This window comes from Pedobacter sp. 05T44 (genome assembly GCF_056395985.1).
On the sequence record NZ_JBFTKO010000001.1, the window covers coordinates 906,627 to 1,021,969 of the forward strand.

At 40.6% G+C, this 115,343-nt stretch carries 109 protein-coding genes and 1 tRNA gene (2 of these 110 cut by a window edge); 51 read left to right on the forward strand and 59 right to left on the reverse strand.

Annotated features, from left to right (window positions below; translation table 11 throughout):
- The 3 genes in view from AC1DDK_RS03645 to AC1DDK_RS03655 are tightly spaced (at most 59 nt apart) and all read right to left on the reverse strand, a layout consistent with a single transcriptional unit that may run on beyond the window.
- Window positions 1-509, reverse strand: the 5' portion of a protein-coding gene (locus AC1DDK_RS03645; RefSeq protein WP_477611772.1) for a helix-turn-helix domain-containing protein. The gene continues 466 nt to the left of window position 1, outside the view; 509 of the gene's 975 nt are visible here — the first part of the coding sequence; it begins with the start codon at window positions 507-509; the stop codon falls past the left edge of the window.
- A 45-nt stretch (window positions 510-554) separates the two neighbouring features.
- Window positions 555-1,124: a GNAT family N-acetyltransferase gene (locus AC1DDK_RS03650; RefSeq protein WP_477611773.1), complete on the reverse strand. Its 570-nt coding sequence runs from the start codon at window positions 1,122-1,124 to the stop codon at window positions 555-557.
- A 59-nt stretch (window positions 1,125-1,183) separates the two neighbouring features.
- Window positions 1,184-1,357 (reverse strand): hypothetical protein, encoded by a 174-nt coding sequence (locus tag AC1DDK_RS03655; RefSeq protein ID WP_477611774.1) that lies wholly within the window; start codon window positions 1,355-1,357, stop codon window positions 1,184-1,186.
- Between the two features lie 106 nt (window positions 1,358-1,463).
- Here AC1DDK_RS03655 and AC1DDK_RS03660 point away from each other — a divergent pair, with 106 nt between their 5' ends.
- Entirely contained in the window at window positions 1,464-2,534 is a 1,071-nt protein-coding gene (locus AC1DDK_RS03660; protein ID WP_477611775.1) for a sensor histidine kinase, read from the forward strand.
- Window positions 2,531-3,256 (forward strand): LytR/AlgR family response regulator transcription factor, encoded by a 726-nt coding sequence (locus tag AC1DDK_RS03665; RefSeq protein ID WP_477611776.1) that lies wholly within the window; start codon window positions 2,531-2,533, stop codon window positions 3,254-3,256. Before AC1DDK_RS03660 ends, AC1DDK_RS03665 begins: the two co-directional genes overlap by 4 nt.
- 12 nt (window positions 3,257-3,268) lie before the next feature.
- On the opposite strand, the gene AC1DDK_RS03670 is transcribed toward AC1DDK_RS03665, so the two are convergent.
- The 6 genes from AC1DDK_RS03670 to AC1DDK_RS03695 all read right to left on the reverse strand — a co-directional run bounded on the left by AC1DDK_RS03670 (window position 3,269) and on the right by AC1DDK_RS03695 (window position 15,284).
- Complete coding sequence (locus AC1DDK_RS03670; RefSeq protein WP_477633845.1) at window positions 3,269-6,136, reverse strand: lantibiotic dehydratase; 2,868 nt, start codon at window positions 6,134-6,136, stop codon at window positions 3,269-3,271.
- A 532-nt stretch (window positions 6,137-6,668) separates the two neighbouring features.
- A complete protein-coding gene (locus AC1DDK_RS03675; protein ID WP_448633424.1) occupies window positions 6,669-8,255 on the reverse strand; it encodes a family 16 glycosylhydrolase in 1,587 nt (528 codons plus the stop codon).
- A 1-nt stretch (window position 8,256) separates the two neighbouring features.
- On the reverse strand, window positions 8,257-9,774 hold the full coding sequence (locus AC1DDK_RS03680; protein WP_477611778.1) for a RagB/SusD family nutrient uptake outer membrane protein: 1,518 nt from the start codon (window positions 9,772-9,774) through the stop codon (window positions 8,257-8,259).
- Between the two features lie 13 nt (window positions 9,775-9,787).
- On the reverse strand, window positions 9,788-13,201 hold the full coding sequence (locus tag AC1DDK_RS03685) for a TonB-dependent receptor (RefSeq protein WP_477611779.1): 3,414 nt from the start codon (window positions 13,199-13,201) through the stop codon (window positions 9,788-9,790).
- 299 nt (window positions 13,202-13,500) lie between these two features.
- Window positions 13,501-14,631, reverse strand: a complete 1,131-nt coding sequence (locus AC1DDK_RS03690) for a FecR family protein (RefSeq protein WP_477611780.1) — start codon at window positions 14,629-14,631, stop codon at window positions 13,501-13,503.
- An 80-nt stretch (window positions 14,632-14,711) separates the two neighbouring features.
- Window positions 14,712-15,284 (reverse strand): RNA polymerase sigma factor, encoded by a 573-nt coding sequence (locus AC1DDK_RS03695; protein ID WP_477611781.1) that lies wholly within the window; start codon window positions 15,282-15,284, stop codon window positions 14,712-14,714.
- Window positions 15,285-15,695: 411 nt separating this feature from the next.
- On the opposite strand from AC1DDK_RS03695, the gene AC1DDK_RS03700 reads away from it, so the two are divergent.
- From AC1DDK_RS03700 to AC1DDK_RS03775, 16 genes are all read left to right on the forward strand, one after another.
- Entirely contained in the window at window positions 15,696-16,157 is a 462-nt protein-coding gene (locus tag AC1DDK_RS03700; RefSeq protein WP_477611782.1) for a hypothetical protein, read from the forward strand.
- A 193-nt stretch (window positions 16,158-16,350) separates the two neighbouring features.
- Window positions 16,351-16,680, forward strand: coding sequence for a DUF4134 domain-containing protein (locus AC1DDK_RS03705; RefSeq protein ID WP_477611783.1), 330 nt, complete (start codon window positions 16,351-16,353; stop codon window positions 16,678-16,680).
- Window positions 16,681-16,690: 10 nt separating this feature from the next.
- Window positions 16,691-17,128, forward strand: a complete 438-nt coding sequence (locus AC1DDK_RS03710; RefSeq protein ID WP_477611784.1) for a hypothetical protein — start codon at window positions 16,691-16,693, stop codon at window positions 17,126-17,128.
- A gap of 10 nt (window positions 17,129-17,138) precedes the next feature.
- Window positions 17,139-17,468, forward strand: coding sequence for a DUF4133 domain-containing protein (locus AC1DDK_RS03715; protein ID WP_448633416.1), 330 nt, complete (start codon window positions 17,139-17,141; stop codon window positions 17,466-17,468).
- Window positions 17,465-18,274, forward strand: a complete 810-nt coding sequence (locus AC1DDK_RS03720) for a hypothetical protein (protein WP_448633415.1) — start codon at window positions 17,465-17,467, stop codon at window positions 18,272-18,274. Before AC1DDK_RS03715 ends, AC1DDK_RS03720 begins: the two co-directional genes overlap by 4 nt.
- Window positions 18,271-20,718: a TraG family conjugative transposon ATPase gene (locus tag AC1DDK_RS03725; RefSeq protein ID WP_477611785.1), complete on the forward strand. Its 2,448-nt coding sequence runs from the start codon at window positions 18,271-18,273 to the stop codon at window positions 20,716-20,718. Before AC1DDK_RS03720 ends, AC1DDK_RS03725 begins: the two co-directional genes overlap by 4 nt.
- A gap of 4 nt (window positions 20,719-20,722) precedes the next feature.
- Complete coding sequence (locus tag AC1DDK_RS03730; RefSeq protein ID WP_477611786.1) at window positions 20,723-21,394, forward strand: conjugal transfer protein TraI; 672 nt, start codon at window positions 20,723-20,725, stop codon at window positions 21,392-21,394.
- Complete coding sequence (locus AC1DDK_RS03735) at window positions 21,391-21,834, forward strand: hypothetical protein (RefSeq protein WP_477611787.1); 444 nt, start codon at window positions 21,391-21,393, stop codon at window positions 21,832-21,834. The genes AC1DDK_RS03730 and AC1DDK_RS03735 overlap by 4 nt, the downstream gene beginning before the upstream one ends.
- A gap of 4 nt (window positions 21,835-21,838) precedes the next feature.
- Window positions 21,839-22,492 (forward strand): hypothetical protein, encoded by a 654-nt coding sequence (locus AC1DDK_RS03740; protein WP_477611788.1) that lies wholly within the window; start codon window positions 21,839-21,841, stop codon window positions 22,490-22,492.
- Window positions 22,489-23,115, forward strand: coding sequence for a TerB family tellurite resistance protein (locus tag AC1DDK_RS03745; protein WP_448633408.1), 627 nt, complete (start codon window positions 22,489-22,491; stop codon window positions 23,113-23,115). Before AC1DDK_RS03740 ends, AC1DDK_RS03745 begins: the two co-directional genes overlap by 4 nt.
- 10 nt (window positions 23,116-23,125) lie before the next feature.
- On the forward strand, window positions 23,126-24,328 hold the full coding sequence (gene traJ, locus AC1DDK_RS03750; RefSeq protein WP_477633846.1) for a conjugative transposon protein TraJ: 1,203 nt from the start codon (window positions 23,126-23,128) through the stop codon (window positions 24,326-24,328).
- A gap of 14 nt (window positions 24,329-24,342) precedes the next feature.
- Window positions 24,343-24,960: a conjugative transposon protein TraK gene (gene traK / locus AC1DDK_RS03755; protein WP_477611790.1), complete on the forward strand. Its 618-nt coding sequence runs from the start codon at window positions 24,343-24,345 to the stop codon at window positions 24,958-24,960.
- A gap of 2 nt (window positions 24,961-24,962) precedes the next feature.
- Window positions 24,963-25,298, forward strand: coding sequence for a hypothetical protein (locus AC1DDK_RS03760; RefSeq protein ID WP_288879740.1), 336 nt, complete (start codon window positions 24,963-24,965; stop codon window positions 25,296-25,298).
- On the forward strand, window positions 25,295-26,398 hold the full coding sequence (gene traM, locus AC1DDK_RS03765; protein WP_477611791.1) for a conjugative transposon protein TraM: 1,104 nt from the start codon (window positions 25,295-25,297) through the stop codon (window positions 26,396-26,398). Before AC1DDK_RS03760 ends, traM begins: the two co-directional genes overlap by 4 nt.
- A gap of 19 nt (window positions 26,399-26,417) precedes the next feature.
- Entirely contained in the window at window positions 26,418-27,206 is a 789-nt protein-coding gene (locus tag AC1DDK_RS03770; protein WP_448633404.1) for a hypothetical protein, read from the forward strand.
- Window positions 27,207-27,271: 65 nt separating this feature from the next.
- Window positions 27,272-27,571, forward strand: a complete 300-nt coding sequence (locus tag AC1DDK_RS03775) for a hypothetical protein (RefSeq protein WP_172660865.1) — start codon at window positions 27,272-27,274, stop codon at window positions 27,569-27,571.
- Window positions 27,572-27,699: 128 nt separating this feature from the next.
- Here the strand turns inward: AC1DDK_RS03775 and AC1DDK_RS03780 are convergent, their stop codons facing one another.
- Together AC1DDK_RS03780 and AC1DDK_RS03785 are read right to left on the reverse strand one after the other, a co-directional pair.
- Entirely contained in the window at window positions 27,700-28,548 is an 849-nt protein-coding gene (locus tag AC1DDK_RS03780) for a prephenate dehydrogenase (protein ID WP_172660866.1), read from the reverse strand.
- 35 nt (window positions 28,549-28,583) lie between these two features.
- Window positions 28,584-29,738: a pyridoxal phosphate-dependent aminotransferase gene (locus tag AC1DDK_RS03785; RefSeq protein WP_172660867.1), complete on the reverse strand. Its 1,155-nt coding sequence runs from the start codon at window positions 29,736-29,738 to the stop codon at window positions 28,584-28,586.
- A 225-nt stretch (window positions 29,739-29,963) separates the two neighbouring features.
- Between AC1DDK_RS03785 and AC1DDK_RS03790 the strand changes: the two genes are divergently transcribed.
- Window positions 29,964-31,145 carry a multidrug effflux MFS transporter gene (locus AC1DDK_RS03790; RefSeq protein ID WP_172660868.1) on the forward strand — a complete coding sequence of 394 codons (1,182 nt, stop codon included), beginning with the start codon at window positions 29,964-29,966 and terminating at the stop codon, window positions 31,143-31,145.
- A 5-nt stretch (window positions 31,146-31,150) separates the two neighbouring features.
- Here the strand turns inward: AC1DDK_RS03790 and AC1DDK_RS03795 are convergent, their stop codons facing one another.
- The 6 genes from AC1DDK_RS03795 to AC1DDK_RS03820 all read right to left on the reverse strand — a co-directional run bounded on the left by AC1DDK_RS03795 (window position 31,151) and on the right by AC1DDK_RS03820 (window position 36,395).
- On the reverse strand, window positions 31,151-32,056 hold the full coding sequence (locus AC1DDK_RS03795; protein ID WP_172660869.1) for a helix-turn-helix domain-containing protein: 906 nt from the start codon (window positions 32,054-32,056) through the stop codon (window positions 31,151-31,153).
- A 61-nt stretch (window positions 32,057-32,117) separates the two neighbouring features.
- Window positions 32,118-32,966: an SDR family oxidoreductase gene (locus AC1DDK_RS03800; RefSeq protein WP_337715782.1), complete on the reverse strand. Its 849-nt coding sequence runs from the start codon at window positions 32,964-32,966 to the stop codon at window positions 32,118-32,120.
- A gap of 188 nt (window positions 32,967-33,154) precedes the next feature.
- Entirely contained in the window at window positions 33,155-34,375 is a 1,221-nt protein-coding gene (locus tag AC1DDK_RS03805) for an MFS transporter (RefSeq protein WP_477633847.1), read from the reverse strand.
- Window positions 34,376-34,387: 12 nt separating this feature from the next.
- Window positions 34,388-35,212: an SDR family NAD(P)-dependent oxidoreductase gene (locus tag AC1DDK_RS03810; RefSeq protein ID WP_337715785.1), complete on the reverse strand. Its 825-nt coding sequence runs from the start codon at window positions 35,210-35,212 to the stop codon at window positions 34,388-34,390.
- Between the two features lie 70 nt (window positions 35,213-35,282).
- Window positions 35,283-35,864 carry a TetR/AcrR family transcriptional regulator gene (locus tag AC1DDK_RS03815; RefSeq protein WP_172660873.1) on the reverse strand — a complete coding sequence of 194 codons (582 nt, stop codon included), beginning with the start codon at window positions 35,862-35,864 and terminating at the stop codon, window positions 35,283-35,285.
- A 57-nt stretch (window positions 35,865-35,921) separates the two neighbouring features.
- Window positions 35,922-36,395, reverse strand: a complete 474-nt coding sequence (locus tag AC1DDK_RS03820; RefSeq protein ID WP_337715787.1) for a DoxX family protein — start codon at window positions 36,393-36,395, stop codon at window positions 35,922-35,924.
- 73 nt (window positions 36,396-36,468) lie between these two features.
- On the opposite strand from AC1DDK_RS03820, the gene AC1DDK_RS03825 reads away from it, so the two are divergent.
- Both AC1DDK_RS03825 and AC1DDK_RS03830 read left to right on the forward strand, forming a co-directional pair.
- Window positions 36,469-37,383 carry an AraC family transcriptional regulator gene (locus AC1DDK_RS03825; RefSeq protein ID WP_337715789.1) on the forward strand — a complete coding sequence of 305 codons (915 nt, stop codon included), beginning with the start codon at window positions 36,469-36,471 and terminating at the stop codon, window positions 37,381-37,383.
- 103 nt (window positions 37,384-37,486) lie between these two features.
- Complete coding sequence (locus AC1DDK_RS03830; protein ID WP_337715791.1) at window positions 37,487-38,137, forward strand: HD domain-containing protein; 651 nt, start codon at window positions 37,487-37,489, stop codon at window positions 38,135-38,137.
- 48 nt (window positions 38,138-38,185) lie between these two features.
- Here AC1DDK_RS03830 and AC1DDK_RS03835 read toward each other — a convergent pair whose 3' ends face one another.
- The gene (locus AC1DDK_RS03835) at window positions 38,186-38,788 is read right to left on the reverse strand and encodes an FMN-dependent NADH-azoreductase (RefSeq protein ID WP_172660877.1); all 603 of its coding nucleotides are present in this window, start codon (window positions 38,786-38,788) and stop codon (window positions 38,186-38,188) included.
- A gap of 111 nt (window positions 38,789-38,899) precedes the next feature.
- Here AC1DDK_RS03835 and AC1DDK_RS03840 point away from each other — a divergent pair, with 111 nt between their 5' ends.
- Window positions 38,900-39,256 carry a winged helix-turn-helix transcriptional regulator gene (locus AC1DDK_RS03840; protein ID WP_172660878.1) on the forward strand — a complete coding sequence of 119 codons (357 nt, stop codon included), beginning with the start codon at window positions 38,900-38,902 and terminating at the stop codon, window positions 39,254-39,256.
- Window positions 39,257-39,326: 70 nt separating this feature from the next.
- Here AC1DDK_RS03840 and AC1DDK_RS03845 read toward each other — a convergent pair whose 3' ends face one another.
- Window positions 39,327-39,737, reverse strand: coding sequence for a DUF2846 domain-containing protein (locus tag AC1DDK_RS03845; RefSeq protein WP_172660879.1), 411 nt, complete (start codon window positions 39,735-39,737; stop codon window positions 39,327-39,329).
- A 92-nt stretch (window positions 39,738-39,829) separates the two neighbouring features.
- Between AC1DDK_RS03845 and AC1DDK_RS03850 the strand changes: the two genes are divergently transcribed.
- Complete coding sequence (locus tag AC1DDK_RS03850; protein WP_337715793.1) at window positions 39,830-42,517, forward strand: family 78 glycoside hydrolase catalytic domain; 2,688 nt, start codon at window positions 39,830-39,832, stop codon at window positions 42,515-42,517.
- Between the two features lie 53 nt (window positions 42,518-42,570).
- Window positions 42,571-42,966 carry an energy transducer TonB gene (locus tag AC1DDK_RS03855; protein WP_172660881.1) on the forward strand — a complete coding sequence of 132 codons (396 nt, stop codon included), beginning with the start codon at window positions 42,571-42,573 and terminating at the stop codon, window positions 42,964-42,966.
- Here the strand turns inward: AC1DDK_RS03855 and AC1DDK_RS03860 are convergent.
- The 15 genes from AC1DDK_RS03860 to AC1DDK_RS03930 form a co-directional block, all read right to left on the reverse strand.
- Window positions 42,963-43,523, reverse strand: coding sequence for a DUF922 domain-containing protein (locus tag AC1DDK_RS03860; protein ID WP_337715795.1), 561 nt, complete (start codon window positions 43,521-43,523; stop codon window positions 42,963-42,965). The two genes, AC1DDK_RS03855 and AC1DDK_RS03860, sit on opposite strands and share 4 nt — an antisense overlap.
- A gap of 98 nt (window positions 43,524-43,621) precedes the next feature.
- A complete protein-coding gene (locus AC1DDK_RS03865; RefSeq protein ID WP_477611792.1) occupies window positions 43,622-44,467 on the reverse strand; it encodes a glycoside hydrolase family 16 protein in 846 nt (281 codons plus the stop codon).
- 77 nt (window positions 44,468-44,544) lie between these two features.
- Window positions 44,545-44,907, reverse strand: a complete 363-nt coding sequence (locus AC1DDK_RS03870) for a nuclear transport factor 2 family protein (RefSeq protein WP_172660884.1) — start codon at window positions 44,905-44,907, stop codon at window positions 44,545-44,547.
- A gap of 147 nt (window positions 44,908-45,054) precedes the next feature.
- Window positions 45,055-46,248 carry a winged helix-turn-helix domain-containing protein gene (locus tag AC1DDK_RS03875; RefSeq protein WP_337715797.1) on the reverse strand — a complete coding sequence of 398 codons (1,194 nt, stop codon included), beginning with the start codon at window positions 46,246-46,248 and terminating at the stop codon, window positions 45,055-45,057.
- A gap of 8 nt (window positions 46,249-46,256) precedes the next feature.
- Entirely contained in the window at window positions 46,257-46,703 is a 447-nt protein-coding gene (locus tag AC1DDK_RS03880) for a GNAT family N-acetyltransferase (protein ID WP_337715799.1), read from the reverse strand.
- Between the two features lie 50 nt (window positions 46,704-46,753).
- A complete protein-coding gene (locus tag AC1DDK_RS03885; RefSeq protein WP_337715801.1) occupies window positions 46,754-49,108 on the reverse strand; it encodes a hypothetical protein in 2,355 nt (784 codons plus the stop codon).
- Window positions 49,109-49,366: 258 nt separating this feature from the next.
- On the reverse strand, window positions 49,367-49,756 hold the full coding sequence (locus tag AC1DDK_RS03890) for a DoxX family protein (RefSeq protein WP_172660888.1): 390 nt from the start codon (window positions 49,754-49,756) through the stop codon (window positions 49,367-49,369).
- Between the two features lie 42 nt (window positions 49,757-49,798).
- Window positions 49,799-50,605: a DUF1223 domain-containing protein gene (locus tag AC1DDK_RS03895; protein WP_337715802.1), complete on the reverse strand. Its 807-nt coding sequence runs from the start codon at window positions 50,603-50,605 to the stop codon at window positions 49,799-49,801.
- Window positions 50,606-50,727: 122 nt separating this feature from the next.
- The gene (locus AC1DDK_RS03900; protein ID WP_337715804.1) at window positions 50,728-51,444 is read right to left on the reverse strand and encodes a LytR/AlgR family response regulator transcription factor; all 717 of its coding nucleotides are present in this window, start codon (window positions 51,442-51,444) and stop codon (window positions 50,728-50,730) included.
- Window positions 51,445-51,469: 25 nt separating this feature from the next.
- Window positions 51,470-52,480, reverse strand: coding sequence for a sensor histidine kinase (locus AC1DDK_RS03905; protein WP_337715806.1), 1,011 nt, complete (start codon window positions 52,478-52,480; stop codon window positions 51,470-51,472).
- 26 nt (window positions 52,481-52,506) lie between these two features.
- Window positions 52,507-52,887: a winged helix-turn-helix transcriptional regulator gene (locus AC1DDK_RS03910; protein WP_172660892.1), complete on the reverse strand. Its 381-nt coding sequence runs from the start codon at window positions 52,885-52,887 to the stop codon at window positions 52,507-52,509.
- 49 nt (window positions 52,888-52,936) lie between these two features.
- Window positions 52,937-53,677, reverse strand: a complete 741-nt coding sequence (locus AC1DDK_RS03915; RefSeq protein WP_337715808.1) for an SDR family oxidoreductase — start codon at window positions 53,675-53,677, stop codon at window positions 52,937-52,939.
- A gap of 146 nt (window positions 53,678-53,823) precedes the next feature.
- Window positions 53,824-54,276 (reverse strand): organic hydroperoxide resistance protein, encoded by a 453-nt coding sequence (locus AC1DDK_RS03920; protein WP_337715810.1) that lies wholly within the window; start codon window positions 54,274-54,276, stop codon window positions 53,824-53,826.
- 52 nt (window positions 54,277-54,328) lie between these two features.
- Window positions 54,329-55,375, reverse strand: a complete 1,047-nt coding sequence (locus tag AC1DDK_RS03925; RefSeq protein ID WP_337715812.1) for an alpha/beta fold hydrolase — start codon at window positions 55,373-55,375, stop codon at window positions 54,329-54,331.
- Window positions 55,376-55,509: 134 nt separating this feature from the next.
- Entirely contained in the window at window positions 55,510-55,695 is a 186-nt protein-coding gene (locus AC1DDK_RS03930) for a hypothetical protein (RefSeq protein WP_337715813.1), read from the reverse strand.
- A gap of 520 nt (window positions 55,696-56,215) precedes the next feature.
- Here AC1DDK_RS03930 and AC1DDK_RS03935 point away from each other — a divergent pair.
- A complete protein-coding gene (locus tag AC1DDK_RS03935; RefSeq protein ID WP_337715815.1) occupies window positions 56,216-56,755 on the forward strand; it encodes a glycosyl-4,4'-diaponeurosporenoate acyltransferase CrtO family protein in 540 nt (179 codons plus the stop codon).
- Here AC1DDK_RS03935 and AC1DDK_RS03940 read toward each other — a convergent pair.
- The 3 genes from AC1DDK_RS03940 to AC1DDK_RS03950 all read right to left on the reverse strand — a co-directional run bounded on the left by AC1DDK_RS03940 (window position 56,735) and on the right by AC1DDK_RS03950 (window position 59,220).
- Entirely contained in the window at window positions 56,735-57,115 is a 381-nt protein-coding gene (locus AC1DDK_RS03940; protein WP_337715817.1) for a DUF1801 domain-containing protein, read from the reverse strand. The two genes, AC1DDK_RS03935 and AC1DDK_RS03940, sit on opposite strands and share 21 nt — an antisense overlap.
- 48 nt (window positions 57,116-57,163) lie before the next feature.
- On the reverse strand, window positions 57,164-57,691 hold the full coding sequence (locus tag AC1DDK_RS03945) for a dihydrofolate reductase family protein (protein WP_337715818.1): 528 nt from the start codon (window positions 57,689-57,691) through the stop codon (window positions 57,164-57,166).
- Window positions 57,692-57,828: 137 nt separating this feature from the next.
- Window positions 57,829-59,220, reverse strand: coding sequence for a S41 family peptidase (locus AC1DDK_RS03950; RefSeq protein WP_337715820.1), 1,392 nt, complete (start codon window positions 59,218-59,220; stop codon window positions 57,829-57,831).
- A 245-nt stretch (window positions 59,221-59,465) separates the two neighbouring features.
- On the opposite strand from AC1DDK_RS03950, the gene AC1DDK_RS03955 reads away from it, so the two are divergent.
- Complete coding sequence (locus tag AC1DDK_RS03955; protein WP_048903995.1) at window positions 59,466-59,777, forward strand: hypothetical protein; 312 nt, start codon at window positions 59,466-59,468, stop codon at window positions 59,775-59,777.
- A 159-nt stretch (window positions 59,778-59,936) separates the two neighbouring features.
- On the opposite strand, the gene AC1DDK_RS03960 is transcribed toward AC1DDK_RS03955, so the two are convergent.
- Window positions 59,937-60,137, reverse strand: a complete 201-nt coding sequence (locus AC1DDK_RS03960) for a hypothetical protein (RefSeq protein ID WP_172660901.1) — start codon at window positions 60,135-60,137, stop codon at window positions 59,937-59,939.
- A gap of 126 nt (window positions 60,138-60,263) precedes the next feature.
- On the opposite strand from AC1DDK_RS03960, the gene AC1DDK_RS03965 reads away from it, so the two are divergent.
- Window positions 60,264-60,626, forward strand: coding sequence for a colicin immunity domain-containing protein (locus AC1DDK_RS03965; protein ID WP_172660902.1), 363 nt, complete (start codon window positions 60,264-60,266; stop codon window positions 60,624-60,626).
- Window positions 60,627-60,977: 351 nt separating this feature from the next.
- A complete protein-coding gene (locus AC1DDK_RS03970) occupies window positions 60,978-61,868 on the forward strand; it encodes a winged helix-turn-helix domain-containing protein (protein WP_337715822.1) in 891 nt (296 codons plus the stop codon).
- Here AC1DDK_RS03970 and AC1DDK_RS03975 read toward each other — a convergent pair.
- The 9 genes from AC1DDK_RS03975 to AC1DDK_RS04015 form a co-directional block, all read right to left on the reverse strand.
- Window positions 61,865-62,629 (reverse strand): glucosamine-6-phosphate deaminase, encoded by a 765-nt coding sequence (locus AC1DDK_RS03975; protein WP_337715823.1) that lies wholly within the window; start codon window positions 62,627-62,629, stop codon window positions 61,865-61,867. The genes AC1DDK_RS03970 and AC1DDK_RS03975 overlap by 4 nt on opposite strands.
- Before the next feature lie 13 nt (window positions 62,630-62,642).
- Window positions 62,643-63,830 carry an N-acetylglucosamine-6-phosphate deacetylase gene (nagA, locus tag AC1DDK_RS03980; protein ID WP_288879689.1) on the reverse strand — a complete coding sequence of 396 codons (1,188 nt, stop codon included), beginning with the start codon at window positions 63,828-63,830 and terminating at the stop codon, window positions 62,643-62,645.
- Between the two features lie 11 nt (window positions 63,831-63,841).
- Window positions 63,842-65,389 (reverse strand): family 20 glycosylhydrolase, encoded by a 1,548-nt coding sequence (locus tag AC1DDK_RS03985; protein ID WP_337715825.1) that lies wholly within the window; start codon window positions 65,387-65,389, stop codon window positions 63,842-63,844.
- 51 nt (window positions 65,390-65,440) lie between these two features.
- Window positions 65,441-66,949, reverse strand: a complete 1,509-nt coding sequence (locus AC1DDK_RS03990) for a CBM96 family carbohydrate-binding protein (RefSeq protein ID WP_288879684.1) — start codon at window positions 66,947-66,949, stop codon at window positions 65,441-65,443.
- Between the two features lie 13 nt (window positions 66,950-66,962).
- The gene (locus AC1DDK_RS03995; protein WP_288879682.1) at window positions 66,963-68,420 is read right to left on the reverse strand and encodes a RagB/SusD family nutrient uptake outer membrane protein; all 1,458 of its coding nucleotides are present in this window, start codon (window positions 68,418-68,420) and stop codon (window positions 66,963-66,965) included.
- A 4-nt stretch (window positions 68,421-68,424) separates the two neighbouring features.
- Window positions 68,425-71,517 carry a SusC/RagA family TonB-linked outer membrane protein gene (locus AC1DDK_RS04000; RefSeq protein ID WP_337715827.1) on the reverse strand — a complete coding sequence of 1,031 codons (3,093 nt, stop codon included), beginning with the start codon at window positions 71,515-71,517 and terminating at the stop codon, window positions 68,425-68,427.
- 211 nt (window positions 71,518-71,728) lie between these two features.
- On the reverse strand, window positions 71,729-72,388 hold the full coding sequence (locus tag AC1DDK_RS04005) for a carbohydrate-binding family 9-like protein (protein WP_288879679.1): 660 nt from the start codon (window positions 72,386-72,388) through the stop codon (window positions 71,729-71,731).
- Window positions 72,389-72,426: 38 nt separating this feature from the next.
- A complete protein-coding gene (locus tag AC1DDK_RS04010; RefSeq protein ID WP_337715829.1) occupies window positions 72,427-73,713 on the reverse strand; it encodes a sugar MFS transporter in 1,287 nt (428 codons plus the stop codon).
- Between the two features lie 140 nt (window positions 73,714-73,853).
- On the reverse strand, window positions 73,854-74,915 hold the full coding sequence (locus AC1DDK_RS04015; protein ID WP_172660910.1) for a LacI family DNA-binding transcriptional regulator: 1,062 nt from the start codon (window positions 74,913-74,915) through the stop codon (window positions 73,854-73,856).
- A gap of 487 nt (window positions 74,916-75,402) precedes the next feature.
- Between AC1DDK_RS04015 and AC1DDK_RS04020 the strand changes: the two genes are divergently transcribed.
- Complete coding sequence (locus AC1DDK_RS04020) at window positions 75,403-76,620, forward strand: TPR end-of-group domain-containing protein (protein ID WP_337715830.1); 1,218 nt, start codon at window positions 75,403-75,405, stop codon at window positions 76,618-76,620.
- 534 nt (window positions 76,621-77,154) lie between these two features.
- Here the strand turns inward: AC1DDK_RS04020 and AC1DDK_RS04025 are convergent.
- Together AC1DDK_RS04025 and AC1DDK_RS04030 are read right to left on the reverse strand one after the other, a co-directional pair.
- The gene (locus AC1DDK_RS04025; RefSeq protein WP_337715832.1) at window positions 77,155-78,453 is read right to left on the reverse strand and encodes an alpha/beta hydrolase family protein; all 1,299 of its coding nucleotides are present in this window, start codon (window positions 78,451-78,453) and stop codon (window positions 77,155-77,157) included.
- A gap of 153 nt (window positions 78,454-78,606) precedes the next feature.
- Window positions 78,607-79,992 (reverse strand): hypothetical protein, encoded by a 1,386-nt coding sequence (locus AC1DDK_RS04030; RefSeq protein ID WP_337715834.1) that lies wholly within the window; start codon window positions 79,990-79,992, stop codon window positions 78,607-78,609.
- Between the two features lie 149 nt (window positions 79,993-80,141).
- On the opposite strand from AC1DDK_RS04030, the gene AC1DDK_RS04035 reads away from it, so the two are divergent.
- Window positions 80,142-80,840, forward strand: coding sequence for a hypothetical protein (locus tag AC1DDK_RS04035; protein ID WP_288879671.1), 699 nt, complete (start codon window positions 80,142-80,144; stop codon window positions 80,838-80,840).
- Between the two features lie 304 nt (window positions 80,841-81,144).
- Here AC1DDK_RS04035 and AC1DDK_RS04040 read toward each other — a convergent pair whose 3' ends face one another.
- The 6 genes from AC1DDK_RS04040 to AC1DDK_RS04065 form a co-directional block, all read right to left on the reverse strand.
- Window positions 81,145-82,266, reverse strand: coding sequence for an ATP-binding protein (locus AC1DDK_RS04040; protein ID WP_337715836.1), 1,122 nt, complete (start codon window positions 82,264-82,266; stop codon window positions 81,145-81,147).
- A gap of 456 nt (window positions 82,267-82,722) precedes the next feature.
- Entirely contained in the window at window positions 82,723-83,319 is a 597-nt protein-coding gene (locus AC1DDK_RS04045; RefSeq protein ID WP_477633848.1) for a mobile mystery protein B, read from the reverse strand.
- The gene (locus AC1DDK_RS04050; RefSeq protein ID WP_288879667.1) at window positions 83,310-83,768 is read right to left on the reverse strand and encodes a mobile mystery protein A; all 459 of its coding nucleotides are present in this window, start codon (window positions 83,766-83,768) and stop codon (window positions 83,310-83,312) included. The genes AC1DDK_RS04045 and AC1DDK_RS04050 overlap by 10 nt, the downstream gene beginning before the upstream one ends.
- A 511-nt stretch (window positions 83,769-84,279) precedes the next feature.
- Window positions 84,280-84,353: transfer RNA gene (locus tag AC1DDK_RS04055), tRNA-Arg, on the reverse strand.
- A gap of 112 nt (window positions 84,354-84,465) precedes the next feature.
- On the reverse strand, window positions 84,466-84,930 hold the full coding sequence (locus AC1DDK_RS04060; protein WP_172660941.1) for a redoxin domain-containing protein: 465 nt from the start codon (window positions 84,928-84,930) through the stop codon (window positions 84,466-84,468).
- A 92-nt stretch (window positions 84,931-85,022) separates the two neighbouring features.
- Window positions 85,023-85,925 carry an SDR family oxidoreductase gene (locus AC1DDK_RS04065; protein WP_337715840.1) on the reverse strand — a complete coding sequence of 301 codons (903 nt, stop codon included), beginning with the start codon at window positions 85,923-85,925 and terminating at the stop codon, window positions 85,023-85,025.
- Between the two features lie 239 nt (window positions 85,926-86,164).
- Here AC1DDK_RS04065 and atpD point away from each other — a divergent pair, with 239 nt between their 5' ends.
- The 20 genes from atpD (at window position 86,165) to AC1DDK_RS04165 (ending at window position 109,644) form a co-directional block, all read left to right on the forward strand.
- Window positions 86,165-87,670: a F0F1 ATP synthase subunit beta gene (gene atpD, locus AC1DDK_RS04070; protein ID WP_048903946.1), complete on the forward strand. Its 1,506-nt coding sequence runs from the start codon at window positions 86,165-86,167 to the stop codon at window positions 87,668-87,670.
- Window positions 87,671-87,695: 25 nt separating this feature from the next.
- Complete coding sequence (gene atpC, locus AC1DDK_RS04075) at window positions 87,696-87,938, forward strand: ATP synthase F1 subunit epsilon (RefSeq protein WP_048903945.1); 243 nt, start codon at window positions 87,696-87,698, stop codon at window positions 87,936-87,938.
- Between the two features lie 582 nt (window positions 87,939-88,520).
- Window positions 88,521-89,411 (forward strand): branched-chain amino acid transaminase, encoded by an 891-nt coding sequence (locus AC1DDK_RS04080; protein WP_172660943.1) that lies wholly within the window; start codon window positions 88,521-88,523, stop codon window positions 89,409-89,411.
- A 50-nt stretch (window positions 89,412-89,461) separates the two neighbouring features.
- Window positions 89,462-91,159, forward strand: a complete 1,698-nt coding sequence (gene ilvD / locus AC1DDK_RS04085; RefSeq protein ID WP_288879657.1) for a dihydroxy-acid dehydratase — start codon at window positions 89,462-89,464, stop codon at window positions 91,157-91,159.
- 34 nt (window positions 91,160-91,193) lie between these two features.
- Complete coding sequence (gene ilvB / locus AC1DDK_RS04090) at window positions 91,194-92,933, forward strand: biosynthetic-type acetolactate synthase large subunit (protein WP_288879655.1); 1,740 nt, start codon at window positions 91,194-91,196, stop codon at window positions 92,931-92,933.
- A 9-nt stretch (window positions 92,934-92,942) separates the two neighbouring features.
- On the forward strand, window positions 92,943-93,560 hold the full coding sequence (gene ilvN, locus AC1DDK_RS04095) for an acetolactate synthase small subunit (RefSeq protein WP_172660946.1): 618 nt from the start codon (window positions 92,943-92,945) through the stop codon (window positions 93,558-93,560).
- A 37-nt stretch (window positions 93,561-93,597) separates the two neighbouring features.
- On the forward strand, window positions 93,598-94,065 hold the full coding sequence (locus tag AC1DDK_RS04100; protein WP_288879653.1) for a DinB family protein: 468 nt from the start codon (window positions 93,598-93,600) through the stop codon (window positions 94,063-94,065).
- Between the two features lie 33 nt (window positions 94,066-94,098).
- Window positions 94,099-95,580, forward strand: coding sequence for a ketol-acid reductoisomerase (gene ilvC, locus AC1DDK_RS04105; protein ID WP_048903939.1), 1,482 nt, complete (start codon window positions 94,099-94,101; stop codon window positions 95,578-95,580).
- A gap of 72 nt (window positions 95,581-95,652) precedes the next feature.
- A complete protein-coding gene (locus AC1DDK_RS04110; protein ID WP_337715842.1) occupies window positions 95,653-97,059 on the forward strand; it encodes an ATP-binding cassette domain-containing protein in 1,407 nt (468 codons plus the stop codon).
- Window positions 97,056-98,147 (forward strand): 3-isopropylmalate dehydrogenase, encoded by a 1,092-nt coding sequence (gene leuB / locus AC1DDK_RS04115; RefSeq protein ID WP_172660949.1) that lies wholly within the window; start codon window positions 97,056-97,058, stop codon window positions 98,145-98,147. The genes AC1DDK_RS04110 and leuB (AC1DDK_RS04115) overlap by 4 nt, the downstream gene beginning before the upstream one ends.
- Window positions 98,148-98,158: 11 nt before the next feature.
- Window positions 98,159-99,322 carry a 2-isopropylmalate synthase gene (locus tag AC1DDK_RS04120; protein ID WP_337715844.1) on the forward strand — a complete coding sequence of 388 codons (1,164 nt, stop codon included), beginning with the start codon at window positions 98,159-98,161 and terminating at the stop codon, window positions 99,320-99,322.
- A 42-nt stretch (window positions 99,323-99,364) separates the two neighbouring features.
- On the forward strand, window positions 99,365-100,771 hold the full coding sequence (gene leuC / locus AC1DDK_RS04125) for a 3-isopropylmalate dehydratase large subunit (RefSeq protein ID WP_048903936.1): 1,407 nt from the start codon (window positions 99,365-99,367) through the stop codon (window positions 100,769-100,771).
- 19 nt (window positions 100,772-100,790) lie between these two features.
- Window positions 100,791-101,387, forward strand: a complete 597-nt coding sequence (leuD, locus tag AC1DDK_RS04130) for a 3-isopropylmalate dehydratase small subunit (RefSeq protein WP_172660950.1) — start codon at window positions 100,791-100,793, stop codon at window positions 101,385-101,387.
- Between the two features lie 156 nt (window positions 101,388-101,543).
- On the forward strand, window positions 101,544-103,061 hold the full coding sequence (locus AC1DDK_RS04135; RefSeq protein ID WP_172660951.1) for an alpha-isopropylmalate synthase regulatory domain-containing protein: 1,518 nt from the start codon (window positions 101,544-101,546) through the stop codon (window positions 103,059-103,061).
- Between the two features lie 70 nt (window positions 103,062-103,131).
- Complete coding sequence (gene leuB, locus AC1DDK_RS04140; protein ID WP_337715846.1) at window positions 103,132-104,190, forward strand: 3-isopropylmalate dehydrogenase; 1,059 nt, start codon at window positions 103,132-103,134, stop codon at window positions 104,188-104,190.
- A 159-nt stretch (window positions 104,191-104,349) separates the two neighbouring features.
- The gene (gene ilvA / locus AC1DDK_RS04145) at window positions 104,350-105,597 is read left to right on the forward strand and encodes a threonine ammonia-lyase IlvA (protein ID WP_477633849.1); all 1,248 of its coding nucleotides are present in this window, start codon (window positions 104,350-104,352) and stop codon (window positions 105,595-105,597) included.
- A gap of 116 nt (window positions 105,598-105,713) precedes the next feature.
- Window positions 105,714-106,130, forward strand: a complete 417-nt coding sequence (locus tag AC1DDK_RS04150; RefSeq protein ID WP_288879650.1) for a hypothetical protein — start codon at window positions 105,714-105,716, stop codon at window positions 106,128-106,130.
- Window positions 106,131-106,563: 433 nt separating this feature from the next.
- On the forward strand, window positions 106,564-107,907 hold the full coding sequence (locus AC1DDK_RS04155; RefSeq protein ID WP_477633850.1) for a hypothetical protein: 1,344 nt from the start codon (window positions 106,564-106,566) through the stop codon (window positions 107,905-107,907).
- Between the two features lie 159 nt (window positions 107,908-108,066).
- The gene (locus tag AC1DDK_RS04160) at window positions 108,067-108,435 is read left to right on the forward strand and encodes a hypothetical protein (RefSeq protein ID WP_172660958.1); all 369 of its coding nucleotides are present in this window, start codon (window positions 108,067-108,069) and stop codon (window positions 108,433-108,435) included.
- Window positions 108,436-108,504: 69 nt separating this feature from the next.
- A complete protein-coding gene (locus tag AC1DDK_RS04165) occupies window positions 108,505-109,644 on the forward strand; it encodes a 6-bladed beta-propeller (protein ID WP_172660959.1) in 1,140 nt (379 codons plus the stop codon).
- A gap of 27 nt (window positions 109,645-109,671) precedes the next feature.
- On the opposite strand, the gene AC1DDK_RS04170 is transcribed toward AC1DDK_RS04165, so the two are convergent.
- Complete coding sequence (locus tag AC1DDK_RS04170; RefSeq protein ID WP_337715911.1) at window positions 109,672-110,310, reverse strand: DUF6266 family protein; 639 nt, start codon at window positions 110,308-110,310, stop codon at window positions 109,672-109,674.
- 144 nt (window positions 110,311-110,454) lie between these two features.
- Window positions 110,455-111,609 (reverse strand): S-methyl thiohydantoin desulfurase domain-containing protein, encoded by a 1,155-nt coding sequence (locus tag AC1DDK_RS04175; protein ID WP_477633851.1) that lies wholly within the window; start codon window positions 111,607-111,609, stop codon window positions 110,455-110,457.
- 78 nt (window positions 111,610-111,687) lie between these two features.
- Here AC1DDK_RS04175 and AC1DDK_RS04180 point away from each other — a divergent pair, with 78 nt between their 5' ends.
- A complete protein-coding gene (locus AC1DDK_RS04180; RefSeq protein WP_288879645.1) occupies window positions 111,688-112,347 on the forward strand; it encodes a hypothetical protein in 660 nt (219 codons plus the stop codon).
- 5 nt (window positions 112,348-112,352) lie between these two features.
- On the opposite strand, the gene AC1DDK_RS04185 is transcribed toward AC1DDK_RS04180, so the two are convergent.
- Together AC1DDK_RS04185 and AC1DDK_RS04190 are read right to left on the reverse strand one after the other, a co-directional pair.
- Window positions 112,353-115,244 (reverse strand): hypothetical protein, encoded by a 2,892-nt coding sequence (locus AC1DDK_RS04185; RefSeq protein WP_477633852.1) that lies wholly within the window; start codon window positions 115,242-115,244, stop codon window positions 112,353-112,355.
- Between the two features lie 20 nt (window positions 115,245-115,264).
- A protein-coding gene (locus AC1DDK_RS04190) for a hypothetical protein (RefSeq protein WP_337715850.1) crosses the window boundary here: on the reverse strand, window positions 115,265-115,343 show its final stretch. Its footprint extends 191 nt past the window's final position; 79 of the gene's 270 nt are visible here — the last part of the coding sequence; the start codon falls outside the window, past its right edge; the stop codon is at window positions 115,265-115,267.

The following is a 115,343-nucleotide window of genomic DNA, read 5'->3' on the forward strand; positions in this document are numbered from 1 at the left end:
CCTGGTGGATTCTTCGAAGCTGCTTTGATTTTGAACGCCTTTCTGATGGCATCTAAAATCGCCCACAACAGGTAAAAAGAATAAACAAAAGGAATGACCAGGCCATAATTGAGGGCAAAGCTCAGGTCTTCGGTGAGAGGGTAAATCAGCACAAAAAATACCAGATAAGGGCCCAGCAAAAAAACCGTTGTCCCGTACAGTGCCTGGAAACGCAGGTGTTCCAGGTGAAAGCTTTTATAAAAATAGTATGGGAAATAGGCTGCCATCAAAAAACCGGAACCATAGGCAATGGTGTTTTGCAACGTTAGGCGGATAGGTATGTCCGGGTCCGGAAAAATGCCGCCTGTAACATTGTAAAAAATAAGCAGGCCCAGCAAAATAAGATACCAAAGGCGTGGCTTGTCCTGGGGACCGGAAAAGTACCGGTAGAACTGGATAGAGAACATCATCAGTTCAAGGAGAATAAATAAGAGCGTAATCAGATGCATTTCTGAATTAAAGACTAACATAGGGAGATGATTAGGCGATGATCGGAATGACTTATTTGATGAGGGCTATGTAATGTGTTTTAAAAAGAACAAAGTGTAACCAATATCCATTGTATGATAGATATGAAACCCGGATTTCTGGTACCAGGGGATATTTTCAACGGTAGAAGTCTCCAGGTAAAAAGGCAGGTCCATCATGCCGGCTTCTTTAATTAATTCCTGCAATAATGCACTGCCTAAACCATGCCCGGTCACCGAAGGATCCACGCCGATAAACCAGAGGTAATAAAATGGCAATTGGGGATGCTGTTTCTTAATTAAACCCTCCCGCCTAAGTACTTTGGGCAAATTAGAGAGACCCATTACTTTAAAAACGAGTTTTACGTCCCAGTAAATCCCTTTTAAGGAGGTTTTCTTCTTATCGGGAAACAGGACCAGTGCACATGCATTTTTATCTTCGGACAAAATAACCCTACCATATGCATTGCACATAAAGTAAGCGTACTCCATCAATAACTTTATCCTTGACAAACGTTTTCTATCTTGCTTGACAATATAGTTTACACTTTTATTGTCTTCAAAAGCCTTTGCTAAAATTTCAGTTACCCGAATTCGATCCTCATTGCTGATTACCATATCTTAATTCAATAAAACACCCAAGATACATATTATACCAATTTGGTTGTTTGTACTTCTTATTCACGAGAATCCTTTTGATGGGTATGCCCGCCGAAGGTCAATATATGTGTAAAAGTCGTCGTAGCCAGACTGGTTGTCGGATCATCAGGAGGATCGTTCTGATGCGTATTTTTGATTTCAAAGACCACTTCTGGTTCAATAACCAGCTTTTTTTTGTGTTGAGTTTCCATAGTTTTTTTTTGAAAATTTAGGACAAAGGGCCAGTCCAGCGAATTTTATTATACCACTATGCCACTTTTTTATATAAAAACCATAAATTGTAGATATCACTCTATTATGAAATTAACAGTACGTCTGAAGGTAATCGGCAGGCATATTGCTTTTGTTGCTGCCTATTTTTTTTACGAGATTGGAATGCTTTATGCCTACACCGGCGAAGGAATCTATTTCTGGGATGTCTCCTGGCATTTACTGGTTAACCTATGTCTCTTTTATTTCACTGCTCACTATCTGCTTGAATACGCCAGTTCTTTTGCGACAGCTCCTCAGCGTCTGGGTTTAGGAATGATACTCTTAGCCCTGGAGTTCTCCACCTTTCTGCTGCTGAAATATCTGCTTGCACAAGCTTATATCTTTTTTGAGGTACGCACCACCAATCCTTATGTAGGTTTCAACAATTTTCTGCGCGATACTTTTTGGAGATTTATAACCGTAAATGGATTAAGCTTTACGTACTGGTTCTTCATGGCCTCCAGCAAAAAGCAGCGACAGGTTGCCTTACTTGAACAAGCCAGACTAAAGGATTTGGCCGATCAGGAAATCGCAAAACGGGAATTTGTCACCATAGAGAATGCTTTTTTGAAGTCACAGATCAATTCCCATTTCCTGTTCAACACCTTAAGTTATCTCCACAGCACCGTCCTTCATACCAATAAAGATGCCGGAGACACCATTCTTCGCCTTTCCGATATCATGCGTTACAGTTTAAGCACTCCCTCAGGAGGAAAGGTAAAACTGAAAGAGGAGATTCAGCACATCGGTGATATTTTTGAGATCAGTGCTTTAAAGTCTGCCGGACGCTTACATATAGATTTTAGGGTTACCGGAGCTCCTGGCGAGCTCGAAATCATTCCTTTGGTACTGGTTACCCTAGCAGAAAATGTACTAAAATATGCTGAGTTAAAAGTCGAGACAAGCCCTGCACAATTTCACTGTAACATCGAAGGGACACTACTGACCATACAAATCTTAAACAATAAGCGGAAATTCGTTTCGCCCATAGGATATGGAATTGGCCTTAAAAACACCGAAAAGAGACTCTCCAGGGCTTATCCGAATAAATACGAACTTCACATCTTAAATTCAGAATTATCCTATCAGCTCACCCTTACCATTCAATTATCATGAGGCAGTATAAAACAATAATAGTAGATGACGAAACGCATGCACTAGCTACATTGGACTCCTATATCGAAAAAACACCAAACCTTGTTCTTTACAAAGCCTATGAAAATCCACTGGATGCTCTGGCTATTCTTTCAGGCAACCAGCCTCCTGATATTGCCTTCCTCGACATCGATATGCCCGAACTTTCAGGACTAGCCTTAGCAGACCTTGCAAATAGCGATGTTCGGGTTATATTCACTTCAGCACATGAACAATATGCTCTGGAAGCCTTTGGCGTTCATGCCTCAGGTTATCTGCTCAAGCCTTTTTCTTTTGAGAAGTTTTTAAGCACCGTGCAAAAAGTGTGTAAACGGATCGTTAAGGAGGAAATTTCAGTATCTGATAAGCCAGCTTTTTTCAAGGCGAGTGTAAAAGGAAAATTTATCAGAATCATGATTGATCAAATTACTTTTATTGAAGCCATGCTGAACTATGTGAAAATCCATACCACCGGAAGTGACTCGCCGAAGGTGATCTATCTTTCCTTAAAAGAAGCCGAAACAAAACTAAGAGGCACCCATTTGATTAGGGTAAGCCGGTCTTTTATCATCAACACCATTTTCCTGGAAACGGTTGATGGTAACAGTCTGACCATGAGTAATGGTCAAAAAATTGGACTGGGTCCGGCATATAAAACCAGCTTTTATACTTATCTAAAATCCAACACCATAGGTGGCAACTAGAATTTATTAAGCCTAAACAGTATTTACAAGACCTTGTTTCCCTCTACCCATTAGCGATCGGTAATATTTGGTCAGGAAATAATACATGTTCGTTTCAAACTCAGACGAACCCGTCGTGTTCAACCTATTTAAATGCATATGAATCAAATCTGACACCAACTGGTCGTAACGGTCTTTTGAAGCGAACTGCCGGATGTCTTTTACTGCTTTACACTTTTCACCCAATTCTTGAATTTTTTGGGCAATAAGATTGCCATAATAACTTACAGGTTCGCCTGCCGCAAACTCCAATTGAGGTTTCCGGTGGCGATAATACTTATCCAGCTGTACCCGTTTGGACGCTGATTTTGTCCCTATCTGATTTCCATTCTTCGCAAACTGAACCTTTTCATTCAAAGTGGAAAACATCACTGATAAAATCTCAACAACGGAGCTGATCGCAAAACAGATTTGTTCGTCAAGTGTCTTCTGAGTTTTATAAAAATTGACAACAGCCTCACTGCTCAGCTCAAATATCTTCTCGACATTTTCTATTCCCGCTAAACCGTAGCGTTTAAGTTCAGGCTGATAAGTTGCAATTGTGAAATCAGTAACCAAGCCATTTTTTAGATGCGGTTTGACCAGGCGTTTGATCTCAGCTATAATCTGGACGGCTTGATGGACATGCACATTCATCCTAAGCCGAAGGTGGTAACTGGGATCAGCATAACGGACAAAAAACCAGCAATAAATCGCATTGCTCTTTCGAAGTCGCTGCAAAATCTTATACAAAGAATCGTCAGCCAAAAACCAGTTTACCGTCTCTGGATGTGCGTATATCTTAAAGTATAACCACTCCTCACCCGGCAAGAATAGGGATTTAACATTTCTCACTACATCTGCATGTCTGAAAATCTGCTCCTGATAGCATGGTTCCTTGTTGATCAGGAAGGCCACATACTGACCGAGATAAACATTGCCCTTAACGTCGTAAATCTTGCAACTATCCCCTGGCATAAAAAATTCCTTGAGGATAATCCGTGATTGATTTTTTATGATCTGTAAAAAGTACCTGATCGATTCTTCACAATTAAGGTCAAACACCAACTGACGGTCATAGTTTGATAAGGCAAACCATCTGACCAGGTGGGTGGAAGAAGCCATCTTATAAAAGTTAGCCACACCATGCGCCGAATCCAGAAAATTGCTTATCACATGTTTATCCCATATCCATTTTGCCGCAGATAAAATGATATTTTTATACATTATCCTGGGATAATACTTTAGACCAGGCAAATAAAATTCAGGGTCAAATGAAAAGTCACACTTCAGGTGCTGGTATTGTAAGTCTCCAAGAAACCTTAACAAAGGCAGGTTACTAAGGTTGTAATTATATGCACTCGCCAGTCTTGGAATAACAATTTTATTCAACCGTTTAGAACKCATGATCACTTGCCCGGCCGCTACGCTAATATACAGGTCATTCAATGAAATGATTTGCTCTTTTGGTAAATCAGCATGTACCAGAACCGGAATTTCAAAATCCCGGAGGTGCGCCCTGCTGTTGATGTTATCTGAAACGGAATCATCCATAGCGGCGATCTCTGCGAACACAACCTCAGCATTTTTTGCTTGTTCCATTGCAGTGATCATTCTCAGCTCATTGTGAATTTGCTGATGATGAGAAAACCTACCCGCGATGCTCACCGCACTATTGCCGCCTGCATTTTCAATAAATAGATAAGATCCTGCTTGCCGGAACATAACCCATAATGAGGGGGGAAAGTGTTTTACGCTGTCGGGTATGGGCAGTCGCTCAATGTCATTCACCGAAAGGGAGATAGCCCTCTTCTTATCAGCATCAGACATTTTCTGTAAAAGCAACGCACTTACCGCAGTCCAGTTCTTTTTAAAATTTTTCTGACTTTTATCATCTGAAGGGCGTGTTAAGTTACCTTCTTCCATAGCCGATCTCTCCGTTCCCAGGTAACTTATTCCGTATTGAGGATCTAAGGCCAATAGCAATGGGATCTCCGCAGTTTCAAACCTTTTCATAAATTTTTTAGCAAAATTTGACAAGGCACCCTCCTGATCAAGCGCTAATCTATCGAGAACTTTTAATCCTTCCAGGATGTCATCTTGAAAGCTGACTGAAAGGCTTCCCCGTTGCTTGTGAAAAGCAATTGAATAGGATTTCTGATTGTTGGCAGTTGGATCAATTGTTTTTTGTAAAAAACTTCCGGTAATATGTGGCAATGCAGAATGATATAACACTTGCGCCTTGATTAATGTTGCGATTAAAGCTGGACCGTCTTCCTGTTGAAGGCCTTCCCTCAGGAAATTAAGCACTGCCTTGTAATTGCTTGGTTGCTCAAGGAATTTCAATAGTTTTGCAAGTAGTCTTGATTTATAAACCTTCATGAGCTTAAAGGTGGATCTCTCCTCCCCGGAGCTGCACTGGCGAAATAAATAACGGAATTGACTCCCAAGCTTATAAATGGATGGGTTTACATAAATGAGTGTTTCCTCAGTCCAGGCACCAATAGGATCTGCTCCTCCAAAATTAGGAAAAGTGATCAAAAGTTGCTCTGTGTCACGCAGCATAGGTTTGTCGTGCACCTCCCAGTTTAACAGCGATACAGACGCAAATGCACCAAATGGCGTTGCCCTATAGGACATCCTGTTGTAATATTTATATGCAGCCATACGATGTTCAACAGCCAATAATTCATAGGCAAACCCATGTTTCTTCAACTCGATGTACAAGTCAGGACTAGCCATGAACAATGCCTGCTGAAAATCTTTGTCCAGGAGCACCCTTGAAAGGCTTTCAGGACTGAAATTGGAAAATGGCTTCGCAGGCGTTCTGATCAGCAATTTAGGATAAAAAGAATACTTCATTTGACGCATCATACATCCAAGATGCCGAATAAAATCCTCAAAATAAAATAACAAACACCTGAAATACAGGTATTTAAAAATATTAATAGTCAAAAAAGCCAACCTTATCCCTATCAAGTAATCGCTTCATATAAATTTCGGACCAATCGATATAATAATTAAAAAGTTGCAAAAAACAAGATCATAATATTCTTTTCTATTAGTTCAGTTTACAAGCGATTTATTTGAATTAAATCGTTCAACTGCTCAGAATTTCAAAATTGACGAGTTGAATCCCGGGGCTTTGTTTTGCAGTATGCCTTCTATGAAGACGCACGAACCTGGAGATACTAATTTTAGGATCAGTGCCCCGCTCAGTTTCACAGTTTGCTGGTATGCTTTTAAATACAATGACATTCGGGAAGGCTAATTTCCACGGAGATCTCTCCATTTTGAAAAGGAAGGTCTGTTTCCAGACACCTCCTGAAAGCCCTAAATATTGGTTCAACGCCGCCCGAGATCTATTAATTTTCGATCGGATCAGCCTGATGAACTACCTTACCTTTGAGACCTTAACATCATCTAATATTACCGTTGAGCTACCTGTATTTAAAAACCTCACTTTTACTGTCTTCATATGATTCAGGTATTCCGATCCTGTTTTAAACTTTAATGTTTTAACACTAAAGTTATTGGCACCGCTGACTTCAAACTTACTGCCTTTATCCAGCACTCCGGACACTTGCGTAACGTTTTGTACCGTTGCCTCAAGATGGCTTTTCCCCTTCATCCAAAGCTCCAGCTGATAGGCTGTACTATGATTGAGGTATACATATTGTTCTATGTACTGACCCGGATTTAAAAGCAGCGCATGATCTCCATTTCGCTTCACATCTGAAGTCAATTCACCAGTTCCTTCCCAGGGCGACAAATTCTTATTTGCATCAAACCCTGGGTTTGGCAATTCATTTCCTTTCAATAAAGGCCATTGGTATCCCCGGATGTAATCCACCTCCATATCAACTGATCCCCCTGCACCGTAACTTCCCAAAAAGACATTCATAAAATGGTTGGGCGAATAAATCTGGTTTTTATTGTCGTAAGCTTTAATCAGCTTGCCATTAATGTAATGCTTAATGCTCGAGGGCGTCCATAGGACACCATGTGTTACCCATTGGTCAACATGGGTAAAGCCTTCGGCAATATCTGTAGCGAGGTTATGCTGAAAAGCCCCATGCTCATCTACATGTCCGTGCAATACAAACTGGGCGTCCAGGTTCTCAAACACATCAATTTCAAAAACCTGCCCTGCAGGTCTGATGCCTGAGATGCCATCCAATAGGGTCCCCTGCTGAAGATAATATTTCAGATCAGGGCCAGGTGAATCAAACCAAAAGGCTGTATTTACCCCTTGTGGCTTACCCGAGCTGCTCCTTTTAACCCGTACCTCAAAATAACCACCTCTGCTGTTGTCCAGGTAGTTCTCATTTTTCCGCCAATCGTATGTCTGAATGGAAGAGATTTTCCTTCCGCTAGCGGGATAAAAACTGCGAACAGGCACAACGTCATTGGTAAACAAATGAATGCTCCTGCCATTAAAACTCATTCCAGGCTGAGGCAGACTATCGTGAAGCATTAGCGATAGATTGTCTTTTTTGAGAAAATCAATGTTGGAATAATAGTTTGTTGACCACTTATTCCTATTCAGCAAATCGTCATTGAACTCATCATTCCAGAAAACCTCCATCCCGTCAGGAACAGCACTGGAGCTGGCTATGTCCAGGTTCCTAAGTTCATCCCTATCCAGTTGCCATTTTTTCGTTGTCGTTACTTTAGCACAAAGAGGTTTACTGGAACCCGTCTTATTATAGGCTTCCAGCCACACATAATACTGGGTTTCTTCCTTCACATCCTGTATATAATAGCGCTGCAGATTGGACCCTATCGTTGCGCCCGGCAATGCCGGTTTTCGGTTTTGCTCAGACCAATAGACCTTAAAACCCAGCTGATCAGCAGCCCGGCCTGTCCATTCTAGCCGGATCCAGCTCCTGGTACCCAGGGTTTTTAAATTTAAAGGAACTGCAGGGGTCTGTGCAATAGCCCCTGCAGTGATAAAAAGTAAAAAGAATAGAATCCTCATTTTAATTATATCCTGGATTTTGTTTAATCACTCCGTTGCTTTGATTGATCACCACCCTTGGAAGTGGGAGCAATACTTTAAAAGTTTCAGCTGTCCCGGAACCATCGTTTGCTGCACGCTGGATAAACAGGTTCCATCTGATCAGATCGTCCTTTCTCCAACCTTCTGCCCATAACTCAAATAAACGCTCATCCTGAACTTTGGCCAGGAACTGTGCCTTCGACAAACCAGAGGTCAGATTGGCCAATCCGGCTCTGTTTCTAACCGCATTGATATCACTATATGCCTCATCATTAGGTCCACCATTGACTTCGTTAATGCTTTCAGCCAGCATAAGCAACACATCAGCGTACCGGTATACCGGAAAATCAACACCACTGTTCTGTGCGTTTGCTTTAGAGGGATCAGGTGCAAACTTCATCGGTACCGCCCCAATATCACCTGCAGCCCTGGCATCCTTATAGATCACATTACCAGCCGCATCTTTTCCTGTTGGGTATTTACTTAACAGCACTTTAAGTCTCTTATCTGCGTGGTCAAATTTATCATAGGTTTTCCAGGGCATTTTATATCCACCCCAGGCGGTTAAGTTAACCCCCGATGGATCTTTATAGTCTGCTGGCAAAGAATGTGCAAGCCACATATTGGTATACTGATCACCGCCAGTTGGTGTACAAACAATAGCCAAGATGATCTCTGTTGAAGCCCCTCCTTTATTGGCTATACTAAAATTATCCTCGTAATTCGCCTGCAATGAATAACCCATCGTTTTGATCCGCATACCCGTTGATACAGCTTTCTGCCAGTCTTTTTCATGCATATACAGCTTCATCAGGCCCGTTAGTGCCGCTGCCTTAGAGAAGCGCCCGTAATCACCACCGGTAAAACGATCGGGTAAAACGTCAATGGCTTCCAGATAGTCTTTTTCAATCTGTGCTACCGTAACAGAACTTGCCGGTCTGGGCAGAACCGGGGCATTTGGATCTGCTGCAATTTTTGGATCAGTAACAATGTTCACCGGTCCGTAATTGAAATAAATCAACTCAGCATAATGTGCACGGAGCGCCTTTAATTCGGCAATGTAACGTTTTTTCAAAGCTTCATCCATGCTGATATTCTGTATATCTTCCAGGTTAATAGCAATCCTGGAGATGTACGGCATGTAGTTTTTATAATTATGGGTAACCCAATCAAAGTCTGGATTATAATTCAGGCTATTCAGTTTTATCCAATCGCCTCCCCAGGCGCAAACGCCTTCATCCGTGGTCATCATGGCTTGTGTTCTCCAGGCATAGGTGCCGGCAGTCCATCCACCTTGCCAGTCTCCACCCCCTGCAAGCCCCGTATAGGCTGCACTGGTCACCGCTCCGGCCCCTGCTGCCGTTTTAACTACAGAATTCAGATCTCCATAACTGACATAATCTAAATTTTTCTTACAAGAGCCTAAAAAAAGAGCAGCTCCCATTAAACAGGCTGACAATAATGATTTAGACAATTTTGTATTTATATGATTTTTCATGACGATTTTATTATTAAAATGAAGCATTAACACCAAACACATAACTTTTTACCATCGGATAAAAATTCGATGTATCCAGTTCCGGATCAAGTCCAGGGTAATTGGTAATCGTAAAAGGATTCTGAACATCAAAGGAAAGCCTGATCTTAGAGAATACATGCTGTCTTGCCATCAATCGCTCAGGGAGTGAATAACCAAGCGTAATATTTCTGCAGCGCAAGAATGTTGCATTGACTAGCCAGTAATCAGAACCATCCTGGTAACCTCCGTAACTGGCATCATGCAACGAAGTTGGAAAATTGCCTCCTGTATTTTGAAAGCTCCATCTGCTTGTAGAAATGGGCATTGCATTAAAGCCATAAGCATTAGTGGTTCTTTCATTTGCCCGGCCGTTTAGATAAGGTGACCATTTTTTCTGTTTAAGTCCCGACATAAAAATATTCAAGTCAAAGTTCTTATAGCTAAATTTGTTGCCTATTCCAAAATTAAACTGAGGATCCTCGTTACCGATATACATTTGGTCTGCCGCAGTGATCTTTCCGTCAGGACCTGTAAGATTACCTGCAGCATCATAACCATGAATATCTTTAAGAATCACGCCTCCTGGAAGCATTCCCGGCATCTGGCTTGGTGCAGTTCCGTACTGACCTGTAAACAGCCCGACAGATTGGTAACCCAAGAAGGGATTAAATAAAGCACCGCTACCAGATGGCACCTCATATTTTTCTAATACCGACAGGGCTTGAGGAGACCTTTGCACCCAATAGTTCAAATAGTGAGAAAAAGTCAGGTTCGTAGACCAGGTTAAACCATCTCCGGATTCAGAGACAATATTCTTAGTTTGTAAGGATATATCATAGCCCTTAGACCTGGTTTTACCGGCATTGGTATATACACCATTAATCACAAACCCTGTTGGATAAGTTACATAAGCAATTAGGTTTCGGATCGTCTTGCTGTAATAATCAAATGATCCGGTAATTCTGTCATTAAACAAACCATAATCCAATCCAATATTAATTTCGGCAGCAGTTTCCCAGGTTAGGTTTGGATTAGCAGCTCTGGTCAAAGAAACACCGGTATTCAGGCTACCGGAACCAAAATAGGCACTTCGGTCTGGACCGTATTTCGGGAAAGCCGCCCCCTCAAAAGAACTATTTCCGGTCTCCCCGTACCCTGCACGCAATTTCAGGAAAGAGATTTGCTTAACAGCACTTAAAAGCGCTTCATCAGACAATACCCATCCAGCAGATACAGATGGAAAATAGCCCCATTTCTTATTCTCTGCAAAAAGAGAAGCGCCATCTCTTCGTATAGATGCCTGGAGGGTGATGTTGCCGTTGTAGGTATAAATCGCCCTTGCAAAATATGATGCCCAGGTTAATTGTCCTTTACTCGACCCTACCGTAGGCTTATCGGCTTGTCCGGATTGAAGCGAATAGTATTGCGTAACATCAGAAAGAAAATTCTGGTTACCAGCATTAAAACCTTCAGTATCTGTCCTTTGATAGGTATAACCCGCCACTGCATTCAGGTTGTGTTTTTCGGAAAGATTCTTGTTGTAAGACAAAGTATATTCAAACAATTTAGACTGACTATCTGATTGAGAGATACTTGCAGACCCATTGGCTTGAGCGCCGTATAAAAAGGTTGTCGGAAAGTAAGATGACCGCTTAGCATTAGACTGATCCAGACTAAAGCTTCCCTTCGCTTTCAATCCTTCAACAATCGTCCATTCTCCATATGCACTGGTTAATAAGCGCGTAGATTTTGTTTTGTCTGTAACAGTTGCATAAGATAAAGGATTGGGAATATTGGGGTAGTAAGGACTTAATGGATAGCTACCATCTGGTCCCCTCAAAGGCACAGAAGGCGCCCAATAAATTGCAGCCGTTACAATTCCCCCATTCTCATTTTGGCCACCAGTTACGGTATTATCAGCCTCTGAATTGGAAGCAATAATGTTTGCACCAATCTTAATTTTATCAGAAACGATCTGATCTATATTTAACCGGCCATTGTATCTTTTATAATCGGTGCCAATGATTACACCTTTCTGGTCAAAGTAATTTCCAGACGCAAAATAAGAGGTTTTACCATTACCACCGGAAAGAGACAGGTTGTGCTGTTGTGTATAGCCCGTTCTTACAATTGCATCCATAGCAGATGGATTGTTGTTGGATGCCCCATCAATCTGCGACGGTGTAAAAACAGGAGTATACGGTGTTACTGTACCTGTCTGTACATTTCCATAGTAAGGGGCAATTTTATTATCTCTGTACCAAATCTCCTGCTTAAGCAGGTTGCGTTGTGTCATGTAATCCTGTTCACCAAAAACCGGGTACATTTTATCTGCCTGCTGACTGCCATAAGACCCTGTGTATTCAATTTTCGCCTTACCTTCTGCACCTCTTTTGGTGGTAATTAAAACCACTCCGGCACCAGCTCTGGCGCCATAAATAGAAGCTGCACTCGCATCTTTCAAAAACTGGACCGATTCAATATCATTTGGATTGATGAAGTTCAAAGGTGATTTATCCACCCCATCTTCTACATATCTCGCGCCACCAACGCTCCCGCCCAGATGGGGTTGTCCCGCAGCATCATTAACRGGAACACCATCCACTACATATAAAACACCAGCATTGGCAAAAGATGGATTACTCCTGATTTTCACGGTAACACCCGCACCTGGTTGTCCTGTAGGCTGTATCACTTCAACCCCAGCAGCCTTTCCTTGCAAAGTCTGCTGGAAACTGGAAGCCACACTGGAATTCAAATCCTTACCTTTCACCTGTACTACCGCACCGGTCAGGTTTTTCTGTTTTACCGCTCCATAACCAATCACCACTACCTCTCCAAGCGCGTTGTTGGTTTGTTCCATGATCACCTCAATGGTTGATTGTCCATCGTAAACAAGCTCCTTTGTCTGAAACCCCACATAGCTCATCACCAGGACATCTCCTTTGATCAGACTCAGCTGAAACTTACCATCGGCGTCGGTAACCGTCCCTCTCTGCGTATTCTTGATCTTTACACTTACTCCCGGAATGGCTACACCAGCCTGATCGGTAATTCTGCCGCCCACATCCACGGATTTAAATACAGGGGTCAATGCTGGGATCAGGGCTCTTGGTTTTGTTTTGATCACCACTACCCGGTCTTTCAGTTCATATCCCAGGGGTTGGTTTGCAAATATGGCCTTAAGCGCTTCTTCAACCGAGACGCCATTCAATTGAATGTCGACGGGTTTTGCCGACTTCAGATTATCCTTGATATAGAAAAAATCATAATTGCTTTGCTGGCGGATCTTTTCGATCACCTTTTTCAAAGAAGCATTTTTTTCGGACAATGTAATTCTCTGGGCACGGCCTGATGCACTGACCTGCATGAGCATTACAAATAATAAAAACGTGGTGATTCGCATAACGAATAAAATTTTCGACAGCAGGCCAGGCATGGGCCCTGCCATCTTGTGAAAAGCATTTAAATTCATACTTTTGTTCTGTTTGGGTTTAACACTAGATTCTAATCAATTTTTCCAGGATGAAAATCCGGATAAGGGTGACCCTGACAATTGGCGTGGAAGTGCTCTAACACTTTCACGTTTTGTTTTTACGGGGCCCTTCTGCATTTGGTTAATGCGGCTGTCGTAGTTTTCTTTTCATGTTTTATTTGGTTAATGGTTAGGTTATTTGCGGAAATATGCCTTGCCTGGCCTAAGTCCTATATTTTACTGACGTATATTTTCCGGCCTTCAATTCTAAACTTGACCAGGCCGGTACTTTGCATGATATCCAATATTTTTGAGACATTCTGGAACCGGGACATGGTACCTTCCATCGTACTGAGCGGGATCTCTCCTTCATAAATGACCTGTACATCATACCATCTGGCAACCTTCCGCATGATCTGATATACATTTTCATTATTAAATTCAAAATTGCCTTTCTTCCAGGCAATGGCCTCATTCACATCCACCACGCTTACCGTTGCAGGACTGGCTTTGCGAATGGCGGACTGTTGTCCTGGCGCAAGCCTGATGTCTTTTTGTCCTTCCAGGTGCACTAGAACAGCGCCTTCCAGCAAGGTCGTTTTTATGGCATCTTCATCGCTGTATGTATTCACATTGAAATGGGTCCCCAATACTTCAACCTCTTGCTGTGGTGTTTTTACAATAAATGGATGCTTTTTATCCTTGGCTACTTCAAGATAGGCCTCGCCGTTCAGCTCCACCTTTCTGCTGGCCAAACCTGAAAAGCTCGCCGGAAATTTGAGGCTTGAAGCTGCATTGAGCCAAACCTTTGTGCCATCAGGCAATACGATCTGGTACTGTCCACCTCTTGGCGTTTCAATGGTATTAAATACAGGATTTTTACCCGCAGTACCCACGTCATCTACCCTGTAAACCAATTGTCCGTCTGCTGTCTTTTTAATACTGATACCAGCTTGATTGGCCAGTTCTCCATCCTTGGCATCTGTAATGCTGATCTTTTTGCCATTGCCCAGTGTGAGAACAGCCTTGTTCGCACCTGGAGACACATCCTGCATTTTAGCTACAGCAGTAGTTATAGTTAACTGCTCAGGGCGGAAAAAATAATAGCCCAATCCTGCCACCAGAAGAATTGCAGCGGCGGAACCCACGCGTTTCCACAATTGATATTCAGGCTTTTGGTATTTTAAAGGAAGGCCGGTGGCGATATGCTCCAGGTTATGGTTCAGGTCATCATCGCTGATCTCATGCGGACTGTTGTCCGCCTGCTGAAGATACCAGCTTTCGAGTATTGCCTTTTCCCGGTCATCCAGTAGTCCGTTCTTATATTTTTCTAACAGCTCGGTAATTTGCTTTTCTTCCATAATCAGCAAGAGGCTGTTTACCCCTTTATAACCTTAAGACGGGGAACCACCTGAAAGGTATTAGAAGAAAAATAAAAAAATTATAAAAAAGGGAAAAGTGAGAGGTAAGAATTGATCTTTAGCTTGAGAATTTTTACTGCATTATAAGCTTGCTGCTTTACTGTTTTATCAGAAATATTCAGTTGTCTGCCAATCTCTTTATAAGACAGTTCCCCCTGGCGGCTCAATTCGAAGACTTTTCTCATCTTTGGGGGAAGAGAAGCAATTTCCTTTTCGATAATCCTGGACAGTTCATTTCCACGAACCTGTTCATCGGTAATGTAATCGCCCTGCTCGACAAAAACTTTGATGGAATCCAGATATTTAGAAGCTACTTTCTGATGGCTGATCAGGTCAAATATCCTATTGCGCACTGCGCTGTAGAGGTAGGAAGACAATGAAGTTCTGAAATTAAGTTCAGCCTTCTTTTGCCAAAGCGTCAAAAAAAGATCCTGAATGATGTCGTTAGCCTCTTCCTGATCATTGAGCAAACGAAATGCATGTTTGTAAAGCAAGCCTTTATATCTCTCAAATATTTCGGTATATGCATACTGATTCCCTTCCTTCAGCAGGTTAGCTAGCTCAGAATCATTAAATTCGCTATAATCAGTCATGAATTGGTCCCTGCCTATAAAGTTATTGAAATATTCAGGCAATTATATAGAACTAAATGAAATATATCAACAACCAGATGGTTTTGTCTCTCATTTTTTCAGCTACCCATCGGAAGCCAACAAAATAACCCTAAGATTTATATACATATACTTGTTGAGAGATTAGCTGTGTCCTCTCTTTCAAAAACAGCGTCAGCCCTTTATCGCTTGATTGCGGCACCAAGTTCCCTGTAACGCTTAAGCAATAAATGACGTGTAATTTATAGACTTGAATACCAGCAGATACAGGGATACAGCTTTTCTTATGTATCCCTGGTACTTCTCCAGCCTGCCCACCTTTGTTTCATCAGCCCGCTGCAAGACCAATGATCTTGCAGCAGGGACGAAAAACAGAAACTAAAAATTACAGACATGTTAAACCTCGTTACCTGGACACAGTACCTTAGCGGACTCCTTATTCTGACACTTGTTTACTATACCTGGATTGCCATCCGGTTTTATCCACAAGCGCTCAGGGCGCTGCTCAGCGGCAAAAAAAACATTCCTTCCCAACCATCTGAGCCTGCTACAGGTGAGCAGCAACTGCCGGCCAATCAAATCCTCCCTGATCAACCAATCACCCCAGCTCAAAACAACGAGGAAACTTTTGACAGGATCGAAAGCCTGATTGCCGGACTCAAATCACAGATCCACCAGAAGGGGCCAGGAACCATGGAAACCAGCTTAACAGAAAAACTCAGAAAGGTGATCCATGACTACCCTGACCTGAAAGATTCGCCATTTCGTCCATCCATCAATGAGATGATCATCAGAGAATGCCAGTTAGCAGAAATCTCCCCACCTGATGAAACCGAACTCCAGCAGCTATGGTAGCGCTGAGCTGGAATTCCCCATGCCCGCTCTGGCCATTGGCGGGCATAGGGGAATAAAGTCTGGCCGCCGCCCCTGCCAAGCGCATTAGCAAAAAAACAGGAAAACAGGGCAGCGTGACGGCCGCCATTTCTGCACCCGGTACGGTGAAGTACCGGGCGACAGAAATTCCATTCCATGAACAAGAAAAAATGATATGAAAGCAATACCCAAACCACATAAAGCCCTGAACTTAAAGAAATACGGGGCAATACTCCTACTCTGTTTAATCCACCTGTACAGTAGTGCCCAGGATGGCAATGCCGGCATTCAAAAGGCAAACGCCGAAGTCAGAAGTTATTTCCAATCCGGGGTCCAGCTGATGTACGCTGTAGGAGCCCTGCTCGGGCTCATCGGTGCAGTTAAAGTCTATCAGAAATGGAGCAACGGTGACCAGGACACCTCCAAAATTGCAGCCGCCTGGTTTGGCAGCTGCATCTTCCTGGTCGTTGTAGCGACCATCATCAAATCTTTCTTCGGCGTTTAATTCCATTCCCATGAAAGAGCAGTTAAAAAAGCAACTCGAGAACTATCTGGTACAGCACAATCCTGAGCTGATCATCAGTCTGCAACATAGGGCCCTGGATCAATACCTCGAAGAAAGGCTAGCGAAGCATCTCCCCTCATTCAACTCCCTTACCATCACCGAAGAGGAGCCTGAGTTGGTTGCCCGGGTCTTGATGAAAGTGCTTACTGCCGACTTAAGGCCTTCTAAATACCAGTACCTGCGCAATCTTTTGAAAGAAGAATTTACAGGAGATTACCTGCAGCTTCGGGAGAACGGCACCCTAACCCAGGAAATTGTCCACCTGATCGCAGTATGCACACCCATTTTCAATTCCATGCATTTCAGTGAGGCAAAACTTAACGACACACTGATTCGCTATGTGGTTTGCCGGCAGATCAACAAATACCTGAATACGACCAAATCTTAACATCAAAGTCATGAACAACAGCGTTTATTCCATCAACAAGGGCATCAATAAAAGCATTGAGTTTAAAGGGCTCAAGGCGCAATACATCGGATATTTTGCCGGTGGCATGCTGATGCTGCTAATCCTTCTTGTCCTGCTGTACCTGATCGGGCTCAATACCTATTTCTGTATGGCCTTTATTCTGGTAACCGGGGCCATCCTGATGATCAAAGTTTACCAATGGAGCAATACCTATGGCGAGCATGGCATGATGAAGGCCATCGCCAGACGAAAAATGCCCAAACTGATCAAAAATCATAGTCGGATTACCTTTCAACACTTAAATCCTACCCGCTCATGAAAGCCAATATCAGCATTATCCTGGACGGCTCACTGTTCCATGTCGACAGTGAAAAACAGCAATTTGTGCAGGCAGCCTACCCAGAAAACAAGATTCCCTTTTCCCAGCTCAAAGAAGAAGGGGGATTTTATTCGATGATCTATGCGATCGTTGAAAAAGTAGCCAAATCCCATTTGCAGCTCATGCGGGAACTCAGCCCCCAGCTCCGGCGCATCATCATTCCCAAAGAGGTATTGCAAAAAGAATTCGGCAAAGACAGCAGCCTGCCGGCACTTTTCAATCAAACCAGTTACCGCCACAACTGGGGCATCCTGATGATTGATGAGGCGATCGACCGGAGGCTTAAAGGTGAATTGCCCACAATCACATTGATGGGAAAACCTTACATCATTGATGTCCGCATGCGGGAACTGCGTCCGGTAGCCCAACCTGCAGCGCGCATCGGGATCAAGGAACTGGAGCTGAGCGCCGACGGGGAGAAACTGCGCTTATTCTTTGATACCAAACAGGGACAACAGATCAGCAAAGAATCGGTTTTAACGCCCTTTCGGGAAGGAATCGTCCTACTGGAAATGCCTAATGAGATCCTGCTGGATCCCGTGGGCGCAGCAAGGCTTTACAAGCTGGAAGACACCGAGTTGTTATCACGCTTTCCCATGAAAATGAGTCACCAGGCCATGGCCACTCCCCTGACCAAACTTGCACATCAGGAAATGGTCGACCTGCAAAAAAAGAAAAACCTAGCCCCTCAGGCACCCAAATTAAAATCCTACATCCAACCCCGTAGGAAAGGAAAAAGCATATGAACACCAAGACACCAAACCTTTTCGACATGCTGCCCATTATGGGTATAGAAAATGACTGTATTCTCTCCAGCCAGGGAGACCTCACCCTGGTCTTCCAGGCGGAGCTTCCGGAGATCTTCAGTCTTTCAGATGCAGAATATGAGGCTTTCCACCAGAGCTGGGTCAAAGCCATTAAAGTATTGCCCAAACACAGCCTGATGCACAAGCAAGACTGGTTCCTGCAAAGTGCCCATCAGGTGCAGGAGCATCTTCCAGGATTTTTAGCTGAAAGCAGTGCCAGACATTTCCAGGGCAGGCCATTCCTGCAGCATGAATGCTACCTCATGCTCTGCAAAAAACCCGCAGGCAGGAAAACCAGCAGCTCGCTGTTCTGCAACCTGCTTAAAAAAACCATTGTGCCCGGCGAGTTTTTGAAACCGGCAGCATTTGACACCTTTCTGGACCAGGTCAGTCAGTTCAAGCGCATCATGGAGGACTGTGGCCTCATTAAACTCAAAAGGCTCAAAGCCCCGGAGCTGGAAAGTTACCGGCGCAAATCAGGCTTAATTGAAAGGTACTGCAGCCTGTGTGAACGTCCCCGGGACTTTCTCTATAAAGACATCTCTTTTGAGGACGGCATACAAATTGGCGACCAGTTTGCACAGCTATATACTTTGGGTGATGCAGCCGACCTGCCTCATCTGTGCGGACCAAGAATCACTTATGATAAATTCTCGACTGACAAAACCAAATTTCCTATCGGTTTCGCCGGATCGCTGGGGATGCTGTTGCCCTGCAACCACATTTATAATCAGTACCTGTTTGTTGATGATCCCCAGGCAAGCTTAAAAAAAATTGAAAATAAACGACTGCGCCTGCAATCCCTGTCGGCTTACTCCCGGGAAAACACCATTGCCAGGGATGCCAGTAATGAATTCTTAAATGAGGCCATCGCTCAGCAGCGCCTGCCAGTAAAAGCACATTTCAATGTACTGCTCTGGACCGGCAACAAAGCAGAACTCCCTGAGCTGAAAAATAAGGTCTGCTCTGCGCTCAATCAGATGGATGCGGCAGCCAAACCTGAGCTGGTTGGTGCCGGACAGATCTGGTGGGCTGGTATTCCTGGAAATGCGGCAGATTTTCCGATGAATGATACCTTTGACACCTTTGCCGAGCAGGCATGCTGCTTTTTAAATCTGGAAAGCAATTACCGAAGTGTAAGCCCCGGTCAGGGCATCCGTTTCAGTGACCGGTTAAACGGCAAACCCGTCTATGTAGACCTGTTTGATGAGCCAAGGACATCGGGTATCGCCTCCAATATGGGCATGCTAGTCTGTGGAAGCTCAGGGGGCGGCAAAAGCATGACCATCAACCATATCCTCAGCACCTTGTACCAGCAGGGAGCACATTGCGTGACGGTGGACATCGGTGGCAGTTATAAAGGGTTATGTGAATTGGTCGGAGGTTATTATTTCACTTACACCGAGGATAACCCCATCCGGTTCAATCCCTTTTTCCTGGCGGAAGGAAACGTACTGGATACCGAAAAAAAAGAAAGTTTAAAGGCGCTGCTCATCTCCTTATGGAAACAGGAACACGATCCTTTCAACCGCAGTGAATATGTGGCCTTATCTAATGCCCTGCAGGGATATTATGACGAATTGAAAAAAGACCAGAAAATATTCCCATGCTTCAACACCTTTTATGATTTCCTGCAAAACCAATATGGCGTTTTACTCAGGCAACACAAGGTAAAAGATAAGGATTTTGACCTGGACAATTTCCTGTATGTCTTGCGTCCCTACTATCAGGGCGGTGAATTTGATTATTTGCTCAATGCCTGGGAAAACCTGGACCTGTTGCAACAGCCTTTCATTGTCATTGAACTGGACAACATCAAGGATCATCCCATCCTGTTCCCCGTAGTCACCCTGATTGTCATGGAGCTGTTCATCTCAAAGATGCGCAAGCTACCGGGTGTCCGCAAAGTACTCACCATAGACGAGGCATGGAAAGCCATCGCCAAGTCCGGGATGGCCGAATTCCTGAAGTATGCCTTTAAGACCATCCGCAAATTCAACGGGGTACCCATTGTCATTACCCAGGAACTGGATGATTTGATCAGTTCACCGGTCATCAAAGATGCCATCATTAACAATGCTGACATCAAAATCCTGATGGACATGCGCAAGTTCCTCCACAAGTTTGACCAACTCCAAAATGCCCTGGGACTATCCGATAAGGCCAAAACGATCCTGCTCTCGGTGAATAAGGACAACAGGGAGATTTTCATTGAGATTGGCGGACAAAGGGCTAAGGTCTACAAAAATGAGCTCTGTCCCGAAGAATATTATGCCTACACCACCGAAGGAAGGGAAAGGGTTCTGGTCAGCACTTCCGCAGAAAAACACGGTAGTATGGAAGCGGGAATAACAGCGCTGCTGAAAGACAAAAACAACAATTAAACTTATGAAAACATTACTGATCACCATTGTTTTGCTGGCAGGCTTGCTGCAACCAAAACCTGTCCAGGCTCAGCTGGTCATTGCCGAAGTCATCAAAACCGGCGTTAAAAAAGTCATCAGAGCCATTGACCTGAAAGTCCAGCGTATGCAAAATCAAACCATCTGGTTACAAAATGCGCAGAAGACATTGGAAAATGCGATGAGTAAAGTCAAGCTGGGAGAGATTTCCGACTGGACCCAGAGGCAGCGGGACCTTTACCAGGACTACTTTGCAGAGCTGAGTAAAGTGAAACAGATCATCAGCGCTTACCACCAGGTCAAAGCGATTGGCGCTGGCCAGATTCGTTTGGTGCAGGCTTATCGCAAAGCCTGGCAACTGTTGAAAAAGGATCCACATTTTTCTCCCGGCGAGCTGGAATATATGGCAAAAGTATATGCAGGAATTCTGCAGCAAAGCGTCCGGCAAATGGATCAGCTCCTATTGGTGGTAGATTCCTTTCAAACCCAGATGAGTGACGCGGCCAGGCTGGAACTCATCAGGCAGGCCTCAGACCAGGCAGATCAGGCCTATTTCGACCTGCTGCACTTCAACCAGCAAAACATCAGCCTCTCCCTTAGCCGGGCAGCGGACCAGAATGACCTGCGCCAGATACAGCGCTTATACGGACTGCAATGATCATCGAAGCCCATCAACGGATCAAAAGGCATGTCGCAGACCTGGAAAATCTGCTTGCTCAGAAAGGCTACCCCGGACCGTTCCTGGCAACCTTTCAACAAGACGGCAAAACGTTTTCAGACAGTCTGAAATACCTGATGCTGACCCATGAAGTGCTCGGCAAAAAACCATCTGAGCTTTCCTTAGTCAGCCAGGACATCAGACTGAAAGCAGGATACCGCGTCAGCTGTATTTTCAGCCTGGATTATACCCGGCAAAGGGGATTCCTGATCAAAAGCATGGACATCATCTGCCTGAATCAAAATGGCCTGACACGGGACTACGACTATCAGCAGATCAACAGCCATTCGGAGTTACCGCAATGCAGCTGGGCCGCGGCCTGGGTGGCCCCAGCTGGTTTAAAAACAAAGCAAAAACACAAAAAAAACCTAACCCGTTAAACATATGAAATCCATATTTTTCACCTTTTCCCTCTTGCTGCTGATTGGATCGGCCGGCAAAGCCCAGACCTGGGCAGAGTTCTTTAAACAGAAAAAAACCCAGCGGCGATACCTGGCGCAACAGGTCGCAGGCCTGCAAGTTTACCTCAGTTTTGCCAGGCAGGGCTATAACATCATTAAAGTTGGGACCAACACCATCAGTGCATTAAAAAAAGGAGACTTTAACCTTCACAGCCTATATTTTTCGGGGTTAAAAAATCCACGTACCAACATAAAAAGCCTAAGCCTGCTCGCTGACATGGTCCAGCTCCAGGATCATATATTCCGCCTCAGCGCCAGCTACCTGAAAGAAGCGGTACAGAAAGAAAGTTTTTCTCCCGATGAGCTGTCCTATCAGCAAAGGGTCTTTCAAAAACTCCGTAGCTCCTGTGCGCAGGCAATGGAAGAATCTTACCAGCTGACCGAAGACCATCAACTGGAACTCAGCGATGCCCAGCGGATCAACCGGCTCAGGGAGCTGCATCACCAGCTGTTGTCGCATCTAAATTTCTGCGAAAGCTTTGTGCAACAAGGTATGTCCCTGGACCAACAAAGGACATCCGAATTAAGGAATATCAATTTGGAACTAAGGTTAAGCAACCTCAATACGGTGTTATGAAAATCCTGCTACTCATATTCCTGCTTCAGCTGACCTGTTATTATGGAAAAGGGCAAAGTCAGGAAGTGCAGCAATTGCTGCTGAATGTTGAAAAACTTGACCAGTTTAAAAAAATACTTAAAGACATGAAAAAAGGTTATACCCTCATCAGCAACGGCTACAATACCGTCCGGAACCTTTCCCAGGGGAACTTCAACCTGCATCGGATCTTTTTAGACGGGCTGATGCAGGTTAGCCCGGCGGTCAGAAAGTATAAAAAGGTGGCCGATATTGTTTCCGGTCAGATGATCCTGGTTGGCCAGTACAAAACCGCTTACCGGCGTTTCCTCCATAGTGGCAGTTTCAGTCCGGATGAGCTGCAGTATATCGCCAGAATCTATGACCGCCTCCTAAAGCAAAGTGTGGACAACCTTAATGACCTGCTGGCGGTCGTCACTGCCGGACGGCTACGAATGTCAGACCAGGAGCGGCTCGCTGCCATTGACCAGATCTATCTGGAGCTGCAGCAAAAGCTAGTTTTTTTGAACAAATTCAATACTTCGACCAGTCTTCTTTCCCTGCAGCGCAGCGCATCGAATCAAGACATTCAATCCAGCCGTGAGCTTTATGGCATCCGGCCCTAGACTTATCCACATGAAAAAAACGACAAAACGAATAGCCCCATTATTTTTTTTACTACTGCCGGCATTTTGCCAGGCACAGGGGCTTGCCCAGGAGATGAACAGCCTGCATGGTGTCCTCGACCAGCTGTATCTGGAAATGATGCCCTTATGCAGTAAACTCATCGGCGTTGCCCAGGGCATTGCCGGTTTCGCAGCCCTTTGGTACATCGGCTCCAGGGTATGGAAACACATTGCCAACGCAGAACCCATCAACTTCTATCCCCTGTTTCGCCCTTTTGTGCTGGGCTTTGCCATTATGATCTACCCTTCGGTACTGAGCATGATCAATGGGGTAATGAAACCTACGGTAACCGCTACTGCTGAAATGATGAGCGGCTCCAATCAGGCGATTGCCAGGCTCCTTAAAGCCAAGGAAAAGCAGGTCAAGGCAAGCGATGCCTGGAAAATGTACATCGGATCGACCGGTGAGGGTGACCGGGACAAATGGTATAAATACACTTATGACAACCAGGATCCCGCAGAAGAAGGAATTCTGGAGGGCCTGGGCAATGAAGTCCGCTTTGCCATGTCAAAGGCCTCCTACAATTTCAGGAATTCAGTGAAAGAATGGATGAGTGAAATCCTGCGGGTCGTGTATGAAGCAGCTGCGCTGTGCATCAACACCCTTCGGACTTTCAACCTGGTGGTCATGGCTATTCTAGGACCGCYGGTATTCGGCATCGCGGTATTTGACGGGTTTCAAAGTACACTGAGTTCCTGGCTGGCACGCTACCTGAATATCTTTCTGTGGTTGCCTGTGGCCAATATCTTCGGCAGCATCATCGCAAAAGTACAGGAGAAAATGCTCATTCTGGATATCAGTGAGATTCAGCAAAATGGAGATACGCTGTTTAGCGCTACGGACACCGCTTACCTGATCTTCCTGCTGATTGGTATTGTCGGTTACTTTACCGTTCCCAGTGTTGCTGGTTACATTGTCAATGCCGGCGGGGCTGGCGCCATGACCCAGCAAATTACCAGCATGGTCTCAGGGGCAGCGGCAGGTACTACCGCTGTTGCCTCCGCGGGCGCCGTTAAAGCAGCCAGCGGGGCGCAGCACCTGATGGGTACAGCACTCGGTCTCAGCGCCGGCGGCTCAGGTACCGATCGGGGCACTGGCGGATCATCCAGAAACACCGGCAGTTACATGCAAGATAAAATACTTGGCTCTTAATTAATCCCAGCGATATGTTTCAGCAAATAAAAAATATTGATACCGCCTTCAGACAAATCCGGACCTTCAGCCTGGTGGTTGTCTTGGCAAACCTGGCTTTCACTTGTTTCTATACTTACCACTCAGACCAGCGGGTCGCCCGGGCGGAGGATCGTGTACTGATTTTGCTCAACGGCAAGGTGGTCAGCGCCATGAGTTCCAACAGAAAAGACAACTTGGAGGTAGAAGCCAGGGATCATGTCGCCACCTTTCACCAGCTTTTTTTCAGCCTCAGCCCTGACGATAAAGTCATCAAGGAGCACATCACCAAGTCCCTGTATCTGGCTGATCAAAGTGCCAAACATGCCTACGACAATCTCGAGGAGAAGGGCTACTATGCAGGTTTGATAGCTGGCAATATCAGCCAATCACTCCAGGTGGATAGCGTTAAAATTGATACCAGGAGCTACCCTTACCCCTTTCGCTGCTATGCTACCCAACAGATTATCCGCCAGACCGGTCAGCTCCGCAGAACACTCATTACTTCGGGCTATCTCCGGGAGGTGATTCGTAGTGACAACAATCCCCATGGCTTTCTAATCGAACGCTGGAACACCCTGGAAAACAAAGACCTGAAAACCACACAACCCTAATCATGAAAAACAACAACGAAGGACAGCGCAAAGCAATGCTGCAAGAGGTTATCGCCAGAAACATCAGCACGGTAATTCTGAAGCTGCAAACGCATTGGGCCAATGGAATGAACCGCTTGTTCAATTGCCTGCCGAGGAAAATAAAAATCGTCACGTTGCTGCTTGCGGCCATTCTCCTCACCGCATGGAACATTACACTGCTTGGTAACACTGGGCTAAAGGCTCAGCCCATTCCTCCTGTTCAAACAAAAAGTGCCCCCATCACCCAGACCCAGCCTTCGGACAGTCTGTTACTGATGGAAAAAATTTATGAATCACGTAAAAAACCACAGAAATGAATCAACTACTCAAATCCCCGGAATTTCTCAACAAACGCAGGTTCTTTACTTTCCTGCCTGTTATCATCGTGCCATTTGCCACACTCCTTTTCGTACTGCTAGGTGGCGGAAAAGGCATTACAAATCATGGAATTTCCACTACTGGCATCAATACCGAACTGCCCGACGCCAAAAACGACACGATAAAGCCGCTCAATAAGATGAGCTTTTATGAAAAGGCAACCGCCGATTCCAATCGACTCGCCCAGCAGTCTAAAACAGATCCTTATTATTCGTCAAATGGTTCAGCCGCCCCGCAGACATTTGACCAGGACCCTTTGCTGCTGAATGGGCATCGTCCTGAGCCTGGCGAGCTACAAGTCTATCAAAAGCTGGAACAGCTTAACAAGGTACTGAATCAGCCAGAGAAAAAATTTTCGGATACTACCTTAAAAAGCAATCCGGTTCCCGTAGCTGAAAACACTCATCAGCTCCAGCAACTGAGCGCGATGATGGACGCTGTGGAAGAAGAAAAACAAGAGGATCCCGAGCTCAGTCAACTCCAGCAACTACTGGAAAAGATCCAGGAGATTCAGCATCCGGAATTGCTGAAGGAGAAAACCCACCCAATTCTGCCCGAAGGCACTAAAATGACCTACACCGCCATTCCTGCCATCATTGCGAAAGACCAGAAGGTCAAACAAGGTACCGTGGTGGCCTTAAGGCTATTGGATTCAGCAGTATTGAATGGACAACACATCCCTAAAGGACATCAGGTTTATGGCAGCTGCGAAATCAGCAACCAGCGAATCAGCCTGCACATTAAAAGCATCGGGCTTGGCTATGCCATCATCCCTGTTGACCTGGTGGTATATGACCTGCAAGACAGTATGGAAGGCATCAATGCACCCGAAGCCGTAATTACGGATGCGCTCAAAGAGGGTTCCGATAATGCCATCCAGGGCCTGCAGCTCATGGGGATGGAGCAGAATCTAAGTACACAGATTGCCGGGGCAGGCATCACTACTGCCAAGGGATTGTTCGGAAAAAAAATAAAGCGCATCAAAGCAAGGCTCAAAGCCGGCTACCAGGTACTGTTAAAAGACAATCAATCACATTAATTAATTAAATCCAAAAATCATGAACAAGAAAAATGTAGAATTCCTGAAAGACCAGATCAAATACACTGGATTTGGTGAAGGCTATGAAAGCCAGCTGAATGAGAAGATCGGCAAAGAACTCAAAGAATTTCAACTCTTAAACCGCACAGAATTCGGCAATGATGTGGTGGTCTCCAGGTTGGATTTCAGTCGTTCAGAGTCAAGCGACCTGTACTTTTTTAACCGTTATGAACTCACATTCAGACCTCCGCACTCCCAAGAGCTGATGAGCCAAACCTTTCAAATCGGCAAGGAGAACAACATCACCCAGAAAGAGGCCTATAACCTGCTAAGCGGGAGATCCGTTTTCAAGGAGTACAGCAAAATGGAGAAAGACCTGATCCAGGACAAATACGTCACTACAGGTGAGAAATACAATGCCTGGACACAGCTGAACTTTAAGGAAACCGATAAATACGGAAACTACAAATTCCAGACTTTTGGGGACAATTATGGCTTTGATCTGCAGCAAGCATTGGAAAAATTGCCCATTGCAGAACTTGGGGACGAAACAACAGCTGCAAGACTGCTGCAATCGCTCCAAAAAGGTAACCTGCAATCGGTAAACTTCGTTGAAGATGGTCAATTGCAGCAGCATTTCCTGGCCGCCAATCCCCGATTTAAAAGTGTTGACGTATACGATATGAACCTGAATAAATTGTACCTCAACCAGCAACAGGGGAAAGAACAAATAAATTCCCAGGCAACATCCCTGGAAAACAAGACACCCAGACCCAGGGTAAAAAAGTCCGGTCCCACCATGTCTTAGCAAACAAGAATTCCAAACCGCTCACGCCAACACTGGCGTCAGCAAATCACAATATCCAAGAAAGAATGGAAGCAACAGTTATTTTAAAGCAATTTCTGGAAAAAATCGAACACGACCCACGAATCAGGACCACACACATTGCCGTTTACATGGCGCTTTATCGGCACTGGATTCAAAGCGATCACCCCGCTTTCATCCGGGTAAAAAGCAAGCAGCTCATGCCGCAGGCAAAAGTATCCAGCAGTGCAACCTGGCATAGCGCCATCAGGGCTCTGGATGAATATGGGTATATACTCTACCAGCCCAACTTCAATAGAATGAGTTGCAGCAAAGTAATGATGCTGGATTTCTCCACCGCACCCTAGTTTGAGATACATTTAGCGCAATTGTCCTCAGACTGTAAACGAGCCAAGCTGCTGTGACGGCCTCTGGAGCCGGGCTATGTCCTCTTAAAAAAGATATCAAAATGGTTTATTCCGTCAGCGCACACTTTTTATTGTTTCCGGTCCAGGACATCTTTGATTTTATTCGCATGTTCCATCAGCTCGGTAAGGTATGCCCAATTCTCCTTCTCAATGCAGGATTTGAATTTCCTGAGCTGAGTAATGTGTTCATTTAACACATCAAGTACGTTTTCCTTATTTTGTTTAAATATGGGCATCCACATGGCAGGACTACTTTTGGCCAGCCTTACTGTACTTTCGAAACCCGCACTGGCCAGTTCAAATATGGCATTTTCTTCTTTCTCTTTTTCCAGCACCGTATTGGCCAGGGCAAAGGAAGTAATATGGGAAATATGACTGACATAGGCCACATGTACATCATGATCCTTTCCGCCCATGTATACATTGTACATGCCAAGTAATTTATACAACCGTTCTACTGTTTCAAGAGCATCCTTATCGCTTTCCCCTGCATCACAAATGACGTTGGCCCGACCGTCGAACGCATCCAATGTTGCCGCTTCCGGGCCACTGAATTCTGTTCCCCACATGGGGTGCGTGGCGATATACCTTCCCCTATTCGCATGCCCCTTTACGGCCTCCAGAAGAGAGGTTTTAGTGGAACCGGTATCCAGTACAACCTGGTGTGTTACAAGATCTAAGATATGAGGTAGTAATTTCTCACATACGCTTACCGGAGCACTAAGTATAACCAGGTCGCTGCTTGCTATTGCGCTGTCCAGATCAGCCACTTCATCGACAATCCCAAGTTCCAGTGCCTTCTGCGTATGTGTCTGCTGATTATCCACTCCTATCACTTTTGAAGCGAAGCCCCTATGCTTTAACACCATGGCCATGGAACCGCCGATAAGTCCAAGACCTACAACTGCTATTTTCATCTGTTTAGGTATTTTTTTTATTGTGAGTATATGCGTTATTTATACGAGTTACTGATCCGGCCTATCGCCTGCTCAAACCTGGAAAGATCGCCACAAAGACTGATCCGGATGTACCGATTTCCCTGACTGCCAAATATGCCTCCCGGGGTCAGAAAAACATTTGCTCCGTAAAGGATTTCATCGCTAAGGGCATAAGCATCCGGGTAATGATCAGGTATTTTTGCCCAAACAAATAAACCAACCTGTTTAAGCTCATAGCTGCAGCCCAGAATATCAAGTATACGATATACCTTATCTCTCCTTTGCGAATAGATGCTGTTGATAGAATTGTACCAGTCAGTCCCAAGACTTAAAGCCTTTGCTGCCGCCATTTGCAGCGGCTGGAACATTCCGCTATCCATATTACTTTTAAACCTCAACACCTCTTCAACCCGTTCTTTTGATCCGCAAAGCATACCGATGCGCCAACCCGCCATATTATGAGATTTACTCAAGGAGTTCAGTTCCAGTACCACTTCTTTAGCACCAGGCACCTCCAAAAGGCTTACAGGATGATCATTTAGAATGAAGCTGTATGGATTATCATGTATCAGCAGGATTTGATTTTCTTTTGCAAAGCGTATCAGGTTTTCAAACATCCCGGCATTTACCTGCTGCCCGGTAGGCATGTGCGGATAATTCACGAACATTAGCTTCACCTTGCTCAAATCCGTAGCGGCCAGTGCCTGGAGATCGGGATACCAGTTTCGCTCCTCCTGTAAGAGATAAGTTACAGCTTTGCCTCCTGCCAGTTTAACTGCACTGGCATAAGTAGGGTAACCGGGATCCGGGATCAATGCTTCCTCACCCTCATTCAAATAAGTCATACAGATGTGCATGATCCCTTCTTTAGAGCCAATCAGGGGCAATACTTCGGTGTCAGGATCAAGCGTTACCCGATACCACTTTTGATACCAATCTGCAAAGGCCTGTCGCAATGCAGGTATGCCTTTGTATCCCTGATAACCATGTACACCTGGCTTTGCAGCCTCTTCCTGCAATGTCCTGATCACATCCGGATGTGGTGGGAGATCGGGACTCCCGATGCCTAAGTTAATGATGTTTTTGCCTTCTTTATTCAGGGATTCTATCTCCCTAAGTTTTTGGGAGAAGTAGTATTCACTAACCCCCTCCATTCTTTTTGCAATCATGATTAAAAATTACTTTTACCCCGAAACAGTGATAACCGAATTAATTCAGACAGTAAATATCTATAGATTCGTTTTGATGTTGATCTGTAAAAAACTGTTTTCTTTCAAGCCATAAAAATAGGTTTTTAATCGAGAAAATTAAGTCATAATTTTTACATAAGAAATTTCATATGAGTAAATTTAGTTGTATAGCTTTATCATAAAATTCAGCTACCCAATATTTCGATGAAAATCAATGCGAAGCCCTTATTGATCACGTTAACTTTAGGTATTTTAACTGCAATAGGCTCGATCTCCATTGACATCTATTTACCGGCATTTGGTGTAATGGCCAATTACTTTAAAGTACCAATTGTTCGTATTGAAGGTACCGTAACATTGTTTCTGTTCGGCATGTCCTTTGGCCAATTGTTTATTGGTCCCATGTCTGATGTGTGGGGCAGAAAAACCCCTTTAAGAGTGGGGTTAGCAGCGTATGTCCTTTGCAGCATTTGCTGCGTAATTACCAGTTCTTTCCCTGTATTTCTGACACTAAGGTTTATCCAGGGGCTTGCAGGAAGCGCTTGTCAGGTCATCTGCAGGGCATTGGTAGGTGATATTTATAAGGACAAAAATGCAGCCCATGTATTCACTGTTTTACAGATCATAATGGGGGTTTCGCCAATATTGTCGCCAATAGCCGGCGGGATGTTAGCCGAAGCATCCACCTGGAAATACCTATTTCTAATTATGGCAGTTGTTTCGGGAGCAGGACTAATAGGATGTTTAACTATTTTACCCGCAGGAAAACCTCCGGCTGCTGATAAAAAATTCTACCTTCCTGTCATATTCAAAAACTATATCTATTGCATAAAACATCCCGCATTTATTAATTATGCAATAGTAAGAGCCATTAGCAATAGCGCAGCATTCTCCTTTATTACGGCTTCGCCATTTATATTTACACAGATTTATGGGTTAAGCAAAAAGCAGTTCGGCTTTGTGTTTTCCGGTTTTGCGATAGGAATAATTGCTACCGGAATACTCAACACCAGACTGCTGAAACATTTTGAGGTTCAAAAAATCACAAAACTTGCAATGATGTGCCAATTGGTTACAGGTTTAATAATGATAATCGTATTATATTTTAATGGGCCTTTCGCTGTTTTATTGGCATTGATCTTTATATTTTTAGCTATGCTTGGCTTGATTCTACCCAACACTACTTCTTTATATATCGGAGCCATTCCATCATTCAGCGGATCAGCTTCTGCACTGGTAGGAGCCGTAAGTTACCTATCTGCTTTTTTGATCACATCAATACTAAGTATACTTTACAATGGTACAGCCTACCCCATGATCTTAATGATGTATTGTTGTGCCGTTGTGGCTTATTTATGTTTGCAGCATAAGCATCTGGAAAGGTAGTGACCTTAGGCAGTTCTATATTTCGATGGTGACAACTCGGTATGTTTCCGGAAAAAATTATTGAAATGCGAGGGTTCTTCAAAACCCAGACAATAGCTGATTTCAGAAATGTTCCAGTCTGTATGTTTCAACAACGCTTTAGCTTCGCTTGCAATCCTGTTTGCAATATAGTAGCTGGTCGTCTTCCCGGTCGTCTCTTTTATGGCCCTGTTAAGGTGGTTAACGTGAACGAACAGCCTTTCAGCAAAGTCTTTGGCCGAACGCATATTAAATCGTTGTTCAGCCGATACAATCGGAAACTGACGTTCCAGAAGCTCCGAAAATACAGCAGTAATTCTGGCATTGGCATCATTGGTATGATACAGGTTTTCGGTAGGCTCCAACTTTAGCGCATAATGGATCATTTCGGTTACATAATTCAACAACAGGTCCCGTTTGTATTTATAATCAGATTCCATTTCCTTGATGATCTTTTTAAAGATCACTGAAACTTCCTCTTTTTGCTGCTCATCAAGAATATAGCATGGTTTTCCACCAATGGTAAACATGGGGAGGTCATTTAAGCTACCTCTCAATTTTTCACTATAAAAGGCTTCTTTGAAAATACAAAAGAAGCCTCTATTTTCCTTCGATGCACATTCCATTTTATAGGGTACCTGCGGGTTGAAAAAGATGAGTGCAGTACCATCGATCTTTATCGTTTTGTCGGCATAATGATAAAGGTTGGATCCGGTAACCAGGCTGATCTTGAAAAAATCCCTACGTGCATATTCAACAGTTGAATTTCCTTCCGGAGTACTGATGTCTTCCAATACAAAGGCATTAAAATCGCCAATTGCTTTTTGTGCATCGCTGGCAACGCCTGCGAATTTGTGCCTGTAAAAATCTTCTAAAGTTTCTATTTCAGCCATATGTTTTTTACCTGATCAAAAATAAAGATATTCCTGCAATTAATAACCTGTTGTCAACCTGCTATTCAAAGCCGGTGGCCTTACCAATATATGCCAGCTGTTCCATTTCTTTTTGTACAAATGCTATCTTAGCGTTGGCAAATTCGTAGGCATCCTCACCAAGAAACAAATGAACCGGAGGGTTTTCCATGTCTGCTACGCTGATAAAGGCTGCAGCAGCTTTTTTCGGATCACCAGGTTGATTCCCGTTAATATCCTGTTCGTGGGCAGCCTGAACCGCTCGTACCTCAGCATACTCCTGCATTTGATTTGATGGTACATTTAGCGAGGAATCACTTAGAAAATTGGTCCTGAAATATCCTGGTGATACTACCGTTACTTTTACACCAAAATTTTTCACTTCTTCTCTCAATGATTCTGAGAAACCGTGAACTGCAAATTTTGTAGCACAGTAAATTCCAAAGCCTGGGAAAGCCCCTGTAAAACCCCCAATAGATGCGATGTTAAATATGTGCCCGGAACCTTGTTTACGCAGATATGGCATTGCTTTTCTAATCACATTTAAAGAACCAAAAACGTTAACATCAAAGTTTTGCCTGCTTTCCGCATCTGTCAATTCCTCAAGTGCGCCCGCTAAGCCATAGCCTGCATTGTTAACAATAACATCCACCGTCCCGAAGCGCGCAACCACCTGTTCGATTGCAGATGAAACATTTTCTTCATTCCTGATATCAACCGATAAGGGAAGAAAATTGTCATTTTCCTCACCTATCGCATTTTTTAAATCCTCAATGCTTCTTGAAGTTGCAGCTACTTTTTGTCCTTGTTCCAATAACTGTATTGCAAGTGCTAATCCTAACCCCTTCGAAGCTCCTGTAATGAACCATACTTTTTGAATTGTTTTATCCATGATTATTGCTTTTTAATTTATGTAAACAAAGGTAAGCCCTCATGGAAACGCAATGATTGCAGAGAACAAATGAATACTTGCAAAATTCAAACAATCGTCCTGTTACAAAATGAGATGGTGGAAGCACTCGGAATACTTAAAAAGGTAATCCAATAATGTTTATTGGATTACCTCATTTTCGGATTTAGTTAGGCAAAAGCAGTCTTCAGCTCATTACTCACCCGTACCTTTCTGTATCGGTTAAAAGCAATAAACAGTATGCCCATAACCAGAATCAAAGAAATGTTTGCTATCCCCAGTAAAGTCTGGCTTTTAACAGCATATAAATTTGCAAACCCATAGCTAAATACCGAGCTAACCATATACATGGCACCACCGGTAAGTCCGCTTGCAACACCTGCATTTTTTGAAAAGCGGCTAAGGCAATAACCATAAATGATGTTGAAAATAAAACCACCGCACATATGTATACAGATCGTGAAGCCTATCAATGTATAAATATTACTACCAAAAGGAACTGTCAATATCATAAGGAACACTAAACTCACCTGTACGATAAGAGCGGTAACAACCTTTTTAGCCAGGGGCTGTTTAATAAGCGATTTGGCAATGATCCCACCAGTCATGATAGAAAAACCAGATAACAATGAACTATAGCCCGTAGTAACAGCAGAATAACCAAATACACTTTCTATAATAAAGGGGCTCGACAAACTGTAAATAACCACCATGCCAAAGCAAATGCCAATAATCGCCAAACCAAGGATAAAATCGGGTGTTTTTAGCATGCCACTATAAGTCTGTGCAATTGACCTGATCTTAAACGGATAAAAATGTTTTAAAGATTCGCCGCTGTAGATGAGTTCCAAAATTAAAAATAGAAGCGACAACACACCAAGGAAATAGAAGTTAGATTGCCAGCCAAAGACACTTTGCAAGTATCCCCCTAAAAATGGCGCCATAATGGGAGCACATGCCCAGATAATGGCAAACAAGCTGATGTAATGCTTTAATTTATCTCCCGAATAGATATCAACAAAATAGKCACGCTTTCCTACTACAATAAAGGCAATGGTGATACCCTGAATAATACGCATTGCATAAATAACATAAATATTGGGTACAATGGCAATAACAAAACTGGTCAGCGAAAACAGTGCGAGTGATACAATACCGATCCTAAAACGTCCGAAGCTATCCAATATGCTTCCAATAAAAATCTGGCTTACGCCTATACTAAACATAAATAGTACCAACGAAAGCTGAATAGCGGATGCTGAAACATGCAAGTCTTTTGCCATCGCCGGAAGTGAAGGCAAATAAATATCTGTAGCAAATCCCGACAATGGAATCAACGACAGGGCTAGCACAGTACTAAATCCCTGGTGATTTTCTTTTAAAGTTTTCATTGTTTTCTGCTATCAATTGCTTCCGTGTGCGGCTTCAGAAACAGCTTTCCACTCTTCAAAGCTGGCCAGGCGTTCCTCATAAACTTTTCTTACCGAAGGATATGCAAATGACCCTAACAATAACCTCAGTGGTGGATGAGGTGCATCTACTAATTTAATTATGGCTTCTGCAGTGGCTGCTGGTTGTCCAAAAAAACCAGGAACGGACACCGCTTTCTGAAATGCATCTTTTACCGGACCATATATCTCCATTGGTTTTGCCTGAAAAGCCGACTCGCCGGACCAGTCTGTTGCATAGCCATTAGGCTCTACCAAAGAAACGTTAATGCCAAAGGCTTTCACTTCCAAAGCAAGTGTTTCAGTTAAACCTTCTACAGCAAATTTGGAAGCATTGTAAATCCCCAATACCGGAGCTGCTATTAAACCTAAATAACTTGATACCTGAATAATGTGTCCGGCCTTCTGCGCGCGCATAATCGGTAACACCGCTTGTGTTACCCAAAGCACGCCAAAGAAATTTGTTTCCATTTGGCTCCTTGCTTCTTGTTCAGAAGTTTCCTCAACGGCTCCAAACAGTCCATACCCAGCATTATTGATCAGTACATCAATTCTTCCAAAATGTTCCTTCGCCCTATTTACGGCTTCAACGCAGGCCTGGCGATCGTTAACATCCAATTGAACAGGCAATACCTGATCCCCAAATTGATCGCTCAGGCCCTGAAGCGCTTCGATGTTCCTTCCTGTAGCTACTACCCGATCACCACGTTTTAGAAATGCCTCTGCCCAGATTTTTCCAAATCCCCTGGAGGCTCCTGTGATTAAAATTACTTTTGACATTGTTTCTTATATTAATTGTTAAAACTCAGCACACAAAATAGACCAATCGGTCTTTAATTTGACAAAAAAATTATATTAAATACGACTCAAATTCAAGTTTGATGGCCTCGTGGATAATTCGCATTTGCTCATCACTTTCTAATACCCTTCTGAACAAAATAGCACCTTCAATCATGGCAAAAACTTTTATGCTAAAGTTCTTCGGATTCACCGTGGCTGATATTTCATGATGGGCAATACCATCAGATATGATATCAAAAAATCTTTTTTGCGAGGACCGGATTGCTTTCTTTACATATTCTTTCATATTAGGATGGGTATCATCAGACTCAACGCCAAAGTTCAGAATAGGGCAACCTCCCTCGGTGTTTTGAATCTCTGTATAGGCATCCAATAAATTTAAAAATTTTTCTTTCGCGGTTCCTCCACGCAACACAGCTCTATTCAATTGATCGGCAAGCTTCTCTGTCAGGTATAAAAAGGACGCTACACATATTTCATCCTTACTTTCGAAGTTTCCATAAATACCACCTTTGGCCAGTTTTGTTGCCTCCATGATGTCACTAAGCGAAGTACCGGCCATTCCTTTTCTGTTGATAATGGAAGCCGATTTCTCGATAATAAATTTCCTTGTCCGCTCTGCCTTATTCATTACTTAAATATTAGAGGAAGCAAAAATAAACCATTCGGTCTATTTTAACAAATGTTTTCATCTTTCTATTGTAAAATTGCTCATAAAATGGGTAATCCAGTAGTCTACGGACCATGCGCCACTCCCCTTAATGATAATGATAAGCAGGATTGATAAGAGCAATATAAAATATTCAATGCCTTCCCCCTTTTTCCTGCCAGTCCAGTTCATCGCCCAGCCATCAGGGGCGTGCACCACAATGGCCGCAGCAAAGATGATAAAATTACCTAGCGCGGCTACCCTGCCAAGGCATCCAATAATCAGTCCTATACTCCCCAATGTCTGGGCAACAATGACCAGACAGGCTATTAATACAGGAACCTTCTTAGCTTTAAAATCTGCTAGCGTTCCTTTAATGCCTATTCCTCCTCCCAATGGCGGAAACCATCCAAAGAGCTTTTGCATGCCATAAGGCAAAATGATTACGCCGGCCACCACCCTAAGGATGAGGGGAACATAATCATTGCCGGTATAAAAGATGCTGTCTATCATAAGGAGAGAATAAGCTAAAGTTAGCATATTAATTAATTTTCATTCGTTTCTCAAGATCATTTCCAAATGAATTATGATCTTGACTATTCTTGCTACCTTTAGTGTAAGATTGTTAAAACTACCCCTTCCAGAAATTATGTTGTCGAGTACGCTTATAGAAAAAGAGATTAAGGATTCCTTCTCTATCCATTTTTTTGCAGATAGACAATATGAACACCCATCGGCATCTCGGCTTGCTTATAACCGGATAATTCTTGTCAGTACCGGGCTTGGCACGCTAAAAATAGATGACCATACGTTTAAAATTTCATCGTCCGAACTTTTTCTAATTTCAAAAGGGCAGGTCGTAAATTTTAAAAAAGGCAGCAAATTTACTGGTTACGAGCTCAGTTTTGGTGATTGCTTTTGGGAAAAAGCTCCTTCAAGCGCCAATAATTGTAAGGCTGTACTGTTCAACAATGCCTCTGCAAACCAAATGCTCCCACTCATAAAAGAAGACCATGAAGAACTTAGTTCGCTGTTCAAATCTTTATGGAATGAATTCGCAAGAGAAGAATATATCAATAAGTTGGATGCAATGGCTGCCTATCTAAAAATTATCATGATAAAAATAGCTAACGTAAACGCATCCCTTGCAAGTGGAATCGACAATTATGAGAATCAGCTCTACAGACAGTTTATTGAATTGATAAGTGCACATTATCAAAGCTCACATGAGGTAGCAGAATACTCGAAACTTTTAGGTATTTCTGCCCGAAAACTGGCCGATCTATCAAAACGTTGCAGTGGTAGAGGAGCCAAGGAACTCATAAATGGACAGCTTATTGCAGAAGCAAAAAGGTCTTTACAGTTCTCCTCTATGCCAATTAAAGAAATTGCACTTCAATTGAACTTTGCAACGCCGGACCAGTTCAGTCATTTTTTTAAGAAGAACGTACAGGTATCGCCCAAAGATTACCGGATGCTTTTTACAAACCTTGGTAGGTGATCATCTAACCAATTACACATTTGCAGCTTTTAACATGTGATTAACGGATTTTAACATTCCCTATGCCATAAGACGGCGGTAACTTTGGGAAAACAAAAAGACGATGTCAGTTAATAAATTAAAAACGGTTGCAGGTATAAGCATTCCCGATAGCAGCATTGCCAATCAGGCAACAGAACTTTTATTAGAACATGGAACAGAATTCATCTACAATCACTCTTTAAGGGTATTTCTTTTTTCTTCTTTAAATGGAAAAAGAAACCAGCTAAAATATGATCAGGAGTTGTTATATGTGAGCTCGGTATTCCACGATTTAGGTTTAACACAACACTACAGCAGCCCTGATCTGCGTTTCGAAGTAGACGGAGCTAACGCCGCGCGCGATTTTCTTAAAAGTCATGGCCTACCGAAAGAATCTTTGCAGTTGGTTTGGGATACTATTGCTTTACATACTACGATAGGTATTGCAGAACACAAGGAACCCGAAGTAGCGCTGATGTATTCAGGCGTCGGCTTAGATGTAATGGGAGAAGGATATGAGCACCTCAGCGAAGAGAACAGAATTGAGATCATAAGTGCCTTTCCACGTAATGATTTCAAGAAAAACATCATCCCAACTTTTTTTAGTGGGTTTGAACATAAAACAGAGACCACTTTTGGTAATATCAAAGCTGATGTTTGTGCGTATATGACCCCAAATTTCCATCGTAAAAATTTCTGCGATTGCATTTTACATTCGCCATGGAATGATTAATAAGGGTCAATAATTATTGCTTTCACAATTGTGAAAGCAATAATATAACTAGTTGATATGCACGCTAGCTATTCCTTTTTCCAATGCATGATCCTGTATGCCTGGCAATGAGGTTCCTTCTGCACGAATTACGGTGATATCTGTCATCCCCAAAAAGCCCAGAATAGTTCTCATGTAAGGTTCAACATAGTCGATTGATTTTAGTGGCCCTTCTGAGTAAATCGCTCCTGAGGACAGGGCTATATAAACTTTTTTGTTCTTGACCAATCCCTCAGGGCCATTTTCATCGTATTTGAAAGTGAGGCCGGATCTGGCAATATGATCTATCCATGCTTTTAAAGAAGAGTGAATACTGTAATTGTAAATCGGAGCACCGATCACAATCACATCCGCTTCCATGATTTCTTTAATTGCTTCATCTGAATGTTTAACGGCTGCTAAGAGCTCTGGTGTTCTATTTTCAGCCGGCGTAAAAAAGGAAGCTAAATGCGATTCTTCCAGGTGTGGAAAGTGTTTTTCAAGGAGATTGCTTTCCTGAACGGTACTGTCTGGGTAAGCTGCCTTAATCTTTTCAACAATGGCGTTTCCTAATTTAATGCTAAAAGAGGCATCGCCTCTTGGACTTGATATAACATGCAATATCTTTTTCATGAATTTATGATTTATTGTTGTCAAATCTATATACATTTGCTTACAAAAGATTAGTAGTATACAAAAGGTTAGCACTAATATTTTGTTTAGTAAACTGTAAATCAATTAATTATGCACGAAACACTGCAGCCAACTTCAAATGAATGCACAAGCAGACTGGCTTCTATCTCTGACGCACTTTATGTGATTGGAGGGAAGTGGAAGCTTAGGGTTATAGTCTCACTTCGTGAGAACAATAAGCGGTTTAACGAGATCCAGCGAAGTGTTGAGGGGATATCTGCACGGGTGTTATCAGCTGAACTTAAAGAACTGGAAATAAATGGTTTTGTAAAAAGAGTGGTTCATCCGCAAACTCCAGTGGTGGTTGAATATCAGTTGACACCATATGCTGATACTTTAAGCGGTGTATTGGAAACCCTGTCCGATTGGGGGGCAATGCACCGAAATAAATTGAGAAGCGAACGCTAGAAAAGGAAGAACTGAAAAATTCTCCCTTTTCGTACTCCTTAAGTTGTCTGTCAGATATTATATTTTGATGCTATTCTTTTGGAAGACAGTTATCGATTCGGGTCGCTTTTTTATAAATCTCTTCTGCCGAGCTCTTCATAATTTCCTGACAGGTCAATTTTCCTGCCCTATTAAATTGAATATAGTTTATTTTTCCCTCCTCTACAGTAAATTTCAACGGTTGAGATTTCTTTCCAGTGGAGATTCCACCACTGGCTACAGAGACCGTATGATCACCAACAGCAATATCGTGAATAGAAAACTGTTTGTTCTTTATTTTACAAACCAGTTTATCATCAATATATACCCTATAGTTGATTAAGGAACCCTCATATCCCGTAGATCTTATAATATAGACCTGTCCCATTTTTTCCTGAGCCATGGCTTTTTGAGAGATTGAAAAAAAGAAAATCAGATAGATTAATACTTTAATTGTTTTCATAACGCAGCATTAAGATGTTAATAGATCTTATAAAATTACAAAAAACTATAATTAAAATCGTAGTTTGCTTTATAAACGCTAAGTGATATTAAATGAAAATAATCATTACCAATATTCTATTCCTGCTTGTTCCAACCTTCATTTTCAGTAACCAGTTAGCACCCAATATTGAAAAACTCGAATGCGAACAGCTTTCAAATCCAATAGCTATTGAGCATCAACATCCTGGGCTAAGCTGGCAAATGGCATCGGAGTATCGAGCAAATAGTCAAACGGCATACCGGATAATAGTGGCAAGCAGTATCTCTTTATTACAGCAAAATAAAGGTGATTATTGGGATAGTGGCAAGATAAATTCTGTAAACTCAACCCAGGTTTTCTACAAGGGTAAGCCCTTAGCGTCCAGAAAAAAGTTGTACTGGAAAGTGATGATTTGGGATGAAAAAAATATGGCCTCTAATTGGAGCCAGACAGCTTCGTGGTCTATGGGATTATTAAAAGCCGCAGACTGGCAAGGGAAATGGATTGGCGCCTTCGAAAATCCATTTCCCGATTCGGCGATTACTTATCCCTCTCCCTTTTTTCGTAAAGAATTCACAGCCGAAAAAAAAATAAAACAAGCTATAGTTCACATCAGTGGCCTGGGGTTTTATGAATTGTTTTTAAATGGAAGGAAAGTTGGGGACCAGGTGCTGGCTCCTGCGGTTACCAATTATGATAAAAGACCACTCAAGAAATTACTTTATCCTTATGATGATCAGTCTACCCAACGTGTGCTATATAACAGTTTCGATGTTACCAATTATCTGCTTCAAAAAAACAACGCGATTGGAATACAACTTGGCAATGGATGGTACAATCAACGAGATCGAAGGGTTGAAGGCGATATGTGGTACGATGCGCCAAGGTTAATTTTTCAACTTGAAATAGAATATGCAGACGGAAGTCGCAAAATCATCGGATCCGATAAAACCTGGAAAACAGCAAACGGGCCCTTATTGAAGGATGGTATTTTTACCGGGGAAAAATACGATGCACGATTAGAATTAGGAGAATGGAATAAAATCGGTTATTCCGATGTGCAGTGGAAACCGGCAATCTTAGTGCGTTCACCTACCGGTACTTTACACCCACAGCTAGCACCTTTTGATAAAATTACCAGAACGCTGATACCTGCTTTTGAGGGTAAAACAAAAGACTCTGTTTATTCCTATCATTTAGATGAAACGATATCAGGCTGGGCAGCAATAACTGTTCAAGGAAAAGCAGGCAGTCGGATTAAAATCAGGTATATCAGCGAGGAAGGTGATGATTATGGTCAGTTCGACAGCTACGTCTTGAAAGGGAAAGGGATAGAAAACTGGGAGCCAAAATTTACATGGCATGCTTTCAGAAGAATTGAATTAATTACCCAGGATGTAAGCCTTGACAAGGAGAGTTTAAAAATAAAAGAAGTCCACACGGATGTAAAATCAAATGGAAACTTCGAATGTTCAAACCCATTTTTAAATAAGATAAATACAGCCTATATCAAAACACAAAATGCAAACTTCCATGGAAGTATCAGCAGCGATTGTCCTCATAGAGAAAGACTAGGCTATACAGGAGATGGGCAGGTGATCATAGAAAGTTCCATTCTCACCTATGATATGCGTCAGTTTTATCGCAAATGGTTCAACGATATGGACGATGCCAGAAATAAAAAAACCGGATTTGTTACGCACACAGCCCCTTTTGGCGGTGGCGGAGGTGGGCCGGCTTGGGGGTCGGCCTATGTAATTATGCCCTGGACCTATTTTTCTTATTATGGAGATACCACAGTTTTGGCCGAGCATTATACCGGCATGAAACAATGGGTGGAATACCTGCAAACCAGAACCGACAAAGACGGATTAATAACCAGAGAAGAACCTAACGGATGGTGTTTAGGAGATTGGTGTACGCCCAACAATATTCAAATTCCGGCACCTTTGGTTAACACAGCCTACTTTTATCATGTTACCAATATCATGACAAAAGTGGCAAAGACATTGGGTAAAAATGATGATTCTCAAAAATTTGAGAACCTTGCAAATGAAATAAAAACAAATTTCAATAAAGCGTACTATAACACCTCCAAACAAACCTACTGGGAAGGCAGGCAGGGTGCTGATGTATTTGCCCTAGCTTTTGACCTGGTACCAAAGGAGAACTATGAGATCGTTTTCAACTCGTTACTAGCGCATCTAAAGGAAATTAATTACCATTTTGATACAGGTATTTTAGGAACTCCCCTGCTGATAAAAGTGCTTTCACAAAATAACCGGGATGATATTGCCTACCAAATTATGAATCAAAAAGATTCCCCGGGCTTTGGTTATTTACTGGACAGCAAAAACAGCACTTTATGGGAATCGTGGAATGGCGATGGCTCCAGGTGCCACCCTATGTTTGGAAGCGTGGTGGAATGGTTTTATTCAGGTATTGCAGGGATAAAAGTTGATCCGGCAAGTGTGGGTATGAAACATTTTTTAATTCAGCCAAAACTTATAACCGATTTAAATTATTGCAAATCCTCATACAATAGTTCATTTGGGAAAATACGTTCAGAATGGAAACGAGATAATGGAAAGCTGCAGGTATTGATTGAGGTCCCTAAAAATAGTTCAGCAACTTTTGTTTTACCTGCAAATAAAACGAAGATAAAGTATGATTCCGGACAAAGCACTTTCGCAAAAGAAACCAACAATAAATATCAGATCGAATTTCAATCAGGTGTATATAGCTTTGAGATAATATAAAAACAGCTTTGTTCTTAGATTGATATTCAACTAAATTTTAATTATTTTACGATATGAAATTACTATTAACGCTCTTATGTACTGTCATTTACCTTACTGGCTTGGCTCAGGAAAAATCACAATCAGATACGACCGTATATGAATTTACGGTCGTTCAGGTAATGCCTAAATTTAAAGGTGGCATGAAAAAGTTTTATGAAGCGGTAAATGCTAACCTGGAATACCCTAAAGGCGCCAAGGAGGCTGGAATTAAAGGCCGGGTATTTTTGTCATTCATCGTTGAATTGGATGGACGTATATCTAACATCAAAGTTGATAGAAAACTTGGTCATGGCTGTGATGAAGCTGCAGTAGCGGCAGTTCAAAAAACATCGTTTACTGAACCAGCCTATTACAAGGACAAACCAGTGCGTATGTTGCTAAACATGCCTGTTGGCTTTGGTATTTAATCCAGCAGTTGAATTTTTCTATTCCACTTTATCTGGGCTTCTTTATCTGCACCATGATTGGTTTCTTCATCATATTGATGCTGCAGTTTTTCGAACTCCTGATAAAACTTCTTGTAATTGGCTTTGATCTCATTCTTATAATTTTTGGTGTAATGGCTCCCATTTAGGGCATCCTGAACCTTCTTTCCAATAAAGAACCCGATAACAATGTGCCCCTGTTCATGAGCGATTAACTGATCTAAATTCTCATTTTTTATTCTCGATTTGTCGAGGTAACTCCGGGAACTGTTAGGACTGATCGTCAGGGCGACCTTTACTTTCACATCTTTTGAACGTCGCGTACCCTCTATGTTAAAACCGTAACTGTAATCGATATAGGTCATGCTTGCAAAGGATGTATTATTGGGCACAGGACCTTTGAAAAAGCTAATGTCAATTACCGGAATGTCTTTAGAAATATTGCTTTGCGCAAAAGAATGCGCCTGCGCCAAAAGCAAAAGAATAAATACAGATCTTTTTAGCAAAGAAACAAAGGGGAAAAATAACTTGATATCCATAGGAGATTACCATTATGATGACGCTCAATAAGGCCAATAATGATGCCAGTCATCTTTCACCTTTTTCCAACCATCACTAAACACAAACCGAAAGCTGGCTACTTCTGATAAACACGTACATAATCAACTTCAAAACGGTTGGCGAATTTGGTGTTTTCAAGCCCACCTCCATTGGTACCTCCCATGGCCAGGTTCAACAGCATGTAATGAGGTTGTTTAAATGGATGTGTATTACTGCCATCTTTATTGTAAAGACTATCCATATCTACTTTAATCAGCAGCTGCTCATCTATATATAAGGCGATGTCTTTTTCTGTCCAGTCCATTCGCCAGATATGGAATTTTGAGACCCATTCGGGTCCACCCAATTCTATGATGGACTTGGAATTGCTGTGCCATTCCGCCTGATATTTTTTTGAAGTCCCAACAGCAATATTGGCCAGTAATTTCCCTCTGTAATATTCCATCATGTCTATTTCGCCATTGGAAGGCCATTCTCCGGATACACCGAGCGTCCACCATGCCGGCCAAAGCCCGGAGCTTACATCAATTTTACCCCGCATCACAAAACGACCATATTGCCAGGAATGTTTACCGGCGGTTTTTATGCTTGACGAAGTATATTCCGCATTTTCTCGGTTACTTCTCCAATCCCCGGATTCCTTTTTAAAACCTGGGTTAGGTCTGGTTTCCTTTCTTCCTTCAATAACAAGCAGCCCGTTTTCACACCAGGCATTATCCTGTTGATACCATTGGGCTTCTTCGTTGCGTACAAAGCCCTGCTCGTGCGTCCAACTTGTAGCATCAGGTTTACCATTGTTGTTAAATTCATCTGCCCAGACCAATTTATAACCTTCTTTTGTGTAAATCGATTCCGGATCCGCTTTCTGCGCGGATACATTTACCGTTCCGCCAAGGGCAAAAGCAAAAAGGATGCAAGTCATTTTATTTACCATATTCATTTCTAATACAAGTGATATGCATCCCTTAAGGTAATCATTCTGAGTTTTATTCCAACATTTTAACCCATTCTATAGAAAAATTCGTCGGCTACGATTTTACCATCTTTAACTTCATACACACAAATCTCGCTCATCGGCATTCTACCATGCTCTTTATAGGTGGCGTCTATATCCATAACTATAGAAAAATGGTTGTCCGCAACAAGCGGATCTGAGGTCGATGCACTATGAATTTCTGCTACGCTTTGTTCCCAATGCAACGTTTTATTTTTAACGGCCTCCTTGCCTTCCGTCAATTCCATCGGAGATCCTTTCGGCTCTTTACTAACTACATTGTCTGCATACAGTTCATCAATGGCCTCTGCGTGCTTGCCTTCACGGCAAAGCTGTACTAATTTGTCAGCTACTTCCTGAGTATTCATACGATTATATTTAAGTTATCTCTAAGTTATTACAAATCTGCCTTTTAATTGTTTCCCAAATGTTACGTTTGGGTTATTTTGGCAGTGATCGGAAATAAAAACCAGAATGCTGTAGATGGAGCTTTTTTATAAAGATTTGATAACAATCTATTCAGAAAAACTTTTGCTGATCGAATCCAGATAAGTTTCATTGTTGGACCGTTTGAAAACAATGTCCTTACATTGGTTGAATTGAACGAATGCTTTTAAAGCTTGAACAAACTTTTCAATAATGCGCTGCTCAAGATCCACGGATTCAAAATGGATGTTATGAACGATCAGCATTTTTTGTTTGCGGTCGGCTTTGGCATCCATCCTTGCGATAAAAGTTTCCCCTGCCAGTACAGGAAGTGAAAAATAACCGTACAGGCGTTTAGGGGCAGGCACAAAACATTCGATCTGGTAATCGAAATTAAAAAAGTCCTTTAAGCGGTGACGGAAGACATTGAGGATGTCGAAGGGCGAAAGAATGAAAACATCGTTGGAAAGTTTAACGTTAATTTCCTGATCGGGGAGCATATAGAGCGGGCCTTTCAAGCCTTCTACAATTACCATTTTTACTTTTCCTTCCTGAATAATTTTTTCCAGTTCCTTTTTAACCAGGTTGCCTTTCACACGACGGGCACGCCAGGCCATTTCCTTGGCAGAACAGATACCCAGTGCGCCTAGAGTGCGATAGATCACAAAACGAGCGTATTCCTCATCTGTAGGCATGCTGAGGTCTGTTTCCTCCGGCACTAAGTTAAAGGGTAAATCATAGGTTTTCTGAAAGGCTTTGGTCCGGCTGATCATCAATTTGCCGTTCAGGTAAAGTCTTTCCAAGGCAACCTTAGCGGGTCTCCAGTCCCACCAGCCGGAGCTTGCTGCTAAGCGGTCGTTCTCGAAATCTCCAACCATTAGCGCCCCTTCCCTTTCCACCCGGTCCAGAATCTGTGTCATTAAATTAACTTCCGGCTTAGTGAGCGGTTTTCCTTGTGTTTCAAAGGCCTTTTTTACAGGCAGGGAAAAGCGGAAATCCCCCATCGGAAGATAACCTGCATCTGAGCTGAAGTATTCATAAATTCGGCCATCCTCGCTAAGGTTGGCCAGCCATTCTGTTTGATAATCCGGTATACGTGCAGCCATCACATGATGATGGGCACGTTCCACAACATAATTTGTATCCAACTGCACAAAACCGAGATGATCAATTACGTTATAAACAGCTTCTACTCCAGTTCCGAATTGTGCTTTTCGGGCGAGCCCGGCGGCATCAAGGATGATCTTCCGTGCCTGTGACTGGGTAAGGACAATAGATTCCAKCTAAAACCTTAAAGCTGATAATCAAAATGCACCACATCCTCCTGGATCCCACCCGTCGACCGGTAAAAGTCGATAGCATGCTGGTCTGCAAGATCGGCCTGCACAAAAACAAACTTACATCCATGCCCCTTGCAAAACGACTTGAGCTCCTCTATTAGCCTCCTGCCAACACCTTTGCGCTGCCATGCTACTTCAACAGCCAAATCGTATATATAAACTTCAGGGGCAGCATAATATATGGAAGGCATCATGTAAGCTGTCATTCCACCAACTACGTTTTCATAATCGTCAAGCGCACTAAAAAAAACGATCTGCTGATTTTCCAGCAAGGTTTGCAAATAGGCAACCGATGGCATTTCAAAATTCTGCATTTCAAATACCCGCTCATATACCCCAACCAGGGCCAATAGCTGTTTGATATCTGAAGATTCTAATTTCCGATAAGTAATTTTCATAAACGTATAACGTAAATTCCCGGACTACCCACCAAGATACTAATACATTTCTATTTTGAGATGATTTCAGGACTGCTGATTGTTTTAATGATAAACCTGTTTGTCAGTTCATTTTCATCAGGAAATCCGCAATCAAATTTAATGGTATGCTTTCCAGACTTAAGGCGTGGAATGGGCTGTTTTAATGCAATTTCGTTCTTAAAACTCCCCTTATTATCATAAATTTTAAGAGTTGTTCCATTGCATACAACTGAGTTTCCTGCTTCATATTCGCCCGGCAATTCAAGTTTAAAATATCCATCTAATTCAATCCACGGATTACTGATTACACCTTCTTTTCCCATAAAAGTAAGGGTAAAATTTAAGGGTTGTTCTGCATTACCATTTACAAACTGCCATTCCGAAAAGGTTGGTTGTCCAGGCTGAAGCACCTGCTTAGTATGTTCAAATTTGAATTTTTTAAATGGATATAGTTTCCAACCCTGGTTATTATGTTCCAGATGAAAATCGTTTTCCGGATTCTTTAATCTTGTCAATTGATCAGGAGAGAAAATTTTCTTTTTATAAGCATCCTGCCAAAGCTTGATCAGAGCTAATAGCTGAGTAGTATTTGGATTTTTTTGCAAATTTTTATAGCGTGCAACCAAAGCAAAACCTGCATGGTAACCGGCAGCTCTTGCCATCATCCATTCGATGTCATCTGCCGTTGTTGTTGAAGAAAGTAAAAACCATCCCAGCATATTAGGCATGTAATTTCTTTCCAAAAAAGGTTGGTTTTCCAAACGAAAATCTCCCTGGGATTCACGAAATCCGCCATACCATGGTTCTCCCCAGTTCCAATAATGACAAATATGCCAATAATAATGACTGGAACGACTTGTGCCGTTAACCAAGGTCTGCTTGGTATCCTTGAAAACCTTTTCGGCAAAAGCCTGCATACCATAATCACCTTCCCCCGAGGATAGACATCCTTCATGACCATCAAAATCCATTTGGCTAACCCCAGTTTCAGTAAAAAAACGACCTAAAATCCCTGCAATTTCCTGTTGAAGGCTAAAATTTGTAAAAAGCGTGTTATAGGGATAATCCATCATCATCCCTACTGCTGCCCCTTTTTCCTGAGCGGATGCTTTTGTTCCATAAGCACCTCGCTGGCAATCCAACAATTTGAATGGGCGTTCTGATGTCACTTCACGGAAACGGATAATTTCTTCACCGATTTGAACAGCATGTAATGTACTTGGCTTTATGTTCTTAAAATACTCATTAGATTCAACAACAATTTCAGTAGCAGACGATGTGATGTTTTCTGTTAGGATGGAGGAACCAGTTAAAGCAAGGCGCTTGTCGGGCAGCGGTGTAACATAAGGATCATTCGTATTGATAAAATTACTAAGTGTGTGTACACCTATACGAATCCCTTTTTTTGATGCTTTATCAACACAAACTTTCATTCCCGCATTCCCATTTGGGAAACTTGCAGGATTTAAAACAAAATGGCCCCAGGATTGAAACGGACTTTCATGGTAAACGGACATGAGTTCTGCCTGTTTTGCATAATTCAATAAGGTATCTATATTACTTTCATCAAAATCCGTAATCATGTAGGCCCTCCCGGTTTCAGGGGACTGTTTATGCCAAACCCCGTTAATCAATGGATGTGGAAGCCCCTCGGCAAGCTCAATTGTTCCAATACGAGATAGCACTTGATTTTCGGAACATCCAAAAAGGGCAATCTTTGAACCTATTGTAGTTTCATTGGGTATTGCATTAACCGGCATATTCGGATATTGATTCCAAACCGTGATTTTGCGGTCTTTTGATCGATCCAGACTGAATGCCTGTAAACTACTCCCATAGGACTGACTAACCGCCACCGAACCTCGCGAATAATCCGCCCCTTCAGCATTTTTTAAAACACCTCCAATGGTTTTTACGTTTAATGATTGAAGCCCGATCGCATATTCACCATCACGTACCACCCCAACCACTTCTCCAATCGTTTGCCCAATAATAGTTGGATATGCGCCCCAGACAACTGCATTTACTTTATCTTTTGTGTTCAAACGAATTAATTCGAAAACAAGGTGGGTTTTCTTTTGGACAACTTTTATTTCTGCGGAAACCTTGGCCTTCATAAAATTCAGGATAATGACACCTGATTTACTATTAAATACAGCTTGAGCCGGCTCTTCCCATTCCTCGGCGACACGAACACTTAATAAAGGGGCCTTTTCTCCGATAGCAAGGTAATTTTTTCCAGTCTTAGGATTTAGCATTGCGGCGACCTGACCAGTCTGGGAAATGCTGAGGCTCAGATCGTCTGTTTTTAGATTGATTTGCTGCGCAGATGCATTAAAAAATTGGACCAAAAGTGTAAAAATAACCAGGACTGTTTTTTTCATGAATAAAAAGGAATCTAATTTATACTTCGGTTTTCACCAGTAAAAGAAATGAAATTGAATAAATAATAAAGCTAAAATATAAATTGAATCCCTGATAAACTATTCAAATTTTGACACTTGTTGATGCTTTTTTGACCTATGGCGCTGAAGTTATGGCTTTCAATTTTGAACTTTTTGAACAAGATGCATATCAAAAGATTTTTGTTTCTTTTGCTTTTCGTAATGGCAAAAGCGCCGGCGTGACCCAGGCTTGAAATCTTACTCAATTTTTTGGTAAGCCACCGGATAGCGCTTTCTGAACATCGCGTAGGTCGCACTGACCATCACTAAGGCTACCACGGCATCTGTGGCTGTCCCAACACCAATGACGGCTACTTTTGACCCGAATGCGAAGATAATATCAAAGAAGATTCCGGCAAATACCCATTCTTTTAATCTCAGCAATTTGTCGGGAATCAGGAGCACGATGACGCCCGATATTTTAGCCACCCCCAGCAGGTAAATAAAATGCGCAGGGTAACCAAGTTGCTGGGTAATTTCCCAAACCAAAGCATTTTTGGTCAGTTCAAAGAATCCGCTTGCACCGAACCATAGGGAAGTTAAAACGATGCCGATCCAGAAGGTTATGTTTGTTGTTTTAGTATTCATGATTTCTATATTTATGTACTGTCTTACTTAATTGTTTGCAATTTATTTTACCTTAATGTCTTTAAATTCGCCGGCGGTGAATATTGCCCTGGTGGCGCTGTGTATGACGCTGCTTTTTCTATCCTGCAGCAGACCGATGATTTCCCATCCTGTTGCGCTGTATGCTTTGGGTAGTTCAATGCTAATCTGGCCTTTTTCGGGTTGATCCAGCTGGAAAGTCTGTAAGCTCCTTACAATCTGCACATGACTCAATGTACGGCCTTCATTTTCCCCACGTTTGATCTGATGAACTGCGTTCTTTTGAACGATCGCGATCAGCAGTTCATCGTCAGTTGTTTTTCCGGTTACCTGGTAATCGAGGCTCATTTTTGCGCCCTGCTGCTTGCCCTGCAGTTGCAGTGTGTTGACTGCGCTACCGCTAATGCCACTTGCTATGGCATAATTCATCGCTGACGCATTGGAACCTACGAATTCCGTTTTACCATTAACCACTACTTGCGGTGTGTAAACCTGTGCGCGAAGCTTGCTTGCATACTGATACTGACGTTTGCTGTAATCCGGATTGCTAAACACATCACGCCAGCCCTGGTTATCCCAGTAATCTACATGGTAAGACAAAGCATAAACGGGTTTGTCTCCGGCTTCGCGCTGCACTTTAGCCAATAGCTCGTCTGCTGGCGGACAGCTGGAACAGCCTTCGGAAGTAAAGAGTTCGAGAACGACGAAGCCATCCCCTTTTATCGTTTGTGAGATAGATGATTTGGAGGCCATTGATCTATTGGCCAGGGTCGCGGTCAGCAATAAGATGACGGCTAATGCGCAAAGCATGGTGAGTTGTATCCTTTTCATAATTTGAATCTTTAATTTGATCCAAACTTAGGGACTAAGGATACCCAAAAACAGGAGATTCGGATTGAATCGGACAATTGGGATCGCCACATAGACAGGGCGCCCCTTCAATTGGATTGTTGTTAACGGTTCTCCATCCAGGATAAGAAAGAGGTCGATTTTTCTTTATTGATAAGCAGTTTATCCGGAGTTTCGATTACCAATTTCACATATAGCTTACGCAGGAAATAATGCTCAATCTCCTTAATTGCACTGAAGTTGATCAGGTATTGTCGGTTCACCCTAAAAAACTGCTTTTGTGAAACCGAGCCGGTAACCTGATCCAGGGATTGGTTCAGGGAAAATTCTTGTCCGTCGAAGCACATGATCGAAGTGGACTCATTCCGGATGTAGAAATAGGCGATTTGTGCGATCTGTACTGTGGTATATTTCTGGTGCTTGAATACCAGGAAACTCGTCTTCTCCGCAGGTTGAACCATCTGGATCAGCAGGTCGCTCAGATCCGGAATCGTCTTTTGCTGAAAGAAGTTTTTCAGGTCATCCACTTTTTTCATGGCCCCGGCAATATCTTCTTTTGAAAATGGCTTCAGCACGTAATCCACTCCGTTACGCTTAAAAGCCTCAAGCGAATACTCGTCAAAGGCTGTACAAAAAACCACCGGGCAGCTAATTGTTACCGATTTGAAAATCTCAAAGCTGAGGCCATCTGCCAGCTGAACGTCCATGAAAATCAGGTCGGGCTGTGGTCCTTTGGATAACGCCGCTACCGACTCTTCTATACTTTGGTACGCGCCCGTGATTTTGGCATTGGGTCGGAGTTCCCGGAGTATATTTTCCAATGATTTGGCGGTTCGTAATTCGTCCTCAATGATGATGATGTTCATAGATTAATGGAAGTTTGATTTGAAATAATTGCTGGTCGTTCAGGATCTCCACTTTCCTGTCCAGCAAATGACTGTACTTGAGTTCAATATTTTTGAGACCAACTCCCAGAGAGCTTTCCTCATTATTCTTTAGCTGTATCTGATTCTCCACTACCAGCATTCCTGCTTCGCGGTAGATACTGATGTTTAATGGCCGATGTAAGGAGACGATGTTATGTTTCAGGCAATTCTCCACAAGCAGTTGTAGGGTAAAGGGCGGAATAAGCGTTTCCAGCACTTCATCATCCAGTTTGCTGGTAAATATAAAACCATCATCAAACCTGGCCTTTTGCAGGAAAAGGTAGGCGTTGAGGATATCCATCTCTTCACGAACGTGAATGAGATCCAGCTTGCGGCTCTCTAAGGTGTATCGGTAAAAGTTAGCCAGTTTCAGGATGAAATCTACCGACTGCTCATCATTGCTCTCCACCATGGCTTTCAGGGTATTCAGACTGTTGAAAAGGAAATGCGGATTGACCTGTTGTTTGAGCAGGTCATACTGCGCGCTGAGGTTGTCGTTTCTGAAGCGCTCCAACTCCATATTTACGTGTTGGTTCTCATAGTTCTGCTGCAGCAGGTTTAAAAACATATAGAAGACCAGGTTAATCAAGATCCCCCGAACCTCTACCATCAGCATCGTGGGGCCAAATTCAATATGGGAAAGTATTAGCTGCTGGATATAAGCCAGTGCGAGCATTACAGCGAGTCCGAATAACAGGGACTTCAGTAGTTTACGGTAAGAGATCTGCTGACCCTGGGTCTTATTGCTTTTTCGCGAAAGCATATAGATATTGAAGTACCACATCGTTACCGCAAAAGCCGCTGTGATACCTGCATTCACCGCAGCTTCTAAAAGATTGAACTGATGGGAAGCAAGTTGAGGCACTGAAGACAATACCCCCAGCACGATAGAACTGCTCCATATAATGGTATTTGATATCTTGAAATTCATTTTTTTCATGGATAAGCCAGGTGAGGTTAATCTGCCATTCTTATTTTTTCACGATGCTGCTTGCCCCACCGGATCATCTCCAGGATAATGGCCCCAAAAGAAAGGCAATAGTCTGTTTCACTGTATTCGACCAGCACTGGTGTTGAGGGTGTGACGGTTCTTTTGATCAGTTTATTGGCTTCCATATCCTTCAATTCCCTTGAAAGCATCCGGGTAGTGATACCCGGAATGCTTCTTTGTATGTCGCGAAAGCGCCTGTTCCCGTTACAGATCGAATTGATGATCATTAGCCTCCATTTTCCGCCCATGACGTACATGGTATCCTGCAGTGCCTGGATTTCTTCCTTTTGATTTCTGGGATCGGAAAGTATTTCTCCCGACTTACGGATAAGTTCTTCATTACTCATGATGTACTACTGGTTAAGGATTGCTTGCAAGATACTAAGATACGAAAGCTTATAAACTCATTCCCCCGTCCATCACGATTTCCGCACCGGTGATAAAACCGGAAGCCTCTCCGGCGAAATAAGCCACCATTTTAGCAACATCATCCGCAGCACCTATTTTCCGGAGCGGAATGCGCTCAATCATCCAGTCATCCAGGCCTTGTCGGCTGGCCTGGTCAAGCCCGAGTTTATTTAGAATCTCGGTCTGCGTTGGTCCTGGACTTACCGCATTCACACGTATCCCCCGCGGAGCCAATTCTACAGCTGCGATCTTCATTATTGAGTTCAGCGCCGTTTTGCCCGAGCTGTAGATAGAGGAGTTGGCTCCGCTCATGCTCGCCACGTTCGAGGAGAGGAAAACTACCGACGCACCATCATTCAGAATTGGAATAAAGCGGCTCAACGTAAAGTATGCTCCCTTAAAATTGACATCCATCACATAGTCGAAATCCCGCTCGGTTGCATTTTCAATCCCTGCACCTGCCAAAACTCCTGCATTAATGAACAGGATATCGATCCTGCCAAATTGTGCGCTCACTTTTTCAGCAAGTTCTTCAATAGCCGAGACCCGGCCCTGATCACTCACAAAACCGTTTACACCCAGGTCTGCAGCCGCTTTTTGCAGCGCATCTTCGCGTCTTCCGGTAATGATGACTTCCGCGCCCTGTAATTTTAATTCTTTCGCAGTCGCATATCCGATGCCACTGTTCCCTCCTGTGATAAGGGCTATTTTTCCTTTTAGCGTTTCCATATTTTTCTATTGTAAATTTGAACAAAAGTAAAATGCATTTGGTATAATTTTGTTACCAGTATAATCAATGATACCAGATAAACCATTATTCCTGACATCATTCCGACAATACCATAGCATCATTTTATTTGTTCATATCCAGTGGTTTATACGGCTACTGAAATTTCTACATTGATATTGTTTCTGCTTGCTTTTGAATAAGGACAGGTCTGATGAGCAGCTGCTACGATGCTGGTTGCTTCTTCAACAGAAAGACCTGGGAGGTTAACCTGTAACCTGGCCTGTAAGGCAAAGCCCTCTTCTCCTGTTCCCAGGTCAACTTCAGTGTCTACAGAGGTTCCTTCCGGAAGTTTGATTTTTGCAGCAGCGGCATTGTGTTGCATAGCGCCGATGAAACAGGCAGACCAGCCGGCAGCGAACAGTTGCTCGGGATTGGTACCTTTGCCAATACTTCCCGGAGTAGACAGCTCGATGTCTAAACGCCCATCTGTGCTCTTTGCTTTACCTTCTCGACCTCCGGTGATGTGGACTTTTCCAGTATATAATACTTTAGTGATTGCAGATCCGCCAGTGGCGGTTAAAACTGTTTGATTTTTCATTGTATTTGAATATTTAAATTTTTGAATGATGATGATTGTGAGTTATTCATGTTTATCGGGCCCATGTGGCAACCTCAAGGATAGCATCCGCGAAAGCTTGCGGGGCTTCCTGCGGAAGGTTATGGCCAACGCCACCGTTAATGTTATGGTGTGCATATTTTCCTTTAAAGCGAATGGCATAGACGCTCGGATCGGGATGCGGCGCTCCGTTGGCATCCCCTTCCAGGGTTACTGTAGGCACGGTAATGTAAGGAGCAGTAGCGAGTTTAGATTCCAGGGCATCATATTTAGCTTCTCCTTTAGTGATCCCTAATCTCCAACGGTAATTGTCAATCACAATTTGTACGTGATCAGGGTTTTTGAAGGATGCTGCAGAACGGCTATAAGTCTCCTCGCTGAATTTCCAGGTGGGCGAAGCCGTCTGCCAGATCAGTTTATTGAACTCAGCGGTATGTGCCTGATACCCTGCCTGGCCACGATCTGTAGCAAAGTAGTACTGGTACCACCAGGACAGCTCGGCTTGTGGTTTAAGCGGCGCCCTGTTACCAGCCTGGCTGCCGATCAGGTAGCCGCTCACAGAAACCAGTCCTTTCACGCGCTCTGGCCATAATGCGGCCATGATATCTGCGGTACGTGCACCCCAATCAAATCCGCCGACGATGGCATTTTTGATTTTCAAAGCATCCATAAAGGCAATCATGTCCACGGCAAGGGCAGATTGCTGACCGTTACGTGGCGTTGCAGCAGACAGAAAGCGCGTGCTGCCATAACCGCGCAGGTAAGGGATGAGCACCCTATAGCCTTTAGCGGTCAAGATTTCGGATACCTCTTTGTAACTGTAAATGTCATATGGCCAGCCATGAAGGAGCAGAACGGGCTCACCATTGGCCGGACCCGCCTCTACATAACCAATATTGAGTACACCTGCCTTTATTTGTTTGATGTGATTAAAAGGGTCCTCGAGCTGCCTGAGCGTACTGTTCTCAGCTATCGTGATTGGTTTTGCTGTAGCTGAAGAAAATAAAATCAGCTGTAGCGCTGCAAATATAAAGGCTAGTCTTCCTAAGCAGTGGCGAGGGGATATAGATTGATCTTTCATTGTATTTTATAGTATTTGTTGATTGATAAGGTAAATTTAGTGCTGCCGGGACCTGAGAAAAATCATAACCGGGCTGAAGTAGACAAGCTTAAACGCCAACCAGGCATTTGGGGGGTCGAACGTTTAAGTTCAATTTACTCCGATGGTCGTTTTTTCTTTTTCAACTGAATGGTGATCATACCGCAGCTTTGTGGATCCCGTTCAAATCTCGCCGTTGATATTGCGAGTACGGAAGCGAAGGCGATCATAGCTGCCGCAAGCCGCCTCCTGATTTCAACTGCCAGGTCCCGGGCCGAAAATAAGATGATGCTAATTTTCATAATTACTGTTTATTAGGTGATTTGATACCCCAAAACTACCAGGACAGGCTATGAAAAAACGAGTAAAAAACCTTGGGTCAGACAAATCGGGCCATGACCCAGACAGCCTGGTGGCTGAATTTTCTCCGAAAGCAATCTTCAAAAAAATCCCCCAAGGGATTTTCGATTTGGCTTCTTTATAGGAATATATTAAATTTAGCAACGACCAACTTACAAAGCCAGTTAGCATCCCCACCGTTTATGAAATTTTTTGTACTATTTATTTTGTCTTTCCTATTGGTATCTGCCCTACCATTTCTCTGGAATCAATTTTCATTTGTTAAAGCAGGCTTTCCCTTTCCCTACCTGCAAAGAATGACCTTTKAGAATTCAGAATTCACATCCACAACAATCTCGTTTGTAAGGGTAAATTTTGCGTATGATTTGATTTTAGTAGGGATTTTTGTTTGGGCATTCTATAAATTCAGCGCAACCATAAAAGGTAACACTTCATCTAAGCGTCCTTTTGAGAAATAAATGAATGAGAAAAACCTTAATTTTAATTTTAATTGCAATCGCCACAATTGCCTCAATTTATACCCTGGTCCATTATATTAAAATGGATGGATTTTCATTCTCCTGGATTCTGAACTTCATGTTGATGTTGTTTGTGGTTGTTTTTACCGCAGTACTAAAAAGTCCACTTGGTTCTTCCTACTTTAACGAAAAGGAATGGGAACGGAGAGGAAAAACATATGAATATCTCGGAATTAATTTTTTCAGAAAATTATTGGTTTGGATTGGCTGGGAAAAGGTGATCAGAAAATCAAACCCCATAGAAAAAAACACCAAAGCTTTAGTGAATTTGCATTATCAGACAAAAAAATCTGAACTAGACCACTTAATTATTCTGCTGATCGTCCTGGGGTTTAATGTTTTTGTGGCATTCGAATATGGAGTGCTCAAATCTTTATGGTTACTCATATTAAATGTCTTACTAAACCTTTATCCCATTTTCCTTCAACGATATAATCGGCCAAGAATAAAACGAGCTATAAATTTAAGCAAACGAGCTATCTAATTTGATCGCCTCTTTTAAAAGCTTTTTTATTGGATTTTCATCAATTTCCTCTGCGGTTTGATAGATTTTGTAAAAAATTTGCTTGTTTGTTCCATGAGACAGAAAGTGATCATAGTCATTTAATTTATGCCCATACCAAAAACCTAAAAGAACGCCTTTTTTGATACCTCCCCTGGGAACAGTTGAAGGCCAAATAATACATATCCCTTTGTTGCCATAAAAAAACGGAACATTGTATGAGATTTTCTCTTTACAGTATTCGGGAAGGGACTCAATAATTATCTGTCGCAATACGTCGACAATTATTTTTTCTTCTTCAGGAAGGATAGTAAACAGATCAACAAGGTTTCTGATTTTCATTGGAATTGGTTTTGCTACATGTATTGCCTATTCAAACTCAGTGATAGATTATTTTTTCAGCGATCCTAAATGCTTATAAGTATTGAGCAGCACACCTGTTGGTGTGGTCGATGTGCTAACGAATTCGAGCTCACGCGCGTCAAAGCTGTCAGAAAGAATGCGTTTGCCTTTACCCAGTAATACCGGGTATACAATCAGGATAACCTCATCTATCAATCCCGCGTTGAGTAGCAAAGGTGTCAGTGATATACTTCCGGAAACGACCAGATCGGGCCCGTCGGTCAACTTGAGTTTGCGAAGCTCCTCGATGAAATCTTCTCCAAGATCTTTCACTGGTCCCCATTTAAGGCTTTCCGGTCTGTGCGTCACTACGTGTTTGGTTGCAGCGTTTATAGCGTTCGCCATCGGAAAGTCTCCGGCATTTGGCCAATAGCCCAACCACTCATCGTATGTGCGTCGGCCAATTAGCAGGTCAAAACCAGGACCGTATGCGTCAAGAAGCATAGCCAATCCGTCAGGGGTCCGGTATGGTGCAGTCCATGCGCCATATGCATAGTTTTTGTCGTGCTCAATCACGCCGTCAAGCGAGATATGTTCGAAAATTCTGATCTTTCTCATTTTGATGCTATTTAGTATAATGATGATTCAAATTTAAAGAGGACAGGCTACCTGTGTGAGGTGTAATTGCGACAATATGAGGGTGTTTTTCTCCTCTAACGCGCAATATCCTTTAACACCCAATCCATCTCCAGGTCCTTATTTGCTAAATAATCCTCAATAGTGTAGGAAATTGATACATCAGGCATTAATCCACGCCCGTCAATGTTTGTAATGTCACCAAAATAGGCCGGCATGTTGCCATAAGCGAGTGAAAGTTTACTGGTGGGAAGCGTCATATTTTTGATTATCCCTGCAGTCCAGACATTTTTACTGCCTCCGGTTTCTTCACCAACAAAAGTTACGTTTTTTAGGTTTCGCATATTTGCTGCCAGTAAACTGGATGCCGAAAAACTACCACCATTTATAAGTACATATATTTTGCCTTTAAATATGCTGGTATCAGGTGTAACAATGGGATAATTTAATTTAGATGCCTTTTTAACCCAGTCCCGTATTTTTGGATTATCATACAGTAACTTTTGCCGGCTTATTTCTGCCGGAAGCTTGTAGAAATAGGTTGGCGTATCTATTAAGAAACTATATATACTTGATGCCCAACCGATTTCTCCTCCGGTGTTTCCGCGCAGGTCTATTATTAATGTTTTTAATTTTCTCTTTTGAATGTCCGCAAAAATACCGTGATACCCTTCATAATTAGCGCCATTAAAAAAGGTCTGGAGTTTAAGGTAGGCAATGCTACTATCAGCCGTTAATAATTTATACGCTGTATGTGGGGGCAGGGCAACACTACTGCTATCATAACCAGGTTTTTGAAAGGCATTTAGTGTGATTTGTTGCGTACCTTTATTGGAACTGAGCTTAAAGTTCAAAGGTTCCCTTTTCGGATATAAAAAACGATAACGTTCTGCAAATAGGCCGCCGTTCATCAGGAACTCTTTATAGGTAGTATTATAACCATCTGAGGTAATGTAGTGGCTCAAGCTATCTATCAATTTAGCGGCTGGAACATCATTAATACTTAAGATCTCTGTACCCTTAGCTATTGTGGAATCGACAGATAAATTTTCGCTGATAAATAGCCTGTGTGCTATTACCCGGTAATTAAATTGATAAATAGGGTGCTGTAATGTTGGCTTCTTTAAAAATGCAATATCAGAGGCGGTAAATTTCGAGTAGTCTATGTTGATGGTTAAATGACCATCGCCGATATAACTGATAACGCTTAATAGTTTAACATATAGACTTATGCTGGTAAGTGGTTGTTTTATGGTCATCCTTAAACTATCAAATTTATGGTCAAGATCTTTTTTACTGATATATAGATAAAGATTTGGATTTTCTTTTTCTAATGTGTTTTGCACGAGGTAAACATCTTTTTTAAGATCAGCGGGTTGATGCAGTTTTACAGACATTTCATCAAGATATTGCGCTTTACTATACGTACTTAAGAGTAGCAGGCAGATAACTGAGATAAAATAATTCATCGACAAAATGGAATTTATTAAAGGTAATAATTATGGCAGTTTTTTAATACATGGACTTTGTTATCCACAAAACTGTATCGGCGCTCCGCAAGTTGCGGAAAAATGCAACAGTATAATAAAACGAGCTAATCAGTAAACTACTGTAAATCAACCCCGTGCCAAAACAAATGTAGTTAGGCATTATTATGTAGCATACTCTAAACATAAATAACAAGAATATTTAATTGAACTTTAATATAGTAATTATGAAAAAGATCATTTTATCAGCAGCAATTTTAGCTGTAGCAGGATTAACCTCAGTAAAAGCAAGCGAAATCAAAAATCCAGTGATGATTAGTGTTCATCAGGATAGTACAACCAAAACTCCGGTAGAATTAAAAGATCTTCCAGAACCAGTGCAAAAAACTTTGCAAACAGATCCAGTTAAAGAATGGACTCCAACAGCTGCATTTTTGGTAACAAATGCAGATAAATCAAGCTTTTACCAAATCGATGTTAAAAAAGGTGAGGAAACATCATCTTTGAAAATTGACAAAGACGGTAAAATAGTACAATAACATTTCATCTTAGTCAGAACCCCTGAATAGTTCTGATAAAATATAATCACAACAGCATTCCCTTAGTGATTGAAAAGGGCTGATGATGATTGAAAGGGGCTGCTTTTAAGCAGCCTTTTTTATGCATATATATTCCGATTAAGTGTTTACCAAAGATGACTACTTCACAAAATCAATACGCTGCACCAGATAGGCCTTTCCAAAGTTAGCTGGATCATGGGTTACTGTAGCTTTGATGAACTTCCATTTTGCTCGGCCTGACTGGTGGTTTAGCTCCCAGTTGTTACGTATTTCTAAAGCATTTTGCCATATTTTCTCCAATTGGTCTTTCACCGTCTGACTTGCGTAAGTGAGTTCCAATTTATCCCGGATATATTCATACTTATCATTCCATTATGCAGCAAAACCTGAATATGGAATTTCCAGATTATATCATAACAATGGAAAAAAGAAGCAATGAAAACCGCATGATCATAAAAGACGTAGATGACTAGTACATATTTTATGATAAATGAAATAAAGTTATTAGACAAAATACACTTGCAGAAGTATTTGCATCTGTTCTCGATGTTAAATTCCGGAAAAATTGAAATTGCCGAGTTCGAACAATTGTTTCTTGAAATCAAATCTCAGGATGAGTATGGGCAGTTGGGAAAGTTTGACGAGAGAATAGGAAAGGTTTTAGATACCCTCTATCTCGACATCAGATATTACTCACTGGCTTACTTGTATGATCCTGATGATTTTGTTAATGTTAATTTAATTAATTTTAATGAATGTGAGTTAATAAGAAGAGCAAAAGAGGCTTTTAAGAAGTTACAGAAACTGCAAAGCGTTAATAAAATTTAAGCTCAAACGTTCAATTTTTTTGCCTTCTTTTTGGGAGGTGCAGATCGTTAAGATCTGGCACTACTCTAGTCCCCTACATATTCGGCTCTGGTCGAACAAGGTTCGAACAATTTCGGTCTCAGCGTGTAGCAAAAGGTGACTATATTATGTGTAACACTACCTGGACCAAAGGCCACCTAAGGCCTGATACTCGATTTTCGGTGACGGCATGATAACCGTGCTGTACAAAACGTTTCTTTTATTTTTCATATCATTTCTAATTGATTAAGCGAAATTACTTTGACATATTTCAGCCTGAAGAGCTTAGATTGCAAATAAAATTGTAAACTTTGTAAATAAAATCTTGACATTATGCATGTTAACCGAAATCTCCTGTCCGGGAAACGCAAGTACCTGTTCGGGTTGTTGCTACTCTTGTTTATTTCTGTAATCTGCGTGGCTTTCAGTAGGAAGGATGGTGACGACTTTGATATCGCCAGGAGAGAAGTTTTGCTACGAAGGCTTGGACATGAGATACTCTTACAGTCGGGCGACAGTACATCAAGAGTGCTTCCGGTAAAAAAGATCGCAGAAAATGAATACCAGATCAGGTTTGAGAATGAGCTTACTTTTCAACCGGACTCGCTGGTGAATACTACTCAGCGCTTGTTGGGCAAAGATCAGCTGGCACGTGATTATGTTGTAAACGTAATGAACTGTAGCAATGCCAGTGTAGCCTATGGATACGCAATATCCAAAAATAAGAAAGATGATATTGTAGCATGCTTAGGAAGAAAACAGCCTAGAGCATGTTACATGATCAACATCAAATTTAAACCGCCGGGCATAAGTGTAGCAAAGAATGAATATTTTTTGGGAGGTCTGTCATTTTTAGCAGTTGTTGGGTTTTTCTTTTTGAGATCTGTTAAGCCTCGGAAGGCCTTACCTAACAGTGGGCATGCTGATATGTTCACTTTGGGCTCAGTGTTGTTCGACGTGAAGAATCGTAAGCTCATGACAAATGGAGAGACAACAGACCTGACCGGAACGGAAACCCGTGTACTGCGMATTTTCGCCTCGTCTCCTAACGAGATTATAGAGCGAAGTCGACTGCAAAAAGAGATATGGGAGGATGAGGGTGTTATTGTAGGTCGCAGTCTGGATATGTTCATATCAAAACTTAGAAAAAAATTGGAAATTGATCCGAATATCAAAATTGTTGTTGTTCGCGCCAAAGGATACAGGCTTGAGATTAGTTCTTAACAAGACTGAATGTATTTGCTGCTGTCGGTATCCAGGAAAAGTACTGCCCCGTTATGTTTTCGTAATACAGTTGACGGAAAATCGCTACATATGGGCTTGGTTAGTGTATTTAACACAGCCTGTGCTTTTGCCTGTCCGGGTACCACACAATTGATAATCTTTGCACTCATTAGAACGGGGATTGTTAATGTTAGCGCCTGAGTAGGTACATCGTCTAGACTAGCAAAACAACCATCATTAACCTGCTGCTGCCTGCAGGGCAAATCTAATGTAACCACCTTTACGATTTCAGGATCACTAAAATTGGCAACGGGCGGATCATTAAAAGCAAGATGCCCATTTTCACCTATCCCCATACAAACGATATCAATCGGATGATTTTCAAGTAACCTCGAATAACGTTTACATTCTGATTGAACGTCATCAACATTTCCATTCAAGTAGTTCACAGACTTAAAATTGAACTTATCAAATATGCGCTCTTTTAAAAAATTCCCAAATCTTTGGGTTGCATTTTCATCCAAATTGATATACTCATCCATATGAAAAGCATTTACGTGCTCCCATTTAATGTCCTCGTAAAAAAGCGCGCTCAAAAATTCATTTTGTGAAGGAGCTGCTGCAAATACGATATTAACGGAATCTTTATTTTTCAAAACAGCATTAATCTCGATGGCGAGCCGGCTCGCTGCCGCAGCTCCCATTAATTTTCTTGACTTGTAAACCCGAAGCTCAGGCATGCTTAACTCTTTTTTTTTCACCACCAGATATAAATTAAATTGATTTTACATATATACTTTTCCCAGACACTATGGTTTGCATAATGTTTACATGATCATCGAAGATGACAATATCAGCGTCCTTACCTGCCACCAGTGATCCTTTTCGATCTCCTATGCCGATTATATTTGCCGGACTAAGAGAAGCCATTTTAACGGCATCTTCCAGGGTAGCATCAGCCATTTCCACCATATTTCTAACCAGCTTATCCATCGTAGCAACACTACCCGCAAAGGCAGTTCTGTCTTTCAATTTAGCCACGTTATCTTCAACAATAACTTCCAGGCCATCACGTCGACTACCAAGAATACTTGGCCCTGGCGGCATACCTGCGGCGCGCATTGCATCAGTAACCAGTGCAGTTCGGTCTGCCCCTTTAATTTTGAGGACAAGCTTAAGTAACGGCGGAGGAAGATGAATGCCATCAGCAATGATTTCTACAGTCATTGCATCAAGCAGATAGGCACTTTCTATCACTCCCGCATAACGGTATGCATTTCGCCTCGAAACACCCGACATACACGAGTAAAAATGTGTAGCATGAGTAAAACCTTTTTCAAATGCCGGCAATACCTCTTCGTATATCGCATTGGTATGTGCAATGGATGGCAAAATACCTTTTTCAGTCAGGTATTGAGCAAATTCTAAGGCTCCCTTAAGCTCAGGTGCTGCACTCCAGCGTTTAATAGCCTTAGAACCCGCAATAATCTCCTGATATTCTGCCGGATCCGGCGCCCTGATATATCTTGGATCTTGTGCCCCTCTTTGCTCCATAGAGAAATATGGTCCTTCAATATGTATCCCTATAAACTGTGCGCCTTTAACATTTCTGACATCGGCAGTTTCATAAACACTTAAAGTATCAAGCAAATCCTGATGCTCACTACTTAATGTTGTAGGCATGAGTGCTGTTGTACCATGTTTAGCGTGTAATTCTGCAATTGCCAGAAAGCCATCCAGCTCATTGTCCATAAAATCGTGACCACCACCACCATGAACGTGTAAATCAATAAATCCAGGTGCAATGTAATTACCCCTTGCATTTATTTCTAATGCCCCTTCTACATGAATATCTGAGGTGCTTACGTCAAGAATCTTTCCTCCTTCAATAATGATACACCCCCCGTTAATTATACGATGGGGAGTAATTATTTTACCATTATATAGCTTAATCTTTTCCATTTTCTTTAGTATTATTTAAGCCTCTTCAGCCTATCCAGCAATACCTTGATTTTCGCATTTCTAAGCTCATTTTCCTGAGCAATTTCTGAAGGGTACATGATCTCTGAATTGAGCGCTATAAACTTCTTATCCAGTTCTTTAGTAGGTAGCGCTTCAAGCTCAGGAATTAGTACCTTAAGCTTTTCGGCGGTCATTTCCGGAGCATTTGCCCGGGATTCTATCGACTGATAAGTAAGATATTGTATACGGATGGCTGCCATTAAGCGGTAATGTTCAAACTCTTTTGCATTTTTAACGGGCTTAAGCTTCAGGAGTATAGCAGATGCTTTTTTGGTACTATCTAACATTTGATCAATACTTAAATCCGTATTGATCGGTTTTCCTTGTGTAATCTCGAAAGGAACCGCCGAAACCGCTTTCCAAAACGCATTAGCACTGTTTTCATCAAAACCATATTGCGATTTGGCATAACCGTAAATGAACTTTTCTGTATCAAGTGCCTTCCCGGACTTTATGGATTCAAGAAATGCCGCGATAAGCATATTAAATCCGCTGATAGGATAAACACGTCGGATTGCATAAAGATCTACGATATCCCTGGTGGTTTCAAACACGGGAGAATACAATCCGGAGGTAGACCAGGAAGTCATAATGATGCCTTTGTAGCCCAGCTCTTTTGCCAACGGAACAAAATCAGAAATATTTTTAAAGTGTTTTCCCCATTGGGTGAGAAAGTAATTATCGGGATGACTCCTTATTGATGGTGCTCCCCATACTTCAAAACCACTATGCATGAGTTTTTCATGGTCACCAAACATATTGATGTCCCATCCATAATTCCAGTCGATAAAAATGGTCTCTTTTGGTAAACCCTTTAATGCCTCCGGATATTTCAAAGCGATGTCTGCCCAAAGTACCGGTCTCTTACCCAATCCAACTACAACATCGCAAAGCATTTTGATATAATCGCCATATAGCCTTCCGATACCGACTGCTTTAATCTTCTTTTTGGATTCTTCTGAGTGTCCCAGCAGATAAGTCTCATCACCACCAATATGGATATAAGGAGAATTATGTGTAGAAATCAAGTCCTGATAAAGCGTGGTAAAAAGCTTTTTAGCCTCAGCCTCGCGAATTGGATTGACCTGAGAGTAATCTTTCTGATCTTCTCTCAGGTCTTTGTATTTGGGATTTCTAAGAATGTATTCAACATGTCCAAAGCTCTGTTGAAGTGGTATGACATCAAGTTTTATAGAAGCACCGTAAGCAATAAAAGCCTTTACTTCATCTCTTGTATAAGCAAAACGATTAGGAATCAAAGGTTCGTCCTGAAAAGGATAAGTTGCCTCCCATTCCATAACCAGCGTATTAATGCCACCCTTAACCAATTGCAGCGCAAGTTTTCTAAGAGCGGGCATAGGAATGGCCTGAATGCGCAAATCGAGATGAAATCCCCTTACCGGAAATGGTGAAACCGGATCGTTTAACCCTTTTTGAAATGCATTTGCATAGTCAAAAAATGTAGTTAAAAGCATTACAAGAAATACTGTTCTTTTCATAATTTATATTTTTGTTCGGACTTACTGATTTAAGCAAATGCCAGGCAAAATCTATTTAATTGCGATATCCAGGCTGATGTCTGATTTAAAATACCCTCCGTTATGATCTCTTGCCTCAAAAATGATCTTATCCGTATTGCCCGATCCCCCATATAGGTATTTAATGGCTCCTTTTGCAATATCAGCCTGCGAAAAAGAGGCATTTGCAGCAAGCGGAATCCCATATTTAACTAAGAATCCGGCCGTAGGAACCTGTTTTACGGAGTAGGTAATGTTATGATCAGTTGTACCTTCCATTTTCAAATTAGCCAATGTTAACGGTGCAATCTGCTCAAGGGCAGAAACATTAAGCACACTTACCTTGCCGAGTGTTAAAACTGTTTGCGGTGGAGAACTAATAGTAATATAAGAACTGTAAAGTCCATTAGAGAATTCCCTTGGGCGAACCTTAATAAAATTATCAACATTGTGTTTTAAAAACACGTTGATAAAGGTTTCATTATTTGCGTAAAGCTGACTAACTGCTGAGGTAACATCAAAAGAAACCCATCCAACTGTTTCTCCGGGAATAGATAAAGTTGACATAGGAACAGAATTGTAGGTCGGAGCATTGTTCCAGGTGATTGCATTTTCCGCCCAATCTTTATTTTCACCTAAATGTGCAGAAAAGGAGAATGTGGTAGCAGGCGTTAACCCTGTGGTATACACATAAACATACATCTTTGCGGCGCCAATTTTGTCGCCAAAGCTTGGTTTTTCCAGTGGGTACTGCATTACACCAATACGACCAACAGTAGCATCTGCGGAACTTACCGCTTTTAAATCTATGGTTGCCACATCGTTGAAATTGGCATTTGAGTTACCAGAACCGCCGCGAACGTAAACGTCTTTAGCCACATTGATTTTTTGTGTAATCACATTCCCCCCCTCATCGGCCTCATCCGGTTTATCGTCCAGCAACCTGTAGAAAGTAAACTGAGCAGTAACCTGGGCTACGCCGTTGTTAAATTCCAGATCCTGCGACCGTACCACTGCCGCCGTGGATCCTAATGTTGAATTCTGATTAATTCTCAGCACATATTGATCAGATGCGTTTGATGTTCTGGAGTAGTAAATATAGTTTCCATTAATGGTTTCTATTTTTCTTGTCTCATCAAGACTAAGATCAGTGGATTTTAATTTCCCTTTTATGATCAGATCGCCCAACAGGTTTTTAAGAATAATGGGAGGTACCTGATCAACACTGGTATACCCTACCGTTGCCAAAAGCTGTTTAACCGCGGGATTGGTGAGCAGTACCATAGTATAATCCTCGCTTTTACCCAGCATATCCATCAAGCCCGAACGTTTCACTGCTGAAGCAAAGAGATCAAGTTCGGTTAAATCTGAACTGTGGTCTGCAAGTAGAAACTGTTGTATGGTTTGCTCCTTAAGGTTAGCACCTGCATCAGTTCCGTTACTATCTTCATTTTTCAAAAGCTCGAGTTTGCCACAACTTACAATTGTGAGCACACACATGCAGAGAAAAAGTACTTTTGGGTAAAGATTTAATTTTTTCATCTTTAAATATTTTTTATTGGTAATATGAATTTTGATCCAACAGTGGGTTTAATCTGATTTCGGTAAGGCTTAATGGCCACAGGAAGTTTTCAGTCTGACTAAGGCCATTGATGGGCTGCATTACTTTAATGGCCTTGCCTGTACGTACCAGATCAAACCATCTCTTGCCTTCGTAACAAAGTTCTCTGGCACGTTCATCAAGGATAAGATCTTCTATTTGATCGGTGGTAAATCCGCTGTAAGAATCTTCCGCATATGGCTGGGCCCCGGCTCTGCTTCTGATTTGATTTACCAGTACCATTGCTCCGGGAATGTTGCCGGTTTTATTGAGTGCTTCAGCACGTAACAACATGATATCGGCCAGGCGATAAATGATAATATTCTTATCGTCCTGCGTACCACGCACAAATCCAGATTTCTCAAAGAATTTTACGATACCCGAATTGGTATCGAAATTAATCTTTGAACGCAAATCCGTTGAGCTGAATTTACTAGATAGGTAACCACTGGCTTTGAAGAACGGCTGGAAACCAAGATCACCATATACCGTAATCAAAAATGATCGTGTGGCCCGCTCCGCAAAATTGTAATCGATTTCGAAAATTGATTCATTAGAAGCTCCTTTCGTAAACATCTGCGCATAAGCAGTATTGTCAATTAATGCCGGATTAACATTATAATCTACCGTTGACGAGGCACTATAAAGTGAGGCAAGTGAATAGGTTGAGCTGGTCAGAATTTTCTGTGAGGCCACAAGTGCATTCTCATATTGATGACGCCACATATAAAAATCAGTATACAAAGCATTAACTGCACCTAATGTAAACTGGGCCCGGGTTGCCGGAGCCGTTGTATAAGATGCAGGGATTGGCGCTAATGCTGCAGAATCAAGATCTGCCTGGATCTGGGCGTACACCGCAGCAGTATCTGAACGTGCAATGCTTACATTTTGTTTCGCATCTACAAAGGGTTCAGTTACCATGGGTAATTTACCCCAAATACGGGTCATGTAAAAGTAACAGAAAGCGCGAATGGCAAAGGCCTGCCCTCTTACACTATTATATTCAGCAGCTTTCCCTAAATAAAGTCCTTTACCCTTCATTTCCAAAGTGTTCTTTAGGATTAAATTACTTTGATTAACAACCTGATAGAAACCACTCCAGTTTGCAATAGGCAGACTTGAGTTGAGGTTGTTTGTTAACAAATTCAAGGTCTGCGAGCTCAATGCCAGTGGATTTATGACTACATTATCAGCCCTTCCTTCGCCGTATAAAACAGACTCCGGCGCCATTGCTCCTTGTAAAAGGTTGTATGCACCATATAAAGCTGCMGTTGCCTGAGGCGTTTCGGTCCAGAAATTCGAACTGGAATAAGAAGTTGTTGGATCGATTTCTAATGCCTTCTTACAGCTGGATAAGAAAACCAAGGTGATCAGCATAAAGCTGTATATTTTATAATCTCTTCGTTTCATAGTATTAAAGACTAAAGTTCAATGACAAATTATATGTTCTGGTTCTTGGGAAAGATCCACGATCTACACCAACGGCAAGTGCATTAGTTGATGAGCTGACCTCGGGATCATATCCGGTGTAAGAACCAAAGGTTAGCAGGTTGACTACCGAGAATCCTACAGTAGCATTGTTTATTTTTAGCTTGTTCAATACTTTCGTCGGAATTCTATAATTGAGCGCAAGATTTTGAACTCTGATAAATGAACCATCTTCTACAAATCTGCTTGAGATGGCATTGTTTAACATCGGGTCAGTTTTAACCAATCTTGGAACATCTGTTACATCACCCGGTTTTCTCCATCGTCTAAGCTGATCGGTGGTGAAATTCTGATCATATGGTGTAGCATCCAGGTTTCTTTTAACCTCATTAAATACATCATTGCCAAAACTGTAGGTGATTAATGTAGAAAGCGTGAATTTTTTGTAATTGAATTCGTTTTGAAAACCTCCAGTAAAATCAGGATTTGGATCACCAATTACCTGCAAATCGGAATCGTTAATGATACCATCGCCATTTATGTCCTCCCATATTACATCTCCACCTTTATAGATCGATCCATTTGCGGATCCCTGACGATAAGGAACAACAGCTCCGGCTGCATCCCGCTGATATACATTATCTGTGTCATAAGCATACACGCCCAAAGCTTTAAGACCGTAAAATACGCCTGCAGTTTCCCCTACCCTTGCCATATTATAAATATTTGGACGATAATCCTGATTGCCAGGAAGAGACAGTACCTTATTTCTGTTTAGTGAGAAAGTGAATGTAGAATTCCATTTAAATTCCTGGTCTATGTTAACCGTTGAAAGTGTAAATTCAAGACCTATGTTCTCTAAACTACCGAAATTGGCAGGAACTGTAGCATAACCTGTAGTGCCCGGAACAGCTACATCAAATAAAAGCCCGGTTGTCTTTTTCAGATAAGCATCTGCGGTAAAGCGAATTCTATCACGTAAAAAAGAGAGGTCCAGACCAATGTTTGTTTGTTCTGTCGTTTCCCATTTTAACGATGCATTTGGAACTCCGTTAGAAACAATTGCTACATTACCTAGATAAGTACCGATGGTACTGAGTGATCCCTGCCATGCATAATTACCGATCGACTGGTTACCTGTAACACCAAAACTTCCCCGGATCTTTGCATCTGAAATAAAACTGATTTTCTTAAACCAATCTTCTTCTGACAATCTCCAACCGGCCGAGAATGAGGGGAAATATCCAAATCTGTTATCCGCTCCAAATCTTGAAGAACCATCAGCTCTCATTACCGCAGAGAAAAGATACTTGCCTTTGTAGTCATAATTTGCCCTGGCAAAATAAGAAAGCAGACTGTATTCTTCGATGTTCTGATTATAAAGCGAAACAACAGATGTACCATTGATAGAGGTAATGGTTGCATCAATTAAGCCTCTACCTATCACATTGACGTTGTTGTCTGTAAATTTCTGGTAAGACTGTCCAAGCAAAAAGGTAAGGTTATGATCATTAGCAAGGGTTGTTCTGTAGTTTAACGTATTCTCATTGATAAAGGAATAGTTTTTCCCTGTAGTCAGGTAAGATGAACTGACCTGACCCTGTGGTAAGAGCGTTTGAGGAGTGAAATTTGTTTCCTCTGTATTCGAATAGTCAACTCCTAAAGTTGTCTTGAAATCCAAATCTTTTAAAATTTTCACTTTAAAATCTTGATTACCAAACATCCTCCATCTGTTTATTTTATTAGCAGCCAGCTCAGAGATAGCTATCGGATTGGGTTTACTTCCCTCCAGAAGTGGAATAAGTTGTCCTGTGATGGGATCATATGGTGAATAAACAGGCATGGTACTTAAAGCCTGATATATCGCACTCTGATTGCTTAGTCCGCTGAGTATTCTGTTGTAATTATTGGTGGATATGTTGAAATTCGTATTTCCCGTAATAACCTTATTTACCGTGTAATATACCTTTGCCGAAGCGTAAGTTTGCTTAAATTTAGTATTGATGATAATCGGGTCTATATCTTTATAGCCTGCACTAACAAAATAATTCATATTATTATCTTTAGAAGCACCTTTGATACTGACATCTGCTTTGTACTGATATGCCGATCGGTACATCAGATCCTGCCAATTGTTAGATTTAGAATAATATGGATGAAGTGAATCTATCACAGAGACTTTAGTGGTCTGGGCTCCTGTAAAATTATATATCGCATCTATAAATGCACTTCTGAACTGTGGCGCATTTAACACTCCAATTTTTCGCGTGATGTTTGCAATACTTCCATTTGCTGAAAACTGTATCTCTGGTTTGCTGGAATTCTTTCCACTTTTAGTAGTAATGATAATTACACCATTCGATGCTCTGGAACCGTATATAGATGCAGTTCCGTCTTTCAATACCTCTATAGATGCTATATCTTGAGGGTTTAAATCTGCCAGGGGACTAAAAGTCGATGCATCATCTACCAATCCACCACCGTAAGTATCTGCATTTATGGGAACACCATCTACGATATATAATGGCTGACTGCTACCGTTTACTGAGGATGCCCCACGTATTCTTACTGTGGCACCGGCACCAGGCTCTCCGGAATTACTTGTAATTTGAAGTCCGGCAATCTTACCCTGCAAACTCGAATTCACATCCCCCAGGGCATGAGTATCCATCTGCTTGGCCGTAATTGATCCGACAGCACCAGTAACTTCTTTAACCTTCTGGGTACCATAGCCTACATTAATGGTTACTTCTGAAAGCTGCCTTTCGCTTTCAGCCAGCTTAATATTTAAGCGTTTACGCTCCCCTATATTAATTGTCTGATTTTGGTAACCCATATAACTCACCAAAATAACAGCTCCGGGAGTTACCTCTAAACTAAAATTACCATTCTGATCTGTTGCCGTGCCTTTATCTGTTCCCTGCACGCGGATTGAAACCCCAACAAGGGTTTCATTAGTTTTTTCATTAGTTACCTGCCCAGTTAAAGTAAATAATGTCCCTTTAGCGGGGCTGACCTGGGCAAAGGTACTCAGCATGGAAAATGCGACCATCATGGTCATTAAGTATATCTTTTTCATTGGCGGTTTTATAAAACGTTTACGTACACGATTAAAAGTCAAAAAAATTACTATTGAGCTGGTGTAAAAAATCTGTTCATCTTGTTTTTGGTTTTTAGGTTGGTAAATAATAGATTGAAATCCTATCCGGACAAAGACTACAACTATCTAAATGCTAATATATTAAATAAACGGGTACGTACACGAATTTATTTTAAAAAAAACACATTTGTCATTTAAAACTATTTAATTCAGCTTGCGCAGGCATAAATTGAATGGTTCCAAAATGATCTGGACGATGAAAGTCAGGTATAGGGGATATCACCTTATTCCAACATAGAAAGTGAGGATTTGGCAACGCATCACCACATTTATAAAAGTTAGCTTTCGCAGTGATGCCTTCAAAGTTTTGAATTTGATGGAATATAAATACATCTGCAGGTATAATCATCGTCATCTCCCAGTTAAACTCCCCTTCCTGAGCATCTGATTTTGTCCAGGTACGAATTTTCTGCACTACAGAATTCTGGAATAAAGTTCTTTTAGCTTTTTGATTACCATAAGCCATTTTTCCAATCCCAAGGCAATTGAACTCAATATTATAATATTGATCAGACTGGTCAAAAGCGATAAAAAACTCTACACAATTATCAAGATGAACTTCGCTGTTAATCGGTCTTTCTATAGATCGGAAATAATCATTGGATATGGTAAATTTTAACAGAATGTGTTGTCCCGTATGGGCGATAGAAAAATCGGCTGTGCAAATTACTGGTATTTGAGGCCATGAATCATTAGTCAAACGATTTTGGGGATAGTTAGCTAGTTTCTCTGAAAGTTGATCTGGTGCGGCATTGGAATCTTCATTGAGGTAAAAGACATTTAAGTTCATTTTAAAATTTTATAACAAATAAAAAGGGTGATTTCTTTTTAACCAATCCAGCGCTCGAGTTTGTACCCTTTGTAGGCATAAAATAGCAGGTAGAGATAACACGGTAAAAGCACGAAATAAGCATTTTGCAGACCATAAATATCGGCAAAGTGACCATATAATAGCGGCATAACGGCATTTCCGGAAAGTCCCATGATTAGAATAGCAGCGCCTATTTTTATAAAACGTCCGAGTCTATCCATAGACAATGGCCATATTCCAGCCCATATCATTGAATTTGCAAAGCCCAATAATACAATGAACCATATAGAAATATCTGCCCGATGCCCCAATATGACAACACTACCGTTACAAAAAATGATACATAAAGTAAATACAACCCCCAGGATGATGCATACACGCAAGGCCAAGATCTGAGAAAGGTATTTTGGAATCAGCGAAATTCCAAGGATATAACCAACGATTGTCGCTGTGAGTGTATACGAAGGAAATACCTTTGCTTCTAAAAGAGAAATATTCATAGAATGGGCATAACCAATAATGGTATCAACCGCAATTACCTGTGAACCTACGTGAACAAATATGGCAATTGCGCCAAGGACAAGATGGGGAAACTGAAAAATATTACGTTTCCCTTTATTTGATTCGGCGGTAACCTCATCTTCCTGCTCGGTATTAATTTCAGGTAAAGAAGAAAAGCGCACCAGAAAACCTAGTAAAACCAGAATTAAACCAACACATGAATAAGGAACAATAACCCTCCTGATCAGTTCATCAAGAATCGATGCCCGTTCAACTGCTCCCATCGACTTTACTTGTTCAAACAGTGCCTGATCGGAAGACTTAAGTATAACCGCAGCAAAAAGTAAAGGAGCAAGAATTCCTGCAAATTTATTGCAGATCCCCATAATACTGAACCGCATTGCCGCACTGTTTTTTGGGCCTAATATGGTTACGTAAGGATTTGCTGCAGTTTGTAAAACTGCCAGTCCTGCCCCTAGCGTAAAAAGGCCAACTAAAAATAACAGATAATTACGTAATAACGCTGCTGGTACAAATATAAATGCACCGATAGCCATCACGAAAAATCCAATCATCATACCATTCTTAAAACCAAACTTTTTAAGCAATATGGAAGCAGGAAAAGAGATGAATAAATAAGAAATATAAAAAGCAAAAGCTACAAAATAAGACTCGAGATTATTGAGCTCACAGCAAATTTTGAAGTATGGGATAAGCATTGCGTTTATCCATGTGACAAAACCGAAGACAAAAAAAAGTACCGCAATGATATACAAGGATTTAATATAAGTCTTCTGGTCCATATGGTTTGTTTTACTTAACATTAAACGTATGAGAATGATCAACGTTAACGTACACGAATAAACAAAACATTTTTTGGAATTCCAAATCAGGGTGGTGATATTGCTTTTTGAAAAAAAGTAATAATCAATGAAATAATGGCTTAATTGATGTAGAAGTCACAGTTCTCGCTTGTGATGATATCGATCGGCATAAAGTTATTTTTTTCACCAGTTTTGGAATGCACGACAAACTGATATAAGGCCATTAGCCCTTTGTACCCCTGCTCTCTGGGCTTCTGACAGATTAGAAAATCAATGTCCCCCTCCTTAAGGAAAGCAAGATTCTCTTTAGTATAATCAAATCCGATTAAAATTCTATGTTGATCTCCAGTCTTTGCCAAATATTTGGCAACGGTTGAAACCCTCGAATTGGTTGCGAAAATAGCAGCAATCTTATGGCTTTTTAACACCTGCTCAAGTGAGTTGCTTATATAGGTATAGTCAGTATGCTTGATATCAATTTTTACGATGACATTTTCAAGCTTATTATCGCTAAAATAGTTCCTGAATCCTTGCTCTTTACGCAATAGATGATGCTGGTTATCTATTTCTTGTGAAATGTTAACGATTAGAATCTTATCTTCCTTTTTAAGGAGGTATTTCATGAGGTGGGCAGAAAGGTAACCACTTTGATAAAGATCAGGACCGAAATAACTTAAGCTTTCGTGCCCCTGAATATCTGAATTGATGAATACATAAGGTATTTTTCTGATTTCAAGCTTCTTTACAAACTGTTCAGATTCTTCAATAAAACTTGGCGCCAAAAGAACACCCTTTACCAAGGAAAGATCTATCAGTTTGATCTGCTCAAGGAAGGAGTTTTTATCGTTGACATCATATAAATATTTCTGTAAGACAATGCCGTAAGGACTGATCTCTGCTCCCGCTTGGTCTATACCAAGAAGTGGTGCCTCCCAATAATTGGTTTCTTGTGAAATCTTTGGAATCAGAACAGCAAAAACAACCTGCTTTTTAGACGCCAACCTTCGCGCGAAGATATTAGGTTGATAATCGAGCTCTTTAATAATTGCATTAATCTTATCCTTGGTATTTTGCGATACCCCTTTGCGATCATGGATCACACGGTCTACTGTTCCAATTGAAACATTTGCCCTTCTTGCGATTTCCTTTACACCTGTTAATTCAATATCTTTTGCCGACATATGCTTAAAAAATTATATAAAGATAACAGATTCTATTTTCAAAAGTTCAAATTGTCTAGTCGTTCATACATTGCTCGTCATTGAAGCAAAGTAAAAATCAAAGCAAAAGAAACAAAGGCTTATTCTCTTGCATCACCAAAAGAACAAGATCCTGTGGCTTTGAAATTAAGAATACGATTTTTCAGATTAAACCCCGGCAACCTTATTAAAATCATCCACTTGGGAACAACAGGCTAACATTTCAGATAGAGTAAAAAAACTTCTTTATTAGTGAAATGAGTTTATGATAATCAGTCGTTAAGGTATCAGGATTTGGAAGTGTTAAAGAAGATATAACTCAAATATTTCTAGCCAGCTTATTTATCAAATATTGAGGGAATAATTGTTATACCTTTCTGTTAAAAAGTGTTAAACAACAGTTAGTCAGCTACCTCGGCTTAAAAGTTTCGGGTTGTTTTGTTAGATTAGAACATTAAAAATATTTTGAATGAAAAAAGCATTACTCACAATATTGTTAATTGTGCCTATAATTAATTCAATTGCGCAGAAAAAACCCTCTGTCACAACAAAAAGCTTCAAAACATACACTTCTGCATTGGATAATAATCGGCGCATTGCTGCTGACAATAAGAACTACATTGAAGCAGTTAGTCTCATAAACGAGTGGTTGGTTAAATATGAAGAAGCTGCTGTAGATACCCAGGCTACTGTTAAAAACTGGTACCCGGGCATGTACTATAATCTTGCCTGTTATCAGAATTTGTTAGGAAGTACTACACAAGCCCTTGCTGCGTTTGACAAATGCGTAAAATTGGGATATAGCAATTATTACAACACCATACAAGATACAGATCTAAAAAGCCTCCATGGTAACAAACGCTTTGAAAAAGCCCTCTTAAGTATCCGGGAAAGGGGCGACATGAATTATATCTTAAAAACCTCACCCCCATATCTCAATGGTAAAGTAACGGCGTTGCCCCCTTTTATTTATCAATCTCCAGATTCAAAGGAGCTTGTGGACTTAAAAGTTAAATTTAATTTGGATTCAGTAGCAGGCAACGGTAACGAGATCAGCAAAATAAAAAGACTATTATTTTGGGCTTACAATATAGTGCCCCATCAAAACGGTGACAATCCACCTTCTAGAAATGCAAATGATATAATTGAGGTGTGCAAACGCGACAAACGGGGCGTGAATTGTCGAATGAAAGCGACCATTTTAAAGGATGCGTTGCACGCTGAGGGATTTAAATCCAGGATGATTACATGTATGCCAAAAGATACTGCCGACACTGATTGCCATGTGATAAACGTTGTGTGGTCTAAAACCCTTAATAAATGGCTATGGATGGATCCAACTTTTAATGCCTATGTGAGTGATAATAAGGGTGAATTATTAAGCGTCGAAGAAGTGAGAACTCACTTAATTAATAATTCGGAACTCCTTTTAAATAAGGATGCATTTAGAAACAAGGAATTTTATCTTGATTTTTATATGTCAAAGAACCTTTATTGGTTACGCTGCCCTGTTAATAGTGTTTGGGATGTGGAGACTTACTCGAAGAATAATACTGTGGTTCAGTATGTTAATTTATATCCTGGTCGTTTTAATACTGTTAACTCGTCCAGAAAAACTTCGAGTGATACCAAGGTATTTGAAATTACCAATCCAAATTATTTCTGGCAAAAGCCTCTTGATAATTAATAGCATTTGGAAAAAGAAAAATAATGGCTCATTAGTTAAATAGACAACCTTGAGGTTGGCCATAAAGTACACGTTGGTTTTCTTGTTAAGGCAGGTAAGATGATTCCTCTGAGCAAACAGCTTTTGAAGAACCGGAACTGAGATTCGGGTCTTCAAAAACTTCGATAATATTACTTTAGGAATTGATATAGCAGGTAAATATAGATTTTAATTGTCCATGAGCTAGGAAAAGCTACGCACGACACAAACTGTGAAAAACTGTCTCTTAGAAATAAACTTCAGCCCTGCAACAGAATTTAACTTTGTTCTTAGGCTGGCATCTCAGATTCAAATAAGGCCAATAAGTTTTGATAGGTTCCAATTATCAAAAAAAATGTGGAATAATGATAATGAGTTACACGAATACCTTCGTTTTTCTGTAATGCAAATTTTAGACTTATATAAGATCTTTGTCTATATGTTAGTTCTAGCGAACGGTACCTTTAGCTTTTCGCTCAATTACCCCATCTTTTAATTCAATGGTTTCTTCGAGTTTTATTTTTTTATAAATTCAAATATTGAACTGAAAAATTCCTGAGGTTGTCTTTGCCATTGCCAATAAGTATATGGCCAATCCCAATCAGCACCATTCAGTTTACCCTTTGTTATCATGTCGTGTCCGCAATCTTTTATGGTAACAACTTTATAATCCACGCCTGCATTTTTCAGATAAGTTTCCATTTTATTTTTGTTTTCGGCTGGTGGCACTAATACATCATTCTCACCAAAAACACTCAATACCGGGCATTTTATTTTATTTAAGGCCTCTTTGGGGTCATACCGATTTTTTCTCCACCATAATATGTCGTCTCCAGTTTGCGATTGGGGTATATCAAGATAATCTATCCATTTTTTATCTTTAATTTTCGCGGCATATCCTTTAAGCGCATCCCAATCTTTTGTCTTGTTACCCTGAACATATTTGAAAAAAAGTGCAGAATAATGAAGTGCAGAGTCAATAGATTCTTTTGAATAACCTTCGTCAGTCAAGGTATATTGAACACGATTAATATCTTGCTCATAAAGAGAAACTGCAGGGCCAACTATTAAAATTGCGAAGCCACAGCCTGAGACTTTATTTGCAGCCAGCGGTGTTATCCATCCTCCCTGGCTTGCACCAAGAAAACCTATTTTGACATAATTCAAATCTTTTCTTTCTTTTAGATAATTAAAAGCAGAAACAGCATCATCTGCCAGATCATTGAAATCCGCAGATGAAAAATTACCAGTTGATTTACCGGTTCCACGTTTATCATAAAGTAAAACGCCTATGCCCTTGCTCGCCAAATCGTAGGCTAACGAATGATACCACGGGGTATCTCTGTCTTCCCATCCTGATCGATGTACTAAAATCACATACGGAATAGGCTTTTCTGATTTTTTGGGTTTAAACAAAACTCCTGCAAGCGAAACATCTGCATTAGTAAATTTAATTTCTTCCTCTGAAAAGCTCTTTTCTTTCGCTAATGCTTTTTTCAGATGAATCCGGATTCTAGGATTTATATCCTTGCTTATACCTGTTACATCTCCTGTTTTGGGGTCTAAAAAACAATAGAAATCTCCGTTGAATATCTTCACATTCAAAGTGTCCTTGCTCCGAGATATTTTTTCTGTAGCCACATTCATATAGCCAATTTCAGGGATATCGTAAGTTGTTTTATCTATATGGAAATCGAATGAAATTAATTGAACAGATCCATCCCGTGTCAAGGCACCTTCATAATGTCCCTGCGGTGTTTGACCGTATGCGATTTGTGCTATTGTAAGCAAAAGAACTGTGTAGAAGGATTTCATAATTTTAAATGATAAATTTAAAAACCAAGGCCATTCATTGTGCCAACCTAAATAACAAGCTTTAGAAGTACAATTAAACTACTTATTTGGTATTACGAAAAACCCACCTGTTCATAAGTGAACAGGTATGCGCGAAATTGAACAGGAAAAAGCTTAATGTACCATAAAAGGAATATTTGCTGTAGCCACATGATTATGACCGTCACTCACATAAACAAACAAACGGTAAGCGCCAAGCTTTGCAGGTACGCTGAGCAATGCATTTGTCAGGGAAGTTGTCGTTACCATATTGGGGATTGGTGCAGGCCTGCTTTCCCTGTCACCACCCTGCCCAAGATCCGTTGCTTCAGGCAACAGCTCCCACCTGATCGTTAGTTTGTCTTTGTCCGGATCTGAAACAGAGATCACCACTAAATATTTCTCCTCGGGATTGAGATGAATAGAACTACGTGCACTTTTGCCATCTACGGTAAATGAACTGATATTGGGTGCCCGGTTTTGAGGCCATTTGCCACTCCATTCATATTGCATGACGTCAAATACTTCTGACGTTTCCCCCGCTTCTGTAAACAGACCATACCATGTAGGTGTACGCTCCTGTTTCTGCCCCCAGAGAAATACATAGGAACCCAGACAATTCTTATCTTTCAGGATGGATGCTTCGTATCGTGTTTTGTAGACTTCAGCTTTTTCCGAACTAGTTTCTTCAACCGGGGCACCCCATGATGTTTTCGGACATTCCCAATGCCCTGTGGGTCCCCACTCAGTGACCAGGTAAGGACCATCCCAGCCTGCGGTCTGTAGCTGATCAGGGACTTTGGCCAATCCGCCATATACCTGCACCGAAAGGAAATCAAGGTCTGGACATTTAGCTTTGATGTGGTCTATTTCTATTTGATTGATGCCTGCAAGCATAGTAGTGGCAGGATGGTTCGGATCTTCCTGATGGATCATTTTTGCAATGTCATTCACAGCACTCCAGACATTGGGGTTTTTATAGTCCAGGTTCAGTTCGTTTCCGATGCCCCAGGCGAGTAAAGCCGGATGGTCCTTATACTTCTGCACTTCTTTACGCAGGTGATCCAGTTGTTTCTTTACCGCAACTGCGTCATTGTAGTCAAAACCATGACGTTCACGTGCTACATTCAGCCCCATCGTAACAGTTAGTCCAAGTTTTTCTGCCTGCTCCAGATTTGCCGCTCCGTGTTCTGTATCCCAGGTTCGGAAAGAATTTCCTCCTGCAATTTTTATGGCTTCGGTTTCTGAAGTCCCGCCTGCCCCTTTTACAAAATAAGGTTGTCCGTTTCTGATGAACGTATAACCCGTCGCTGTTTTCTTAATTTCAACCTTTAGTGCTTTGCTGTTTTGTAGGCTTACATGAGTAGTCAATCCAGGACGAATCAATTTTGCATTATCTGCTTCAATTTTGTGTAGCGACCTGACATTTACTGACGCCGAGGATGACGCACTGAAACCCGCGGTCAGTAAACAGCTTATGCCTAAAATAAGGAGATTAATACAAATGATTTCTTTCTTCATAATGCAATATAATGAATCCGTCTCTGATTTTGACTTTGATAAAATGGAACGGGATATAGCAGATAATTTAAATTCATTGCTGTTCATTTGATTCCTTACTTTCATTATTATTGTAATACTTTGTAGCGGCTTTAAATTAGTAAGAAACCATGTATAGAAAGCACCTGATTATTCTTGTCCTTTGGCTAATCTCTGGAAGTACAGTCTTAAACGCTCAGGATTCCCTATCGGTGTGGAAAATCGAATACCAATACTTGTACAAGTCATCCGATACACTTATTAAGCGAGATGCAAAATTTGCCGATATAGCAAAATATGGAAAGGCAACACTCTATTATACAGATTCAGCCTACCGGCTCCAATACGCAGCAGATCACTGGGAAATTGGCGACTTCAGCGCCCCTCACCGCTATAGTATTTATGACAACCTGGCCAGAGAAGGGCTTTCCGCCGCACAGCAAATGCCAGACCTTTATGAACTTTCAAATGATGAATTTCCGATCATTTTATGGGCTAATGACTATAAGGCGTTGAAAGCTGAAGGAAATTTTGAACTCTTGGGAATGACATGTAATAAGCTTGTTTTTCATCCTCAAAAAAAACTTGTGGATGCCGCATATGAGGTTTATGTATCGGAGAATATACCCAAAACTCCCTGGTACCTTTTTACATTCATTGATCAGGTACCCAACGGTTTTTTAGGTTTATATAAAAAAAATGCGGCCAACACATTATTTGAAGGCATGGAAGCAAAGGAAATCAAGCGGGTCAATGTCCCATTTGATTTTTTCCGCGTTCCCCAAACCATGAAAATTAAACGGATGATTGCTCCACCCAAGCTAAATTAGTATAGATTAAAGCAGGGGTTTTTATTTCTAAAACCTAAATGCTTTCAACGCTATTTTATTATAAATTAATGAGGGAATAGTGAGATTTTTTTATTGATGTGAGACTAACATTTTGCAACTTAAGCTGTGACCGAATTATTGTATTTCTTTCCGCCCAAGTACAAACATAATTATAGAATAACAACCTCCTCCAGAATGTGCCATTAAGCCCATTGCCTCTACTTCAGATGCACCACATAAAATACAAGAGTCCTTTTCAACATAAAAGTCGCCTTGTACATTTACCTAGTGTAAAAGTCATGACCTATAAAAACTCCCAGTAATTATCCCTGTTAATTGCAGATGACGTTTCAGGGCTGTATTTTTCCATAAACGAAGTAGGAAATTTTACTTTCACTTTAGAATTCCATTTAAGTTCAAAAGCACTTAGTTTATTGTCCTGCTCCTCTAGGTAATCAATCTCGGCTTTATCCACTGTACGCCAAAAGTAGGTATTGCCATAAAAGCCGGTGTAAGCCAGATTCTTTTTGCGTTCACTAATAATAAAGTTTTCCCACAAAGCACCAATGTCATTACGCTGTGCAATAGGTGCAAAATTGTTAATGATGCTGTTCCTGATCCCATTGTCGTAAAAATAGATTTTGCGGGAAGTACTGATCTCATTGCGCAAATTTCTTGCAAGTGGATTTAAACGAAAGATAACAAACGACTTTTCCAGCAAATCAATGTAATTGTTAACTGTGGCCTTGTCTATACCCACAATCCTTGCAAGTTCATTATACGAAACTTCATTACCCACCTGCCATGCCAGTGCCTGTAAAAGTTTTAATAATGCTTCTGGCCTGCGGATGCCACCTGACTCTAAAATATCTTTATACAAGTAGCTCCCAGCTAGGTTATTTAAGGTCTCAATTGCACTATCAGGATTGTTAATCACATCAGGGTACATTCCTGTTATTAAAAATTCTTCCAGCCTTGAATGAACTTTAGCAAAGGAATATTGGTCTTTTAATTCTCTCCAGGATAACGGATATAACCGATATTCCCATTTACGACCGGTGAGCGGCTCATTGATTTTACTGGCTATTTCCAATGCCGAGGATCCGGATATAAAAAGTTGTATATCTTTTTTCGCATCAATAATCATCTTAGCACTAAGGCCAATATTTTCAAGACGCTGCGCCTCATCAAATACAACTACTTTGTAACTGCCGATGTAATTATTGATAAAAGCCTGTGTAGGATTGTTCCACGCTGTTCGTGTAGCTGGATCATCTCCATTGATATAAAGATAATTCTCATTTAATGAAGCTGCTATCTTAGTAATCAGCGTAGTTTTCCCCACCTGCCTCGGCCCTAATATCACAATAGCTTTTTTAAAATCAACCTTACTTTCTAAGGTCTTTTGCAAGGCTCTTTTAATCATGACACAAATTCTATTCCCCAAATATAGCAATATTAAGGGAATACAATCCCCAAATATTGCCTTTTTTAGGGAATTTAAACATATTATCATAATGGGGTTATTGAATAACATACCCACAGTTCCTAAAAGGTTAACTTTCTGAAATTATTCATAACTCTGAAGCGAAGAAACAGCTCTGCCCATTTGGGAATCTGTACTAGCGGCAATTTCCCAAATGGAATCAGATTACCTTGTGCAAGCATAGAACTCCTTATTCTGTTTTATCATAAGAAAATTGAATTCCGCAGCATCCAGAAAACTGTATAAGTAAAATTTGGGGTTAGCATATAGACCAATAAGGGTCAAAAAATACTTAAACGCAAAAAAAGCCTTAGATTTCTCTAAGGCTTTCAGTGCCCTTAGATATACTTCGAACACACCAATTTCTTGAATAATTAAAAATCGTAATATTATGGATTACGATCTGGCAAATGACAAAAGTAATGCGTAGTTCCCATTGTCTGCGGCCTTTAATGAATTGAGGTAGATATTTCGATTTTCGCTTTCTTTAGAAAGACTCCCTGCTCCCCATGTAAATATATTCCCATTAAACATTTTTTCGATAATAATATCAGCCATCAGCCGGCTATGTCGTCCATTTCCATTTGAAAAACAGTGAATACTAACTATACGGTGTTTAAACCGAACTGCTATTTCATCAGGAGAAAAAACATCATTATCAATCCAAAATCTGGCATCGTCTAACAGCGACTTTAATTCAACAGCGACTTGCCATCTGTCAACGCCAATGTTCTTATTTGTTTTGCGGAAATCCCCTGCCCATGCCCAAACATTCCTATACATTCGTTTATGCACGTCCTTGACAAAAGCTTCTGTAAGGAGGCTATTTCGTTTAAAATTTCTGCTCAAAGTCCATTGTATCGCTTCTTCGATATTCTGCTGTTCAAACTCATCCAGCTCTTCCCTGGTTGCAATGGCAGGGATTAGCAAACCTTCTTTTTCMTCTTCGTCCAATGGGGTTTGTCCATCAATATAAACTATATCTAATCCCATAAAATTTTAGGCATGTTATTTTTTATATCTTCGGTTCTCTCCTTTATTGCTTTTTCAATTCTTTCCTTGGAATTCTCCTGGTCTTCTAATTTCATGGTGTTTGATGTACGTAAAACGATTTTCGAAGCTAGCTCCATTGCCTTTTTTTCTATTAAAGTATCTAACGAACCATCCTTTGGTATAAAGCCATAAACCAATTCCATATCTAATACCCTTCCCACCTCTCTTAAGGATTTTAGCGTGATCGAACCATCCTTTTCTCTTTTTTCAATGTCCAAAATACCTTGTTTGGTAATCGACAATTTATTCCCCAATTGTTGCATTGACATACCTAGAGTAGTACGAATGGCTTTAATCCAACCAGTCGGTGGAACAGCAACCTGCTTTAAGGTAACAAAGCTTAGTAATTTATTATTAAGCTGTTGAATCATTAATGACTGTTTTCCCATATAAGTAAAGTTTTAACTTGACAATCTACCAATAAATGTAAGCATATAACTTTACAAAACTAAATAAAAGTAAAACTATAGCTTAACCTATTTTTTTTACCTATATTTTAATTAATTACAAATGACTATTAATCAACTCGCCTCACGAAGTAACGGAATAGTGAGAACAACAAAAAATTGCATTTTAGGAATGCGCTTAAGCTTTTCTAAAAAAAGAGTTAGAATAAGGTCATTATTAGTAGAACCAAAATTCTCTAGTTAAAAATCTGGTAGAAATAATCTGAGCAAGGATGCAGTAGCTGATGACTAAATATAAAATGCAAAGCTATATTCTTAACCTCTGCTCCACAAGTTTTAGGATTGACCCTTTTTATGTAATACCGTAGTCGCGTCAAACTGAGCTTGTATCAGGTGTCAGGCGAATGGCCATGAAGCAAAAAAGCCTCTAGAGATCATCTAAAGGCCTTATAAAGATTTTCAAGAATCCTTCCCATATGGGAAACTTTGTTTGTGCACTTGTAGGGATTCGAACCCCAAACCTTCTCATCCGTAGTGAGATGCTCTATCCAATTGAGCTACAAATGCGTTTTTTTGTTATAACTCCGTTTCGTTAACGGACTGCAAAAGTAATGCTTGAAATTCAAAATAGCAATATTTTTTATAAAATTATTCAGAGCATTACTCTTGCAGAACTGTATTATGCTTCTACTGCTTTCTTAATCGCATCAAAATCAGGCATATTACCAGCATCTTCTAAAACTTCTGAATGGATAATTTTTCCTTCTTCGTTCAAAACAAACGCTGCTCTTTTAGAAACGCCCTTTAAATTGAAGACAAAATCTTCGTAAAATGCACCGTAAGCCTGAGATATTTCTTTATTAAAATCAGAAAGTAACGGAAATTGGTAAGCTTGATCTTCTTTGAATTTAGCCAGGGTAAAAGGAGAATCAACAGAAATGCCAACAACAGCAGCATTCATTCCTTCATAATAGCCAAAGCTATCTCTCATTGTACATAATTGAGCAGTACAAACACCTGTAAATGCCATAGGAAAAAAATGAACAACTACTTTTTTCCCTTGATAATCTGAAAGAGACACCTCTTTCAACTCAGAACTAAATAATTTAAAATCCGGCGCTTTATCGCCAACTTGTAATGCCATAGTATAATTAAGTTTATTGTTCAAATATAAATCTGTGATCCTCTTCTTTCAAATCAAATACTAAAGATGAGAAAACACTGACCCCTCTGCACCTACTTCTTTAATTGCTGATCCAGAATTATCAGCCCTTCTTCAAAACTGTGTGGATTATAACCCAGGTCTCGAATAGTCTTGTCTAAAACAAAACCTGTTCTTACAGGTCTTTTTGCTGTTTGATTAAGTGTTTCTGCACTGATCTCATTGATCATGCTTTTATCAAGCTTCCAATAATCAGCTACTCTTGCTACCAGTTCAGAAATACTCATCATATCCTTCCCCGAAGCATTGTATATCCCCTGTGCATCCTTCTCAACTGCAAGCAGGCAGCAATCAGCCAAATCCTCTGCAAGTGTAGGCATGCGCCATTGATCATTAACCACGTTTATTGGTGAACCTTTTTCTAAAGCTCCCTTTGCCCATAGTACGATATTACTGCGGCTCATATCACTTACTATACCATATACTAATATAGTACGCAAAATTGCCCATCTGCAATTAGACGCTTTAATAATGTTCTCTGCCTCGACCTTCGTTTGTCCATAATAACTTAAAGGATTTGGGTCAGCCTCTTCATCGTAAGGGCCTTTTGCCCCATCAAAAATAAAATCGGTCGACAAATGCACCAACTGGATATCATGTTCTTCGCAAACTGAGATCAGTGTTTTTACCGATTCCACATTCAACTGATAAGCCAATTCCTTTTGATCTTCGCAAGTATCCACGTTGGTCATGGCAGCAGTATGAATGATGGCATCAGGCTTATAATGCCCGACAACTTCCTTCACGTTCTGCGGATCCAGAATGTCCATTTCGGCATACATATATCCATCTTTAACAGGAAAACGATCAGCCCCTTTTGATGTTGCAATTAACTTAAATTGCTTCGTAGCAGATAACCGCTCTGTTATTTTCTGACCCAAAAGGCCATTACTTCCTGTAACTAGTATGGTTTTCATTAATGTTTATTTACAATTTTCAACAGCTGCCAATGCAGCAAAAATCACTATTTAATGCTTTAAAAGGCATAATTAAAGCCTCAATAATACCGGCTAAATTATTGATTAAAAAACTGTGGAAAAACTTTTTATTTATATATGTATTTCTTGTATAAAAATTTTAACTTTGCAAACCGAATTGTAGGCCCATAAAACAGCCTTTAACAAATTGATATTTATAATTTTACCCAAAACAATATATGCCTAACATTGGAAAAATAGCGCAGATTATAGGACCGGTAGTTGACGTGAGTTTTGCTGACGATGCTCATTTACCTCAAATTTTCTCTGCATTAGAGATTGAAAAAGAAAACGGACAGAAAGTCGTTTTAGAAGTTCAACAACATCTCGGTGAAGACCGCGTACGTGCAATTGCAATGGACTCGACCGATGGTTTGGTTCGTGGAATGAAAGCATTAGATACTGGTGCTCCTATTCAAATGCCAGTTGGTGATCAAATTAAAGGTCGCTTATTCAATGTTGTTGGTGAAGCTATCGATGGTATTAATACTGTTAGCAAAACCGGTGGCAGACCAATCCACAATGCTCCTCCTAGATTTGATGAGTTATCAACTGAAACTGAAGTACTTTTTACAGGTATTAAAGTAATCGATTTATTAGAGCCTTATGCAAAAGGTGGTAAAATCGGTTTGTTCGGTGGTGCTGGGGTAGGTAAAACGGTATTGATCATGGAATTGGTAAACAACATTGCGAAAGCATATGCTGGTTTATCTGTATTCGCTGGTGTAGGTGAGCGTACTCGTGAAGGTAATGACCTTTTACGTGAGTTTATCGAGTCTGGTGTAATCAACTATGGTGAAGACTTCCTTCATTCAATGGAAAAAGGCGGATGGGATTTGAGTAAAGTTGATACTGAAAAATTAAAAGAATCAAAAGCAACATTGGTATTCGGTCAAATGAACGAGCCTCCTGGTGCACGTGCTCGTGTAGCATTATCAGGATTAACAGTTGCTGAATATTTCCGTGATGGTGATGGCGAAGGCGCTGGAAAAGATATCCTTTTCTTCGTTGACAACATCTTCCGTTTCACTCAGGCTGGTTCTGAGGTATCTGCACTATTAGGCCGTATGCCTTCTGCTGTAGGTTACCAACCAACCCTTGCTACTGAGATGGGTTTAATGCAAGAGCGTATTACTTCAACTAAACGCGGTTCAATTACTTCTGTACAGGCTGTTTATGTACCTGCGGATGATTTAACTGACCCGGCTCCGGCTACAACTTTCGCCCACTTAGATGCTACAACAGTATTATCTCGTAAAATTGCTGAGCTAGGTATCTACCCTGCGGTGGATCCATTGGATTCTACCTCACGTATCTTATCTCCGGCTGTTTTAGGTGATGAGCACTACAACACAGCTCAACGTGTTAAAGAAACATTACAACGCTACAAAGAATTACAAGATATCATTGCAATCCTTGGTATGGACGAGTTATCTGAAGAAGATAAATTAGTTGTATCACGTGCACGTCGTGTTCAGCGTTTCTTGTCTCAGCCATTCCACGTTGCTGAGCAATTTACAGGCTTGAAAGGCGTATTGGTTGACATTAAAGATACCATCAAAGGATTTAACATGATCATGGATGGTGAAGTTGATGAATATCCTGAAGCTGCATTTAACTTAGTTGGAAGCATTGAAGAGGCTATTGAAAAAGGTAAAAAACTATTAGCTGAAGCAAACGCTTAATTTTTAAAGCGTACATAATATATATATGACATTAGAAATATTAACCCCAGATAAGAAAGTTTTTGAAGGTGACGTAACTGCAGTTACTGTTCCTGGTACCATGGGATCTTTTCAGATACTACATGACCATGCACCTATTATTTCAACTTTAGAAGATGGACCTGTAATTATTAAATGCAAAACTGGCGATCAAACCTTTACTATTAAAGGCGGTGTAGTTGAAGTTTTAAAAAACAAAATTATTGTGTTAGCCGAAGGGGTTGCTTAATATTTAATCATACAATATTCTAAAAGCCCTTTGAAATTTCAAAGGGCTTTTTTTTTATTTATAGTTTTTTATTAATACTCTCGTCGAGATGACGAAAACTTGAAAAATCCCCTCTAAAAAAATCAAAATTTCAACCAACTTTTTTAAGGTTTTCCACATTTTAAGAAGAATTTGCGCAAATTTATAATGCTAGCATAACACCTATACCGAATACCGATTTCATATTTGGTATAGCGACCACCATGTTAAGATATGAATTTTACATATATTTAAGAATTATATTCTTAAATATATGTAAAATAAAGAATTATATTTTTTTTCATTTATTTTCATTCACCTATTGATAGTTTAACCGCCAAGAGGTAAATTGGATTCTATAAAACAACAAGAAATTAAACAACGATATGAATCTTTCAGTCAACGTCTTATTTACTGTAATTGTCAACCTAATTCTCCTACTGATTATTCAGAAGGATAAGGCGCTATAAAGGAATATTGAATACTTAAAATATACTAGAGCGCCACCACAAGTGGCGCTTTTTTAATGAAACATCTAAAATACAAAAACATACCTGACAAAAAATGCAATATTTCAATTCAAATACCATACTTTACTTAAACGGGCGGTTCGAAAAAGCGGCCGACTCAAACGCCGATTTGTATGGTCAGTCGTTACACTACGGCTATGCAGTTTTTGAAGGAATAAGGGCCTACTCCACTCACAATGGCACCCGTATTTTTAAGGCAAGAGAACATTTCGAAAGATTAAAACGCTCTGCAGAATTAGTTCATATTCCATTTACATGGGACATAAATAAATTAATTAAACAAACCTACAGGTTATTAGAAATCAACAATTTAAAGGATGCTTATATCCGTCCTTTAATATACTGTCCACCTGCTATGTCATTGGTTGCTGCAAAAGAAGCTTCAATCATGATCTGCGTGTGGGATTGGGAAGCTTATCTTGGACATAAACTGCTTAAAGTTTGCGTATCAAGTTTTGAACGTCCAAATCCTAAATCAACTCCTATTGAGGCTAAGGTTAGCGGCAACTATGTTAACTCCATACTAGCCACTACAGAGGCCAAACGTAAAGGATTTGATGAGGCCTTGTTGCTTGATATGTATGGCAACGTTGCTGAAGCCCCGGGTGCAAATATCTTTATCGAAAAAAATGGCAGGTTATACACCCCTCCTCTTGGAAACATTTTACCAGGTATTACCCGTGCTACAGTAATTGAACTATGCCATATTTTAGATATAGAAATTATTGAGAAACACTTATCAGTAAAAGACCTGAAACATGCGGATAGCGCATTTTTCTGTGGTACAGCTACTGAAATTGCAGGAATAGGATCGGTAGACGAATATACTTTCCCATTAAAATGGACCGATAGCGTTGGTGCAACCATACAGCGTACCTATAAATCCCTGGTATTAGAAAAACAGAACTACGAAGTAATCATATAACTACTACATAATATAATAAGTAAATAACAAAAAAGACCTAACCACATAATATGTCACAAACACCAGAAATCAATCGCTACAGTAAAACTTTTACACAAGACCCAACACAACCGGCTGCACAAGCAATGTTGTACGGAATTGGTTTAACTAAAGCAGATATGGATAAAGCTCAGGTTGGTATTGCCAGCATGGGATATGATGGAAACACCTGCAACATGCATTTAAATGATTTAGCCAAAATCGTTAAAGATGGTGTATGGAAAAATGACATGGTCGGTTTAACATTCAGCACTATTGGTGTTAGTGATGGTATGTCTAACGGAACAGATGGAATGCGTTATTCCTTAGTTTCAAGAGATGTTATTGCCGATTCAATTGAAACCATTTGTGGTGGGCAATACTACGATGGATTGATCACTATACCTGGCTGCGACAAAAATATGCCGGGATCTATCATGGCAATGGGCCGTTTAAATCGCCCTTCTATCATGGTTTACGGTGGAAGTATCCACTCTGGGAACTACAAGGGTAAAGCATTAAACATTGTGTCTGCTTTTGAGGCATTGGGTCAAAAACTTGCAGGTAACTTAGAAGAAGAGGATTTTCAGGGTGTAATCAGAAATGCTTGTCCTGGTGCAGGTGCTTGCGGAGGTATGTATACAGCTAACACTATGGCTTCTGCTATTGAAGCCTTAGGTATGAGTTTGCCTTACAGCTCCTCATATCCTGCATTAAGCGAAGAAAAAAGAAATGAGTGCTTAGAAGCCGGTAAAGCAATCAGAATTCTATTGGAAAGAAATATCCTTCCTTCAGATATCATGACAGAAAGGTCATTCCACAATGCTATCGTTACTGTTATGGTTTTAGGTGGTTCTACCAATGCAGTATTGCACTTAATTGCAATGGCTAAATCGGTAGGCTTAAATTTACAACTTAGTGATTTCCAAAAAATCAGCGACAGCACTCCGGTACTTGGTGATCTAAAACCAAGCGGAACTTACCTGATGGAAGATCTGCATGAAATTGGCGGTGTCCCTGCGGTTTTAAAGTACCTGATAAAAGTTGGTTTAGTTCATGGCGACTGTATCACTGTTACTGGTAAAACATTGGCAGAAAACGTAGCAGATGCTGTAGATCTTGACTTCGATAATCAAAAAATTATATTCCCTGTAACAGAACCGATTAAAGAAACCGGTCACTTACAAATGCTTTACGGGAACCTTGCAACTAAAGGTGCTGTAGCTAAGATCAGTGGTAAAGAAGGCGAAAAATTTGTAGGCCCTGCCCGCGTGTTTGACGGAGAGCAGAAGCTGATTGCAGGAATTCAAAGTGGAAAAGTAAAGAGCGGAGACGTTGTAGTAATCAGACAGGTTGGTCCTAAAGGAGCTCCGGGTATGCCTGAAATGCTAAAGCCAACTTCGGTTATTATAGGTGCAGGATTAGGTAAAACTGTGGCTTTAATTACAGATGGTCGTTTTTCGGGTGGTACTCATGGTTTTGTAGTAGGCCACATCACTCCTGAAGCATGGGATGGCGGAAACATCGCATTAGTTCATGATGATGACATCATCACTATTGATGCAGTAAACAATTCAATTGATGTTCATTTAACTGAAGAGCAGCTGGCTACCCGCCGAGCGGTTTGGAAACAGTTGCCACCACCCGTCACAAAAGGAGTGCTCTATAAATACCTTAAACAAGTAAGCAATGCCAGCGAAGGCTGCGTTACTGATGCCTACAATGATTAATTAATTAGAAAACCTATACCCTAAACATACAACAATGGATACAGCACACGAGGAAACAACAACCTTAACAGAACCTAAAAAAACAACAACTGTTTCAGGCTCTGTGGCTTTATTGGAAGGATTAATAGCTGAGGGTACCGATACCATTTTTGGTTACCCGGGCGGCGCCATCATGCCAATTTATGATGCGCTATACGATTACAAAGAAAAATTACAACATATTTTAGTACGTCATGAGCAAGGCGGCACACACGCTGGTCAAGGTTATGCACGTACTTCAGGCAAAGTCGGTGTTGTTTTTGCAACCAGCGGTCCTGGCGCAACAAACCTGGTAACAGGTTTGGCTGATGCTCAGATAGACAGTACTCCTATGGTTTGCATCACAGGCCAGGTTTTTGCACACCTTTTAGGAACAGATGCTTTCCAGGAAACTGATGTAATTAACATCACCACTCCGGTTACAAAATGGAACTATCAGGTAACTGATGCCAATGAAATTCCTAGTGTTCTTGCAAAAGCTTTTTATATCGCACGCAGTGGAAGACCAGGTCCGGTTTTAATTGATATTACCAAAAATGCGCAGTTACAAATGTTCGAATACGAAGGATATACTCCTTGCGAACACATCCGTAGCTACCGCCCTAAACCTTTGATCAGAAAAGAATATATTGAGGAGGCTGCAGCGTTAATTAACGGAGCAAAAAAACCTTTCATCCTATTCGGACAAGGTGTTTTATTAGGTAATGCAGAACAAGAATTTAAAGCTTTTGTAGAGAAAAGCGGTATTCCGGCAGCATGGACAATACTAGGTGCCGGTGCCATCCCTACAGATCATCCGTTAAATGTTGGTATGCTTGGTATGCATGGTAACTATGGCCCTAACGTACAAACTAACGCTTGCGATGTTTTAATTGCAATAGGAATGCGTTTCGACGACCGTGTTACAGGCCGCTTAGATAAGTATGCAAAACAGGCAAAGGTTATTCATTTGGATATTGACCCGGCCGAAATTGATAAAAACGTAAAAGCAGACGTTCCTGTTTGGGGCGATTGTAAAGAAACTTTACCATTCTTAACTGCTTTGGTTGATCAGAAATCGCATACTGAATGGGTAGAGGAATTCAGGGCTTTTGATAAAACTGAGCAAGAAACCGTAATACAAAAAGAACTAAACCCGGAAAGCGGAGAGCTTACCATGGGCGAGGTTATCAATAAATTAAATGAGCTAACCAAAGGTGATGCTGTTATTGTTACCGATGTTGGCCAACATCAAATGGTTGCTTGCCGCTATGCCAAGTTTAACCAAACAAGAAGCAATATTACCAGCGGTGGCTTAGGTACTATGGGCTTTGGTTTACCGGCTGCAATTGGTGCTAAATTCGGTGCTCCGGAGCGTACAGTAGTTGCCATTATTGGTGATGGTGGTTTCCAGATGACTTGCCAGGAATTAGGAACCATTATGCAAAGTGGCATCGACGTTAAAATCATGATTTTGAACAACAGATTCTTGGGAATGGTTCGTCAGTGGCAGCAGTTATTCCACGAAAAACGTTATTCTTTTGTAGACATCACCAGTCCTGATTTTGTAAAACTTGCTGATTCTTACTACATCGCAGGCAAAAAAGTTTCAGAGCGTGAAGACCTTGTTGCAGCATTACAAGAAATGTTAGACCACAAAGGTTCTTACCTTTTAGAAGTAATGGTTGCCAAAGAACATAATGTGTTCCCTATGGTTCCACAAGGAAGTAGTGTAAGCGAAATCAGACTTAAATAATTAAAGATCATGAGCAATTCCAACGATATAGAAATAACCGGAAAACAGGAATTTACGATTACTGCATATACCGAAAATAGAATCGGCATACTTAACCGTATAGCCATCATCTTCTCCAGAAGAAAAATTAACATTGAAAGTTTAAACACCTCTCCTTCAGAAATTGAACACATTCACCGTTTCAATATTCTGATCCATGAAACAGAAGAGGTGGTTCGTAAACTGGCCCGTCAGATAGAAAAGCAGGTAGAGGTATTGAAAGTATATTACAATACTAACGAAGACATCATCTGGCAGGAAATGGCTTTGTATAAAGTACCTACAGATACGATTGCAGAAAAAGTATCGGTAGAGCGTTTGCTTCGCGAATATGGCGCAAGAGCAGTAGTGATCCGTAAAGACTATACTGTTTTTGAAACCACCGGACACAGAGAAGAAACTGATAAACTGATTGAGGTGCTACAACCTCACGGACTAATTGAGTTTGTAAGAAGTGCAAGGGTTGCCATTATTAAAGACAGTGAAGGTTTTAACCGCAAGCTTAGAGAATTTGAGCGCAGAGAACCAGGCGAGGATGTGATTGAAAATGAATTCCTTGATAAAGAGAAGAATGTATTTAGCATGTAATTCGTAGCAGGCGAATAGGCATTACAGAACTAATAAAATGGAAAACACTCTTTTTAAAACGATTATACAAACCAGGAAAAACTTTATTGAGTTGATAGAAACATCAACGATTGAAGAGGTAAATGAGGTGCCCGCAGGCTTTAACAACAATATAATTTGGAACTTTGGCCATATTATAAGCAGTCAGCAGATACTTTGTTATAAACTGGCCAATGTTGCCCCTGTTATAGAGGCTCAGTATATTCTGGATTATCAAAAAGGAACAAAGCCGGAAAAGTTCATTGAAGCCGAAGAAATAAACATTTTAAAAGACCTGGCGCTTAGCACTATTGATAAGCTGGCAGAAGATCTGAACAACAATGTTTTTGTAAGTTACATAGTGCGTACTACAAGCTATGGAATAGAACTAAAAAGCACAATTGAAGCAGTACAGTTTTTTCCGATACATGATGCTTACCACTATGGCTGTGCATCATCGATTAAGAAAGCATTAAATAAAAAGTAAATAAGAACCTTATAACAAAAAACCGATAAAACGATGTCAAATTATTTTAACACATTACCTCTTAGAGAAAAATTAAACCAATTAGGTGTTTGCGATTTCATGGACAGTTCAGAATTTCTTGATGGCGTAAATGCACTAAAAGGAAAAAAACTGGTAATTGTAGGTTGTGGAGCACAAGGCCTTAACCAAGGTTTAAATTTAAGAGATAGTGGTTTAAATGTTGCCTATACTTTAAGAAAAGAAGCTATTGAAGGCAAAAGAGATTCATGGAAAAATGCTACAGAAAACAACTTTACTGTTGGCACTTACGAAGAATTAATTCCTACAGCTGATGTAGTAATTAACCTTACTCCTGACAAACAACATACTGCAGTTGTAACTGCAATTATGCCGCTAATGAAACAAGGTGCTACTTTATTGTACTCGCACGGTTTTAACATTGTGGAAGAAGGAATGCAGATCCGTAAAGATATTACGGTGATCATGGTAGCACCTAAATGCCCGGGAAGTGAAGTAAGAGCTGAGTATGTAAGAGGTTTTGGTGTACCTACCCTAATCGCTGTACACCCTGAGAACGATCCGGAAGGAAAAGGTTTAGCACAAGCTAAAGCTTACTGCGTTGGAACTGGTGGCCACAGAGCTGGTGTTTTAAAATCATCTTTTGTTGCTGAAGTAAAATCAGATTTAATGGGCGAGCAGACTATCCTTTGTGGTTTGTTACAAACTGGCTCAATCCTTTCATTCGACAAAATGATTGAAAAAGGAATCGATGCTGGTTATGCTTCTAAACTTGTTCAGTATGGTGTTGAAGTAATTACTGAAGCATTAAAACATGGCGGTGTTTCTGGTATGATGGACAGATTAAGCAATGTAGCTAAAGTTAAAGCTTTTGAAATTTCAGAAGAATTGAAAGACATTATGCGTCCGCTATTCCAAAAACATCAGGATGATATCATGAGCGGTGAATTTAGCCGTACAATGATGGAAGACTGGGCTGCTGGTGACAAAAACTTATTGGCATGGCGTGCAGCTACAGGAGAAACTGCTTTTGAAAAAACTCCTGCCGGCGATGTAAAAATCGGCGAACAAGAATATTTTGACAACTATACTTTAATGGTTGCTTTTGTTAGAGCAGGTGTTGAATTGGCTTTCGAAACAATGGTTCAGGCTGGTATTAAACCAGAATCAGCTTACTATGAGTCGTTACACGAAACACCACTTATTGCCAATACCATTGCGCGTAAAAAGTTATTCGAAATGAATCGTGTGATCTCTGACACTGCTGAATATGGTTGTTACTTATTTGATTATGCTTGTAAACCTTTGCTAGCTGATTTCATGACTAAAGTAGATACCGATTTAGTAGGTAAAAACTTTAACGAAGGTAAAGATGGTTCGGTTGATAACAGAACGTTAATTGCAATTAATGAGGCGCTTCGTTCTCATGAAGTTGAAATAGTTGGCGCTAGATTAAGAAAAGCGATGACTGCAATGAAATCTATAAAAACAGCATAATAATATTAAATGTCACAGCCCGTCGTCCATATCACAAAACTAAATTTAAAGTATCGGCACAAACCCGTGTTAATGGATTTGAACTGGACTATAAATCGTAACGAGAATTGGTTGTTGTGTGGAACAAGCGGAAGTGGCAAAACATCATTAGCTAAAGCTATGGCCGGTATAGGCCATAGCTACAGTAATATTGAAATCAACTTTAATCCTCAAAGCAGTTTACCTGCTATCGCCTATTATGTGGCCAATTGGTTTCAATTTAAAGACTTGGAAGGCCAGTCTAATTTCTATTATCAGCAGCGTTACAATAAGCAATCAACAGAAACTACAGCCACAGTAAAAGCTGAATTGGAAAGTTTCGGCAAAAAACATTCACTTTCAATTCATGAAGTAGATAGGGTTCTAGCCGCACTAGGGTTTTCGGAATTAAAAGACTCCACACTTATCCAGTTATCCAGCGGAGAACATAAAAAATTACAATTGGTTAAGGCCTTATGGTTAAAACCGCAGTTGTTAATACTTGATCTTCCTTACAACGGACTGGATGTACTTTCCCGTAAAAACTTAAACGCTTTACTTGAAGAAATTTCTGAAGCAGGAACACAGTTGATCTTAATCAGCAACGAAGCCGAGCTACCTGGCTGCATCAATCGCATTGCGACAATTGAGGAAGGCAAATTAGTCGAAATTTCTGCTGATGAACGTACCTGGAATGATATAGAAGCGTCTGATAAACCTGTTCCTACATTTTTGAGTGAATCGGTTGTAAATGCTTCATCTGCAGAGATCATTAGAATGATCAATGTAAATATCAGCTACGGCGAAAAACAGGTGTTAAAAAACATCAACTGGGAAGTTAAAGCGGGTGAAAAATGGGTGTTGCATGGCCATAACGGCTCTGGAAAATCAACTTTGTTAAGTTTAATCTGTGGCGATCATCCTCAGGCTTACGCCAATGATTTTCATTTATTTGGAAACAAAAGAGGAAGCGGAGAAAGCATCTGGGAGATTAAAGAACGAATTGGTTTAATATCACCAGAATTGCACTGGTATTTTGATCCTTCAGCAACTGTTTGGCAAAGTATTGTTTCTGGCTTTTATGATAGTTCAGGCTTATTTTGTGATCCGGGATATTCAAAAAAGGCTAAAACCGATGAATTAATTCATTATTTCGGCCTGGATGAATATAAAAATACCTTGATGAACGAACTTCCTCTTGGTAAACAAAGACTGGCATTATTGGCCCGTACCATTGTAAAAAACCCGGAGCTATTGATATTGGATGAACCTTGCCAGGGATTAGACCAGCAACAAACATTGCATTTTAACAAACTGGTAGATGAATTGTGCAAAAATGGTACAACATTGATTTATGTTGGTCATTTTGAATCACAGATACCGGGCTGTATTGAGAAAAGAATTTTATTAGAAAACGGTGAAGTAAAATCCGTCGAAACCTTATTAGAGAGCGTACTATGAAGAAGAATATCTTAGTAATACCCGGCGATGGCATCGGGCCTGAAGTAACCACATGGGGGAAAGCCATTTTAGAACAAATAGCCGAAGATTTTGGCCATGAGTTTACCTTTGACGAAGCTTTAATGGGTCATGCTGCTATTGAAGCAACAGGCAGCCCATTACCAGATGAGACCCTGGAAAAAGCCAAACAAAGTGATGCAATCCTCTTTGGAGCTGTAGGGCATGCCTTGTATGATAACGATCCTTCGCTTAAAGTACGCCCGGAGCAAGGTTTACTTAAGATCCGTAAAGAATTGGGTCTTTATGCCAACCTACGCCCTATTTTATTGTTTGATGAATTGTTAAATGCATCAAGCATTAAACCAAGTATACTAAAGGGTACAGATATTTTATTTTTCAGAGAGCTGACAGGCGACGTTTATTTCGGAGAGAAAACACTTTCTGAGGATAGAAATACCGCGTCGGATTTAATGATCTATCACCGATACGAAATAGAACGAATAGCACATAAAGCTTTTCAGGCTGCAATGCAGCGTAACAAAAGGTTATGTTCGGTAGATAAAGCTAACGTACTTGAAAGCTCCAGGTTATGGAGGGCAACCGTACAGGCTATCGCTAAAGAATACCCTGAGGTTGAAACCGAACATATGTTTATAGACAATGCCGCAATGCAACTGATCAAAGATCCTAAGCGCTTTGACGTAGTACTAACTGCCAACTTATTTGGTGATATCCTTACAGATGAAGCTTCGCAGATTGCAGGCTCAATGGGGATGTTAGCCTCGGCCTCAATTGGTGATGGTACTGGTTTCTTTGAACCAATTCATGGCTCTGCACATGATATCACCGGAAAAGACCTGGCCAACCCGCTGGCTTCTATCCTATCCGTAGCGTTAATGCTAGAAATAGGTTTTGGACTAAAAGAAGAAGCCAAAACAGTAGTTGCTGCAGTTGACAAAGTACTCAAAGAAGGCTTCAGAACTAATGACATTGCCGACGGCACCACAAATCCTTATAAAGTATTAGGTACTAAGGAAATGGGTAAACTCGTCTTAAAATATATTACACAAAAAACCTATACTAACTAAAAACGAAAATTATGTTACACGATCCAAATAGAGTTTATGTGTTTGACACCACGTTGCGTGATGGTGAACAAGTGCCGGGTTGCCAATTAACAACCCCAGAGAAAATAGAAATTGCCAAAGAATTGGAAGCGCTTGGCGTGGATATTATTGAAGCAGGTTTTCCGATTTCAAGTCCAGGTGATTTCCAAAGCGTTGTAGAGCTTTCTAAAGCGGTTTCTGAGCCGATCATTTGTGCACTTACACGTGCAAATAAAGGTGATATTGATTCTGCTGTTGCTGCATTGAAATTTGCAAAACGTCCGAGGATCCATACTGGTATCGGCTCGTCTGATATGCACATCAAACATAAATTTAACAGTACAAGAGAAGATATTTTAGCACGTGCAGTTGAAGCCGTTAAATATGCCAAGCAATTTGTAGAGGATATTGAATTCTATGCAGAAGATGCTGGTCGCGCAGACGTACATTTTCTTGCCCAGATGGTAGAAGCAGTTATTGCAGCCGGTGCTACTGTAGTAAACATACCAGATACAAATGGTTATTGCTTACCAGATCAATACGGAAGCAAAATCAAATTTTTGAAAGAGAACGTAAAAAACATTGACAATGCCATTATATCTGTGCATTGCCATAATGATTTAGGTTTAGCTACMGCAAATTCAATTGCAGGCTTACAAAACGGTGCCCGTCAAATTGAAGGTACTATTAATGGTATCGGAGAACGTGCAGGTAACACCTCTATTGAAGAGGTCGTCATGATTTTAAAAACGCACCAGACATTAGGTTTGCATACCAATATCAACACTAAAAACTTTTATGAGTTGAGCCGTATGGTAAGTTCGCAAATGCGCATGCCGGTACAACCAAATAAAGCAATTGTTGGAAGCAATGCATTTGCACACAGCTCAGGTATCCACCAGGATGGTTTCTTAAAAAACCGCGAAAATTACGAAATTATACGCCCGGAAGATGTTGGTTTCCCTGATGCAAGTATTGTACTTACCGCACGCAGTGGCCGTCATGCTTTAAAGTTCCATTTGGAGCGCTTAGGCTTTAATTTAAATAAAGAAGAATTGGGCGAAGCCTACCATCGCTTCCTTACAGTGGCAGATAGTAAATTAGATATTAATGATGATGATCTTTTGTTAATGATGGACAAGCAACAATTAGCTTAACCTTTATCTCACAAAAAGAATTCATAATAAAAAAAGAAAAAAATGAGCAAAACATTATTTGATAAGGTGTGGGACACTCACGTGGTACGTAAAATAGAAGGTGGCCCCGATGTGCTTTTTATTGATCGCCACCTTATCCACGAAGTTACAAGCCCTGTTGCCTTTTTAGGTTTAAAAAGCAGAGGAATAAAAGTTTTATACCCTGAACGTACATTTGCTACGGCAGATCATAACACCCCAACAATTAACCAGCATTTGCCGGTTGCAGATCCGCTTTCGGCTAACCAGTTAAAGGCATTAGAGTCTAACTCTAATGAATATGGTATCAGCCACTGGGGACTAGGCCATCAAAAAAATGGTATCGTACACGTTGTAGGTCCTGAGTATGGAATCACACAACCTGGTGCTACTATTGTTTGTGGCGATTCACATACATCTACGCATGGTGCTTTTGGTGCTATCGCTTTTGGCATTGGTACTTCTGAAGTAGAAATGGTACTTTCTACACAGTGCATTATGCAGCCAAAACCTAAAAAAATGCGCATCAATGTTAATGGTAAATTAGGTGTAGGTGTTACGCCTAAAGATGTTGCATTGTTCATCATCTCTCAGCTTACAACTTCTGGCGCAACCGGATATTTTGTTGAATATGCTGGTGATGTTTTTGAAAACATGACTATGGAAGGCCGTATGACGGTTTGTAACCTAAGTATTGAAATGGGCGCCCGTGGCGGTATGATCGCTCCTGATGAAACTACTATCAATTACGTAAAAGGTCGTGAGTTTAGCCCTAAAGGCGAAGCGTGGGATAGAGCATTAGCGTATTACAAAACGTTAAAAACTGATGCCGATGCTGTTTTTGATAAAGAATTGACTTTCGACGGTTCTTCAATTGAGCCAATGATCACATATGGTACAAACCCTGGAATGGGAATGGGAATTTCTCATGATATCCCTGACGCTGCTCACGCAGAAGGTGGTGCTGCAACCTATGCTAAATCATTAGGTTATATGGGCTTCTCTGAAGGCGAATCTATGATCGGTAAGAAAATAGATTTCGTTTTTGTTGGTAGCTGTACCAATGGACGTATCGAAGATTTCAGAGCATTTACTTCTATCGTAAAAGGCAGACATAAAGCTGACGATGTAACCGTTTGGTTGGTTCCGGGTTCTCATATTGTTGAGGCTCAAATCAAAGAAGAAGGCTTACTGGATATTTTAACCGAAGCTGGCTTTGAATTACGCCAACCTGGTTGTTCTGCATGTTTAGCTATGAACGACGATAAGATACCTGCTGGAAAATATGCGGTAAGTACCTCGAACAGAAATTTTGAAGGAAGACAAGGTCCTGGTTCAAGAACCATGTTAGCCAGTCCGCTAGTTGCTGCAGCTGCAGCTGTTACCGGCGTGGTTACAGACCCAAGAACATTAATTGAAGAACTTGTCTAAACACACTTAAAAGATTAAAATGGCCTACGATAAATTTAATATACTAAAAAGCACCGCGGTTCCACTTCCAATAGAAAATGTGGATACCGATCAGTTAATTCCTGCACGCTTTTTAAAAGCTACAGAACGCGTTGGGTTTGGCGACAACCTTTTCCGCGACTGGAGATATAACCCAGATAATACACCAAAAAAAGACTTTGTATTAAACAACCCTGTTTACAGTGGTAAAATACTTGTTGGTGGTAAAAACTTTGGTTCAGGCTCATCAAGAGAGCATGCTGCCTGGGCGGTTTATGATTATGGATTCAGATGTGTAGTATCAAGCTTTTTTGCTGATATCTTCAGAAACAACTGCCTAAACATTGGTGTATTACCAGTTCAGGTTAGTCCCGAGTTTTCTGAAAAGATCTTTGCTGCAATTTTTGCTGATCCTAATACAGAACTGGAAGTAAACTTACCGGAACAAACCATTACGCTTTTAGCAACAGGTGAAAAAGAGAAATTCGAAATCAGTTCGTATAAAAAAGACAATATGCTGAATGGTTTTGATGACATCGACTACCTGCAAAGCATAAAACCGGAAATCGAAGAGTTTGCGTTGCAGCTTCCTCTTTAAGAAATTACCCGTCATCCTGAGCTATTGCCTGTCGTGAGACTAAGCATTAAAAAAAGTAATGATGACAAATAATCGTCATGCTATAGCACACCTATAGCACCCCTCGTCATCTCGACGATGACGGATAATTAGTATAAAAAAAGTAAGACCCGATACATGGAAAGAAGGAAAATAGAGATAATGGATACTACACTCCGCGATGGAGAACAAACATCGGGTGTGTCTTTTTCCATTTCAGAAAAGTTAACCATAGCCCAGTTATTATTGGAAGAACTCCATGTTGACCGGGCTGAAATTGCTTCTGCACGTGTATCTGACGGAGAGTTTCAGGCAGTAAAAGCAGTTTTAAATTGGGCGGAAGCAAACGGATATGCAGATCGTATAGAAGTATTATCTTTTGTAGACAACGGTGTTTCTATCGACTGGATGTTAAAAGCAGGTGTTAAAGTTCAGAACCTGCTCACCAAAGGTTCTCTAAACCATTTAACGCACCAGCTTAAAAAAACACCAGAACAACATTTTGCAGAAATTAAGCATGTTATTGATCTGGCAATTGCCAACAACATCGCCACCAATGTTTATTTAGAAGATTGGAGTAATGGCATGCGTAACTCTCCGGAGTATGTGCTTCAATATTTAGATTTTCTGACTACACAGCCCATAAAAAGAATATTATTACCGGATACACTGGGCATTTTAACACCTGGCGAAACCTTTAAATTTATTACTGAGCTTAAATCAAAATATCCGGATACCCATTTCGATTTCCACGCACATAACGATTATGACCTTGGTACAGCCAATGTTTTAGAATCTGTAAAAGCTGGAATAAGTGGTTTGCATTTAACAGTAAACGGGATGGGCGAAAGAGCAGGAAATGCAGCAATGGCTAGTGCTATTGCCGTAATTAATGATTTTGCGCCTGAGGTTGAAGTACAACTTAGAGAATCTTCGATTTATAAAGTTAGCAAGCTGGTTGAAACATTTTCGGGTGTTAGGATCCCTTCGAACAAACCGATTGTTGGCGATAATGTATTTACCCAAACAGCCGGAATTCATGCTGATGGGGACAATAAAAATAACCTGTACTTTAACGATCTCCTACCTGAACGTTTCGGCAGAAAACGCAGTTATGCATTAGGAAAAACTTCCGGCAAAGCCAATATTGAAAAAAACCTGCAAGAATTAGGCTTAAAACTAAACGATGCCGACCTGAAGAAAGTTACTCAAAGAGTTATTGAATTAGGCGACAAAAAAGAAACCGTAACCAAAGAAGATCTTCCTTACATCATTTCGGACGTGTTGGACAGCAGCCTTTATGAAGAAAAGGTTATTGTAGAATCGTATGTATTGATGAATGCAATGGGCTTACGTCCATCTGCTACTATCTCTGTAGTAATTGAAGGGGAAAAGTTCGAAGAGAATGCGCAAGGCGATGGTCAGTTTGATGCGTTTATGAATGCATTAACAAGGGTTTATGCAAAAAAAGAAAGGAGCTTACCAAAGCTGATTGATTATGCTGTAAGGATAGCGCCCGGAAGTAATTCTGACGCTTTATGTGAAACAATTATTACCTGGGAAACCGAACAGAAAGTATTTATAACCAGAGGCCTTGATTCAGATCAGACAGTGTGTGCGATTAAAGCTACCCAGAAAATGTTGAACATTATTTAAAGGTAAATTAGCATCACAAATCAAAACTGGTTATAATTAAAGAAATATTAAAAAACACAACTAAAAATATATGAAACTTAATATCGCTCTTTTAGCGGGAGACGGAATTGGACCTGAGGTTATTGATCAGGCAGTTAAAGTATCAAATGCCGTAGCACAAAAATTTAATCACGAAATTGTATGGACTTCTGCCCTAACCGGCACTGCTGCAATTGATGCTGTTGGCGAACCTTACCCAGATGCAACACACGATATCTGTATGGCAGCTGATGCTGTTTTGTTTGGCGCTATTGGTCATCCACGTTACGACAATGATCCAAAAGCTACCGTTCGTCCGGAACAAGGACTTCTAAAAATGCGTAAAAAACTGGGCTTATTTGCAAACGTACGCCCAACATTTACTTTCCCATCTTTAATCGATAACTCTCCATTAAAAAGAGAGCGTATAGAAGGTACAGATCTTATTATCCTTCGTGAGTTAACAGGTGGTATTTATTTTGGCGAAAGAGGTAGAAAAGACGATGGTAACACAGCTTTCGATACTTGTACCTATACCAGAGTAGAGGTTCAGCGCCTTGCTAAATTAGGCTTTGAAATGGCGATGGCCCGTGGTAAAAGACTTTGCTGCGTAGATAAAGCAAACGTATTGGAAACATCACGTTTGTGGAGAGAAACCGTACAGGACATGGAAAAAGATTTTCCTGAGGTTACGGTAAGCTACGAATTTGTTGATGCAGTTGCGATGCGTTTGGTGCAATGGCCAAATTCATATGATGTATTGATCACAGAAAACCTATTTGGTGATATTTTAACTGACGAAGCATCTGTAATTTCTGGCTCTATGGGTCTTATGCCATCTGCTTCAATTGGTGTTCATACGTCTTTATTTGAGCCAATTCACGGTTCTTACCCTCAGGCTGCCGGTAAAGACATTGCCAATCCTTTGGCAACCGTATTGTCTGCCGCAATGATGTTTGAAGATGCTTTCGGATTAAAAGAAGAAGCAGAATTGATCAGATCAGTAGTAAACAAATCTCTTGCAGAAGGAATTGTAACTGAAGACCTATCTGGAAAAAATAAAGCATACAAAACCAGCGAAGTTGGTGATTGGTTGGCTAAAAACATATAACAGCTAACCACTTTTTCCTTATCAATTAATTAAAACACTCGTCATCCTGAATTTATTTCAGGATCCCGCAAATCGCATTCGCAACTTCTAAAGGGGGATCCTGAAATAAATTCAGGATGACGAGCGTTAAATGCTATAGCCCCTTATATATTTCAGAACATGACAGAGAATCCTGTTAAATTAGACTCAAAGGCTGCGTCACAGCGGTTAGCAGATGTTGTAAAACATACCCCACTCATTTACAATTCCAAGTTATCTGAAAAATACGACTGCGAAATATATCTGAAACGTGAGGACCTCCAAATCGTGCGATCGTACAAATTACGCGGTGCTTACAATATGATCAGTCAGCTAACGCCAGAAGAATTGAGCAGAGGGGTTGTTTGCGCAAGTGCTGGTAATCATGCTCAGGGGGTTGCTTTCTCTTGCGATAAGCTGGGTACAAAAGGTGTAATTTTTATGCMTGAAATTACGCCTAGACAAAAAGTAAAACAAACAGAAATGTTTGGGAACGGCAGCGTAGAGCTTGTTTTAGTTGGAGATACTTTTGATGATTGCCTTATGGAGGCGCTGGCCTATACTAAGGAGCACAACATGACTTTTATTCCACCGTTTGATAATTACAGCATTATTGAAGGTCAGGGTACTGTTGGTGTAGAGATATTCGAAGATCTGCCGGGCGTTGAGGTGGTAATTATGCCAATCGGCGGTGGTGGTCTTGCTGCAGGTGTAGGAAGCTATTTAAAAAACGAAAATCCAAATATACAGTTGATAGGTGTTGAGCCTGAAGGCGCCCCGTCTATGTTAAAAGCATTTGAGCATGGTGGCCCCATAACATTACCTGAAATAAACCGTTTTGTTGATGGAGCGTCGGTAAAGCGTGTAGGTAACTTAACTTACGACCTTTGCACAAAGGTGCTAGACAATATGTTACTGGTTGCAGAAGGAAAGATTTGCACCACCATATTAAAACTTTATAATGAGGATGCTATTGTTGTAGAACCTGCAGGTGCATTATCTGTTGCTATTCTGGATGCTTGCAAGGATAAAATAAAAGGAAAAACTGTAGTTTGTGTGGTGAGCGGTGGCAATAACGACATCGAGCGCATGCAGGAAATTAAAGAGAAATCTTTACTTTATGAAGGACTTAAACATTACTTCATTGTCCGTTTTCCGCAAAGGCCAGGAGCACTTAAGCTTTTTGTGAACAATGTGCTTGGTCCGCATGATGACATTACCCGCTTTGAATTCATTAAAAAAACCAATAAGGAAAATGGCCCTGCTTTGGTTGGTATTGAGCTTACAGATCGCACAGATTATGATGCTTTGGTGCAAAGAATGAAGGAATTTAAGTTTGAAATTATAGAGCTTAACAACGACAAAACACTATTTGAATATTTGGTTTAATTCGGCAGTAAATAACAATATTCTGCATAACATTTTAATTACAGAATAAGCAAACACAGTGCTTTAATTTTTATGGCAATAAATTTGCTTGATTAATTTCAAAACACACAAATCACATGAAAAAGCTATTATTTTTAATCCTATGTACCACCACGCTAGGCTTGGTGTCGTGCAAAAAAGACACCATTATAAATGAAACGCCGAACAGGACTTTCATTTATACGATCCAGCCAAACTCCTGGACTTTAAATTCGGCTAAGGACACGTACACAACTATTTTAGATATCAATGAAATTGATGGGGTAACAATGGATGATGAGGGTATTTTGATTTACATAACAGATCCAAATAACCCCAATGTTCAACGTCAATTGCCTTTTGTATATAATCTGGATACATATAGCTATGAATTTAAAACAGGAGAGATTAAAATCCACATTCAAAGTCCTGATGCCCAAGACACTGAACCTTTTGCCCCAACAAAACCAATTACAGCAAAAGTGATTATCATTCCTTCAACTTTCCAACCGTAAACACAGTCGGAATAGCTTCAGGATAAAGATTAAAAATCAATTATATTCTAAAAACCAGCCCTTATCAAGCGCTGGTTTTTTCGTATCAAAAAAGTTACCATCCACATATACTAGCGCCTTAATTAAGTTCAAACTATATTATCTATATTAGAGATAACAACCAAATAATAAACGACTTCTAGAACTTTAGAAGATATTTAATGGCCTAAATCATCCCGATATGCCTAAATATTACTTTAAAAGACTTGAGTACCTGAACGCGCTCATACCAAAAAGAATCATTGATCCATTTAAGGGATCAACTGAAAATTCTAATGCCATTAGGCGACACCCGCCTACGCCCCAAGAAATTTTAAGAACTCATCCCATGCCGTAATATTTTAACGACTCTCACCGTCGTGCAATTCATTTAATCTAGCCATCCCCTATTAAAATGAACACAAACGTTAACGCTTCCTCCACCCCTAGTAAGATTGCGATGCTAAAAGGTTTTATTGACAATAATAAAACCCTGACAACAATCTTATTCTTAATTTCTATAAGCTTATTGGTTTATTTTCCTGTGCTTTCGCATAAATTCCAGATGCGTTGGGACGACCAATGGGTTGTAGTTAATGCCTACACAGAAGATGGCTTAACACGAAGCAACTTATGGGCAATACTGACCGAGTTTTACAATGGTCAATACGCTCCGGCGAATCAGCTGTCTTACACATTACTTTATTCTGCATTTGGATATAATCCCTTCTGGTTCCATCTCCTAGGAGTTATTATACATATAAGTAATGTAATTCTGGTTTATCTTTTTATCAAAAAGCTTCTAAACCTTTCTAAAGGCTTTAAAACAGAATCTKTAACCCGGATCGCATTTCTTACCGCCATAATCATGGCAGTACATCCATTTCTTGTGGAATCTGTCGCCTGGTTATCCGCCTCTAAAATTCTCATTTATAGCTTCTTCTATTTAATCGCTATTCACATTTACCTAAACTACCTCGTTTCTAAAAAGATAGGCCATTATTTATTGGTCGTTTTGTTTTTCATTTTGTCATTTGCCGGGAAGGAACAGGCAGTTACTCTTCCGGTTTGTCTTTTATTAATAGATTATGCGGTAAAAAGAGATTTCAGAAGCAAATGGCTATGGTTTGAGAAGCTACCTTTATTTATTATTGCTTTCATTTTTGGATATATTACCTTACTTTCTCAAAGTGCAGACAAGGCCGGTTTGCTCTCCGAGGCGCCACGCTACCCATTTTACCAGAACATCATATTTGCCAGCTATTCTGTTACCGAATACCTTGTAAAATGTCTAATCCCAGTTAAATTAAGCTACTTATATGTGTTTCCAAATGCCATAGGCAGAGAAGTTCCCATGCGTTTCTGGATGTACCCGGCAATGCTATTAATTATATGTGTTTCGTTTTGGGGTTTCTGGAAAAAGCATTGGGTCTTTTTTGGAATCAGTTTTTTCATTGTCCATCTTGGGGTTTGTCTGCATGTCATCCCGATTTCCAGATTCGCGATAGTTGCCGACAGGTACGTATACGTAGCCTCAATAGGGATCTTTTTCCTTATGGCCTACTTCGTGGATAAGGCCCTAAACAATTTAAAATACAAAAACTTAACAATTATGCTCACTTTCTTGTATGTGCTCTCCATAGGCATTTATGCCCATCAACATAGTAAGATCTGGCATGACAGTGACAAGCTAAAACAAGAGCTGAAAGAGTTGCTTAAAAAAAGAAATGACTTCCAGAAACACAAGGCTAACAAATGAAACTAACTTTTATTAACATAGATTTCGTCATCCTTATTCCACCTTTAATCAGGGTCGAATTATTTCTGTTGCAACATTGGTGACCCCGTTGCGGGGTCTTATAAATGCAATCGAATCATTAAAAATTAACCTAATTATAATTTGTTAAAATTAAAAAACATGAAAAAAACACTTAAAATAGTAGGAGTTCTGGCTGTTGTGATCACATTGGTTTGTAATCTCCAATATGCATTCTTTGATTATGACGTAACAAACAACTCAGGAGCAGCGAATGCTGCATGGACCGATGCGAACGGTACTATGTATTGCGGAACCACAGGCAATACAAGTTACAGAACGGGTACATGGGTTTGGCAAAATGACAATTACTACAAAGTTGTTGAAGGCTGGTATGGTTACGACTATGGTTATTATGAATTTTTCCCAAACAATTCGGGAACTCAATGCGGTATAGGATACAATCCTTACAGACCTCATAATAACTATCATGATGTTACCAATATCGTACCTAGCTGGCCTGAATACTAAATTTAAAATCCGCCACCTTAAACAGGTGGCGGATTATTCAATATTTACTCAAAATCAAATATCTCATCAATGAAGTACTATCTACTTTTCCCTTTATTAATTCTACTTATTTCATGCTCACAGGAGAAAAAGAAAGAGAAATTCGATTTCCCTGTAACGAAGATTAAGATCAACCCTGCAGAGAACAAAAAAGCCTTCATTGAGGATATTGCTGATAGTGTTTATTATGTAACCCTAGAAGCCGAAAAGGACTTTTCTATTAAACATATTTCAAACTTTTTTGTAACAGATAGTCTTATCATTATCGCCGACCGATCGCAAAGTACTATTTTTCTTTTCGATCAAAATGGTAAGCCTAAAATCAAGATAAATCACCTGGGTGATAAACCTGACGAGTATGCGAATTTAACAGACATATTTTATGATGAATACAGCCATCGGATAGAACTTTTAGATCTGAGCTTAAACAAAATTTTTAGGTATGATCTTGATGGAAAACCGGCAGGTGTTCTGGATATTGTAGGCTCCAGGTACTTCGGTTTAACATTTGCAAAAACCAAAGATGTCTATGTAAGTGAGATTCTTAACAATAATAAGGATTTAAGAAGGCTTAGGCTTTATAAGGAAGGAGATGGAATGCTTACCTACCATTCTCAGGAACTTTTCTTCCCTCGCCTAATTAAAGAGCTGGATCTGGGTTTTCCCCATCAGTTTGATATCTACAAGGATTCCGTTTACTATTACCCGCTACTTGACGATAAAATCTATACCGTTGGCATTGATCAGGTAAAACCCGTATATCAAATCGAGGTTCCCGAAGAAAATAAAATAGGATTCGATATTAATTCTGCTAAACCGGCAAAAGATCATTTTGACTACTGGAAAAAAATGGAATCAGCTAAAATAATGTACGACAATAACTCGCTTTTTGTTACCGATAAATGGGTCTCTTTCAGATATAATTTTGGCTCAAGAACTGATCCTAGAAATGCCTTTTTTTCGAAGAAGGCAGGTAAAACACTTCAATTTGTTGAATTAAATAGTAAAAAGGATCCCAACTTCCGTTCAGGTAATAAAATTGCAGGCAAACTTGGTGACTACTTTATAACAATGGTGCCTTTTGAAAATGCAACAAAATCTCAGACAAAATCAGGTGAAGATAAGGATATTGTCTTTAAACTGATGTATTTTAGATTGAAGGAGTTATAACATCAAAATGTATTACTGAATCGCACACTAAAGAATGGTAACCTTTCCAAGATATTGACTGTTACTTCTATTTTTCCGATCTTCTGATACAAAAGCCAGGTAAACATGAACCTCCCGGCCGGAAAAATTCTTTGTCAGTGTAAATGTCCCTTTCTTAAATAACCTCTTAGTGGCCGAAGTATCAAATTCAGCCACTCCATTTTCTATGTCATACACTAAAAACATTGCCCTGTCATCATAAACATACCTGCCTCCATCCCAGCTAAAAGTTAAAGTATTAGTGCTTTCTGAAACTGCGCCTGCTGTTATAGCCGGATCAAGTTTACCAAAACTTACTAAAGCTAATGCGGGCTCAATCACAAAGCTTGGGTATTCACCCCTAACTGCATTTTTAGATATGTAAGACTTGGCCGCAACAAAACCTTCAAATTTAGGGGCATAATCCTTAAAGCCAACCCTTAAAAAATCGGTAAGCGGCTTCAACCAAAACTGAACATCTGCAAACTTCTCTCTATTTGCCAATTCGGCTGGGGATGGGGGTCTTTCTGTTCTTTTTTTGCCTACATCCCGCATTACATACTTGCCCCTCAGTTCGTAACCTACAACAGTTCCAACTTTTCCGTTAAAAGGACCTAAAATTCCATTTCTATACGTTCCCCTGTCAATAGTTTTATTTTAGTTAAATATTAAATATACAAAATTTAAGTATAAAGCAAAGATTTACAAAGGATTACAAAAGAATCAAATAAGGAAACCTCCCTATCAACCCCCTATTTGATCCTTATTAGATCCGTATATTTTTTATATAATTTATTTTACTAAAATTGGATTGGGAATTAATCTGGTCAGTAAATCTGCTAGTCCCTCTTCTGCTGGTAGCTGATAATTTAAACTGCCAAAATAAGCGAATTCTTGTAGTTGCTCTTTAAAAAGAAGTAAACGGTCTGGTTCTTTTAAAACCTCCGGGGCATCAATAGCCAGTACAAACACTTCATCTCCTTGTTTGATTTCGGCATTAGTTATTGCAGAGCCATCTGTTTTTAGATATGTTATGCTTATGGGGGCAGTTAATAATGCTCCTTGCTGATTGGAATTGTATAATATAAGATTTTCATTTTGTGCCAGTACACTGATTGTTCCTCCTGTTAGCACATCGGCGATAGCAGCAAGCGAATAGTCAAAGGCCCCTTCTTGTTTATTTTGTATACTTTGCACCTTGCCATGTMCTACTAGACAAGCTTTCTTTTCATTTACAAAATGAAAACATGCAGAATCAATCTGAAGCCCTTTCATTAGGCAATCCATCAGTTCTCCACAAGCCATAGCATAACTTAATGAATTCTTGATACTATGATTTAATAATTGATCTATCCTTGATGGCCATAGGGCTAAACTTCCGGAATTTCCAAATAGTGCAGATCCGGTTACAGGGCGAAGCATACTATCCATGTCAGCTACCTGATCAATTTGGAGCAAAAGAAAATCTCCCTTGTCATTTGCTATTACGGCGGGTGAGGGCGGTAATTTACCAAATGTTGCAAGAGATAAAACAGGGACTGCACGACCGGCGCCATCAATATCCAAAACCGGTACGCCGTAACGCGCGGCTACCACAAACGGCACTATACTATTCTCGGGGCCAGTTTCGATTGGCACAACAAAAGTTAGGTTAGTTCCTATGGTGCGTTTCAATTGCAGTGACAACTCGTTAAAAGCTGTAGCAATTGCCTCATGTTGTTTCTCCTCCTGAGCGGCATTGGCTCCTATGTCGGCAATTATACAGCCCATGGCAGAGGAATCAAAAAGATGGTCTTGAGCACTCAATAGCTGTACTACTCCCGAAGGTGCTGTTTCCACAATATAACTGGCTAAAGCGTAAGCCGCAGCCTTGTTCCCTCCACCTCCGCTGCCTATTAATGCTGCTCCTTCAATCAGGTAATAAAGTTTCTCAATGCCTATTTCCATAAAATGAATTTTTAACAAATTATATATTTTTTTTTACTACATGTGATGCTTTTTTTACACATTTGAATAAAGCTAATCATGGATTTATTTGTAGACAACAATTGGTACCTGCATTTCCGGGAAATAAAGGACGACTTTCAAACAGGTGACATATTACTAGTTCATGGACGTTATGACTTCAGCTTTGTTATTGAGGCTGTTCAATGGTCTCCATTTTCTCACGTTGGAATGATTGTAAGAGCCGAAGACATTGGACTTGCAGGCAAAACTCCTGATCTGCTCCTTTGGGAAGCAAATTCGCTAACTAATTTACCAGATGTCATTACTGGACAGGCAAAACCAGGACCTATGCTAGTTGATTTAGAACAGCGTCTTAGTGCAACGGCCAAAGACTTTGAAGATGTGAAATTTGCATTTAAACCGTTATACCTCCCAAAAGAAACAGCAATCGGAACTATTTTACAGCAGTTAATGCCAATTGTGAATCAAGCTGGTTTTCCATCTGATGAAGAAATGGCTAATCGCTTTGTTGAAGGCCGTTATTACAATAAAACGGCCCCAACGGATGCTTTTTTCTGCAGCGAACTCCTGGCCCATACATTCATGGAAATGGGCTTACTCGGAACCAAATATCCAATGAATGCTTATGCACCTAAAGACTTTTCTGATGACGGAATAGTACGTTTACACAAACGTGCTTATTTTGGCAACGAACGTTTCTTTAACATGCAATTATAAATGTTCTATATAGCGCCCGACAGGTAATTTGAAGGATAATAGCCAAAACCAATTTTATTGTGATCATTCAAATTCTTCAACGTTGTTTTTGGATTAATAACCGCATAAATCGAGGTGTACCCATCCACCAGTAAGCTTTCTAAAAAAGATGTTTTTACTGTAAAAATACAATGTCCTGCTCCGCGGGCGGGCAAACCATTTATGGTTTGAATATCCCCAATCTGAGTACCGTTCTTATGCGGATCTTTATTATACAAAGCCAGCTCGATTTTTGTGGTAGGTTTTAACGTGTCATTATGTACAGTAACTAATATAGTTGTTGAATCATTATCACTTTGAACAAATTCAATATCACGGGTAAAGAGTTTATACCCATCTGTTATCCAGGGCAAATGAAAACATGGATTAGATTCATTATATTTTTGTGTAAACCATGTGCTGCCCTTAGGTATAAAAACGGCATAATCAACCTTTAAATAATTCCCTGTTTTACACCAGTATACATAAGGTTTAACCGTATAATACATAGTTTCATTTAAGCCTGCAGGAGTAATAGACATATCAATATTTGTTGATTCTGTAAAATTGATAGCGTAATTAGAAGACTCACTATTACTATAAGTGTTGTCATAATTGTGATTGATACCTAAACTGAATCCACACAAAAAATCTGAAGACACATTTGCGGATTGCTGATTACTGATGTGAGTTGATTGATTTACTGATTTTTGTTCTGATTGGTTATTCGAATTAGACCAATTCGCACTTATAGAAGTAGGTTGACTGTCCACAGAGATAACTGCATTACAAAAGCTACCTTTCATAGCATCATAATCTTTAGGGTCTGCAGAAGGATAAGATAGAATATTACCTATTAAATGTGCCGGCTTATATAATGATGACAGGTCTTTTCCTGATAATGTTTTAATATTGCCACTTGATTGGGGGAAAACAACTAATATATGGCCTTTATGTACCCCATCTTTATAAACCGGATATTCCCATGTATTGAATATATTTACATTCAGGAGTATAACATCCTCTTTATCTGAGCTTACATTAAGAGAGGTGGTTATATCAGCAATTTTATCTKTCGATTTACTAAAATCCTTGCCATGAGTTTTATTAATCGAACTGGTAAAGGAGAATAAACTTGATATTCCTAAAGAACTGCCAAGACTGTCAGATGTACTATAAGAACGGTGAGTACTAAGCCCCATTGAGGTTGAATTCCCTTTGGTATCGCTAAATGAAACTTGACCGACACAATTAAATTCTTCGGTGTTTTGAAACTCTGAGGGTATGGGTGGGAAATTAATGATAGCAATAATCGAATTTACATCTTCAATTGTACTTTGTTTCGGGCTCCCTACACATATATTGGTTCCATTAAAATCGCCATGTGTGAGTTTAATTTTTAAATTTCCTAAATTTTTATTGCTGTCGTAAGCAATATTACCAGAAAACAATCCGGGTATTGCTGCTGGTTTTTCTTTATATCTGATGGCAAAATTAAGTTCCGGATCTACTTTTATTACACCCAAACTTACCCTTGCATAACCATTTTGTGGCATTAAAGATTTTTCGGCCCCCAATGCGGCAATAACAATACCTGCACCAATGTAATTATTATCGAGTCCCGGTGAACTATGATTTTCTAAATCTGCAATTGCCAACTCAAAATCAAAAGAAATAAAGTTGAATGAATTATCACCATACATTCGGCCTGTTGAAGCAGGACTTAACTTTAACGTATTCTCGAACCTATATACTTGCAAAACAAGATGCCCMTCTATCAATTCATTAGCAACCCTCCCAACTACCAGTTCTTCTACACCATCATCATTTATATCGCCTACTGCTGTTCTGATAAGGCCACCTTTTACTGCCAAATCTTTAGCTGCATCTACCATTTTTAAATCAAATTGGTTATTAGTTTTTTCAGTATTTGATTTATGACATTCCCACATCTGCAGCTGGGCTTTATCTGTTTCTTTTATTGCCCAACTCAAAGCCAACCCATCTCTAACAGTATTAGCAAGAAAAGCTCCTGATTTAACATTTAGTGTATAAGGAGAATAACCTTCATCTGTGGCTCCCACTATTGCTGAGCTTATAAGCTTACTCTTCTGATTAGCAATACAATATACGCTTACAAAAAGATTATTACCGTTACTGTCTTTTTTACCTTCATAAAAAATTGCTATTTCGTTATTTCTTTGCCCGGTAAAAGCACCAATCGCAATATCTGCTTTTTTACTTTCACTGGTCTCCGGTCCTTCAAATAAGAATGGCTCTCTTTTCGTATCATCAGCAATATTGTCGCAGGTCCATATTTTTACCTTGTTACTTTTATCAACCCATGCTATTATAGGTTTTTTTATTTCGCCTTCATCTGTATAACTACCCCATATAGTAGTCTGATCTCCTATTTCAGCTTCAATTATAAATCTGGACAACACGGCGTAGTTCGAAGTTTTCGCTCCTTCCTCATATTTTATAACTTCCAACCACAACTCATTCTTATCATTTAAATACGCTACTATAATTTCATCCTTTTTATTACCATCAATATCGGCACTAATTGTAACCATTTGCTTAAAATTACTTCCTCCCTCAATTGATAATGAAGTTTCATCAGAGATGGCCACTCCTGATCCGTTAGTTTTATCTGTATAAGGCTGTGCAGTAAACGACATCAGTTCCAGGTTGTTATTTACTCCCTGGAATGATGCCATTATGCTGTCTAATTTCACCACGGTATAATTGCCATTTAAAGGATCTGAAGTTTGGTCCGACCCACTGTTGGCTATTTTTCCTGGCGGGCGATCAATATACCTGTGTTTACTTATTAAGCCTGGTTTGTGTCTGAGCACAAAGTTATTTACTTTTTCCATTTCGATTGAAATTAGAGGGACTATACCCACGATATGTTTATCGTTTCCGGCCCCTGATTAATTATATGTACACTGGTGGTTCCATGTGGAATTGGCTGC

Excerpts from the sequence above, each read along its gene's own strand:
- AC1DDK_RS03680 (WP_477611778.1), bottom strand. The coding sequence starts at position 9,774 with ATGAAAAATCATATAAATACAAAATTGTCTAAATCATTATTGTCAGCC.
- nagA (WP_288879689.1), bottom strand. The coding sequence starts at position 63,830 with ATGGAAAAGATTAAGCTATATAATGGTAAAATAATTACTCCCCATCGT.
- AC1DDK_RS03700 (WP_477611782.1), top strand. The coding sequence starts at position 15,696 with ATGTTAAACCTCGTTACCTGGACACAGTACCTTAGCGGACTCCTTATT.
- AC1DDK_RS04080 (WP_172660943.1), top strand. The coding sequence starts at position 88,521 with ATGCAATATTTCAATTCAAATACCATACTTTACTTAAACGGGCGGTTC.
- AC1DDK_RS04065 (WP_337715840.1), bottom strand. The coding sequence starts at position 85,925 with ATGAAAACCATACTAGTTACAGGAAGTAATGGCCTTTTGGGTCAGAAA.
- AC1DDK_RS04025 (WP_337715832.1), bottom strand. The coding sequence starts at position 78,453 with ATGAAATCCTTCTACACAGTTCTTTTGCTTACAATAGCACAAATCGCA.
- AC1DDK_RS03690 (WP_477611780.1), bottom strand. The coding sequence starts at position 14,631 with ATGGAAGAAAAGCAAATTACCGAGCTGTTAGAAAAATATAAGAACGGA.
- ilvB (WP_288879655.1), top strand. The coding sequence starts at position 91,194 with ATGGATACAGCACACGAGGAAACAACAACCTTAACAGAACCTAAAAAA.
- AC1DDK_RS03710 (WP_477611784.1), top strand. The coding sequence starts at position 16,691 with ATGAAAGAGCAGTTAAAAAAGCAACTCGAGAACTATCTGGTACAGCAC.
- AC1DDK_RS04035 (WP_288879671.1), top strand. The coding sequence starts at position 80,142 with ATGTATAGAAAGCACCTGATTATTCTTGTCCTTTGGCTAATCTCTGGA.
- AC1DDK_RS04040 (WP_337715836.1), bottom strand. The coding sequence starts at position 82,266 with ATGATTAAAAGAGCCTTGCAAAAGACCTTAGAAAGTAAGGTTGATTTT.
- AC1DDK_RS03675 (WP_448633424.1), bottom strand. The coding sequence starts at position 8,255 with ATGAGGATTCTATTCTTTTTACTTTTTATCACTGCAGGGGCTATTGCA.
- AC1DDK_RS03835 (WP_172660877.1), bottom strand. The coding sequence starts at position 38,788 with ATGAAAAAGATATTGCATGTTATATCAAGTCCAAGAGGCGATGCCTCT.
- AC1DDK_RS03820 (WP_337715787.1), bottom strand. The coding sequence starts at position 36,395 with ATGATAGACAGCATCTTTTATACCGGCAATGATTATGTTCCCCTCATC.
- ilvD (WP_288879657.1), top strand. The coding sequence starts at position 89,462 with ATGTCACAAACACCAGAAATCAATCGCTACAGTAAAACTTTTACACAA.
- AC1DDK_RS03855 (WP_172660881.1), top strand. The coding sequence starts at position 42,571 with ATGAAATTACTATTAACGCTCTTATGTACTGTCATTTACCTTACTGGC.
- atpD (WP_048903946.1), top strand. The coding sequence starts at position 86,165 with ATGCCTAACATTGGAAAAATAGCGCAGATTATAGGACCGGTAGTTGAC.
- AC1DDK_RS04015 (WP_172660910.1), bottom strand. The coding sequence starts at position 74,915 with ATGTCGGCAAAAGATATTGAATTAACAGGTGTAAAGGAAATCGCAAGA.
- AC1DDK_RS03725 (WP_477611785.1), top strand. The coding sequence starts at position 18,271 with ATGAACACCAAGACACCAAACCTTTTCGACATGCTGCCCATTATGGGT.
- AC1DDK_RS04010 (WP_337715829.1), bottom strand. The coding sequence starts at position 73,713 with ATGGACCAGAAGACTTATATTAAATCCTTGTATATCATTGCGGTACTT.
- AC1DDK_RS04000 (WP_337715827.1), bottom strand. The coding sequence starts at position 71,517 with ATGAAAAAGATATACTTAATGACCATGATGGTCGCATTTTCCATGCTG.
- traK (WP_477611790.1), top strand. The coding sequence starts at position 24,343 with ATGTTTCAGCAAATAAAAAATATTGATACCGCCTTCAGACAAATCCGG.
- AC1DDK_RS03780 (WP_172660866.1), bottom strand. The coding sequence starts at position 28,548 with ATGAAAATAGCAGTTGTAGGTCTTGGACTTATCGGCGGTTCCATGGCC.
- AC1DDK_RS03865 (WP_477611792.1), bottom strand. The coding sequence starts at position 44,467 with ATGACTTGCATCCTTTTTGCTTTTGCCCTTGGCGGAACGGTAAATGTA.
- AC1DDK_RS03830 (WP_337715791.1), top strand. The coding sequence starts at position 37,487 with ATGTCAGTTAATAAATTAAAAACGGTTGCAGGTATAAGCATTCCCGAT.
- AC1DDK_RS04060 (WP_172660941.1), bottom strand. The coding sequence starts at position 84,930 with ATGGCATTACAAGTTGGCGATAAAGCGCCGGATTTTAAATTATTTAGT.
- ilvN (WP_172660946.1), top strand. The coding sequence starts at position 92,943 with ATGAGCAATTCCAACGATATAGAAATAACCGGAAAACAGGAATTTACG.
- AC1DDK_RS03825 (WP_337715789.1), top strand. The coding sequence starts at position 36,469 with ATGATCTTGACTATTCTTGCTACCTTTAGTGTAAGATTGTTAAAACTA.
- atpC (WP_048903945.1), top strand. The coding sequence starts at position 87,696 with ATGACATTAGAAATATTAACCCCAGATAAGAAAGTTTTTGAAGGTGAC.
- AC1DDK_RS03990 (WP_288879684.1), bottom strand. The coding sequence starts at position 66,949 with ATGAAAAAATTAAATCTTTACCCAAAAGTACTTTTTCTCTGCATGTGT.
- AC1DDK_RS03845 (WP_172660879.1), bottom strand. The coding sequence starts at position 39,737 with ATGAAAACAATTAAAGTATTAATCTATCTGATTTTCTTTTTTTCAATC.
- AC1DDK_RS03910 (WP_172660892.1), bottom strand. The coding sequence starts at position 52,887 with ATGAGTAATGAAGAACTTATCCGTAAGTCGGGAGAAATACTTTCCGAT.
- AC1DDK_RS03935 (WP_337715815.1), top strand. The coding sequence starts at position 56,216 with ATGAGAAAAACCTTAATTTTAATTTTAATTGCAATCGCCACAATTGCC.
- AC1DDK_RS04180 (WP_288879645.1), top strand. The coding sequence starts at position 111,688 with ATGGATTTATTTGTAGACAACAATTGGTACCTGCATTTCCGGGAAATA.
- AC1DDK_RS03925 (WP_337715812.1), bottom strand. The coding sequence starts at position 55,375 with ATGAAAGATCAATCTATATCCCCTCGCCACTGCTTAGGAAGACTAGCC.
- AC1DDK_RS03705 (WP_477611783.1), top strand. The coding sequence starts at position 16,351 with ATGAAAGCAATACCCAAACCACATAAAGCCCTGAACTTAAAGAAATAC.
- AC1DDK_RS03885 (WP_337715801.1), bottom strand. The coding sequence starts at position 49,108 with ATGAAAAAAACAGTCCTGGTTATTTTTACACTTTTGGTCCAATTTTTT.
- AC1DDK_RS03720 (WP_448633415.1), top strand. The coding sequence starts at position 17,465 with ATGAAAGCCAATATCAGCATTATCCTGGACGGCTCACTGTTCCATGTC.
- AC1DDK_RS03795 (WP_172660869.1), bottom strand. The coding sequence starts at position 32,056 with ATGGCTGAAATAGAAACTTTAGAAGATTTTTACAGGCACAAATTCGCA.
- AC1DDK_RS03940 (WP_337715817.1), bottom strand. The coding sequence starts at position 57,115 with ATGAAAATCAGAAACCTTGTTGATCTGTTTACTATCCTTCCTGAAGAA.
- AC1DDK_RS03660 (WP_477611775.1), top strand. The coding sequence starts at position 1,464 with ATGAAATTAACAGTACGTCTGAAGGTAATCGGCAGGCATATTGCTTTT.
- AC1DDK_RS03740 (WP_477611788.1), top strand. The coding sequence starts at position 21,839 with ATGAAATCCATATTTTTCACCTTTTCCCTCTTGCTGCTGATTGGATCG.
- ilvC (WP_048903939.1), top strand. The coding sequence starts at position 94,099 with ATGTCAAATTATTTTAACACATTACCTCTTAGAGAAAAATTAAACCAA.
- AC1DDK_RS03880 (WP_337715799.1), bottom strand. The coding sequence starts at position 46,703 with ATGAAAATTACTTATCGGAAATTAGAATCTTCAGATATCAAACAGCTA.
- leuD (WP_172660950.1), top strand. The coding sequence starts at position 100,791 with ATGGCCTACGATAAATTTAATATACTAAAAAGCACCGCGGTTCCACTT.
- AC1DDK_RS04005 (WP_288879679.1), bottom strand. The coding sequence starts at position 72,388 with ATGAACTTAAATGTCTTTTACCTCAATGAAGATTCCAATGCCGCACCA.
- AC1DDK_RS03850 (WP_337715793.1), top strand. The coding sequence starts at position 39,830 with ATGAAAATAATCATTACCAATATTCTATTCCTGCTTGTTCCAACCTTC.
- leuC (WP_048903936.1), top strand. The coding sequence starts at position 99,365 with ATGAGCAAAACATTATTTGATAAGGTGTGGGACACTCACGTGGTACGT.
- AC1DDK_RS03715 (WP_448633416.1), top strand. The coding sequence starts at position 17,139 with ATGAACAACAGCGTTTATTCCATCAACAAGGGCATCAATAAAAGCATT.
- AC1DDK_RS03930 (WP_337715813.1), bottom strand. The coding sequence starts at position 55,695 with ATGAAAATTAGCATCATCTTATTTTCGGCCCGGGACCTGGCAGTTGAA.
- AC1DDK_RS03650 (WP_477611773.1), bottom strand. The coding sequence starts at position 1,124 with ATGGTAATCAGCAATGAGGATCGAATTCGGGTAACTGAAATTTTAGCA.
- AC1DDK_RS03985 (WP_337715825.1), bottom strand. The coding sequence starts at position 65,389 with ATGAAAAGAACAGTATTTCTTGTAATGCTTTTAACTACATTTTTTGAC.
- AC1DDK_RS03760 (WP_288879740.1), top strand. The coding sequence starts at position 24,963 with ATGAAAAACAACAACGAAGGACAGCGCAAAGCAATGCTGCAAGAGGTT.
- AC1DDK_RS03890 (WP_172660888.1), bottom strand. The coding sequence starts at position 49,756 with ATGAATACTAAAACAACAAACATAACCTTCTGGATCGGCATCGTTTTA.
- AC1DDK_RS03895 (WP_337715802.1), bottom strand. The coding sequence starts at position 50,605 with ATGAAAAGGATACAACTCACCATGCTTTGCGCATTAGCCGTCATCTTA.
- AC1DDK_RS04100 (WP_288879653.1), top strand. The coding sequence starts at position 93,598 with ATGGAAAACACTCTTTTTAAAACGATTATACAAACCAGGAAAAACTTT.
- AC1DDK_RS03950 (WP_337715820.1), bottom strand. The coding sequence starts at position 59,220 with ATGAATTATTTTATCTCAGTTATCTGCCTGCTACTCTTAAGTACGTAT.
- traM (WP_477611791.1), top strand. The coding sequence starts at position 25,295 with ATGAATCAACTACTCAAATCCCCGGAATTTCTCAACAAACGCAGGTTC.
- AC1DDK_RS04150 (WP_288879650.1), top strand. The coding sequence starts at position 105,714 with ATGAAAAAGCTATTATTTTTAATCCTATGTACCACCACGCTAGGCTTG.
- AC1DDK_RS03785 (WP_172660867.1), bottom strand. The coding sequence starts at position 29,738 with ATGATTGCAAAAAGAATGGAGGGGGTTAGTGAATACTACTTCTCCCAA.
- AC1DDK_RS03735 (WP_477611787.1), top strand. The coding sequence starts at position 21,391 with ATGATCATCGAAGCCCATCAACGGATCAAAAGGCATGTCGCAGACCTG.
- AC1DDK_RS04160 (WP_172660958.1), top strand. The coding sequence starts at position 108,067 with ATGAAAAAAACACTTAAAATAGTAGGAGTTCTGGCTGTTGTGATCACA.
- AC1DDK_RS03800 (WP_337715782.1), bottom strand. The coding sequence starts at position 32,966 with ATGGATAAAACAATTCAAAAAGTATGGTTCATTACAGGAGCTTCGAAG.
- leuB (WP_337715846.1), top strand. The coding sequence starts at position 103,132 with ATGAAACTTAATATCGCTCTTTTAGCGGGAGACGGAATTGGACCTGAG.
- AC1DDK_RS03775 (WP_172660865.1), top strand. The coding sequence starts at position 27,272 with ATGGAAGCAACAGTTATTTTAAAGCAATTTCTGGAAAAAATCGAACAC.
- AC1DDK_RS03815 (WP_172660873.1), bottom strand. The coding sequence starts at position 35,864 with ATGAATAAGGCAGAGCGGACAAGGAAATTTATTATCGAGAAATCGGCT.
- AC1DDK_RS04110 (WP_337715842.1), top strand. The coding sequence starts at position 95,653 with ATGGATTTGAACTGGACTATAAATCGTAACGAGAATTGGTTGTTGTGT.
- AC1DDK_RS03870 (WP_172660884.1), bottom strand. The coding sequence starts at position 44,907 with ATGAATACTCAGGAAGTAGCTGACAAATTAGTACAGCTTTGCCGTGAA.
- AC1DDK_RS03955 (WP_048903995.1), top strand. The coding sequence starts at position 59,466 with ATGAAAAAGATCATTTTATCAGCAGCAATTTTAGCTGTAGCAGGATTA.
- AC1DDK_RS03745 (WP_448633408.1), top strand. The coding sequence starts at position 22,489 with ATGAAAATCCTGCTACTCATATTCCTGCTTCAGCTGACCTGTTATTAT.
- AC1DDK_RS03770 (WP_448633404.1), top strand. The coding sequence starts at position 26,418 with ATGAACAAGAAAAATGTAGAATTCCTGAAAGACCAGATCAAATACACT.
- AC1DDK_RS03920 (WP_337715810.1), bottom strand. The coding sequence starts at position 54,276 with ATGAAAAATCAAACAGTTTTAACCGCCACTGGCGGATCTGCAATCACT.
- AC1DDK_RS03665 (WP_477611776.1), top strand. The coding sequence starts at position 2,531 with ATGAGGCAGTATAAAACAATAATAGTAGATGACGAAACGCATGCACTA.
- AC1DDK_RS04050 (WP_288879667.1), bottom strand. The coding sequence starts at position 83,768 with ATGGGAAAACAGTCATTAATGATTCAACAGCTTAATAATAAATTACTA.
- leuB (WP_172660949.1), top strand. The coding sequence starts at position 97,056 with ATGAAGAAGAATATCTTAGTAATACCCGGCGATGGCATCGGGCCTGAA.
- AC1DDK_RS03905 (WP_337715806.1), bottom strand. The coding sequence starts at position 52,480 with ATGAATTTCAAGATATCAAATACCATTATATGGAGCAGTTCTATCGTG.
- AC1DDK_RS04135 (WP_172660951.1), top strand. The coding sequence starts at position 101,544 with ATGGAAAGAAGGAAAATAGAGATAATGGATACTACACTCCGCGATGGA.
- AC1DDK_RS03915 (WP_337715808.1), bottom strand. The coding sequence starts at position 53,677 with ATGGAAACGCTAAAAGGAAAAATAGCCCTTATCACAGGAGGGAACAGT.
- AC1DDK_RS03695 (WP_477611781.1), bottom strand. The coding sequence starts at position 15,284 with ATGACTGATTATAGCGAATTTAATGATTCTGAGCTAGCTAACCTGCTG.
- AC1DDK_RS04030 (WP_337715834.1), bottom strand. The coding sequence starts at position 79,992 with ATGAAGAAAGAAATCATTTGTATTAATCTCCTTATTTTAGGCATAAGC.
- AC1DDK_RS03810 (WP_337715785.1), bottom strand. The coding sequence starts at position 35,212 with ATGTCAAAAGTAATTTTAATCACAGGAGCCTCCAGGGGATTTGGAAAA.
- AC1DDK_RS03790 (WP_172660868.1), top strand. The coding sequence starts at position 29,964 with ATGAAAATCAATGCGAAGCCCTTATTGATCACGTTAACTTTAGGTATT.
- AC1DDK_RS04020 (WP_337715830.1), top strand. The coding sequence starts at position 75,403 with ATGAAAAAAGCATTACTCACAATATTGTTAATTGTGCCTATAATTAAT.
- AC1DDK_RS03860 (WP_337715795.1), bottom strand. The coding sequence starts at position 43,523 with ATGGATATCAAGTTATTTTTCCCCTTTGTTTCTTTGCTAAAAAGATCT.
- AC1DDK_RS03965 (WP_172660902.1), top strand. The coding sequence starts at position 60,264 with ATGACTAGTACATATTTTATGATAAATGAAATAAAGTTATTAGACAAA.
- AC1DDK_RS03730 (WP_477611786.1), top strand. The coding sequence starts at position 20,723 with ATGAAAACATTACTGATCACCATTGTTTTGCTGGCAGGCTTGCTGCAA.
- AC1DDK_RS04165 (WP_172660959.1), top strand. The coding sequence starts at position 108,505 with ATGAAGTACTATCTACTTTTCCCTTTATTAATTCTACTTATTTCATGC.
- AC1DDK_RS03840 (WP_172660878.1), top strand. The coding sequence starts at position 38,900 with ATGCACGAAACACTGCAGCCAACTTCAAATGAATGCACAAGCAGACTG.
- AC1DDK_RS03655 (WP_477611774.1), bottom strand. The coding sequence starts at position 1,357 with ATGGAAACTCAACACAAAAAAAAGCTGGTTATTGAACCAGAAGTGGTC.